The 113,385-nt window shown below is 47.6% G+C and carries 109 protein-coding genes and 2 pseudogenes; 44 read left to right on the forward strand and 67 right to left on the reverse strand.

The features are described 5' to 3' along the window. The 3 genes from Q1B04_RS17425 to Q1B04_RS17435 all read right to left on the reverse strand — a co-directional run. Positions 1 to 2,486, reverse strand: a 2,486-nt coding sequence (locus Q1B04_RS17425; protein WP_299761221.1) for a DEAD/DEAH box helicase family protein, incomplete at its 3' end; no start/stop codon positions are given. After that, a complete protein-coding gene (locus Q1B04_RS17430) occupies positions 2,487 to 3,533 on the reverse strand; it encodes a virulence RhuM family protein (RefSeq protein ID WP_299761223.1) in 1,047 nt (348 codons plus the stop codon). A 3-nt stretch (positions 3,534 to 3,536) separates the two neighbouring features. After that, the gene (locus tag Q1B04_RS17435; RefSeq protein ID WP_299761226.1) at positions 3,537 to 5,129 is read right to left on the reverse strand and encodes a site-specific DNA-methyltransferase; all 1,593 of its coding nucleotides are present in this window, start codon (positions 5,127 to 5,129) and stop codon (positions 3,537 to 3,539) included. Between the two features lie 280 nt (positions 5,130 to 5,409). Here Q1B04_RS17435 and Q1B04_RS17440 point away from each other — a divergent pair, with 280 nt between their 5' ends. The 11 genes from Q1B04_RS17440 to Q1B04_RS17490 all read left to right on the forward strand — a co-directional run bounded on the left by Q1B04_RS17440 (position 5,410) and on the right by Q1B04_RS17490 (position 16,246). Then, positions 5,410 to 5,658: a hypothetical protein gene (locus Q1B04_RS17440; protein WP_299761229.1), complete on the forward strand. Its 249-nt coding sequence runs from the start codon at positions 5,410 to 5,412 to the stop codon at positions 5,656 to 5,658. Beyond that, entirely contained in the window at positions 5,645 to 6,436 is a 792-nt protein-coding gene (locus tag Q1B04_RS17445; protein ID WP_299761232.1) for a hypothetical protein, read from the forward strand. Before Q1B04_RS17440 ends, Q1B04_RS17445 begins: the two co-directional genes overlap by 14 nt. Before the next feature lie 690 nt (positions 6,437 to 7,126). Then, positions 7,127 to 7,471: a hypothetical protein gene (locus tag Q1B04_RS17450; protein ID WP_299761235.1), complete on the forward strand. Its 345-nt coding sequence runs from the start codon at positions 7,127 to 7,129 to the stop codon at positions 7,469 to 7,471. Positions 7,472 to 7,635: 164 nt separating this feature from the next. Then, positions 7,636 to 8,580, forward strand: a complete 945-nt coding sequence (locus Q1B04_RS17455; protein WP_299761238.1) for a manganese catalase family protein — start codon at positions 7,636 to 7,638, stop codon at positions 8,578 to 8,580. 21 nt (positions 8,581 to 8,601) lie between these two features. Next, the gene (locus Q1B04_RS17460; RefSeq protein WP_299761241.1) at positions 8,602 to 9,426 is read left to right on the forward strand and encodes a DsbA family protein; all 825 of its coding nucleotides are present in this window, start codon (positions 8,602 to 8,604) and stop codon (positions 9,424 to 9,426) included. 123 nt (positions 9,427 to 9,549) lie between these two features. Continuing rightward, the gene (locus tag Q1B04_RS17465; protein ID WP_299761244.1) at positions 9,550 to 10,908 is read left to right on the forward strand and encodes a PQQ-dependent sugar dehydrogenase; all 1,359 of its coding nucleotides are present in this window, start codon (positions 9,550 to 9,552) and stop codon (positions 10,906 to 10,908) included. 151 nt (positions 10,909 to 11,059) lie between these two features. After that, positions 11,060 to 12,664, forward strand: coding sequence for a hypothetical protein (locus Q1B04_RS17470; RefSeq protein ID WP_299761247.1), 1,605 nt, complete (start codon positions 11,060 to 11,062; stop codon positions 12,662 to 12,664). Between the two features lie 2 nt (positions 12,665 to 12,666). Beyond that, positions 12,667 to 13,005, forward strand: coding sequence for a hypothetical protein (locus Q1B04_RS17475; RefSeq protein ID WP_299761250.1), 339 nt, complete (start codon positions 12,667 to 12,669; stop codon positions 13,003 to 13,005). Positions 13,006 to 13,015: 10 nt separating this feature from the next. Beyond that, on the forward strand, positions 13,016 to 14,641 hold the full coding sequence (locus tag Q1B04_RS17480; protein WP_299761253.1) for a DUF4396 domain-containing protein: 1,626 nt from the start codon (positions 13,016 to 13,018) through the stop codon (positions 14,639 to 14,641). Beyond that, positions 14,638 to 15,882: a hypothetical protein gene (locus tag Q1B04_RS17485; protein WP_299761256.1), complete on the forward strand. Its 1,245-nt coding sequence runs from the start codon at positions 14,638 to 14,640 to the stop codon at positions 15,880 to 15,882. Before Q1B04_RS17480 ends, Q1B04_RS17485 begins: the two co-directional genes overlap by 4 nt. A 4-nt stretch (positions 15,883 to 15,886) precedes the next feature. After that, positions 15,887 to 16,246, forward strand: a complete 360-nt coding sequence (locus tag Q1B04_RS17490) for a hypothetical protein (protein WP_299761259.1) — start codon at positions 15,887 to 15,889, stop codon at positions 16,244 to 16,246. Between the two features lie 735 nt (positions 16,247 to 16,981). Here Q1B04_RS17490 and Q1B04_RS17495 read toward each other — a convergent pair. Together Q1B04_RS17495 and Q1B04_RS17500 are read right to left on the reverse strand one after the other, a co-directional pair. After that, on the reverse strand, positions 16,982 to 17,989 hold the full coding sequence (locus Q1B04_RS17495; RefSeq protein WP_299761262.1) for a potassium channel family protein: 1,008 nt from the start codon (positions 17,987 to 17,989) through the stop codon (positions 16,982 to 16,984). 72 nt (positions 17,990 to 18,061) lie between these two features. Further along, positions 18,062 to 18,955: a Rieske 2Fe-2S domain-containing protein gene (locus Q1B04_RS17500; protein WP_299761265.1), complete on the reverse strand. Its 894-nt coding sequence runs from the start codon at positions 18,953 to 18,955 to the stop codon at positions 18,062 to 18,064. Positions 18,956 to 19,483: 528 nt separating this feature from the next. On the opposite strand from Q1B04_RS17500, the gene Q1B04_RS17505 reads away from it, so the two are divergent. The 7 genes from Q1B04_RS17505 (at position 19,484) to Q1B04_RS17535 (ending at position 25,757) form a co-directional block, all read left to right on the forward strand. Further along, positions 19,484 to 19,609 carry a hypothetical protein gene (locus Q1B04_RS17505; protein WP_299761268.1) on the forward strand — a complete coding sequence of 42 codons (126 nt, stop codon included), beginning with the start codon at positions 19,484 to 19,486 and terminating at the stop codon, positions 19,607 to 19,609. 218 nt (positions 19,610 to 19,827) lie between these two features. Continuing rightward, positions 19,828 to 22,305, forward strand: coding sequence for a multicopper oxidase domain-containing protein (locus Q1B04_RS17510; RefSeq protein WP_299761544.1), 2,478 nt, complete (start codon positions 19,828 to 19,830; stop codon positions 22,303 to 22,305). 100 nt (positions 22,306 to 22,405) lie between these two features. Further along, positions 22,406 to 23,410, forward strand: coding sequence for a potassium channel family protein (locus Q1B04_RS17515; protein ID WP_299761271.1), 1,005 nt, complete (start codon positions 22,406 to 22,408; stop codon positions 23,408 to 23,410). Between the two features lie 15 nt (positions 23,411 to 23,425). Next, positions 23,426 to 23,689: a hypothetical protein gene (locus tag Q1B04_RS17520; protein WP_299761274.1), complete on the forward strand. Its 264-nt coding sequence runs from the start codon at positions 23,426 to 23,428 to the stop codon at positions 23,687 to 23,689. Positions 23,690 to 23,890: 201 nt separating this feature from the next. Next, positions 23,891 to 24,142, forward strand: coding sequence for a hypothetical protein (locus Q1B04_RS17525; RefSeq protein ID WP_299761277.1), 252 nt, complete (start codon positions 23,891 to 23,893; stop codon positions 24,140 to 24,142). 125 nt (positions 24,143 to 24,267) lie between these two features. Then, positions 24,268 to 25,071 (forward strand): PepSY domain-containing protein, encoded by an 804-nt coding sequence (locus tag Q1B04_RS17530; protein WP_299761280.1) that lies wholly within the window; start codon positions 24,268 to 24,270, stop codon positions 25,069 to 25,071. A 74-nt stretch (positions 25,072 to 25,145) separates the two neighbouring features. Next, positions 25,146 to 25,757, forward strand: coding sequence for a DUF2911 domain-containing protein (locus Q1B04_RS17535; RefSeq protein WP_299761283.1), 612 nt, complete (start codon positions 25,146 to 25,148; stop codon positions 25,755 to 25,757). Positions 25,758 to 25,954: 197 nt separating this feature from the next. Here the strand turns inward: Q1B04_RS17535 and Q1B04_RS17540 are convergent, their stop codons facing one another. From Q1B04_RS17540 to Q1B04_RS17605, 13 genes and pseudogenes are all read right to left on the reverse strand, one after another. Then, positions 25,955 to 26,326, reverse strand: a complete 372-nt coding sequence (locus Q1B04_RS17540; RefSeq protein WP_299761286.1) for a hypothetical protein — start codon at positions 26,324 to 26,326, stop codon at positions 25,955 to 25,957. A gap of 175 nt (positions 26,327 to 26,501) precedes the next feature. After that, on the reverse strand, positions 26,502 to 26,969 hold the full coding sequence (locus Q1B04_RS17545) for a hypothetical protein (protein ID WP_299761289.1): 468 nt from the start codon (positions 26,967 to 26,969) through the stop codon (positions 26,502 to 26,504). Between the two features lie 64 nt (positions 26,970 to 27,033). After that, complete coding sequence (locus tag Q1B04_RS17550; RefSeq protein ID WP_299761292.1) at positions 27,034 to 29,163, reverse strand: copper-translocating P-type ATPase; 2,130 nt, start codon at positions 29,161 to 29,163, stop codon at positions 27,034 to 27,036. Positions 29,164 to 29,174: 11 nt separating this feature from the next. Further along, a complete protein-coding gene (locus Q1B04_RS17555) occupies positions 29,175 to 29,489 on the reverse strand; it encodes a phosphoribosylpyrophosphate synthetase (RefSeq protein ID WP_299761294.1) in 315 nt (104 codons plus the stop codon). 90 nt (positions 29,490 to 29,579) lie between these two features. Then, complete coding sequence (locus Q1B04_RS17560) at positions 29,580 to 30,245, reverse strand: hypothetical protein (RefSeq protein ID WP_299761297.1); 666 nt, start codon at positions 30,243 to 30,245, stop codon at positions 29,580 to 29,582. Between the two features lie 218 nt (positions 30,246 to 30,463). Beyond that, positions 30,464 to 31,006, reverse strand: coding sequence for a helix-turn-helix domain-containing protein (locus Q1B04_RS17565; protein ID WP_299761300.1), 543 nt, complete (start codon positions 31,004 to 31,006; stop codon positions 30,464 to 30,466). Between the two features lie 237 nt (positions 31,007 to 31,243). After that, positions 31,244 to 31,738, reverse strand: coding sequence for a DUF2946 family protein (locus Q1B04_RS17570; protein WP_299761303.1), 495 nt, complete (start codon positions 31,736 to 31,738; stop codon positions 31,244 to 31,246). A gap of 187 nt (positions 31,739 to 31,925) precedes the next feature. Then, positions 31,926 to 32,585: a DUF3347 domain-containing protein gene (locus tag Q1B04_RS17575; RefSeq protein ID WP_299761306.1), complete on the reverse strand. Its 660-nt coding sequence runs from the start codon at positions 32,583 to 32,585 to the stop codon at positions 31,926 to 31,928. A 155-nt stretch (positions 32,586 to 32,740) separates the two neighbouring features. Further along, positions 32,741 to 33,952: an efflux RND transporter periplasmic adaptor subunit gene (locus Q1B04_RS17580; protein ID WP_299761309.1), complete on the reverse strand. Its 1,212-nt coding sequence runs from the start codon at positions 33,950 to 33,952 to the stop codon at positions 32,741 to 32,743. A gap of 10 nt (positions 33,953 to 33,962) precedes the next feature. Beyond that, positions 33,963 to 35,285 (reverse strand): efflux RND transporter periplasmic adaptor subunit, encoded by a 1,323-nt coding sequence (locus Q1B04_RS17585; RefSeq protein WP_299761312.1) that lies wholly within the window; start codon positions 35,283 to 35,285, stop codon positions 33,963 to 33,965. Continuing rightward, on the reverse strand, positions 35,263 to 36,528 hold the full coding sequence (locus Q1B04_RS17590) for a TolC family protein (protein WP_299761315.1): 1,266 nt from the start codon (positions 36,526 to 36,528) through the stop codon (positions 35,263 to 35,265). The genes Q1B04_RS17585 and Q1B04_RS17590 overlap by 23 nt, the downstream gene beginning before the upstream one ends. Next, positions 36,512 to 39,718 (reverse strand): annotated as a pseudogene (locus tag Q1B04_RS20055) (CusA/CzcA family heavy metal efflux RND transporter). Before Q1B04_RS20055 ends, Q1B04_RS17590 begins: the two are co-directional and overlap by 17 nt. A gap of 155 nt (positions 39,719 to 39,873) precedes the next feature. Then, entirely contained in the window at positions 39,874 to 40,308 is a 435-nt protein-coding gene (locus tag Q1B04_RS17605; protein WP_299761324.1) for a hypothetical protein, read from the reverse strand. 515 nt (positions 40,309 to 40,823) lie between these two features. Between Q1B04_RS17605 and Q1B04_RS17610 the strand changes: the two genes are divergently transcribed. The 5 genes and pseudogenes from Q1B04_RS17610 to Q1B04_RS17630 all read left to right on the forward strand — a co-directional run bounded on the left by Q1B04_RS17610 (position 40,824) and on the right by Q1B04_RS17630 (position 45,619). After that, positions 40,824 to 43,004 carry a heavy metal translocating P-type ATPase gene (locus Q1B04_RS17610; RefSeq protein WP_299761547.1) on the forward strand — a complete coding sequence of 727 codons (2,181 nt, stop codon included), beginning with the start codon at positions 40,824 to 40,826 and terminating at the stop codon, positions 43,002 to 43,004. Positions 43,005 to 43,112: 108 nt separating this feature from the next. Next, entirely contained in the window at positions 43,113 to 43,322 is a 210-nt protein-coding gene (locus Q1B04_RS17615) for a heavy-metal-associated domain-containing protein (RefSeq protein ID WP_299761327.1), read from the forward strand. 352 nt (positions 43,323 to 43,674) lie between these two features. After that, a pseudogene (locus tag Q1B04_RS17620) lies at positions 43,675 to 44,158 on the forward strand (DUF2911 domain-containing protein). 139 nt (positions 44,159 to 44,297) lie between these two features. Continuing rightward, entirely contained in the window at positions 44,298 to 44,537 is a 240-nt protein-coding gene (locus Q1B04_RS17625) for a copper chaperone (RefSeq protein ID WP_299761330.1), read from the forward strand. A gap of 773 nt (positions 44,538 to 45,310) precedes the next feature. Beyond that, positions 45,311 to 45,619, forward strand: a complete 309-nt coding sequence (locus Q1B04_RS17630) for a hypothetical protein (RefSeq protein WP_299761332.1) — start codon at positions 45,311 to 45,313, stop codon at positions 45,617 to 45,619. A 239-nt stretch (positions 45,620 to 45,858) separates the two neighbouring features. On the opposite strand, the gene Q1B04_RS17635 is transcribed toward Q1B04_RS17630, so the two are convergent. The 4 genes from Q1B04_RS17635 to Q1B04_RS17650 all read right to left on the reverse strand — a co-directional run bounded on the left by Q1B04_RS17635 (position 45,859) and on the right by Q1B04_RS17650 (position 47,755). Beyond that, on the reverse strand, positions 45,859 to 46,101 hold the full coding sequence (locus tag Q1B04_RS17635; protein WP_299761335.1) for a hypothetical protein: 243 nt from the start codon (positions 46,099 to 46,101) through the stop codon (positions 45,859 to 45,861). 103 nt (positions 46,102 to 46,204) lie between these two features. Then, complete coding sequence (locus tag Q1B04_RS17640) at positions 46,205 to 46,915, reverse strand: hypothetical protein (protein ID WP_299761338.1); 711 nt, start codon at positions 46,913 to 46,915, stop codon at positions 46,205 to 46,207. Positions 46,916 to 47,023: 108 nt separating this feature from the next. Further along, positions 47,024 to 47,419, reverse strand: a complete 396-nt coding sequence (locus tag Q1B04_RS17645; RefSeq protein ID WP_299761341.1) for a transcriptional regulator — start codon at positions 47,417 to 47,419, stop codon at positions 47,024 to 47,026. A gap of 42 nt (positions 47,420 to 47,461) precedes the next feature. Further along, entirely contained in the window at positions 47,462 to 47,755 is a 294-nt protein-coding gene (locus Q1B04_RS17650; protein WP_299761344.1) for a type II toxin-antitoxin system HigB family toxin, read from the reverse strand. A gap of 159 nt (positions 47,756 to 47,914) precedes the next feature. On the opposite strand from Q1B04_RS17650, the gene Q1B04_RS17655 reads away from it, so the two are divergent. Together Q1B04_RS17655 and Q1B04_RS17660 are read left to right on the forward strand one after the other, a co-directional pair. Then, positions 47,915 to 50,092 (forward strand): AAA family ATPase, encoded by a 2,178-nt coding sequence (locus tag Q1B04_RS17655; RefSeq protein ID WP_299761346.1) that lies wholly within the window; start codon positions 47,915 to 47,917, stop codon positions 50,090 to 50,092. Next, positions 50,089 to 51,846 carry a UvrD-helicase domain-containing protein gene (locus tag Q1B04_RS17660; protein WP_299761349.1) on the forward strand — a complete coding sequence of 586 codons (1,758 nt, stop codon included), beginning with the start codon at positions 50,089 to 50,091 and terminating at the stop codon, positions 51,844 to 51,846. The genes Q1B04_RS17655 and Q1B04_RS17660 overlap by 4 nt, the downstream gene beginning before the upstream one ends. A 473-nt stretch (positions 51,847 to 52,319) precedes the next feature. Here Q1B04_RS17660 and Q1B04_RS17665 read toward each other — a convergent pair whose 3' ends face one another. Together Q1B04_RS17665 and Q1B04_RS17670 are read right to left on the reverse strand one after the other, a co-directional pair. Then, positions 52,320 to 53,342 carry an IS3 family transposase gene (locus Q1B04_RS17665; protein ID WP_366524731.1) on the reverse strand — a complete coding sequence of 341 codons (1,023 nt, stop codon included), beginning with the start codon at positions 53,340 to 53,342 and terminating at the stop codon, positions 52,320 to 52,322. After that, complete coding sequence (locus Q1B04_RS17670; protein WP_116544939.1) at positions 53,228 to 53,563, reverse strand: transposase; 336 nt, start codon at positions 53,561 to 53,563, stop codon at positions 53,228 to 53,230. Before Q1B04_RS17670 ends, Q1B04_RS17665 begins: the two co-directional genes overlap by 115 nt. Before the next feature lie 117 nt (positions 53,564 to 53,680). Here Q1B04_RS17670 and Q1B04_RS17675 point away from each other — a divergent pair, with 117 nt between their 5' ends. The 4 genes from Q1B04_RS17675 to Q1B04_RS17690 all read left to right on the forward strand — a co-directional run bounded on the left by Q1B04_RS17675 (position 53,681) and on the right by Q1B04_RS17690 (position 56,105). Beyond that, complete coding sequence (locus Q1B04_RS17675; protein ID WP_299761362.1) at positions 53,681 to 54,523, forward strand: transposase; 843 nt, start codon at positions 53,681 to 53,683, stop codon at positions 54,521 to 54,523. A gap of 351 nt (positions 54,524 to 54,874) precedes the next feature. Further along, positions 54,875 to 55,258 carry a metalloregulator ArsR/SmtB family transcription factor gene (locus Q1B04_RS17680; RefSeq protein ID WP_299761365.1) on the forward strand — a complete coding sequence of 128 codons (384 nt, stop codon included), beginning with the start codon at positions 54,875 to 54,877 and terminating at the stop codon, positions 55,256 to 55,258. Then, positions 55,255 to 55,893 carry a mercuric transport protein MerTP gene (merTP, locus tag Q1B04_RS17685; RefSeq protein WP_299761368.1) on the forward strand — a complete coding sequence of 213 codons (639 nt, stop codon included), beginning with the start codon at positions 55,255 to 55,257 and terminating at the stop codon, positions 55,891 to 55,893. Before Q1B04_RS17680 ends, merTP begins: the two co-directional genes overlap by 4 nt. Next, positions 55,893 to 56,105 (forward strand): GDCCVxC domain-containing (seleno)protein, encoded by a 213-nt coding sequence (locus Q1B04_RS17690; protein WP_299761371.1) that lies wholly within the window; start codon positions 55,893 to 55,895, stop codon positions 56,103 to 56,105. The genes merTP and Q1B04_RS17690 overlap by 1 nt, the downstream gene beginning before the upstream one ends. 88 nt (positions 56,106 to 56,193) lie before the next feature. Here the strand turns inward: Q1B04_RS17690 and Q1B04_RS17695 are convergent, their stop codons facing one another. From Q1B04_RS17695 to Q1B04_RS17740, 12 genes are all read right to left on the reverse strand, one after another. Beyond that, positions 56,194 to 56,934: a ZIP family metal transporter gene (locus tag Q1B04_RS17695; protein WP_299761374.1), complete on the reverse strand. Its 741-nt coding sequence runs from the start codon at positions 56,932 to 56,934 to the stop codon at positions 56,194 to 56,196. Positions 56,935 to 57,025: 91 nt separating this feature from the next. Then, the gene (locus Q1B04_RS17700; protein ID WP_299761377.1) at positions 57,026 to 58,159 is read right to left on the reverse strand and encodes a sodium:calcium exchanger; all 1,134 of its coding nucleotides are present in this window, start codon (positions 58,157 to 58,159) and stop codon (positions 57,026 to 57,028) included. A 177-nt stretch (positions 58,160 to 58,336) separates the two neighbouring features. Then, positions 58,337 to 60,364, reverse strand: coding sequence for a heavy metal translocating P-type ATPase (locus Q1B04_RS17705; protein ID WP_299761380.1), 2,028 nt, complete (start codon positions 60,362 to 60,364; stop codon positions 58,337 to 58,339). Between the two features lie 17 nt (positions 60,365 to 60,381). Then, the gene (locus Q1B04_RS17710) at positions 60,382 to 60,747 is read right to left on the reverse strand and encodes a DUF3703 domain-containing protein (protein WP_299761382.1); all 366 of its coding nucleotides are present in this window, start codon (positions 60,745 to 60,747) and stop codon (positions 60,382 to 60,384) included. A 65-nt stretch (positions 60,748 to 60,812) separates the two neighbouring features. Further along, a complete protein-coding gene (locus Q1B04_RS17715; RefSeq protein WP_299761385.1) occupies positions 60,813 to 61,223 on the reverse strand; it encodes a Fur family transcriptional regulator in 411 nt (136 codons plus the stop codon). Positions 61,224 to 61,247: 24 nt separating this feature from the next. Further along, positions 61,248 to 61,610 (reverse strand): YnfA family protein, encoded by a 363-nt coding sequence (locus Q1B04_RS17720; protein WP_299761388.1) that lies wholly within the window; start codon positions 61,608 to 61,610, stop codon positions 61,248 to 61,250. Positions 61,611 to 61,649: 39 nt separating this feature from the next. After that, on the reverse strand, positions 61,650 to 62,837 hold the full coding sequence (locus tag Q1B04_RS17725; RefSeq protein WP_299761391.1) for an efflux RND transporter periplasmic adaptor subunit: 1,188 nt from the start codon (positions 62,835 to 62,837) through the stop codon (positions 61,650 to 61,652). Positions 62,838 to 62,858: 21 nt separating this feature from the next. Beyond that, a complete protein-coding gene (locus Q1B04_RS17730) occupies positions 62,859 to 67,247 on the reverse strand; it encodes a CusA/CzcA family heavy metal efflux RND transporter (RefSeq protein WP_299761394.1) in 4,389 nt (1,462 codons plus the stop codon). Between the two features lie 111 nt (positions 67,248 to 67,358). After that, entirely contained in the window at positions 67,359 to 67,676 is a 318-nt protein-coding gene (locus tag Q1B04_RS20060; protein WP_366524728.1) for a DUF6660 family protein, read from the reverse strand. Between the two features lie 184 nt (positions 67,677 to 67,860). Then, positions 67,861 to 68,199, reverse strand: coding sequence for a DUF6527 family protein (locus Q1B04_RS20065; RefSeq protein WP_366524729.1), 339 nt, complete (start codon positions 68,197 to 68,199; stop codon positions 67,861 to 67,863). Then, positions 68,196 to 69,596, reverse strand: a complete 1,401-nt coding sequence (locus tag Q1B04_RS17735) for a ThiF family adenylyltransferase (RefSeq protein ID WP_299761397.1) — start codon at positions 69,594 to 69,596, stop codon at positions 68,196 to 68,198. Before Q1B04_RS17735 ends, Q1B04_RS20065 begins: the two co-directional genes overlap by 4 nt. Next, complete coding sequence (locus Q1B04_RS17740; RefSeq protein ID WP_299761400.1) at positions 69,580 to 70,284, reverse strand: multiubiquitin domain-containing protein; 705 nt, start codon at positions 70,282 to 70,284, stop codon at positions 69,580 to 69,582. The genes Q1B04_RS17735 and Q1B04_RS17740 overlap by 17 nt, the downstream gene beginning before the upstream one ends. A gap of 384 nt (positions 70,285 to 70,668) precedes the next feature. Here Q1B04_RS17740 and Q1B04_RS17745 point away from each other — a divergent pair, with 384 nt between their 5' ends. The 7 genes from Q1B04_RS17745 (at position 70,669) to Q1B04_RS17775 (ending at position 75,174) form a co-directional block, all read left to right on the forward strand. Beyond that, positions 70,669 to 71,271: a hypothetical protein gene (locus Q1B04_RS17745; protein WP_299761404.1), complete on the forward strand. Its 603-nt coding sequence runs from the start codon at positions 70,669 to 70,671 to the stop codon at positions 71,269 to 71,271. Beyond that, complete coding sequence (locus tag Q1B04_RS17750; protein WP_299761408.1) at positions 71,268 to 71,690, forward strand: hypothetical protein; 423 nt, start codon at positions 71,268 to 71,270, stop codon at positions 71,688 to 71,690. Before Q1B04_RS17745 ends, Q1B04_RS17750 begins: the two co-directional genes overlap by 4 nt. Further along, positions 71,680 to 72,465 carry an ImmA/IrrE family metallo-endopeptidase gene (locus tag Q1B04_RS17755; protein WP_299761411.1) on the forward strand — a complete coding sequence of 262 codons (786 nt, stop codon included), beginning with the start codon at positions 71,680 to 71,682 and terminating at the stop codon, positions 72,463 to 72,465. Before Q1B04_RS17750 ends, Q1B04_RS17755 begins: the two co-directional genes overlap by 11 nt. 165 nt (positions 72,466 to 72,630) lie before the next feature. Continuing rightward, positions 72,631 to 73,086 carry a translesion error-prone DNA polymerase V autoproteolytic subunit gene (umuD, locus tag Q1B04_RS17760; RefSeq protein WP_299761414.1) on the forward strand — a complete coding sequence of 152 codons (456 nt, stop codon included), beginning with the start codon at positions 72,631 to 72,633 and terminating at the stop codon, positions 73,084 to 73,086. Next, entirely contained in the window at positions 73,083 to 74,351 is a 1,269-nt protein-coding gene (locus tag Q1B04_RS17765; RefSeq protein WP_299761417.1) for a Y-family DNA polymerase, read from the forward strand. The genes umuD and Q1B04_RS17765 overlap by 4 nt, the downstream gene beginning before the upstream one ends. 77 nt (positions 74,352 to 74,428) lie before the next feature. After that, a complete protein-coding gene (locus Q1B04_RS17770; RefSeq protein WP_299761420.1) occupies positions 74,429 to 74,761 on the forward strand; it encodes a hypothetical protein in 333 nt (110 codons plus the stop codon). 44 nt (positions 74,762 to 74,805) lie between these two features. Beyond that, a complete protein-coding gene (locus Q1B04_RS17775) occupies positions 74,806 to 75,174 on the forward strand; it encodes a hypothetical protein (protein WP_299761423.1) in 369 nt (122 codons plus the stop codon). Between the two features lie 103 nt (positions 75,175 to 75,277). Here Q1B04_RS17775 and Q1B04_RS17780 read toward each other — a convergent pair whose 3' ends face one another. The 3 genes from Q1B04_RS17780 to Q1B04_RS17790 all read right to left on the reverse strand — a co-directional run bounded on the left by Q1B04_RS17780 (position 75,278) and on the right by Q1B04_RS17790 (position 77,585). Next, complete coding sequence (locus Q1B04_RS17780) at positions 75,278 to 75,715, reverse strand: hypothetical protein (protein ID WP_299761425.1); 438 nt, start codon at positions 75,713 to 75,715, stop codon at positions 75,278 to 75,280. 135 nt (positions 75,716 to 75,850) lie between these two features. Beyond that, positions 75,851 to 76,945 carry a DUF3991 domain-containing protein gene (locus Q1B04_RS17785; protein ID WP_299761428.1) on the reverse strand — a complete coding sequence of 365 codons (1,095 nt, stop codon included), beginning with the start codon at positions 76,943 to 76,945 and terminating at the stop codon, positions 75,851 to 75,853. Between the two features lie 7 nt (positions 76,946 to 76,952). Beyond that, positions 76,953 to 77,585, reverse strand: a complete 633-nt coding sequence (locus Q1B04_RS17790) for a DUF4099 domain-containing protein (RefSeq protein WP_299761431.1) — start codon at positions 77,583 to 77,585, stop codon at positions 76,953 to 76,955. A 1,029-nt stretch (positions 77,586 to 78,614) separates the two neighbouring features. On the opposite strand from Q1B04_RS17790, the gene Q1B04_RS17795 reads away from it, so the two are divergent. The 5 genes from Q1B04_RS17795 (at position 78,615) to Q1B04_RS17815 (ending at position 85,446) form a co-directional block, all read left to right on the forward strand. Then, complete coding sequence (locus Q1B04_RS17795) at positions 78,615 to 80,321, forward strand: DUF262 domain-containing protein (RefSeq protein ID WP_299761434.1); 1,707 nt, start codon at positions 78,615 to 78,617, stop codon at positions 80,319 to 80,321. After that, positions 80,318 to 82,609 (forward strand): DUF262 domain-containing protein, encoded by a 2,292-nt coding sequence (locus Q1B04_RS17800; protein WP_299761437.1) that lies wholly within the window; start codon positions 80,318 to 80,320, stop codon positions 82,607 to 82,609. Before Q1B04_RS17795 ends, Q1B04_RS17800 begins: the two co-directional genes overlap by 4 nt. Before the next feature lie 11 nt (positions 82,610 to 82,620). Beyond that, positions 82,621 to 83,541: a WYL domain-containing protein gene (locus Q1B04_RS17805; protein ID WP_299761440.1), complete on the forward strand. Its 921-nt coding sequence runs from the start codon at positions 82,621 to 82,623 to the stop codon at positions 83,539 to 83,541. 52 nt (positions 83,542 to 83,593) lie between these two features. Next, on the forward strand, positions 83,594 to 84,517 hold the full coding sequence (locus tag Q1B04_RS17810; RefSeq protein WP_299761443.1) for a hypothetical protein: 924 nt from the start codon (positions 83,594 to 83,596) through the stop codon (positions 84,515 to 84,517). A 74-nt stretch (positions 84,518 to 84,591) separates the two neighbouring features. Further along, complete coding sequence (locus tag Q1B04_RS17815) at positions 84,592 to 85,446, forward strand: hypothetical protein (RefSeq protein WP_299761446.1); 855 nt, start codon at positions 84,592 to 84,594, stop codon at positions 85,444 to 85,446. 49 nt (positions 85,447 to 85,495) lie between these two features. On the opposite strand, the gene Q1B04_RS17820 is transcribed toward Q1B04_RS17815, so the two are convergent. From Q1B04_RS17820 to Q1B04_RS17940, 25 genes are all read right to left on the reverse strand, one after another. After that, positions 85,496 to 85,846: a helix-turn-helix transcriptional regulator gene (locus Q1B04_RS17820; RefSeq protein ID WP_299761449.1), complete on the reverse strand. Its 351-nt coding sequence runs from the start codon at positions 85,844 to 85,846 to the stop codon at positions 85,496 to 85,498. Further along, positions 85,843 to 87,810 carry a type IV secretory system conjugative DNA transfer family protein gene (locus Q1B04_RS17825; RefSeq protein ID WP_299761452.1) on the reverse strand — a complete coding sequence of 656 codons (1,968 nt, stop codon included), beginning with the start codon at positions 87,808 to 87,810 and terminating at the stop codon, positions 85,843 to 85,845. Before Q1B04_RS17825 ends, Q1B04_RS17820 begins: the two co-directional genes overlap by 4 nt. A 104-nt stretch (positions 87,811 to 87,914) precedes the next feature. After that, positions 87,915 to 88,373: a hypothetical protein gene (locus Q1B04_RS17830; RefSeq protein WP_147920728.1), complete on the reverse strand. Its 459-nt coding sequence runs from the start codon at positions 88,371 to 88,373 to the stop codon at positions 87,915 to 87,917. Next, positions 88,370 to 89,158 (reverse strand): conjugative transposon protein TraN, encoded by a 789-nt coding sequence (gene traN / locus Q1B04_RS17835; RefSeq protein ID WP_147920727.1) that lies wholly within the window; start codon positions 89,156 to 89,158, stop codon positions 88,370 to 88,372. The genes Q1B04_RS17830 and traN overlap by 4 nt, the downstream gene beginning before the upstream one ends. 1 nt (position 89,159) lies before the next feature. Further along, positions 89,160 to 90,341: a conjugative transposon protein TraM gene (gene traM / locus Q1B04_RS17840; RefSeq protein WP_147920726.1), complete on the reverse strand. Its 1,182-nt coding sequence runs from the start codon at positions 90,339 to 90,341 to the stop codon at positions 89,160 to 89,162. Beyond that, complete coding sequence (locus Q1B04_RS17845) at positions 90,328 to 90,606, reverse strand: hypothetical protein (protein WP_147920725.1); 279 nt, start codon at positions 90,604 to 90,606, stop codon at positions 90,328 to 90,330. The genes traM and Q1B04_RS17845 overlap by 14 nt, the downstream gene beginning before the upstream one ends. A gap of 85 nt (positions 90,607 to 90,691) precedes the next feature. Further along, positions 90,692 to 91,300, reverse strand: a complete 609-nt coding sequence (gene traK / locus Q1B04_RS17850) for a conjugative transposon protein TraK (protein ID WP_007661352.1) — start codon at positions 91,298 to 91,300, stop codon at positions 90,692 to 90,694. A gap of 17 nt (positions 91,301 to 91,317) precedes the next feature. Then, positions 91,318 to 92,313 carry a plasmid transfer protein gene (locus tag Q1B04_RS17855; protein ID WP_299761473.1) on the reverse strand — a complete coding sequence of 332 codons (996 nt, stop codon included), beginning with the start codon at positions 92,311 to 92,313 and terminating at the stop codon, positions 91,318 to 91,320. A gap of 4 nt (positions 92,314 to 92,317) precedes the next feature. Beyond that, positions 92,318 to 92,941, reverse strand: a complete 624-nt coding sequence (locus tag Q1B04_RS17860) for a hypothetical protein (protein WP_147920724.1) — start codon at positions 92,939 to 92,941, stop codon at positions 92,318 to 92,320. A gap of 15 nt (positions 92,942 to 92,956) precedes the next feature. Beyond that, entirely contained in the window at positions 92,957 to 93,628 is a 672-nt protein-coding gene (locus tag Q1B04_RS17865) for a plasmid transfer protein (protein WP_147920723.1), read from the reverse strand. Further along, the gene (locus Q1B04_RS17870) at positions 93,603 to 96,047 is read right to left on the reverse strand and encodes a TraG family conjugative transposon ATPase (RefSeq protein WP_299761478.1); all 2,445 of its coding nucleotides are present in this window, start codon (positions 96,045 to 96,047) and stop codon (positions 93,603 to 93,605) included. The genes Q1B04_RS17865 and Q1B04_RS17870 overlap by 26 nt, the downstream gene beginning before the upstream one ends. Before the next feature lie 48 nt (positions 96,048 to 96,095). Continuing rightward, positions 96,096 to 96,398, reverse strand: a complete 303-nt coding sequence (locus Q1B04_RS17875; protein ID WP_147920721.1) for a DUF4133 domain-containing protein — start codon at positions 96,396 to 96,398, stop codon at positions 96,096 to 96,098. A gap of 3 nt (positions 96,399 to 96,401) precedes the next feature. Next, on the reverse strand, positions 96,402 to 96,695 hold the full coding sequence (locus Q1B04_RS17880) for a DUF4134 domain-containing protein (RefSeq protein ID WP_170114172.1): 294 nt from the start codon (positions 96,693 to 96,695) through the stop codon (positions 96,402 to 96,404). Positions 96,696 to 96,719: 24 nt separating this feature from the next. Then, complete coding sequence (locus Q1B04_RS17885; RefSeq protein WP_147920720.1) at positions 96,720 to 97,130, reverse strand: hypothetical protein; 411 nt, start codon at positions 97,128 to 97,130, stop codon at positions 96,720 to 96,722. A gap of 154 nt (positions 97,131 to 97,284) precedes the next feature. Then, positions 97,285 to 97,779 carry a hypothetical protein gene (locus Q1B04_RS17890; RefSeq protein WP_147920719.1) on the reverse strand — a complete coding sequence of 165 codons (495 nt, stop codon included), beginning with the start codon at positions 97,777 to 97,779 and terminating at the stop codon, positions 97,285 to 97,287. 71 nt (positions 97,780 to 97,850) lie between these two features. After that, complete coding sequence (locus Q1B04_RS17895; RefSeq protein WP_147920718.1) at positions 97,851 to 98,480, reverse strand: ParA family protein; 630 nt, start codon at positions 98,478 to 98,480, stop codon at positions 97,851 to 97,853. A 20-nt stretch (positions 98,481 to 98,500) separates the two neighbouring features. Further along, positions 98,501 to 100,078 (reverse strand): relaxase/mobilization nuclease domain-containing protein, encoded by a 1,578-nt coding sequence (locus tag Q1B04_RS17900; protein ID WP_299761490.1) that lies wholly within the window; start codon positions 100,076 to 100,078, stop codon positions 98,501 to 98,503. 239 nt (positions 100,079 to 100,317) lie between these two features. Next, entirely contained in the window at positions 100,318 to 100,755 is a 438-nt protein-coding gene (locus Q1B04_RS17905) for a plasmid mobilization relaxosome protein MobC (protein ID WP_299761493.1), read from the reverse strand. 798 nt (positions 100,756 to 101,553) lie between these two features. Then, positions 101,554 to 101,835 carry a hypothetical protein gene (locus tag Q1B04_RS17910; RefSeq protein ID WP_299761496.1) on the reverse strand — a complete coding sequence of 94 codons (282 nt, stop codon included), beginning with the start codon at positions 101,833 to 101,835 and terminating at the stop codon, positions 101,554 to 101,556. A 451-nt stretch (positions 101,836 to 102,286) separates the two neighbouring features. Beyond that, positions 102,287 to 103,228 (reverse strand): ArdC-like ssDNA-binding domain-containing protein, encoded by a 942-nt coding sequence (locus Q1B04_RS17915; RefSeq protein WP_299761499.1) that lies wholly within the window; start codon positions 103,226 to 103,228, stop codon positions 102,287 to 102,289. Positions 103,229 to 103,472: 244 nt separating this feature from the next. Continuing rightward, complete coding sequence (locus tag Q1B04_RS17920) at positions 103,473 to 103,937, reverse strand: JAB domain-containing protein (protein ID WP_299761502.1); 465 nt, start codon at positions 103,935 to 103,937, stop codon at positions 103,473 to 103,475. A gap of 1,148 nt (positions 103,938 to 105,085) precedes the next feature. Then, a complete protein-coding gene (locus tag Q1B04_RS17925; protein ID WP_018480082.1) occupies positions 105,086 to 106,207 on the reverse strand; it encodes a hypothetical protein in 1,122 nt (373 codons plus the stop codon). Positions 106,208 to 106,353: 146 nt separating this feature from the next. Continuing rightward, positions 106,354 to 106,590: a hypothetical protein gene (locus Q1B04_RS17930; RefSeq protein WP_299761516.1), complete on the reverse strand. Its 237-nt coding sequence runs from the start codon at positions 106,588 to 106,590 to the stop codon at positions 106,354 to 106,356. After that, positions 106,587 to 107,210, reverse strand: coding sequence for a Fic family protein (locus Q1B04_RS17935; protein ID WP_299761519.1), 624 nt, complete (start codon positions 107,208 to 107,210; stop codon positions 106,587 to 106,589). The genes Q1B04_RS17930 and Q1B04_RS17935 overlap by 4 nt, the downstream gene beginning before the upstream one ends. Next, the gene (locus Q1B04_RS17940) at positions 107,210 to 107,620 is read right to left on the reverse strand and encodes a hypothetical protein (protein WP_299761522.1); all 411 of its coding nucleotides are present in this window, start codon (positions 107,618 to 107,620) and stop codon (positions 107,210 to 107,212) included. Before Q1B04_RS17940 ends, Q1B04_RS17935 begins: the two co-directional genes overlap by 1 nt. A gap of 656 nt (positions 107,621 to 108,276) precedes the next feature. On the opposite strand from Q1B04_RS17940, the gene Q1B04_RS17945 reads away from it, so the two are divergent. Both Q1B04_RS17945 and Q1B04_RS17950 read left to right on the forward strand, forming a co-directional pair. Continuing rightward, positions 108,277 to 108,819: a hypothetical protein gene (locus tag Q1B04_RS17945; protein WP_299761525.1), complete on the forward strand. Its 543-nt coding sequence runs from the start codon at positions 108,277 to 108,279 to the stop codon at positions 108,817 to 108,819. After that, positions 108,806 to 109,651: an agmatine deiminase family protein gene (locus tag Q1B04_RS17950; RefSeq protein ID WP_299761528.1), complete on the forward strand. Its 846-nt coding sequence runs from the start codon at positions 108,806 to 108,808 to the stop codon at positions 109,649 to 109,651. The genes Q1B04_RS17945 and Q1B04_RS17950 overlap by 14 nt, the downstream gene beginning before the upstream one ends. A 270-nt stretch (positions 109,652 to 109,921) precedes the next feature. Here the strand turns inward: Q1B04_RS17950 and Q1B04_RS17955 are convergent, their stop codons facing one another. Both Q1B04_RS17955 and Q1B04_RS17960 read right to left on the reverse strand, forming a co-directional pair. Next, entirely contained in the window at positions 109,922 to 111,100 is a 1,179-nt protein-coding gene (locus Q1B04_RS17955; protein ID WP_299761531.1) for a DUF3800 domain-containing protein, read from the reverse strand. A 78-nt stretch (positions 111,101 to 111,178) separates the two neighbouring features. Next, positions 111,179 to 111,868 (reverse strand): recombinase family protein, encoded by a 690-nt coding sequence (locus tag Q1B04_RS17960; protein WP_299761534.1) that lies wholly within the window; start codon positions 111,866 to 111,868, stop codon positions 111,179 to 111,181. Positions 111,869 to 112,666: 798 nt separating this feature from the next. Here Q1B04_RS17960 and Q1B04_RS17965 point away from each other — a divergent pair. After that, positions 112,667 to 113,062, forward strand: a complete 396-nt coding sequence (locus tag Q1B04_RS17965; protein WP_299761537.1) for a hypothetical protein — start codon at positions 112,667 to 112,669, stop codon at positions 113,060 to 113,062. A gap of 86 nt (positions 113,063 to 113,148) precedes the next feature. Here Q1B04_RS17965 and Q1B04_RS17970 read toward each other — a convergent pair. Next, positions 113,149 to 113,385, reverse strand: a 237-nt coding sequence (locus Q1B04_RS17970; protein ID WP_299761541.1) for a hypothetical protein, incomplete at its 5' end; no start/stop codon positions are given.

The raw sequence follows: 113,385 nt of genomic DNA on the forward strand, positions 1-113,385 counted from the left end.
TCTCCCTTCGTTTCCAAAAGTATTACCCTGCCAGACTTAGTGTAAAGTATAAAATCAGGGTAATGGTTTGATTTAAATCCGTTTACTGCAAAGCCTTTGCCCCGCACCAAATTTCGGTGCCAGAACAGCACATTTGGCAGACTAGCAAATTCCATAATGCTGCTCTGCTCAAAGTTACTCATGCTGCCTTCGCGTTCGTACAGCGAGCTAGCAACCGGCGCACCCAGTGCACCAGGTACCAAAGTCACAGGAAACTTCCAGCTTGCAGCCGCTGTAATTTTTCCAATCTTTAACTGCTCATTAAAGCGCTGCTCTGCATAGGCGTCAGCCAGTGAGCGGATCTTCTTCTTTATCTTATCGGTGTAGCTATACTTGCGCGACAGGAAATCCCGGAGCTGTTCGGTTGTCATCCTGGAAAGAATCCGCTCCACGTAAATTTTTACCTCCTGCTCAGCGATTGGGTACATGTTGCCTATGAGCTGCATGATCTGGTGACCAATGTCTTTTACCTGGCTCTCCTTAGGCTTCGCCAGGATGTACTCGGCTATGGGATCCTTTACCTGTTGCTGCTCAATTTTGGCGAAAGACGGGGTGAAATCATCCTTCTTGGTCTCATGCAGATCAACCTTGTACATATCCGATGAGATGCTGTCAAACTCTACTTTAGTATCCTCATCGGAAAGCCTAAAACCTTTTAACAGCACCTCCTGATTAAGCAGGGCAGAGCCTGTTTCCATATCGAAAATAGAGCTGGTGGGTACTTCCAGGAAAAACTGCGGTAAGACTATCTGCTGTGCCGTTTCTGCAAAGGCATCCCGCATCTGGTAACGCTGTACTTTTTCACCCATTTCAGAAAAGATGTTGTCAGTGTTCGATTTCTCCTGTTCCTTTATCCGCTGCTCCGTTTCAGCGACCTGCTGCACAGCCATTTGCTCAATCTGTGAAATCACGGTAGAGGAAGCAGTAGAAGGTAAAGGGGTATCAAGGCTATAGCTAATGCGACCGGTGTCGATCTCGTCCTCATCGGGTGTCTCCGGGTACTCCTCTGGGAAGAATGCCTTGTTCAGCGATTGCTGGGGCGTTTCCTCTGGCTTTGGTGCCTCTGGAAGTGCATCCTTGTGGCGGTAGTCCTTGCTGCTGAAGCCGGATGCCTGCAGCCCTTTTACAATATTCTGCAGCGTTTCATTAAACTTGGCCGAGGCTGTGAGCACGTAGGACACGTTCAGCAAGGGGTGGCTGTGCTTCATCACATAGGGCTGGCGCAGCACCCGACCCAATATCTGCTCCACATCCACTGCCGAGGATTTGTCGGCCAGGGATGCCAGTATGTAGGCAAAGGGGCAGTCCCAGCCTTCTTTCAAAGCGTTTATAGTAATGATGAAGCGCACCGGGCATTTTTCCGACATCAGATCCACGCCCTTCAGCTCATCTTTATTTGCAGTCTTTATTTTGATCTGCTCCTCCGGAATGCCTAGTTTAAGCAATTGCTGCTTCAGTTTATCGAAAGTGGTGTTGTCTTCGCCGGTGCGCGGCTGCGCCTGGAACAGAACAATAGGGCGTATGTAGCGGCCTCCGTTTTTGTGTTGGGCCTTGGCCAGCTGCTCCAGGTTCTGCTGCAGGTGCAAGGCACTGTTCACCACCTCCGTTTTGTCGTGGTGGTTATACACGATGACCGGCAGCTTTACCATGTGCTCTTTCTTCAGCTCAATGGCGGGTACTAAACTGATGATGTTGCTGTTCTCCTTTGGCGTGGCGGTAAGGTCCAGCAGGAAAGACGGATTCAGGGCCTGTAGCATATCCACGCTCAGGTCGCTTTCGGCATTGTGGCTTTCGTCTACCACTACCACGGGGTTAAGGCTCCGGATCACGTTGATCAGCGCCGTCTCGTCTGTGTTGTCCAGCAGATGAGAAGTGTCTTTATAGTGTTGTGCGAACTGCGCCAGTTGCCCGTTTTCCTGATATACTTTGCGGTCTTCCTTACGGCGAGCCCGCAGGCTGGCAAAGCTCATGACGATGATCGTGAGCTGCTCCTGCACCACCGTCGGGTTGAAGTTGGAGCCCTGCAGCAAGTCGTCTTTCCGGTATACCTCTACGCGGTGGTTGAAGAGCGCGTCCAGCTTTTGGCGATAGGGGTGATCCGGGTCGCTCAGGTTCTTTACCGTTTGGTCCAGCAGGTTGCTCCATGGCACCAGCCATACCACCGCTTTGGGCTTCTCCACCGGAAAGGCCCTGAAAATAGTGCTCAGGGCATTGCAGGCAATAAAGGTTTTGCCACCGGCGGTAGGCACCTTAATGCAGATGCTGGCCGCCCCCGGCACATTATTCTTGTAGGGGCGCATACCCTCGCCCGTTAGCGGGTTGTAAGGGCCGATCTTGTCCTCCCAATACTTATTGAAGGCCTCCCCAACCAGCTTGTGCTGTTGGGTGTACTCCAGAAAGGTTTCAAGGTTCTGGACTACCTGCTGCTGATACGCTTTTAACTCCATTTAGGCTCCCCTTCGTCTGTTAGGTTTTTTAGAACTGGCTTTTAGCTTTTCTACTTCTTTGTCAAAATCGGAAGTGTACTCTCTGTCTTGTACTACCCGAAATTTTTCGTACTCCCCTTCAGCCAGCTTTTTAGCTACCTCACTTGATACCTTGCCTGCATCCTTCAGTATTTGATAATCATTGAACTGGAGAAATGCATCGAGCTTTACCACCCAATCCTCCATCGTCATCAGCACCTGCCGTTCTGCCTGTAGCTCGGCAAAGTCCAGGTACATGGTCACGATACGGTTGAGCGACTTCATTTCAGCTTCTGAAAGGTAGTTTTTTGCGACTAATACGTCCGACTTCAAGATTTTACCACTGGGCGCATTTTTCCAGGTGGTAAGCCCCATGTTGGGTTTCCCGGCACTCACTCGGCCTGCCACCAGCTCGGCTGCTGTTTTGCCAGTTATGGCCCAGTGGAGCTTATTTTGTACCGTCTGATAAAACTGCCGTGTTAAAGCGGCTTTGGGGTCGTAGTCGATGCTGCATTCGGCGTAGATGTCGGTGATTTTCTGGTAGAACCTGCGCTCTGAAGCTCGGATTTCCCGGATACGCTCCAGCAGCTCATCAAAGTAGTCTTTGCCGAAGTGGTAGCCTTGTTTCAAGCGTTCATCATCAAGCACAAAGCCTTTCACGATAAACTGGCGCAGGGTAGAGGTAGCCCAAATCCGGAACTGGGTTGCCTGGAAGGAGTTGACACGGTAACCTACCGCAATGATGGCATCCAGGTTATAAAACTCCACCTCCCTGCTTACCTGGCGTGTGCCTTCCTGCTGAACTATTCGAATTTTTCTAATAGTTGCCGCTTCATCCAGCTCTCCGCTTGTAAAGATCTCTTTCAGGTGGTAGTTTATCGTTGGCACCTCCACGCCAAAAAGCTCCCCTAACCTTTTTTGGTTCAACCAGAAAGTTTCATCCAGAAAGTATACATCCACCTTTATCTGATGATCGGGGGTAGTATAGAAGATGATGTTTGACTCCTGCGGGTTTTGCTCTGCTGCCATATCTTAAAATCTTGAAATGTCTCTTGGGATCTTTTTGAAAACGATGTTATACTTCTGCAGTAGCTCTTTGGGCAGCAGGCAGTTATCGGCATAAATCACGTACTGCTCTGCCTTATGGGTGACGGTGGCCAGGAAGTCATAATCCAGGTTGGTGATCTGGTTTGGCTCGTACACAAAGTAATAGGCGGTGCTGTGCAGGCGGCCCAAAAAGTGTGCATCGGAGACGGTTACAGAAGCAAGGTAGGGGCTGCGGGTTTCGGAATACCAGATGTACTGCCGAATGCGCTCCAGCCCAACTGCCTCATTCAGATTGTTCTCCTTATCAAACAAGCACGGGCCTAGTGTATAATAGGTAAAGTCACCACCTGTGCCTGCTACTGCTTTACTGCCTTCGCCATACCCCTGCATTACACGCTTTACGCGCTCTGCAGTTATACTTTCGGCATAGTCTTCCATCTCAATAAGTATAAATTTGCGATTACCGCCGTCTTCCTTATTAAGGTTTAACACAGCATGAGCTGTGGTGCCGGAGCCCGCGAAGCTGTCTAGGATGATAGAGTCTTTGTCGGTAGCAAGCCTTAGAATTCGTTCTATTAACAGGCTTGGCTTAGGGGTATCAAATGAAGCTGACTCAGGAAAGAGAAGATTAATTTCATTCTTTGAAGTTCTGTTGCTTCCTACCTCGTCTTTCTTCCATAAAGTACGCGGTACAAGGTCTGAAACTTCAGACAGGTAACGCTTTATACTTGGTCTAGCGCTTCCGTTTGGTCCCCACCATATCCTACCGTCATTGTCTAAATCGCGCAACTTCTCTTCCGAGATACGCCAGAACCTTCCCTGCGGAGGAGAAAAAGATCTGCCTGTCGGACCTTCAACTGTATACAAGCCCTTCGAGTAAGGTTTGTTAGCATACGGGTCACCGGGCAGCCAAGGGCCCCTAGGGTCTTTGTCTGGGTTAGAATAAATGGAGTTAGAAGCTTCATTCCTTGGAAGTCTGTTAGGTACCCAATCAGTGTTCTTAGAATAAACCATGATATAATCATGGTCAGTAGAGAACTGCCGAGCTGAGTTGCGGGGAGAATCCGCTTTCTCCCATATGATGTTAGTAACGAAATTGCCAACGCCAAACACTTCGTCCACTAGAGGCCTTAGAAAACCTTGTGCATTATCATCAATTGAGATGAAAATGGCACCATCACTAGCCAGCAACTTGTGCAGCAGCTTCAGGCGTGGGTACATCATGCAGAGCCATTTATCATGGCGGGTCAAGTCCTCGCCTTCTTTGCCTACCACCTGCTGCAGCCACCGCTGCATCTTAGGGTCGTTAACGTTGTCGTTGTACACCCAGCTTTCGTTGCCGGTATTGTAAGGAGGATCAATGTAAATGCACTTTACCTTGCCTTCGTACTCCGGCAGTAGCGCCTTTAACGCCTCCAGGTTGTCACCGTGTATGATCTTATTTCCGGCTGCGGAGGATTGTCCATCTGCAGTATTCTGTTCAGTTGTGAAAGTATAAGTAGGCTCCAGTACTCTGAAAGGCACGTCGCGGTGGTGGTTTACTACTTTTTCTTTTCCAATCCAGTGGAGCGTAGGCATCGGGTAAGGGTGGTTTCTGTGGTATATAAAGATGTAAATATAGCAAGGATTTAGGAGATAAGGTGTGTCGTGATATGCCCTGAAAGTTGCCGTAGTGTAATGTTCTTATGTATAACACATTAGCAAAATTCTCAGCCCCGCAAGCCGTTGTTCCCGCAATCGTACTATAGAGCAGCCCTCGCTCCTGCCAAAATATTGCTTAACCCTGAGTTAGGCATGAACGTTGATGTATTTATTGAGAGGAGTGTTAAAATACACTTTAAACTTGTATCTTTAGGTTATGAAAAGCAGATTGAAAGCAGCTAAAAAGAGTGCAGCCGAGAAGGAAACAGCTTACGTTACAAAGCGTGTTTTGGTGCGGGCTGCCAGTCCTGCAGTAAAGAGAGCGTCCAGAAGGGCTATGGAGGTTGCAGGCTACGTAGTGAAGGCAGAAAACGGGTGGGTAGTGCGCGTGGACCAGGATGGCACTAAAAGCAGAATCACCAAAATCAGAAATATAACGCGCCCAAGTCAAATTGCCCTCGACTAACTCAAACCTCAGGTTGAGAGTGTTTGCCGGCCCCAATGGCTCCGGCAAAAGCACGATTATCAACGCCGTAAGAGCCTATAAAGTCAGCCAGATTCCGGTTGACTTTGGCATTTATATAAATGCCGATGACATTGCCAAAGCATTACGGGAGCACCGCTTCTCCTTTGACCAATACCGTGTCGAGGTCGCCAATGACGAGTTTGTCCAGATAGCGGTATCATCTGGCCTTATCCACGAGAGGTTCGATCAGTCCCAGTTTGAAGGCTGTTACAGGCTTGTCAACAATAAAATTGAGCTTGTTGTACCCGAAACCAACGAGCGGCTGGCACAGATTATCGCTGACTTCCTGAGGAAAAAGCTGTTGCTGGAGAAGAAGAAATTTTCCTTTGAAACCGTGTTTTCTCACCCCTCTAAGCTTGACATTATGCGGGAGGCAGCCGCGGCAGGCTATAAAGTTTATCTGTACTTTGTATCCACCGAATCGCCCGAAATCAATAAATATAGGGTGCAGGTAAGAACCCGGCAGGGAGGTCATGATGTGCCTGAAGATAAAATAGAGCAAAGATATTTTCGCTCGCTTGACCTGCTGTTCGAGGCTGCCCAATTGGCCTATCAGGCCTACTTTTTCGATAACTCCAGAGATGGTGAGGGCTTTCAGCTCTTCGCGCACTTTAAGAAGAATGCAAGAGGAGAAAAGGACTGGGATGAACTCGACCCTGATACCGTTCCAAGCTGGTTCATAGAATACTATTCAAACAAGGTTTCAGAAAGCCGGTAATCAAATACTTATTCAGGCGAGGAAGTCTTGGGAATCAATCAGCATCGTAAAAGCAGTACTATTTAAACCGTTTCCGAACCAGCAGTATACTGCCTCAACAGCTATGGTTGTTGAAGGCTTTTTCCGATGAAGACTCACCCATAGCTATAGACCAAAATTCGTCGCCTGCTCCCCGAACGAGCCAAGGGCATCATGGCGGGCTTCACTTTATTTTTATAGTGCTGCAGTTCGGTACGCGGGGATTCAGAAAAACCCTTCACTGCATACTTCGCTCCGCAATACGCCTACTGCATGGGAATACCTTTGTAGGCCAGCGCAGCGCCTCCCAACACAATATTACCCTGGTCGCCAGCTCATAAAAGGCACCTGTTTCCAAGCCTCGTGCATAAAATATATAAAAATTGTGCACAAATATGCAAAACCCATATGCATAAAGCTTTGTAAAACAGGAGCAAAGCACGTAACGCACAGACTATGTGCCAATAAATAACTAAAGCTGCTCCTGTTTTAGGATGCTGCCACAGCAGTATTAGTTATTCATTGGGTAGCATAGCGGCAACTGCTTAGCTAAAGGCTTATACCCATAACCCTTTCTTCACCCTTGCTTATACTAAGGATAAGCAGTGCTGCTTCCTTTGCGACAGCTCTACCTTTAGCTATCAGACTTTCAATGAATTAAAAGACACTGGAATGTTGGGTCAAGAACAGGATAAAAATCAAGGCAACGGCAAGCATCAGGATGGCATGGGCATGCGCGGCGTAACCAGGCCTATGGCTGAGAAACAGATTCGGGAGCATAACAAAAAGATGCACAGCGACGAAGGGCAAAAGCGTAAGCAGCAGGACGAGCAGGAATCGCACAAAAGAAGTGACTACAGGCATGAAAGTCATCGGGATGGAGGTAAAAAGAAAAGAGACATGAACATGTCGGATGATATGCGTAAGCAAATGCTGCACATGCACCACATGCTTAAGTGTAACAGGGGCGATACTGGGTTTGGCAGTGACTGCTTTGGCTTTACCATTAAGGGCTAAAACAGAAATTTATGCCGGACGGGATGATCACATCAAGTAAGGTACTATGGGTTGGCAGGTTAGAGATACTGCCAGATAAGGATATAAGCGCACAGGTGCGGAGTGGGCTTTTATTTAGATTAACCTGATTTAAATTGATTGTTTAACTACTAACATGAAAACAAATGTTTTATCACGTAAAAGAGTTACAGTTTAACGCGCGCGTCTCTAAGCCAGACCCGGCTTTTGCCAGTATGCTCCTGGAGCAGTTTGGGGGCCCTAATGGCGAGTTGGCGGCAGCCATGCAGTATTTCACACAGGCCTTCGCCATGCGCCAGCCCCATCCAGACAAGTATGACATGCTGATGGACATCGCCACTGAGGAGTTCAGCCACCTGGAGATTGTGGGGGCCACTATTCAGATGCTTCTGGGACCCATAAACGGGGAGCTAAAAGATGCTGCTGCAAAGGCGGAGATCATGCAGCTGCTGGACGGCAAAGATAAGAAGGAGAACTTCATCCACAACGCCATGATGAACCCCCAGTTCCTGGTGTTGAGCGGCGGCGGACCCACCGTAACCAACAGTCAGGGTGTGCCGTGGTCGGGTACCTACGTGAACGCAAACGGCGACCCAACCGTGGACCTGCGCTCCAACATTGCGGCTGAGTCCAGGGCTAAGATCGTATATGAGTACCTGATGCAGTTCACCGATGATCCCTATGTAAAGGAAACGCTAAATTTCCTGATGACCCGCGAGGTTGCCCACCACCAGATGTTTGAGGCAGCCTTAAGCACCATACAGCCTAACTTCCCGCCGGGGGTGCTGCAGGGAGACCCGCGCTACAGCAACAGCTACTTTAACCTCTCCAACGGTGCCGATGCCAAGGGACCCTGGAACGAAGGCAAGAGCCCGGGCTTAGGTGAGACCTGGCAGTACGTACAGGAGCCGTTTAAACATATTGTGGATAGTAACGGTATGATCGACCACGGGCCGCGCGGCACAGACCGCACCATGGAGAGCGTAGAGAAGAAAGACAAAGAGATGAGCAAAGAGCGTAGCCAACAGGTTAAAAAAGCCGTACCAAGCGGTGAGAACCATTGGTGTGAATACCCGCAGAACTGCCTGTAGGCAGGGGTTACATTTGATAGAATGACAGAAATCAAGAACAATCCAAAAAATAAAAAAGAAGCGGGGTCGGTGGAGATAGAGTTCTACACCGACCCTCTTTGTTGCTGGAGCTGGGCCATGGAGCCGCAGTGGCGACGGCTGCGCTTTGCGTATCAAGGCAAAGTAAAGTGGCGCTATCGAATGGGGGGGCTTATACCTAATTGGGATAGCTTCAGCGACCCCATGAACGCCGTAAGCCGCCCACTGCAAATGGGGCCTTTATGGCTGGAGGCGAAGTATAAATCCGGGATGCCGATAAGAGAGCGCGTGTGGTACGAAAATCCGCCAAAGTCCTCTTACCCTGCCTGTATCGCTGTGAAAGCGGCGGAGATGCAGTCGCCGGTGGCGGCGGAAGCGTACCTGCGCAAGTTGCGGGAGGCGATCATGCTGCACGGGAAAGACATAGCTGACTGGGAAGTGCTGCAACAGGTGGGGGAAGAGCTTCACAAAGAAAACCAGGCATTGGTAGACGTGGACAGGCTTCAGCGGGATATGGGCAGCAAAGCTGCCAGAGAAGCTTTTGAGGAGGATCTGCAACAGGTGCGGCTGCATGGCATCAGCCGGTTTCCGGCGCTTACCATGAAACGGGAGGGAGAAGGGCAGGGCGTAATCATAATCGGTTACCGGCCATACGAGGCACTGGAGGAGGCTTTGCATCAGGTGGCGCCAGAACTGCAGCCTATACCACATACCACTGATGAGACAGAATACAGAAGGTACTGGGGCAGCATGACGGAGCGTGAGTTAGAGGAAGTTCTTAGGATGCAAGGCCCTGCTTCTCCAAAGCCTGCAAAAGAGACAACCTGAATTCACCACTATGACTACTAATCTGGTCAGAAATGTAATAAGCTGATTAAAATATGATGCATAATAGTACATGACAGAATTAGCACCTCTTTAACTTTTACTTAACCTCTATACCTATCGACCATGAGAAAGCTATACTTATTCATTTTTACACTTCCTCTGTTTCTGAACTACGCGTGTACTTCAACGCCCTCTTCTGACATCGCAGACACAGCGGCTTCACAGGACGAACAACCTGTGGATTCGGTAAGCCTGCAAATGATAGCCTCTGATCTGGTTTCACCTGTTTTTCTGACACAGCCACCCAACGATGACAGGCTTTTTGTGGTGGACCAGGTCGGCGTGATCAGGGTTGTTAAGGATGGCCAGCTACAGCCGGAGCCTTTTCTGGACCTAAAGCGTAAAATTGTGAAGCTCAAAGACGAACATGAGGAGCGGGGGCTGCTGGGGCTTGCCTTCCATCCGGAGTTTCAGCGTAACGGCAGGTTCTTCGTGTACTATAGTGCTCCCTCGCGCCAATCAGCGCCCAACGGCTTTGACCACACCAGCGTCGTGGCAGAATACCTGGCAACAGGAGACAATCGAGAAAATGCCGACCCTGCCTCTGAAAAAGTGCTGATGCAGGTTGATCAGCCCCAGGACAACCACAACGCGGGGACACTGATGTTCGGCCCGGACGGTTATCTGTACATCAGCATAGGTGACGGCGGTAACAAAAACGACATTGGCACGGGCCATGTGCGGGATTGGTACAAAGACAATGAGGGAGGAAACGGGCAGGACATCAAGCAAAATCTTTTGGGCAGTATTCTGCGCATCGATGTCAACAGCGGCTCACCTTACAGCGTGCCTGCAGACAATCCCTTTGCTGATGGTAAAAGGGGCATGAAGGAAATTTACGCCTTCGGGCTGCGCAACCCCTACCGCTTTTCCTTTGACCGGGAGACAGGCATGCTGATAGCAGGAGATGCCGGCCAGGTCCTGCGCGAGGAAATCAATATAATCAGGAAAGGCGGCAACTATGGTTGGAATGTAAAAGAAGGCACCATCTGTTTCAACGCAGCCAACAACAAGGAACCATTAGAAAACTGTCCGGAAAAAGACAGCCTGGGCAATGAATTCATAGATCCCGTAATCGAGTTCAAGAACAGCATGTCCTACCCGCAGGAAGGCTTGGGCATAGTAGGCATTGGCGGCTATGTGTACAGAGGCAGCATGCGTGCCAACCTTAGCGGTAACTACTTGTTCGGCGTATGGACGCAGCATCACGAGAGGCCCGACGGCGCTGTATTCTCCGCTGAGATGACGGGGGAGCAGGGCCCCTGGAACTACAGAAAATTGCACTTCCAAAGTATGCCGAATGCTTCTTTAGGCCATTACCTGCTGGGCTTTGGGCAGGACAACAGCGGAGAGATTTACCTTTTGACTACAGATAAGGCAGGCCCTGTAGGGAACACCGGGAAAGTCTACCTTGTACAGTAGTTCGCAAAATATATAAATTTAACACATTAATATATAAAACAAACATACTATTGGCTTAGTAAGTAAGCTTGCGCCCACCTGTAAGTTTTTCATAGCTGAGAAGTAGTACACATCATCTTGGCAAGTATAAAACCTTAAATAAACTTTATTTATGCGTCATTTCTACAAGCTATTTCTTGTACTGTCTGTTACACATTTGGCAAGCTGTAACAACCCTGAGAGCCAACGCGGCGATGAGGATGCAGAAGCAGCTGAAAGCACAGTGGTGCAGGACAGCCAGCGTAAAATTACCCCTGCTGACATTGTCGTGCCAAGCGGGTTCAGCATCGAGGCAGTAGCCACGGGGTTAACGTACCCTGTGGATGTCACCTTTGATGAGCAGGGGAACACTTACATTGCCGAGGCAGGCGGGCATACCTACGGCACCAAACCTGCCCGTGCACCGGAGGCGCGCATTCTGCAGATGCTACCCGATGGCACCACCAAGGTGCTGTATGACAGGGTAGTGCCTATGGAGGAGATAAGACAGGCAGAAAGCTCCTCTGAAATGGAAGAAGGCCTCATTCCTCCTGTAACAGGAGTTACCTACCACAAAGGCAACCTTTACATCTCGCACCGCAGCCGCTACTCGGTGTACAACCTCGAAAGCGGGGAGTTTAAAACCATTGTAAATGGTTTGCCTTCCTGGGGGGAGTTTCTGAATGCAAAACCCATCTTCAAAGACGACAAGATGTACTTCTTCCTCTCTACACAAGGGAACAGCGGCGTGCTGGAGGAGCATTGGGTGAATGTCATCAACACTTTTAACAAGCCCAATGCCCGCGAGATTCCTGGAGAGGATGTCACCCTGACAGGACAAAACTACTGGGTACCCACGCACAAGATAAATTTAGTGGATGCCGATTCGGTCAGAACAGGTGCCTATGCTGCACTAGGTGAGGAAACCAAACCTGGACAGGTTGTGAAAGGGGAGGAGATCTGCAACGGGGCTTTCTTTGTGAGCAACCTGGACGGCAGCGGCATTAAGCGCATTGCCTGGGGCCTGCGCTCCAGCTTCGGCTATCGCTTCTCTCCCGATGGCCGCCTGATCACCACCATGAACAGCGCCAATCCCATGCCGCCCCGTGGCCTGTACTTCGATTGGGAGCCTGTCTATGAGGTGGTAGAGGGCGAGTGGTACGGCTGGCCGGATTTTTACAGCGGCCTTCCCATCACCGACCCCCGCTTTATGGTGAAGAAAGAGGAACGCAACTTCGTGCTCACCCCCGAAACGCACCGCAAGCTGCTGAAAGGGAAAGACAGGCCGCGCCAGCCGCTGGTAAAGATGCCGGTGCACAGCGCAGCACAGGGCATGGTGTTTGGGCAGGGCAGTATGGGCGTGCCTAAAGAGAATATACTGGTGGCGGAGTTTGGCACCATTGTCCCTTTCTTCAAAGGCGAGGAATACCACCCTCACCTGCCTAAATATATCAAAGAAGGGGAAATTCCCTCCGATGTGGACTTTAACTGGCCGGGCTTCAAGGTGCAGCAGGTAAACCTGCAGTCAGGGCAGGTAACAGACTTCATCTATAACAAAAGCAAGCTGCCTGCATCTGCCAACCAGGGTGGCGGGCTAGAGCGGCCAATACAGCTGGAATGGGCTTCAGACGGAAGCCTTTACATTGTGGATTTCGGAACAGTGGAGTTCGACGACACCGGCATGAACGCCCATCCCTTTACCGGGGTTGTCTGGAAAGTATCACCTAACAAGAGATAAGCATGGATATAATAGCAGCCATATTCCTTTTTGGTGCCGCTCTGGCTGGAGTGTTTGCACTTATGGAGCTAAATATGAAAGGGTTCCCCCCTAAGATGGTAGTCTTCGCCCATATAGGGCTGGCGGTGGCGGGGTATCTCTCCCTGATTATCTATGCTTTTGTAACCGAGCAGCCCGAGAAGCATTACCACACGCTTGTCATGCTGGCCATTGCAGGCCTGATCGGGCTCTGGCTCTTGCTGAGCAAAAAGCCGGTTCACACGCTTAAGGGAGCTGCCATAGCCTACAGCCTTGTCGGTATGTTTGGCTTTCTGTGGCTCCTGACATTCATCATAACCTAACACAAAAACTATGAAATGGACCTATCCAATAGTAGCATTCTTTGTTGTACTGGTAATCGGATTTGGCCTTGTTAACCTGATAAAGGAAGATCTGGAAGTGGCCCCGTGGGCAGAAACGGGTGCCGAGGAAGGCAGGCTTTTTGCGCACACCAAAAACGTGACCCGTCTGGTGAGTGCCGACGCGGCAGACTTGCACGCTTACCTTAAAACAGCCATTCCCTACCCGGAGGCCACTACGGCTGATATGGCTCCCAAAGAAGAAAACTGGGAGGCGTTTTTCCGGCAGTCGCTCAAGTCAAACCCAACCCCAAAGCATGTCATACTTGTTCCCGGAGGAGGTAAAGAAGCCCTGCAATGGGCACTCCCGGCCCTGTACTATGCCTACTACTACGGCTCCCCTGTGGTGTTTGTGAACCGGGGCACTTTAAGCGAAAACGCGGCGCGCTACCAAAGCCTGAAAGCATACTTGGTTGGGCCGGAGGAACTCTTACCCGACGCTGCGGCAGAGGGTTTCCAGGACCGGGAGCGGATAACGGCCAACACGCCACATGAGCTGGCGGTAGAGCTGGCCAAGTACCGGGACGAGCGAACAGAATTTGGCTGGGGCAGAACCAACGACCGGCAAAACGGCTACTTTCATTATGTGGTGACTACCCCGCGCGATGCCCTGCAGGGGCTGGCTGCCCTGCCTTACGCCAGAAGCAACAACGCCACGCTGCTGTATGCTGAAGAAGACGGTGGCTTACCAGGGGTGCTCGACAGCTACGTGTGGGGGCAGCGGTCAGATTGGTTTGTGTCTCCTTCCGAGGGGCCCTTCCGGCACTTCTGGCTGGTGAGCAACCGCGTTAGCTACGCGGCGCAAAGCAGGCTTGACTTTTCAGTGGAGAAGGCAGAGTACCCGAGCATGGGGCCCATAGCGCTCGGTGACATGGAAGCGCTTCTTTTACTGTTTGTGGTATGGGGCGTGGCTTCGGCCATCTTTGTGTGGGTGCACGCCACCTACACCTTGCCGATGGTGAAAATGCCCATCAAGATTGCCTGGGGCCTGAGCTCCCTTTTACTGCCCGTCCTTGGGCCAGTTTTATACCTGAACTCCTACCGGAAACCCACCTGGAAAACATCTGAGGGGGAGTGGCGCTGGCTGCGGCCCCATTCGTTGCAGAGCGCCACAGCCACGGCCATGGGTTTTGGCTACGGGGCCACACTCATGGTAGCCGTGGGCTTCCTTTTTGTGTGGTTTGGCTTTCCCATATTTTTTCCTGAATGGCTGGAAGGGCCTTTTTTCTGGCTAGGTGCGGGTATGCCCATTATGATGATTGCCATGTACGTGCTGGCAGTAGTCACAGCCTGGCTACTGGCACAGTACCCCATGAAAAAGGCCATGATGCCCAACATGCCGGATAAAATGCTTTATAAAATGGCGCTGATCACTACCGCCATCAGTATGCTGGCCGTTAGCTTAGGTATGATGACAGGCACTTGGTACATGCTGATGAGCAAGCTGCCGATGATGCCCAAAGAGGACGATGTGCTGTGGTTCGGAAGTGTCTGGCTGGCATCTTTTGTAGGCTTCCTGATAGCATGGCCACTTAACTGGCTTATGATCCGAAAGAAACTAAAACCTGGCAACGTATGAGACGCAAGATACTATACATACTTTTCATCACTTTGTTCGCCTATTCCTGTGGCAAAACGGAAGGTGGGGCAGGCGGCGGTAGTCATCCGCTGCAGCAGCAGGCCCTGACTACAGCTTATACTGTGCGCATACCAGGCAGTTCGCCAGAAGAGCAGGCCATCCTGCTGACGCAAACCGTGTACCCGGCAACCCGTGAGGACAACGCCGTGGGAGCCATCATTCTCTGTCCACAGGACGCGGCCATCGCCTTTACCGCCATGAGCCGGATTACGCACATGCCCGTAAACGCCCCGCTGCTCTACCTGAACAAAGACGGCAGGCTTTCAGAGCAAACGCTGCGGGAGATGAAGCGCCTGAGCCCTGACGGTGTTTTTCAGGATCAGCGCACAGATGTATATGCCGTGAACGTGCCGGAAGCAGAGGTGCAAAAAGTAAGGGAGGTGCTCGGATATCGGGTGCGTACCTTTAACGAACCAGACCCGGTAAAGCTGGCAGAACTGCTGGACAGGTGGCAGGCGGCCTTGAAGTCTGACCATCCGGATGAGGTGATCATCACCGCGCTGGACCACCCTAAAGGAATGCAGCATGGGTTAGGGCCAATGGGGTGGAACGCGCACATGGGCAAAGGCTTTGCCTGGGTATACACCGACTCTATTCCAACTGCCACCAGAGAGATCCTTAAAAAACGCTACGGCGACCACGGTAGCTTTATGTACCTGACAGGCGGGCCGGATGTTATCTCGGACAAGGTGGCGCGGGAGCTGGCGCAGTATGGGCTGGTGCGCAGGATATTCGGTCCTACTCCGCCTGCCACCAGCGCCGTAAACGCTGGTTACAAAGACTATGGCCGTAACCACGGCTGGTGGTGGGCATGGGAAGAGCGCATGTTTGGCTGGGGCATTGCGCAGGCTGGGCATAACTTTATCGTGGGCCGACCGGATAACCTGCTGGGGATGATACCCGCTGCTGTGCTGGGCCACATGGGCAAGCACGGCCCCATGCTGCTGATAGAGCCTGACAACATCCCAAACGAAGTGCGGGAGTACCTGACCATGGTAAAGCCCTTCGCCACAGGTCCGCAGGAGACTATCCTGAACTTTGCCTGGATTATCGGGGATACCACGCAGGTAAGCGTAAAGGCACAGCAGACAGTTGATCGGCTGCTCTCCCCTTATCAGGTGCCGGTAGACACAGCCGCTTACTTACCGAAAGCAGACACATTACAGGAAAAAAAGGAATAAGGCTATGCAACAAGAAAATAACCATAAAAAGCACCAAAATTCTAAAATGACGGACGGTGACCTGTTAGTTTCAACACTAAACACTGATCCGGAAGGAGGGCCGATCTACCACCCAGCCATTGGCAAAGGGGCTTTTTGGGGAGGCCTTGTTGGCGGTGTATTAGTGGGTACTTTGGCTTGGTTGGTGGCCTCTGGCGTTTGGCCGGTGGTAGGCTTGGGGCAAATGGCCGCAGGCAGTTACGGTGCTGCCGCGTTTATGGGGTTTGTCCTTGGCAGCGCTGTTGGCGGGCTGATTGGGAGCTTCATGGGGATAAGCCATATGTTTAGGCAACACAGGAAGTATAGCAGGAGTGGTTTGAGCTAAGGCTTCTAAAGCAGGAGCATAACACTTCTTAGGTAATTTTTAATATCATTTATGAAGCTAGCTTTGAAGTCAATGGATACCTTCTGCTTTTTGTTTGTGTCCTTGCACATCCATGCACAAGAAAGAGAAAGCCTGGACACTACGAATGCTTTTGTTGATTAACACCAAAACAGCGCAACCCCTACTTAGCAGCATCAGGAAACGGAAAGAGTAAAGGATGGGGCTACCCGGAGAAAATAGTAGCTGACTTCGATGACTTCCAGAACCTGCACCCGTTGTTTGTGCACATACCTGTGACGCTGTTGCCTTTTGCAGCAGTTTCTCAGTTTCTTGCCTTTTTTGTGTTCAAACGGGAGTTCGTTGGGTGGTGATGGTTCTGTTGCTGACGGGGTTCTTAGGAAGGGTTGTAGCAGCGACCCTGGTACACCCGCATATTGGTACGCTACCAGAACATGCACAACAAGTTTAGGACAAACACGACCTGTATGCCACCTGCACGCTATAGCTTAACGGTATTGCTAATTTGCTCAAAGTAGGGAGCCACTTTCTGCTGCATCGGAAGGTGTGGGCAGGGGGCGTTGTGGCGCTGGTTTTACTGGCTGCGACTTAAACAGACAGTATGGCCGGTCACCCTGGGTTTCAGTTGGCTTTTACTGAAGGTGTTGGCCCCAAAGCCCATATTTGAAAAGCGAAGGGCATCACATTTGTATTAACGAGAAACATATTCATAGTTGCCTAATAAACATCCTTCCATTTCCAGCCATCTTTTTCCAGCATAACCGTGAGCAGTTCCCGACGCTCTTGTAGTTCCTGACCAGAAGCATTATCAGAGTATTTGCCTTCCTGGAGTGGTACACCACTTGCTTTCAGTTGAGACAAATCAGGTTTAGGAGCCTTCTCATTGGGAGTCTCATTTTTTATAAAACTTCCTTTCACCATTTCCAGGTATTCATCCAGCGCAGTTTGCAGCATGTGTAGCTTCAGTTTGTCGATGCCTGCGTCCTCTTTAACTACATTTTTTAGAAGTTGATGCGCCTCATCCAGCAGCACAACAGCGCGTACAATAGCCAACTTCTGTTTACTGCTGTGGAAAAAGTGAATAACGGGATAGGAGTGGTGATTTACCGTATGCTGCATGAGCATCTGGCATAAGTCAGAAGTGTTATCGAAGAAAGATGAAAAACTCCGGCCGTTCCAGCTTTTCTGTACGATTTGCAGCGGGGTTGTACCCATACTGTTGATGTACAGACTCAGCCTGCTCTGAAGGCCTACAGCTGACAGCACCGGAATAAAGTAGGTGATGGAGGTGGTAATAAAAGCCAGCCCGGAGAATGCGGCCACCGTAGTAATCACGCGCCAAAAATTGGTTGATGCAACATAGTCCCCAACTCCTAAAGTAGAGAGTGTAAAGCCCGCATAGTATAACTTCTCTAAGGGACCTGTACTTGCCAGCGTACTGCTTTTTAAAACAGAGTCAGGGTCAGATAACAACATGACAAACACGCCCGCCCATAGCCCAAGCACCCAAACCAGAAGAATAGATACTAACACTCCAAGCCCGGCGTACTCCAGTAGGTTACTGCGACCATTCTTACCGGCGGCGACATAAAAGCCTTTCCAAACTCCTTTAGAAACAACACTAGTTATTTTTCCGCCACCGCTTGAGGAAAGTGTGGTTTTGATAATGTCTAATGCTGTTATTAAAAACAGGAAAGCACCACAAAAGAAGTAAAAGCTGTTCATATAAGTATGTCGATAATTCCGAATACTTAACGGATAGCACAAAACTGGGTTTTTGGTTATTGAGAGTGATGACTACTTGTTTTCAGACTCTGGCAACCGAACCTCGATTTGACCAGCTTTGACACGTACCTCAAATTTGGGTTGTGGCTCTGTTGCAGGGCCATCCACCACGCTGCCATCTTCCAGAGAAAACACAGAACCATGCCAAGGGCAGCGCACGCTGCAGTTGTCCATCAGGTCTCCATCTGAGAGCGGACCACCCAAATGTGAGCAGGTGTGGGCGATGGCAAACAAGTCTCCGTTCTTTCGAGCCAGCAGCACTTTCACCTCCCCAGCCTCTACACAGCGCATTTGACCTTCTTCTAACTCATCTTCCCGCAAAACAGCAACAAAATCCTCCGGGTAAACGGCTGAGTTCCCTGTATGGTCTACCCCAACCTGTTTACCAAAGACGAGGTGCCCGCCAAGGTAAGCCCCTGCACTTACCACACCGTAGCCCAGCATAGCCAAGCCAATGCCCACGCCGCGCGTGCGCTTTCGCCGGCGCAAGAGCAGTGAGGTTGCATAAAGTGCAGTCGCCCCGGCGTTCAGCATGCCGTGCAGCATCCCGAGTTTGCGTCTTTCTTTTCTGGTTCCGGTCCAATCTGCAAGCCCCGTAACAGCAGCTCCCAACGCGCCAACCAAACCGACTGCCACGGCTGCATCCGCGCCAGGAGTGTACTTTTCTTTGCCCATTAGCTCTAACCCGTCCAGAACCGCAGCGGTTGTCCACGCGCCCACCGGCACATCCGTTATGGCGGGATGCAGCGGGTGCCCGAGCCATTTCCCGTGTAGCGCGTTCTTGATGCTCCGGCCTGCTTTCCCGCCCGCTTCGAAGGCCTTCAAAACAGCAGGCTGTACTGTGTCGCCAGCAGTGTCAAGCCACTCCTGCTGCGAAATGGTGTAGAAAAGAGTTTTCTGATTCATCGGTTTTCCTTCTTGTGATGCATATGTTACCTGCAACGTATATTTTATAGACGGTGTTCTGTGGGCTCCTGCCTTTGCCTACTTGCCAGCCTGCCAGGTGTTGCTCTACTTCACTTATGCTTCAGCGCTGTTATGCGGCAGCTGCTGACCGAAACACAAACGGAAGAGAAAGCCCATCAGACTTACACAGCACTTTCTGACAACTTATACAGCAAGTTAACGCAGCTCTGTTGAATCAACCCTTCGTTTCTGCTAACCCTATGCGTAGTGCTGCTTGAGCAGCACTTATGACCACGTTTGTATAAATATTTAACAGAAATATATAAAACGGTAAGGTTAAACAACTGGTATAAAGCTAAAAGTAATACAACAGAGGAGCTGCGAATGGTCGCTACAAGTTGCCCGGCTGTACGATCACGGAACAGGTTAATCTCCTGCCGCAGACTGATTCTCACTAAAGTAAGTATACTTATATCAAACTTTAAGGACTATGAGAGCAGAACCAAGTGCAAGGTAAAACAAACGAATATGGTACTGGACTGTTGGAATGCGGTAGCAATATTCCTTATCTGGTGGGCAGCGGCTGATGGCGACACCGACGTAGATGATCCTGCAACGGGAGAAGAGGAGGACGTGGGCACCACCTATTTATAGGAGGCCCCGAAAAACAGATATGCTATTGTACAGAATGCTGCTTTACAAAGTAGCAGCAGACACCTCTATCAACCGGAGTAAATGCAGTCGCTCCGGTGATAGGGGATAACCTTCAAGTTTACATTACTCTAACGGAATCTACGTAAGGAGTAAAACTAAGTGGAGCAGAATAATAAGAACACACCTTGAAAAATAAAAAACATAGTCTGGCTGTCTTGCTGCTAATTCTGTTCTCCCTCTTCGGGAAAACAGCAGTTGCTCAGACAGACACCGTCGTATACCACCTTACGATTGACCAGAAAGAAGTAAAAATTGCCGGGAAACGCAGCAAGGGCATGACCATCAACGGTACCATCCCCGGCCCGACACTACGGTTTAAAAACGGGGACTATGCCGTGATGCACGTAAAGAATGAGATGAACGTGGAGACCTCGGTGCACTGGCACGGTTTGCTGGTTCCCAACTTTCACGACGGTGTGCCCTACCTCACCACACCACCCATCCCACCCGGCGAAACCTTTACCTATGAGTTTCCTTTGAAGCACGCCGGCACCTACTGGTACCACTCGCACACTGGCCTTCAGGAGCAGTCGGGCGTGTATGGCTCCATTGTGATTGAGGACAGGGAAGAGCGGATGGATTACGACACAGACCTGGTACTGGTTCTTTCAGACTGGACCTATGAAAAACCCTCAAATGTGCTGAAGACCCTGAAGCGGGGGTTGGAAATATACGACATTCAGAAAGGCACTTCCACCCCGCTCAACATGGTGATTGCCAGGGGAGCGCTGGGGGCGCAGCTTAACTTTTGGAAGCAACGGATGGAAGGGGCCGACATCGCCGACATCTACTATCCCGCCTTCCTGACCAACGGAGAGCCTGTGCGGGAGTACCCGGAGTTTGAGCCGGGGCAACGGGTAAGGCTGCGGGTGATCAATGCCGCTGCCTCCAGCCAATTCTGGCTGACCTTTGGCGGAGACAAACCGCTCCTGATTGCGGCTGACGGCCTGGACGTGGTGCCGGTGCAGCACAGCCCCACCTTTATTGCCGTAGCCGAAACATACGACTTTATCATTACCATTCCGGCTACCGGCAAGCTTGAAATGAAGGCCACCGTGCAGGACGGCTCCGGCCATACATCCGCCTTCTTTGGCCAGGGGACCGTTATTCCTGCCCCAGATGTGCCACGGCCCGATAAGATCGCCATGATGCAGCAGATGGCGGCCATGGACATGAAAATGGGGGCGCCCGCCACCAAATTCAACCCCAGCGAGGAAGAGCCATACGAGATGATGAAGGAGTGGGGGATGCAGATGGACGAAGAAATGCAAATGGGCGAAGGCACGCCCATGAAACACGGCAAAGGGATAGAGCCTGGCAAGGGTATGGACATGAAGCAGGAGCCGCAGCAAACGGAGCCAATGCCCCATGAGCATCAGATGGAGATGAAGAAAGATACGGCAGCCGCCAAGCAAATGAACCACTCGAAAATGGAACATGCTACCGGGCACCAAAAAGTAAAAGAGGTCACACCCACGGATACAGCTGCTGCCATGGAGATGGACCACGCGAAAATGGGCCACACCATGCATGGCCAGGCACAGGTGAGTAAGGAGGAGGCCAGTAAAGCAATCGGGATGCAGCACGAGGGAATGCCGGGCATGGACATGTTTGCGGAGTACAACTACGACTATTTAAAGGCTCCTGAACCAACTGACTTTGCAGCGGACAAGCCTGTGAGGGAGATTCTGCTGAACCTGACCGGAAACATGGTGCGCTACATCTGGAGCATGAACGGGGTGCCACTGAAAGAGGCCGATAAGATCAAGATAAGGCAGGGCGAGGTGACCCGCATCACGCTCAACAACCTAACCATGATGCACCACCCGATGCACCTGCACGGGCACTTTTTCCGGGTGATCAATGAGCACGGCGAGTACTCACCCCTCAAGCACACGGTGAACGTGGCGCCGATGCAGAAGGTGGTGATCGAGTTCGATGCCAACGAGTACGGCGACTGGTTTTTCCATTGTCATATCCTTTACCACCTCGATGCCGGGATGGCCCGCATTTTCAGCTACGACACGCCCCGCGACCCGCGCCTGAAAATGTATCCGCTCAACATCCTGACAAACAAGAGCAACCACTTCTTCTTCTGGGGTGCCGCCGATGTGGCCTCCCACATGGGCGAGACCCGGCTTGTGCTGTCTAACCTTCGGAACCAGTTCGTGGCTTCCGCTGAGTATGGGTGGAACAAGAACCTGGAGGCGGAGTTTACCTACGGCAGGTTCCTGTATGATTACCTGAACGTATTTGCCGGGGTGAATGTGGAGAATGAGGAGGAGAACAGTATGGATGCCGTCGAGACCACAGTCATTGCCGGTATCCGGTACCTCACGCCCTATATGTTCAATCTCGACGTGCGCCTGGACAGCAAACTGCGGCCACAGGTGAGCCTAAGCCGCGAGGTGCTGATCTTTCCGCGCACCTTCCTGTTTGGGGAGTATGAGTACCAAGCTGACTTTGGGTGGGTAAATGACTTTGAACCGGAAGAAGGCACAGGTAAAGTAGACAACTATAGGAGCGAAGCTACTTGGAATATAGGGCTTGAATACCTCCTGTCCAAGACCTTCTCACTAATGGGTAGCTACGACAACCGCTTTGGGGCGGGCGGTGGCCTGACAGTGCGGTTTTGAAATAGGTTTATGCCCGCACAACAAAAGCTACTAAAATGCTTGTAAAGAGGCTTAAGGTATAACCATTAATGATTGCCAAGAAGAATAGACGTCCACACTTATGGATTACTTTTACTTGATTAGCGGCATTGTGTTAGCACTCTGGGGTTTTGTGGAAGGCCTCTGGACTGCCCTATGGGTGGATGGTACATCGGCACCCCTTACCGGCCGCGGCACTACCCTAATATGGAAAGTAATGCAGTGCGTGTTGGGCAGGCGCAACCATAAGCTGCTAAGCCTTTCTGGCCCTGTCATTTTGGTCTCTACCATTTCTTTGTGGATCATAATGATTATTCTGGGGTGGACCTTAATTTTTTATGCTGCCCCACATGCTATACAGAATCCGACTACCAAAGCGTACCCCGGTTTTGTTGGTCGGCTTTGGTACATCACCTATGTGATGTTTTCGGTTGGCAACGGCGACTTTACCCCTCAGTCCAATACTTGGCAGTTGCTCAGTGCAGTAGTGGCTTTTGGAGGTATGGCCATGGTCACGCTTGCCGTAACCTACATTCTGCAGGTAGTCTCAGCAGTAACGGTAAAACGGTCTTTTGCGAGCCAGGTAAGCAGCATCGGGAAAAGCCCGGAGGAGTTCGTCACTGCGCAGTGGACGGGTAAAGACTTCGGTGATATAGAACTGCAACTCTCCAGCCTCTCAACGAGCCTTGCTAACTTGTCTGAGAAGCACATGGCCTACCCCATTTTGCACTACTACCACGCAGCCAAATCGCAGAAGGCAAATGCGGTAGCGCTGGCTATACTTGACGATGCGCTTATGACGATTACATATGGTGTCCCGGAAGTGCACCACCCTGCAGGCACTATCCTCAAGAGTACGCGCAGCTCTATCCAAACTTTCCTAGACACACTTAGCGGGGCCTACATCAGCCCCTCAAACGAAGTGCCTCCCATCCCTGATTTAACAAAGCTTAAGAGGAAGAGCATACCAACGGTAGAAGAGGGGGAGTATCAGAAAAAGTTTGGGGAGCAAGCGCAAAGGAGAAAGAAGATGTATGGCTACCTACAAAACAGCGCCTGGGCTTGGCCCGGAGCCAAAGGCAATTGAGCTTGCGATAGTGACATGACGCCCACAACCGGTGAGATGACCTCCCATGGCGGGCACAAAGTGGTGGCGGTGGATTTGGCAACCGGCAAACTACAGGATTTTATGACCAACGAAGGAAAAGAAAACAGGCAGGCAAGCGAACTTGGCATCAAAGGCATTGAACGACCTGTTGGTATCCGGCTTTCTCCAGATGGAAAGTCCTTAAACGTAATTGATTTTGGAATCATGAAAATAATGTCTGGCTCTGTTGTGCCGAAGGAAAAGTCCGGGGTGGTGTGAAAAAACACAAAACATAATCAGAAGCCTTACGGTGTAGAGACGTTATCAGATCGATGGGCCAGTAAGTACTACAAGACGGCTGTCTTGATACAGATAGCCATTAAATCCGATGCAACTTAAAGGATAGAAACAAAACAAGACAGTATAAAGGAAACGCTGGAAGGATATTTAGTTAATACTGCCTGCCTCCGAATTGTCCCAGTGGAGCGGCTGGGAAAAGCAGCCACAGAGCATACCACATCATGTGTACTCATAGGGCATTGCTTGGAGAGCGGCTACGGATTGGTGGGCAAAGACGGTAACACGACACTTCTGTACCCTAAGGTTACCCCGCATGTGGTACGGGCGCTTAAGCAGGCCTCAACCGAAAAGGGTGCGTGGCTTCGCGTAGAGCGTATGGAGAAGGACGGTAAAATGGAGACGGTGTCTATCAGGGAGGCTGTGAACCGCTAAACTTTTGGTGCTCAGCCTTGTCCAGGTACTTATCTTGTTTAATATAGGGCCTTTTAGTAACGTTTATGTTACCTTCAGGTTAGTTAACATTGAGTTAGCTATAGAGTTGGTGTTATATTAGCCTAATGAAACTAAGAAGTAACCAATACTATGTCCGCAAGTCCCATCGTTATTTAGGCGTTATACTGGGTGTTCAATTTCTTTTCTGGACCCTCGGCGGACTTTATTTTAGTTGGAACGACATCGGTGAAGTACACGGGGATCATCTCCGGGGTGAAAAAAAGTATTTCCCTGCTTCCATGAGTATGGTGTCGCCGCAGGTGGTGCTGGAAACCCTGCATGAAAAAAGCCAGGTTGACTCGGTGTTGTCTATTCAACTAATTGAAATCGCCGGAACACCTACTTACCAGATCCGGTATTTTTCGGGTGAACTGGAGCACGCAGCACATGAGGCAAATTCGCACAAGCCAAACCATTCCACCAATGTTAAAGTGCGGCTGGCAAATGCCGAAACAGGTGAATATGTTGCCCCTCTTTCTGAAAATGTGGCCGTAACCGTTGCCCGTAATCAGCTGGCAAACCCTATTAAGGTAGATAAAGTGGAGTACCTGACGGAAGTTGGCTCGCATCATGAGTACCGCGAAAAACCCCTGCCTGCCTGGGCCGTTACATTCAGCCAACCGGATAATTGCACAGTATATGTTTCTGCTGAACTCGGCACATTCCAGGCTATTCGCCATAACCAGTGGCGTGTGTTCGACTTCTTTTGGATGCTGCACACTATGGATTATGAAGGCCGTGACAACTTCGGCAATATTCTGCTAAGGGCATTTTCGATCTTTGGGCTGCTTACCGTACTTTCCGGTTTTGTGCTGTATTATGTTTCCTCACCTTCCGTAAGAAAAGTAAAGAAAAAGATAAGGGCGTAAGCGAAGTACGGGATACTAGCAGAAGCGCTATATTTGCAAATCCACTTTTATACTCATTCATTTAAAACTTTTCCATGAAGAGATCATTACGGCTAGTTGCCCTGGTAGCTACGGCCTCTGCTGTATTTGCGGCCTGTACAAATAATAACGAGGAAACAACTCAGGAGCAGACAGCTGCGCCTGTAGCGGCAAAAGCACCTGAAAACACCATGGCCTTGCAGGACACTATCAAAGGCAGTATCCCATCTGAAGCAACCGGCAAGATAGGGGAGGCAAATCTGAAGCTGACCTACCATGCACCTGGCGTTAAAGGGCGTACCATCTGGGGTGGACTGGTAGCGTACGATCAGGTATGGGTAACCGGCGCGCACATGGCTACAACCCTCGAAACTGATAAGGCACTTGTTATTGGCGGTGAGCAAATACCTGCAGGCAAGTATGCCTTGTTCACGATTCCGGGCCGTGAAGAATGGACCGTGATCCTAAACAAAAACTTCAAGCAGCACCTGGCAGACAACTATGACCAGCAGGATGATCTTGTGCGTGTTCAGGTAAAACCAACTACATTTGAGCAGCACCAGGAAAGACTAAAGTATGAAATAAATAGCATATCCGGTGCAGCTGGCAACATCCTGATTTCCTGGGATAAATTAAGGATTGAGGTACCGGTTGAAATCGGATCTTAGCTTTTCAGCCGTACAAAGGCCCCGCTTTTCTACTTGAATTCAGCGGTAAAAAGAGTGCGTTACATTAAACTTGGTATTGATACTGGTTATTAGGACCAAAATATCTTGGTAGCCTCAAATAGAAAGACGGGGCCAGTAGCTTTAAAGCAGTTGGCCCCTGTCCTTTTAATTTGAGGAGCGATAAAAGCCTAAATTGATTATTTATCCATCTTTTTCATGTTCATCATCACCTGTTGATAGCAGGCTTCGTCCATCACACCTTTTTGGCGCATGTTTTCCATCATCTGGTGCATTTTGGTTTTATTCATCCCACCCATCGTCTCAGCACTATCATTCTTCATCATCATCCCCTTGTGCATCTTATCCTTGTCCATCATCATCTCCATTTTTCCTGATTTCATGTGTTCGGACATAAGCTGCTTATGCATTTCGGGGTTCTGTATGATGATATCGAAGACTTCTTTTCTTTGAGCCTCGTTTTCCATAACCTTTTGCACGTTCACATCTTTCTGGCACCCGGTGGCACTAATAAGTGCCACAGCTAATAATAGTACAAAATAGCTTTTCATAGTTTCAGGATTGATTTTTAAAAAATACTTTATATCAACTAGTTCTACGACATTAAAGCCGCAAGGTATTTTTTAGCATAACTAAAAGGTAAAGGCGTTAACCTAAGCAGGCCAAGAACTGATCGATCTGAGCCTGGTTAAGTTAATGCCTCTATACTTACTGAGCCGAGTAGACTTACTTTTTCATCTGGCTCATGCTATTCACCATTTGCTGCATACAGGCATCGTCTATCATACCCTTTTGGCGCATCTGCTGCATCATGTTCCGCATCATATCGCTGTTGCCCATCATCATTCCGGACATCATACTGCAGTTAGCGGAGTCCTGGGCGCAGGCAGCCATCATCTGCTGCATCATGTTGCGCATTTGGCCTTGGTCCATGCCTCCCATCATACCGGCGCTGTCACCCATCATCATGTGGCCTTTGCCCATCATACCGGCATCTCCCATCATATCACCGCTGTTTTTTTCGCGCATTACCTGCATCATCTCTTTGTTCATCTCATCATCCTCCAGTATCATGTTATACACTTCCTTGCGTTGCGCTTCATTCTGCATAATTGTCTGCACGCTGGCTTCCTGCTGACAAGCGGTTATACTCAGGAGGAGAAGAATGATCGAATTGACTATTGTGGTTTTCATAGTTTTTAAAAGTTTACGTTGTTGATTCTATACCTGTCTTAGGGTAAGGGTTTACACTTATGCCTTATTTTATTTCTCTGCGTAGCAGCTGGGCGTTGATGGCAACAATTACTGTGCTAAGGCTCATGAGAGCGGCCCCTATGGCAGGGGAAACCATAATGCCTTGTTGGTACAGCACACCTGCTGCCAGCGGAAGTGCGATGACGTTGTAACCGGTTGCCCAGATCAGGTTTTGGATCATCTTTCTATACGTGGCCTTGCCGAAGAGTATAAGCGAGGCAATATCCTGTGGGTTGCTGTTTACCAGTATTATATCGGCTGTTTCGGCGGCAACGTCGGTACCGGACCCTACGGCGATACCGACATCGGCCTGCGCCAGAGCAGGGGCATCGTTCACGCCGTCTCCGGTCATGGCCACAAACTCGCCTTTGGCCTGCAGTTCCTTTACTTTTTCCTGCTTTTCGTGGGGCAGCACGTTGGCAATGTAGCCGTCCATGCCCAGCTTGTCGCTCACGCTTTTGGCTACGCGCTCGTTGTCGCCGGTTAGCAGCAGGTTTTTGATGCCGTTCTCTTTCAGTATTCGAATAGCCTCCGCAGACTCTGGCCTGATCTGGTCGCGCATGGTGATATAGCCGACCACTTGCTGCTCAACCATAATATAAACCACCGTTTCGACGCCTTCCTCAGCCTGGCTATCGGGTACCTGCACGGCAAACTCCTTGATGTAATTCGGGCCTACTACTTTGATGTCTTTGCCCTCCACGTTTCCTTCCAGTCCTTTGCCCGGCAGGTAGGTAAAGCTGGAAGAGGGAGGTATGGGAACGCCCTCGGCTTTTGCTTTCCGGAGGATGCCCTGTGAGATATAGTGCTCAGAGTTTTGCTCGATGCCAGCAGCAAGGCGGAGCAGCTCCTTTTCTGTATAGTTCTTGTCAAACACAACGATCTGGGCCACCTCATGAGAGCCCTGGGTAAGCGTTCCGGTTTTATCGAAAATGATGGTGGTAATCTTTCTGGAGTTCTCAAAAGCTGTTCGGTTCCGGATCAGAAGGCCATTGTTGGCAGACACGGCCGTTGAGATAGCAACTACCAAAGGTATGGCCAGGCCAAGTGCGTGCGGGCAGGAAATCACCATGACGGTAACCATGCGCTCCAGGGCAAAGCCAAACTCAGTCCCAGCCAGTATCCACCAGGCAAACAGGGTAGTAAAACCTGCGGTAAGCGCCACATAGGTCAGCCATTTAGCCGCTTTGTCCGCTAGCCGCTGCGTTTCGGATTTTGTCTTCTGGGCATCCTGCACCAGCTTGATCACCTTGTTCAGGTAGCTGTCCTTTCCGGTCGTCTGCACGCGCACCTGCAGCGACCCGTTCCCGTTAATCGCCCCACCGATTACTCTATCGTCTGTTTTTTTCTGCACGGGCTTGCTTTCCCCGGTCAGCATGCTCTCGTTCAGGTAGCTTTCTCCCTGCACCACCACGCCATCGGCGGGTACTTTCTCACCGGGTTTTATCAGGATGATGTCGCCCGGACGGAGCTCGTCCACACTCACCGTAACGGTTTCGCCGTTTTTGATTACCTGTGCCTCATCAGGCATCATGCTCACCAGCAGCTCCAGTGCTTTGGAGGCTCCCAGTACAGAGCGCATCTCGATCCAATGCCCCAGCAGCATGATCACGATCAGGGTTGCCAGCTCCCAGAAAAAGTCCATCCCCTCCAGGCCAAAAGCTACCGCCGTGCTGTAGAGGTAGGCTACCGTAACAGCCACCCCGATCAGGGTCATCATACCCGGTGCCCCTTTCTTCACTTCCTCAACTAGTCCCTTCAGAAACGGCCATCCGCCATAGAAATAGATGACACTGGAAAGGGCAAAGGCAATGAAGGTCCCATACGGCACATCCAGGGTATAGCCCAGGATGCCCTGGATCATCGGGCTCAGAATGATCACTGGGATGGAAAGGACAAGTGAGATCCAGAACCTTTTCTTGAAGTCCTCGATCATCATGCGGTGGTGGTCGTGCCCATGTCCGCCATGCCCTACATGCTCCCCGTGAGGTGGAGGGGTGCTCTCTCCATATGGCATGGCTTCTGTGTGGGCATGAAGTGTCTTCTCTTCTAGCCGCTCCTCAACTCTTTCCACACGGTCTTCGGCCGCTTTCTTAGAACTGTGGTGCTGGTGATGCTCGTGGTTGTTATCCATGTTAGCTACTTTTAATCTTGAGAATCGATTTTCAGTTTACGGGCCATTTCCGGCGTAACAGAATCTGCGTACGTGCCATATGCGTCCACCAGTACCCCCTTGACTCCTTTGTCAGAGGAGACAGCGTACACCACAGCGTTGTCAGCCGGATCACTAGGTCCTTCGAAACGGTATACTTCATCTACTGCAAACTCCCCGGCCCCCAGCTCTAGCTGTAGCCGCGGGCATTCCAAACAGTATGGCCGCAGGTTAAAATCCTCCGCATACCCTCGGCTCTTTAAGTCATTGAGCGCTTCGCTCACAGTGATATAGTGGTACTTAGGCATTCTTATTCACTTTGTGGTTTCTTTCTGATTAGCATGTCTCTGGCCACACAGAAAAAGCAAAGGCGCAGCTATGGGGCTGCGCCTTCTAATTTAATGGTGATCAGTTTGCAGGTACTTGCCCTGAGGCCCCACCCCCTCTATGTGTACGAGCTGCGCCCCATAATGTCCGGCCATAGCCACGTAGTATGCAGCGCCTGTAAGGACAAGGGCTACCACCAGTACGCTCCAGCGTTTTCCCTTAAACAGAAACTGGCTCAGTACTTGGGCCACCAGCCCAGTACCAGCCAAGTAAATGGTCCAGTCAGCGTAAAAATCGTGTTGAGCTAGTACAAGCTTGGCATGTTCCGAAAGGCCGCTTGTATGCGGGTGGTCTATCTTAGTTACATAATAGGCTGCTGCAAAGCTTACCAACACAGAAATAGTGACCACCCAATCCAAGGATTTACGCAGGAAAAAGATGTTTGCCAGCTGCACAGCCGCTGCCACTAGTAGTAGCACAATCGGGAAGTGTACAAACAGAGGGTGGCGATTCGGGAAATCATCAGGCCGGGCATGAACTGTTTCAGGGTTTAACCGGTGCGCTGCGTGCGTTTCGGGTGTTACCACAGTAGGTAGGGCAGAAGTGTCAGATTGCTGCACTTCCTCTTCCGTTTTGGCTATTTCCCCGTGCTTCTCTCCTCCATGAGCATATAGTCTTTCAATTTTAGTTAAAGATAAAAGCAAAGTGAATGTCACTATAAAATATACATTTTTCATTTTAGAAGTACTGGTTAAGTAGTTGTATTACGGTTCGTGGTTTATGTCCACAACACTTAACTACTCCTTTATTTATTTAAACCAACTGCTACAGGATACCTTAAATCGTACTAGCAATGAGAATCCATTTTGTACACCTTTAGCGTACTCAAGCGGGGAGCAGGCAGTTTTATATATTCATGGAGTAGTCTTATATATCTGCGGAGAAATCTATAGTGTCAATAAAGGTTGTCAATGGTTTGCCGGTCTGTGCCACCCTCATTCTTGTATTTATTGAGGGTGATGCCGGTTACCTCTTTGAACTGCCTTGACATATGCTGCAGGCTTTTATAACCTAGTTTGACTGCAACAGCGCTAAGTGAAAGCTCATCATAGGTAAGCAGCTCTTTGATGCGCTCTACTTTCTGTACAACAATATATCTGCTCAGAGCGATGCCTTCACATGTTTTGAATGAAGTACTGATGGTGGAGTAGTCTTTCCCTAACTTATCAGCCAGATACGTAGACACGTTAGTAGTAAGGGATGAGATCTCTTCGCTGTAGATTAGCTGAATGACAGCTACTTTTATACTTTCTATAAGCTCTTCACGCTTGTCGTGGAGCAGTTCGAAACCCTTTTTTGCCAGTACTGCTTCTATCGCAGCTTCATCTACCTCGGCATTTTCACCGACAGCGGCCATGCCTAACGTTACTTCCAGAACAGGCAACCCTAACTTTTCCAACTCCTCCCGCACAACCATAATGCAACGGGGGCACACCATGTTTTTTATATGTAGCACCCTTTGGTGCTGACTCTCTATACTCATACTCCTTAGGAAGTGTGTAAAGCGACTAGCGGCAAAATAGGCTAACCGCCTGATTTGATACAAACTTATTCAGACCGTCTTGCTTTGCTCCAGGGCCTATAAAGCACTGTAAAGGCACAGAAGACCATCCTGCAGCTATACCGGAGGCACATAGCTCTTCCAGTACTGTTGCAGACAGAAACAGTTTGTGCATCAAATTATGAGAGAGTGCAGGAATATCCTGATGTCAGGTATCTTAGGGACAGGGGCATCCGGGGGAGCATGTGATACTGCTCTGATACTGTTTCTGTACCAGAACCTCAGGAAAGCCTGGAACAGACTACCCGCAAGGGTGTAAGGAGCCTTCACGAGTGACGGCAAATCCACAGAAGGAGCCTCCTTGACAAAAGGGGCGTAAGCTAAATCTGAACAGCAACCATCCTTTTCCGGTGCAGGAGCCGGGTGCTCATCGCTGTGATGCTCGTGCGCTTTTTGGTGATGCCGGGCGGTAGGGGCCTTATTGTCGATTGCGTGGCTATGCCCCCCGTGTGTCGCACTATGATGGTCTTGGGTAAGCGCTGCAGGCAAGAGCCGCTGCGCCAGGTGCGGAAGATTACAGACCAATTGGGCAAAGTACAGGTTCACGAAGACCGCTAACAGCAGCAGCCCCGCCAAACTTGTTCTCTTGCTATGCCTGGTTCTTCTCATGAGCTAAAGCCTTTGTACATCAGCACCTAATCCTACACTTAATAAACAAATATAGTAAAAAAGTAACATCTCGCTACTTAAACCTTTGGTTGAAGTAGGCTAACTTATTTTACCAGAAATCAACAACACTTCTGAATGCTACAGGTGGTTAAGCGTGAGCCGATAAAAGCTCACGCTTGATTTGTACCTAATTAAGCACTTCCTCCGTGCTGCCGCATTTGAGCATCTGCTCCCCAAAGTATGGGTTTCTAATCTCTTGGTTAGAGCTCAGCCAATAAGCACCCTGGTTACTGTTAGCCATTGGGCAGTGTTGGTAGTAGAGTTTCTGATCCGTAGCGCCGAAGGCTTTTGTAAGAGAGAAGGTAGCCTCTGAAAGCAGCTCCAGGCGCTCACGCTGTGCGCCTACCTCTCCTGCTTCCGCAATTCCGGATGCACTTTGCTTTACCTCCTCCAGCTTCTCCTCAGCGAAGGCCCTCTGATCGCCCTCCAGCACAGCAAGGTCTACTTTTTCAGCGGCGGCTAGTACAGACGCAGCCGCTGCCTTTGCTGTTTCTGCGTTGGAAGCAACCAACGCGTCTTTCAATGACAAGTAGCTATCCACCAAAGCTGCTACCTGGGCTTTCAAAGGTTCGGCTACCGAAGTATAATCAGGTGTCTCTACCACTTGCTTGGTGACCATCTGACCATGGTTCATGTTACTGTGGTCCATGCTACTATGGTCCATGCCCTCATGCTCCTCCTGCGCTGTAGCAGTAGCTTCCTGTTGCTGCTCAGCACAGGCTGTGAAGGTAAAGGTTGCCATAACGGCTCCGGCGAATGTGATTCTTTGAATTGATCTTCGATTCATTTTAAAAGGTATTTAGAGTTAATGATTCACTTGATTTACTATGACAAAGGTGACTAATGCGCCTACTATAAGATAGGTAGCCCACCTGAGCCATTTCTTGTAATTTTGCCTGTTCGGTTCCTCCGGCTCTGTCCTGCAGCAGTCTTTCATTCTTATCAATGGTTATGACCAGCCATAGGGTCGCCACCCTTCTTCAGCACAAACTCGCTGTAGAGCAGGTAGGCGCCCGAAGTCACCACTTTGTCGTTTTCCCTGATTCCTGAAAGTATGGCTACGCTGTTAAAGCTTTCCTCCCCAAGCGTCACCATGCGTGCCTGAAAGGTGCCTTTTCCTGTCTGCACCCAAACATGGCTACCACTTTCATCCCTGATAACCGCATCGGTGGGAACAACCAAACTGGAATCGGTCCTACTAGGAAGCATCACATTCGCCTGCATGCCCGGCAGGTACTGGCTCTCTTCATTTGGCAGCTCGGCGCGCAGCACCGCCACCTGGCTCCCAGCCCTGAACTCAGGGCTCAGGAACGTAACCTTGGCGGGAACAGGCTTTCCGGCAAAACCCTGCACCGACACCTGGACAGGGTCCCCTGCCTGCACTTGGGCCACTTCCTGCGGATAGAGTTCAGCCTCCACCCAGACACTGCCCAGCTTGCCCAACCTGTAGAGCACGCCGCCTTCGGCTACGTACTGTCCCTCGGCGGCGGCAACTTCTGTTATCACGCCTGAACTTGGGGCCACGAAGGTCACGCGGGCATCCAATTGCTCGGTACTGGCCAGGTTTCGCACCTGTGCCTCCGTCAGACCGTAGAGCAGGAGCTTCTTTTTGGCCGCTTCCAGAAAAGAAGCAAAGCGCGGGTTTTCATTTCCGAGTTCCTGATGCTGCTTCAGAGCCAGCAGGTACTCCCGCTGCAGGGTCAGGAGCTCCTCTGAGTACAGCTCGTAGAGCGGCTGGCCTTTTCTGATGCTTTGCCCGGTCTCTTTGATAAAGAGCCGTTCGATGCGGCCCGCAGCACGGCTGCTGACGATGTCGGTTTGAGACTCGTCCAGCACGAGCTGTCCCGTCAGGATGGTGCCGCTGCCCACGTCGCCGTACTTCACGCGCCTCACCGCGATATTACCTAGCGCAATCTGACTATCACTTAGCATCAATTCCCCTTCATTCTGCCCACCCTGCGACACAGGCACCAGATCCATAAAACAGATAGGGCAGGTGCCCGGCTCGTTTTGCACGATCTGCGGGTGCATCGGGCAGGTGTAAGTGGCCGATTCGCCTTCCGCATGCTCCGCCTCCTCGTGACTGCAGGCTCCTAGGGTGACCACCACCAGGAAAGCCAGCAGGTAAAGAATACTATTTCTTAATTTTTTCATGGTGTCTTTCCTATTTATTCACTTTAATAAAGCTCTCACTGTCCACCAGGAACTGCGCATTAGCGGCCACAACATCGCCCTGCTGTAGCCCCGCCACTACCTGCGTCTCATTCCCTTCTGTGGTGCCGACGGTGACAGCCACAGGCTCGAACACGCCGTTTACTTTACGGAAGGCCATAGACCTGGTGCCGATGTCGAGCACAGCCGTTTTAGGTACCCATAGGGCAGGCGCCGTGGTGTAGTTGGCGCGGGCGCTTACCAGTTGTCCCACCATGGCCAGCCTCTGCTGCCCTGGCAGATACACCCGCACTTTGGCAAAGCGCTCGCCCTCCTCGTAAAAGGGCTGAAGGAAGCTTACCTGCGCCTCTAGACGTTCGTCGGGCAACTGTGGAAAGGTAACCTGCACAGGAGTCCCTGTTGCCAATGCGCTCACCTCACCGGCAGGGACATTAAACTCAGCCCACAACTGGTTAGGGTTGACTACCCGCAAGAGCGGCTGCCCAGTACTCACATACATGCCTTCTCTTAGTTGGATGTCTTCAGCAGTTGGCGTAGGGAGAGAACCAGATGTTGCACCTGCACTACTGCCGCCTCCCATACTTCCCATGCCACTGCCTATACCCGCCGCGGCTACACCCGCCGTGCTTGGTGTAGCTGTCGGGGCCGCTGTGTTCAGGCCGATTATGTAGCCATCATAAGGGCTGTAAAGGGCAAAAGTGTAGCTCTCCTCTCCGCTTCGGATAAGACGGTTGATCTGCGCATCTGTGGCACCCAGCAGGCGCAGCTTCTGCCTGGCGGCCTCGATCAGCTGCTTGTCCTCTGGGGCTGACTGCACCAGGTACAGCAGTTCCTTCTGCGCCGTGATCAGCTCCGGGCTGTAAATCTCCATCAACTTCTGTCCTTTGCGGATGGGCTGAAAGTTGTACTTGACAAAAAGCTTTTCGATACGGCCGCCCACACGGGCAGGCACAGTATATACCCGCCGGGGGTCATAGGTGATAATGCCTTCCATTTTCACGGTAGCCTGCACCGTTTTTTGCTGGGGCTTTGCCGTAGCCACCGAGGAGACGACGGTCGTGTTTGTGGGTCTCAGCAGAAACGCCAGATCCTCTGTTATTTCAACCGCTGTCCCATGCCCTGACTTTGGCACCAGGTCCATACCGCAGATAGGGCAGGTGCCCGGCTCGTTCTGCACGATCTGCGGGTGCATCGGGCAGGTGTATTCTGTATCCCCTGCAGTATGCTCCGCCTCATCGTGACTACAAGCCCCCAATGTGACAAGCATCAGGAGAGCCAGCAGGCACAGGATGTTATTTCTCGATTTCTTTCTCATAATTCACCACCATTAAATAAAGCTCCTGCAACCTGTTGAGGTACTCCATCTGCGCCATGTTCAGCGCTTCCCAGGCATCGATCACCTCGGGTAGCTGCGCGCTGTTCTGCTCATAGGCCAGCATGGTCACATCATAATTTTTCTTCAGGGCAGGTAGGATTTTTGCTTGATAATTCTCTGTCTGCTCCCGCATGGTATTCAGCTCCAGGGCCATATTCCGTGCCATCCCCTGGGCCTCATTTAAAATACCTTCGCGCTCCCGCTGCATGGCCTCAATCTCCAGGTTCATTGCCTTGGTATTGGCTTTGTACATTTTGGAGGACCACGGAGCGATGGGAACGGATACCATGCCCATTGCCGTGAACTGGTTAGGCATCATGCTGTTGCGCGGTGTCATGTGGTCGAAACGCAGGCGGAAATCAGGTTTGCGCTCTAGCCGTTCCAGTTCCACACCCAGGCGCATGGTTTCTATAGATCTGTCTAGCTGACGCAAATCGCTGCGGTTGTCGTTGAGGTACGCTGTGTCGGTAGCCAGTGCAACAGGCTCTGGTACGCTCACTAAGGTATCAATGCGAAACTGCAGCTCTTTGGGCAGGTTCATCAGTATATTCAGCGCCACGTTCTGCTGCAGGATTTCATTGCGCGTCATCAGTTGCATATTCTCCACCTCGTGTAGGCGTGCCTCCGCTTCGTAAATGCTGCCAAGTTTGCCCTGGCTGTAAGGGTAACGAATGCGCGCCAGCTTGAGCATGTAGGTCATGATGCGTTCATTGTCCTGCAGCACGTTCATTTTTTTCTCCAGCACCACCCAACTATAGTAGGCTGCTTTAGCCTGTGAGCGGAGCTCATTGAATACTACCGCCGTCTTTGCCTGCTCAATAGCCGCCCGTGAATCAAAATAAGCCTGCTTGGCGCGTTGCTTAGCAGGGTTCGGAATCGCCTGCTCTGCCGAGATCATATAAGCCCCCTCCCTTTCGTCACGCTCGACACTCTGGCGTGAGTAGGGCATCATAAATACACCGGCTCCCACCATAGGTGGCATCCAGCTTGTAGCCCCCTCGGCATATGCATCCTGTGCTTTAGCGCGCAGCTCGTACTGTTGCAGCATAGGATTGCTACTGCTTACTCTTTGCAGTACGCTGTCCAAGGTCATAGTCTGTTGCTGGGCCAGCGCCGGAGCGCTGGCCAGCAGCATCACAAACAACCAGCTAATATTTTTGTATTTTTTAATGCTTAACATCATATATTTCTAATTTTCCGTGCTTCCTTAACTCATACTCTTTTGTCATCTCGAATACCACCGGCGTTACCAGCAGGATGTGAACAGAGGAGGTAAACACGCCTCCTATCAACGGGAGCACAATGGGCAACATGATATCAGAGCCCACTCCCGTAGCCCAGAGCACAGGAACCAGGCCGAACAGAGACACCGAGACAGTCATGATCTTCGGGCGAAGACGCTTGGCAGCTCCCATGAAAACATAGTCACGGATGTCCTGCTTGGTAATGGTCTCTGCAGAGTTGCCTTTTGCCTCCACCAGCGCCTTCATTGCCTCATTCAGGTACACGATCATCAGCATACTTGTCTCCATCGCCAGACCAAACAAGGCGATAAACCCCACGGCCACGGCTACCGAAAGGTTTACTCCGTAGAAGTACACGATGTACACGCCACCGATCAGGGCAAAAGGGATGGTGCCCAAGTTGATGAGCGCTTCCTTCATGGACTTGAAGGAGAAGTACAGGATGAGGAGGATAATCACCAGCACCAGCGGAATGATGACCTTGAGCGTGTTGTTGGCACGCACCTGGTTCTCCCACTGGCCGCTCCACTCCAGGTAGTACCCATCGGGTATGCCCGTTACCTCGCTGTTGATCTTTTCGATGGCCTCCTGTACCGTGCTGCCCAGGTCACGGTCGCGTACGTTAAACAGCACAGCACCGCGCAGCTGCGCATTCTCTGAATTGATCATCGGCGGCCCGTTTGTAAAACGCACGGTGGCCACGGATGAAAGTGGAATGGTGCCAGCCGCCGAGGTCTGAATCGGGATGCGCTGGATGCGCTCCACACTATTGCGGTATTCCTGCGCCATGCGCACGTTGATGGAAAAGCGCTCGCGTCCCTCTATCGTGTTGCCGATAGGTGTGCCACCCAGGGCAGACTCCACAATCATGTTTACATCGTCCACCGTCAGTCCATAGCGTCCCAACGCCTCCCGGTTCACATCAATTTCCAGGTACTTGCCACCCGTAATTGGCTCCACGTACAGGTCTTTCACACCCGGCACACCATTCAGAGCAGTTCTTACCTTTTCAGACACCGCCGCGATAGAGTCCAGGTTCTGGCCGTACACTTTTACGCCAACATCGGTGCGGATGCCGGTGGCCAGCATGTTGATGCGGTTGATGATAGGCTGAGTCCAGCCGTTTACCACACCCGGTATCTGCAGCTTCGCGTCCAGCTCCTGGATGATTGCCTGTTTTGTCATCCCCTCCCGCCACGCTGACTCTGGCTTCAGCATAATGATCGTTTCAATCATGCTGATAGGGGAGTTATCGGTGGCGGTGCTGGCGCGTCCGGCCTTGCCCAAAACGCTCTCCACCTCAGGCACCGATTTGATGATCTTGTCCTGCACCTGCAGAATACGCTTGGCCTCGGCATTGGAAATATCCGGCAGCGTGACTGGCATGAAAAGAATAGACCTCTCATCCAACGGTGGCATAAACTCTGTACCAAGGCTAAACAACATTGGAACAGAGACAGCCAACGCCAGCAAGTTGATACCTAGTGTTGTTTTACGCCACTTCAGGCACCATTTCAATATGGGGCTATAGACCTTCTCAAGTCCTCGGTTGATAGGGTTCGCACTCTCCTCCTTAAACTTTCCTTTCAGGAAGAATGAAATGAGCACTGGCGTGAGAGTGATGGCCACAATGGCATCCACGATCAATATAAAGGTTTTGGTCCAAGCCAGCGGCCCGAACAGCTTTCCTTCCTGCCCGGTGAGCAGGAACACGGGCAAAAAGGAAGCAATGATGATTACCGTGCTCCAGAACACGCTGGGCCCCACCTGTCTGCTGGACTTCTCTATGATTCGAATTCTATCTTCTTTTGATAACTTCATGTTCATTCTGTTTTTGAATGCAGCTAATTAATCCTCCCACGGTTTGCCTTTCGTCGCATCGGCCAGGTGCCGGTAGGCGTTTTCCACCATCACGATGGCGTCATCCACAATCACACCGATGGACAGGGCAATACCTGTCAGGGACATGATATTAGAAGAAATACCAAAGGCATTAAGCAGGATAAAGCCAATGGCAACGGAGAGGGGCAACTGGATCATGATCACGAGGGCGCTACGCCAGTGGAAGAGGAACAGGAGCACGACCAGCGAAGCCACGATCATCTCTTCTATCAGGGTGCTTCTGACAGAGTCTATGCTTTCGTTGATGAGGCCACTACGGTCGTAGACGATGTTAAACTTCACGCCTTCTGGTAAACCTTTGGCTACTTCCTCCATCTTCACCTTCACGTTTTCGATTACCTCCTCCGCGTTCTCACCGTAGCGCATCACGACAATACCGCCCACCGCCTCGCCTTTGCCATTCAGGTCGAAGATGCCGAGGCGTGTTTCTCCTGTCATTTGAACAGAGGCTATATCCTTTACCCGAACGGGAATGGTGTTGTTAGTAGTAATCGGGATGTTCTCAATCTCGTTGGCAGACTCCAGGTATCCGGTTGTTTTGATGATGTAGCCAATGTCTGACAGCTCAAACTTGCGGCCGCCCGCCTCGTTGTTGTTAGACCGCACCGCCTGTATCACCTGCGGAACAGAGAGGTTGTAGTAAGTAAGTTTGTTGGGATCGAGGGTAATCTGGTACTGCTTTTGAAACCCTCCGAATGAGGCCACCTCGCTTACACCATCCACATTCTGCAGCGCGAACTTCACATACCAGTCCTGCACGGCTCGCTGCTCACCCAAATCCATGCCGGGGGCATCTAAGGTGTACCACAGGATGTGCCCTACACCGGTACCATCAGGCCCGAGGGTAGGGGTTGCGTCTTCGGGCAGCATGTTTCCGACAGAGTTCAGTCGCTCCAGTACTCGCGTGCGGGCCCAGTACACATCCGTCTCATCCTCAAAAATGATGTAGATAAAGCTCATGCCAAACATGGAGGTGCCGCGCACATACTTCACCTCGGGCAGTCCCTGCAGGTTCGTTACAAGAGGGTAGGTGATCTGGTCTTCCACGAGCTGGGGGCTTCGGCCCATCCATTCTGTGAAAACGATGACCTGGTTTTCAGACAAGTCCGGGATGGCGTCCACCTTGTTTGTCTGCACAGAATAAACGCCCCAGCCAAACAGCGATGCCGCAATGAGCAGCACCATGGTACGGTTGCGGAGCGAAAAGGAAATTAACTTCTCGATCATGAAAATAAATGAATAACCTTAAAGGAAATGACTGTCAGCCATGGGAAACGGCTAAAATGGAAACGGTGCCGGAGAGAATGGTCGCGGTATATCGACGCAGTACAACAGGGCTACACCTGCAGCACATGTAAAACGGCACCTGGCAGCCTGTCAGGTTATATAAGAAAGGATTGCACCAGAACGGGGATGTCCCGGGCAATGGGAGGGGAAGTATAAAGGGCGTAAGCAGGTTTGACTCCTTCCTGTGCTGCAAAAAGCCGCAGGATCACCACTTTCACAGCGGCAATGAATTTCAGATCCAGCGTTTTGCTGAGTGCAAGGGCCTTTGTGTTGGTGGCTATATCCAGGCGCTCCACTACCAGTTGGTGGTCTTCGCAGCAGCTGCCTTGAGGTGCCGTTTCTTTCACAGAAGCATGGCAGGGAGGCAGGGCCTCTCTCTTCTGCTCCATCAAGCACTCACTTGCCTCTCCGTAAAAGCTCAGATCACGTATCTCCCCGGCACAAAAATGCATCCCCACCGAGAAGCCTGTCGAGGAGACAAGCACCAGCAGCGCAAGGGAAAGCAATATGATCCGGTGGAAAAACTTCATGAACAGAGATATTTACGTTTGCAAAGATACAACGGGAACAACAAGGCCTGTTGCATAATTAACAAAATTTTTTACATATTTTTTGTACTGGTCTACTCCCGGATAACCTGAATGCACGCCAAGCGCGATAGCATTGGCGTCTATCGTAGGACGAAAGAGCGCCTGGGATACTGTCAAAACGATTTACCTCTCCCTTTTGTTCTCTTCACAGGCAGCTATCCGCTCCGTGTGATAAGTGCCGACGCAAGCACTAAGCATTTAAAATCACAAGCATGGACGGAGGCTTCATCAAAGGACGCAATGACTTATTTTAGGCACAAAACTTAGAGTACAAGTAATAAAATCTATAATTGTTAGTCATAATTCTGTAATAAAACGCGCCACACCATGCTGTACCTTTGCATTAAGAATGACAAAATGAGTTGGAAACTATGGAGAATAAACTATTAACCCCAGACAAGGTCATCAGTCAACCTACTGTGAAGAAGCAGAAGGTATCTTTACCGGTCACCGGTATGAGCTGCGCCTCCTGCGCCCTCAGTGTGGAGTCCATGGTGGGAACGCAGCCGGGAGTGTCACAGGCGGCGGTGAACTTTGCCTCCCAGACACTGCAGGTGTCCTATGATCCTGACAAGGTCACCCTTTCGGACATACAGCGACATGTGCAGGAGATCGGCTTCGACCTGATCATTGACCAGGAAAATGCCCAGGAGAAACAGGAGGAGGCCCAGCAGAACCATTACCAGGCGCTGAAGAAACGCACGATAGCCGCGGCCGTTCTCACCCTGCCGGTATTCATCATTGGGATGTTCTTCATGGACAAGCCTTACGGCAGCTGGATCATGATGGTGCTGAGCGCGCCGGTGCTGTTTTACTTTGGCCGCAGTTTTTTCATCAATGCCTACAGGCAGGCCAGGAACGGGAAGGCGAACATGGACACGCTGGTGTCGCTCAGCACAGGCATCGCCTTTGGCTTCAGCGTGTTCAATACCTTGTTCCCGGAATTCTGGCTGGCGCGCGGCGTGCAGCCGCACGTCTACTTTGAGGCCGCTGCCGTGGTGATCGTCTTCATCATGCTCGGTAAGCTGCTCGAGGAGAGGGCCAAGTCCAATACTTCCACCGCCATCAAAAAGCTGATGGGGCTGCAGCCGAAGACCGTGTGGCGGGTAGAGGGGGACCAGGAGCGGGAGGTGCCCATCTCCCAGGTGCAGAAAGGTGACCTGCTGCTGGTACGTTCCGGCGAGAAAATACCTGTGGACGGCGAGGTGTCCCAGGGTGCCTCTTACGTGGACGAAGCGATGCTATCAGGGGAGCCCGTGCCGGTGGCCAAGGGGAAAGGAGACAAAGTCTACGCAGGCACCATCAACCAGAAAGGCAGCTTCCGGTTTGTAGCCGAGAAGGTGGGCAGTGAGACCATGCTGGCGCACATCATCAAGATGGTGCAGGAAGCGCAGGGCTCCAAGGCCCCGGTGCAGAAACTGGTGGACAAAGTAGCCGGCGTCTTTGTGCCTGTCGTGCTGGTGATAGCGCTTGTCAGCTTTGCCGCCTGGTTAACGCTGGGTGGGGACAGCGGCCTGACACAGGGACTGCTGGCCCTGGTGACCGTGCTCGTGATAGCCTGCCCGTGTGCCCTCGGTCTGGCAACCCCAACCGCCATCATGGTGGGCGTAGGCAAAGGTGCTGAAAACGGCATCCTCATCAAAGACGCGGAAAGCCTGGAGCAGGCTCATAAAGTGACCGCCATCATACTCGATAAGACTGGCACCATCACGGAGGGAAAACCTGTCGTGACAGACCTGGTCTGGGCTGATGGAGCAGGTAACAGGCAAAGCCTGCAAACAGTACTGCTCTCCCTGGAGCTGCAGTCGGAGCACCCGCTCGCGGAAGCAGTGGTGCGCCACCTGAAGGAGCAGGAGACAAGGTCTCTGGAGCTTGACTCCTTCGATAGCCTTACCGGGCGTGGCGTGAAGGCTTCTTTAAACGGCAACCTGTATATAGCAGGTAATCCTAAACTACTGGAAGAGGAAGGGGTGCGCGTTGCGCCGGAGCTGGCAGGCAAGGCAGAAGCCTTACGTGCCGAGGCCAGGACCGTCATCTTCTTTGCAGAAAACAAGCAGGCCGTTGCCCTGGTCGCCATTGCCGACCAGATCAAGCAGCATTCTGCGGCAGCCATCCACGCGCTGCAGGAGCAGGGAGTAGAAGTATACATGCTCACCGGCGATAACCAGCAAACAGCTGCCAGTGTAGCCAGGCAGGTGGGCGTCAAAAACTATAGAGCGGAGGTGCTGCCGTCAGACAAAGCGGCGTTTGTAAAGGAGCTCCAGACACGGGGGAAAGTGGTGGCCATGGTGGGTGACGGCATCAACGATTCGCATGCCCTGGCGCAGGCGGATGTAAGCATTGCCATGGGCAAGGGCTCTGACATTGCCATGGATGTAGCCAAAATGACGCTTATTTCCTCAGACCTGCAGCAGGTTCCAAAAGCGCTGAAGCTGTCGAAGCAAACGGTGCGTACGATAAAACAGAACTTGTTCTGGGCCTTCATCTATAACCTGATAGGCATTCCGATTGCTGCGGGTGTTCTTTACCCGTTTTACGGCTTCCTGCTGGATCCCATGATTGCAGGTGCGGCTATGGCGCTGAGTTCTGTGTCCGTGGTCACGAACAGCCTGCGGCTAAAGGTGCAGAAGCTATAGACAGTGCCTAAAAGCAATGGGAAAATCAGAAGGTAAGTATCAGGCAGGACATCGGCTTGCTTTACTTAACAGTATAAAACTAAGTAGTATAATTAAAAAAGAGAAACCATGAAAGACTTACAATTTAAAACCAATATCAACTGCGGAGGCTGTGTCTCTAAGGTAACCCCTATACTAAATTCCACTGAAGGCGTTTGCGAGTGGAACGTGGATACAACCAAGAGAGAAAAGGTATTGACTGTAAAAACAGACTCCCTTTCAGCCGGTGAGATTGTAGCCACCGTAGAGAAGGCTGGCTTCAAAGCGCAGCCTTTGTAGCCTGGTGGCTCTTTAAAGCCGGTGCATGTTTTTGATGTGCACCGGCTTTTTAGTTGCTGAAAAACCAGCTTCAAACACGCAGCTTAAAATAAGTACCGGCGCTACAGCTTTGAAGCAATGTAGGATTGAATGTTAGAAGATTTAAGCAATATTTGCGGCAGTATGCACACTAGTTCCTAATTTACACCCCTAGATATTGACAAACGCGATGACTAAACTGTACAACTCCCTTTTTGTCCTAGTGTGCTGTGCTTTCCTTTCTGGCTGCGGCCAGGGATCAGCAGTAGAGGAAACACCTGAACACGCCAACCACCACTCCACACTTAAAGAGGCAAAGGAGCTAGATGAAGCCATGGTGATAAAGACACAGACGGAGCCTGACACGTTGAAAGGCAGCCTGAAAGCGGCGGCTCACGGCAAAATAGGGCCTGCGCATCTAACTATAGTTTACCATTCCCCTGCTGTGCGGGGCAGGGTGATTTGGGGTGGACTGGTCGCCCATAAGCAGGTGTGGGTAACAGATGCGCACTCTGCTACCAGCCTGCAAACGGACCATCCGATCACAGTAGGAGGAGAGCAGCTATCAGCTGGAAAGTACGCTTTGTACTATCCCCGGAGAGCAGGAGTGGACGGTGATCATCAACAAAAACTGGAAACAGCACCTTGCTGACGACTATTCTGAGACGGAAGATGTGGTGCACATCCAGATTATACCTGAAGCTGCCGAGCAGCACCTGGAGCGGCTTTGTTATGATATTATGTCACAAAACAAAGATACTGGCGCTATTGTGATGACTTGGGAGAGTTTAAAATTGGCACTACCGGTGAGCCTTTAATGCAGGTTTACTTGTTGCATAGAGTGTATATGGCTTGCCGCACATAACCCTGCTCTTGCGAGAGGAGTAAAGTAACTACAAATCTGAACATCGTACTCATAAATGAGTAGGGTGAATTAACAGTCTAAGTGTTATTGCTATGGAAATTATTAAGTTTAAAACAAACGTAGAGGATCAGGAAGCCTTGTCAAAAGTAGCTCCTTACCTGAACCAGGTAGAAGAGATAAGTAAGTGGAACCTTGACACAGGAAGTGCAGATAAGGTTCTGAGCGTGTCGGGCACAGAGCTAAACCCACAGGCAATCGAGAACGCGATGAAACAAGCAGGGTACAAAGCCGAAATCCTCCGCGTGATGGGCATTGGGGGCAGAGACTTGTAGAGCAGTAAATCAACCCATCGTGTTGCAGTACAGCTTACTCACAGAAGAGGTCGGTACAAGGGCTGCTCATCAGACGTATGCGTTGGTAAAAGGAAAGTTAGCATTTCAGCTTATACCTTGACTGTTTTACCAATGGATGGTTTCTCATAGTTAAGTGTTAGCTCTCCATCGTGTTAAGTTATTGCGCTATTAGTATTGACAAACTTAGAATAGGAAGCCGTTCTTTTACAATGTTTAAAGACGCCAGAGGGGTGTTGTTGTTTGTAGACATAAGGGATTAATTTACTTGGCTCATTTTCAGGTCATTTGTTTATAGCTTAGGTAGTAAGTACCTGTAATCAGGAGGCAAGGGTACGAGGCTATATAGCAGCAATGCATAGCTAGTAAAAGTTTTTTAGAGAACACATGCAAAATCATACTTAATATAATTTATATTATAATATAAGCCGCACCTACGGCCTCCTATAGGGCAGGGCTGTTAAGTTCTAAGTTTTAACTCTACCATGGCGCGAGCGTCCTCGCACGTGACTGGCTATTTCTGGACCTCCGGGCCAGTTGAGCAAGAGACTCAACCTTCACCTTAAGTCACGAATTTGAAAATTCGCGCCAGAAAGTGGAGAACTTAACGGCCCTACTCCTATAGGGGGTATCAACCTTGGCACTTTTATAAGTAAAAAAATTTTTATGGCAGTTAGTCGGTAGTGCCTTTAGCTTAAAAAGAAGACATTATGGTAAGCAAAGATTATGATTACGGACGTAGATACTTAGATTTCATGAGAAGGGCGTATAGGTCAGTGGAGGAAAACTCTAGACTAGGTATAGACAGAATACCCATGATGGCGCTAGTCCAAAACGAGGAGGGTAAAGCAATTAAGAAACAGCCTATAGAAAAGCTAGTTGAGAAGCTGAAGGGAAACATAGGTAAGGCACTTGATAAAATGCTAAAATTCAAGGTTGATGAGCAGGAGCGGGCGAATCTAATTGATGCTAAGTCTAAGCTCCAGTATGCGAAAGGCTCCGAATCACTTGTACAAATTATCTCCATTGCGATGGACGCCACACATCGCCATAAAGAATCTTAAAGCGTCTCATCAAAAACTTGAAATTGAATTTTACACCTTTTGATTGAAGCACAATAGAATTGTAGAGCAAACAAGGAGAAGTGAAAAATATTTACCTCTCCTCCTTGTTTGTGTAACAGCCACTACTTGCTTTGGTATTCTCAAATTAACCCTTTTAGGCTAGCAGTTTTACGCAACCGTAGCTAAACTTGCTTAAGCTACGGTTGCAATAATCCTTGTTTTTGCTTCAAGCATTATTGTTAACCTCCATAAATCATTGGTTCATGTATGGCAGGGTCATATCTGAACGGCTGAGGCGGTTCCTTCTTTTTAAGTTGATCTTCCAGAAACACTCCCTGCTGATAATCTCCTGACTTATTAAACCAGTAGCAGAGTACCGAACCATCTGATTTGTAACCCTGAACTCGAAGTTCAACCTCTTGCTTGCCGCCGTACTTGATAACCTCTAAGGTTACCAAGTCATCTTTTGTAAACTTTTTCATACCACAAGTTCGCAAAAGGGGCTTTATCAAAAAAAGACACAAATAAATACCCAAAATAGCCCCGGAAACTAAGTAATGTCAGATACGTTCCGTTCCTAATATGTCATTTTACCAGCTGCGGAACTCTGTCATCATTAAACTCACTTTCCCCCTCTTCCATAAGCTTGCCCATAAAACCATTTAGGTCCTCTACTAATTTTTCGTCTGACACACCCTTCAAAGCTGAGAGTATACTGTGAGTCCTTCGAGCAGCCTTGGCTCCTAACTCTCCACTCAGTTTGATAATATCGCCTTCTACTTCCTGCAAGACCTCTTGGAGCAAACGTGTCCTAGCCCTCGTTTGGAGCATAAGTGTATCCTCATCAGTCAAAGTTTTGTAGGGTAGCAAATCTTCTATTCCTTTAATATTTCTCAGCGAGTCAACCCTTCCACTAAGGGTATAAGCCATCCATGGGTCAACAGGAGCCAGTGCCACTACAGAGGCTTGGAATACTTTTTCCAGTTCCTCTACACTTGAAGTCCCTTTTTCCGTAGCACTATTTAGCATTTTAATAAGGGCTAGTCTCAAACGAATAAACTCACCCCGATCATTAAGCACTTCCGGGAAATTAGTCTTAAGCACCTCTTTTGCTATTCTGTCTGCTCTTCCGGTGTCACTGCGACGCAAGGCATGGTAGACATCCAACAAGCTGAATAATGCTAAATGATACTTTTGTCGCCTGTCGTACCTTAATTTAACCCAATCTGCAGATAGGGTAATAGCAGCTCCAAGCGCTACGCCTGCAAGGGTTATGATTCCATCAAATATATCCATTGTCAATTCTGCCCATTACCGGCAAATAGAGTAAAGCTCCGCCCCAAGATATAGAGTGAGCAACTGAAGGTTAGGCTTGCTTCTGCTATCAATAATACCTTTCCTACTTTACGCCGCTTCCTGCATTACCCTGTCGTTAATGAATATTTTCAAAGGCAAGTTCAGGTGTTTGTGAAGGCTGTGAATCTGCTGCAGAGTAAAGTACCTCTTCCTGTTTAATACTTCCGACACCCGTGACTTAGGACCAATAAACTGTTCTAGATCCTTTGGCCTCCATCCATTCTCTTCCATGATGTACTTCAGTGCATCAATAGGGTCTGGTAAATCTATAAAATGCTCCTCCCTTTCCTGCTCATATGCGTGCACCAGCGTAGTAAGCACGTCCAGCTCATCATCGAGATCGGAATAAGGCTCGGGGTTCAACATCAGCAGCTCGTCAATTCGCTTTAGCGCGTTTTGATAGTCATGCTCGGTTCTAATGGGGGTTACGGTCACAGTACTCATCGGTCGGGGGTAATAACGGTCTAAAATAGTCTAACAATGATTCTATACACTGAATGCATCCACCTTATCATACTCTGCGTGCGTGCCTACCCAGCGAATGTAGACAATTTGCCGGTGTACCTTCACAATAGTAATGATGCGGTACTTATTGCCTTTTATATCAAATACGACACGCCCATCTCCTATCACATCCACAGAGTTAGCAATCTTCTTCAAGTCATTCAGGTTTTCTATTTGCAGTTCCTTTATCCTGGAAATCCACAATTCAATTCCTGTCTTAGCATCCGCGTGCTTTTGGTAAAACTCCTTCAATCGTGATGGTGTGATGATTCTCATTGCCGGTAATTTGCCATAAAGTTACAAAATATGTAACGCAGTTACAAGATATTTGTTACATTTTTTGTAACCACATTAAAGTTTCGGTCTTAAGCATCAAGAACATAGAACTTAACAGGGAATCGGTTAACCTTCATCATGAATATCCTTCTATGAGCTTTGGTTATTTATGTTGAATTGTTTTATTTAAAGTTTGAAGAAGTGCATAAATCGACAGCAGATAAAAGTGCACTGTTTTTCATTCCCTGCCCCACTTTAGGAGCGCTTTTGGCTATAGAAGTTAACACCTTATCAATGCAGATCAGTAAAATAGAAGTAAAAAACTTCCGTCTCCTAAACGACATAACAATGTCTCTCGAGAAGGCCCCTACTGTGATTGTAGGAAGAAACAATTCAGGTAAAACATCACTCACGGAAATTTTTAGAAGACTGTTATCGGATAAAGCGCCATCGTTTTCATTGGAAGATTTCAGCATATCCTCTATAGCAGGATTCAGAAATGCTTTGGCTAAAAAGCTAGAGGGAGCCGAGGAAGCAGAGATAATGGCAGCAATACCAGCTATAGAGCTTTATGTCACTATTTCATATGAGGCCTCTTCAGGCGATTTTGGACCACTAAGCGAATTTATCATCGATTTGGACCCAGAGTGCACCGATGCGATTGTTCTAGTCAGGTACCGGTTAGGGAATGATAAAATTGATGCTCTCTTTGCTGGAATTCCGGATACTCCTGATGCTGAGTTTCCAACGGCGGTAAAACTGATCAGAGAAAGGATTCCTCAGCTGTTCAAGCTGGAGGTACTGGCAGTTGACCCCACTGATCCGAGTAACTGTACCACCGTAGAATTCTCCAAGTTTAAAAATTTGATAGGGGCTGGGTTCATAAACGCACAAAGAGGCTTGGATGACATCACACATACTGAAAAAGATGTGCTGGGGAAAGTGTTAAGCAAGTTGTTTAAAACTGCGAACACGGCTTCCGCTCCGCCTGATCTGCGCGTCAAATCCGACGCACTGGAAGCTGTCATCAAGGATCTTCAGGAGAAAGTCGATGAGGATTTCAGCAAGAGGCTCGACGAGCTTCTCCCTGCGCTGCAGATATTTGGCTACCCAGGATTGACTGATCCAAATCTAAGCACAGAAACGACCTTGAATGTCAGCAACATTCTTGAAAGCCACACCAGGATTAGATACGGAAAAGGTGGCGGGCTGTTTCTGCCTGAAAGCTACAACGGTCTTGGGTCCAGAAATTTAATATACATGCTGTTCCAGCTCTTTGACTTCTTCAGAGACTACCAAACGAAGCTTATCAAGCCAAGCGTTTATGTTATTTTTATCGAAGAACCGGAAGCTCACCTGCATCCTCAAATGCAACAGGTCTTCATCAAGCAGCTTAGTGAAATAGCCACGATATTCTCCGACACATTGAACAACGGTGAGCCGTGGCCTGTCCAGTTCGTGGTTACCACGCACTCGACCCATATAGCAAACGAAGCTAAGTTTGAGTCAATACGTTACTTCCTAACTTCCCAAAATGGAAAGACAAAGGTTAAGGATCTAAAGGCTGCGTTCGTTTCAAGTGACTCAGCGCCAGACAAGGAGTTTTTGCACAAGTACCTAACCCTGACTCGATGCGATCTCTTTTTTGCGGACAAGGCAATTCTAATTGAAGGCCCTACAGAACGACTCTTGATGCCCCGATTAGTGGAAAAGGTTCATGCAGAAGCGGCTGAAGAGCCAGGACTCTTGAGCCAGTATATCTCCGTGATAGAGGTAGGAGGCGCTTATGCGCACCACTTCTACAAATTCCTAGACTTTCTAGAGCTTCGGACCCTTGTTATTACTGATCTGGATGCTGTCATGAGGGAGCAATCCAAGACTGGGGGGCGCGTAGTTTATAAAGCAAGCAGGGTCTCTAGCGGCACGGGTACTTCCAATGCGTCAATCAAAAACTGGTTTCCCCCACAGGCAGCAGATCAAGATTACCTTAACACGGTAAAACAAAAGTCTGCCGCTGAAAAAATCAGTGGGTTCAGGCGAATAGCTTATCAAATTCCTGAAAAAGAAGCAACAGCTTGTGCCAGAAGCTTTGAAGATGCTTTTATACTGGCAAATCTGGCATTGTTTGGTTTAGCTGGCTTCCATGCCACAGAGCTTGAGGAGAAAGCTTATGAGAAGGCACAAGGCATTGAAAAGACGAATTTTGCCTTGGAGTATGCGCTGGACCAAACAACGTGGCAAGTCCCGCTTTACATAAAGGAGGGGCTGCTGTGGCTCTCTGAAAAGCCGACCTCCTCAGACCATGCACCAGTTAACATCACCGCATCAGCAATATGACCGGACAAGAAGCAGTGAGCCCCGCAGAGCAAGCGGCAACCCAAGCTTTAGGGAAAGTTTTCAAGGCCATAGATGAGGGGAAAAGCTTTCGGCTTGAAGCTGGCGCGGGAGCAGGGAAAACATATACTTTAGTCAAAGCTTTAAGGCATTTAATAGACACAAGAGGAGCTGCCTTCCACAATAAGAACCAGAGCATTGCATGCATCACATATACAAACGTAGCCAAGGAAGAAATCAAGGCTCGAACAGACAATCACCCTGTTGTTTTAGCTGAGACTATTCACGCTTTCAGTTGGAGCGTCATTAGAGATTTCCAGAAAGTCCTGCGCAGTCGTATTCCGGAATTAAGCGATAAGTGGCGGGCAAGGATTGATGAAGTCGGCGGAGTAGGTTGCAGAACCGTCACTTACACTCTCGGCTATCCTAAGGTCACAGACAGTGAGATATTCCTGCATCATGATGATGTGATTAAACTTATGGTTTATCTCTTGCATGATCATAAATTCAAGCTGATCCTGGCCAGCCGCTTTCCAATCATCCTAATTGATGAGTACCAGGATACTAACAAGTACCTTGCGGAAGCATTTAAAACCCAATTTATCGAAACTGGACAAGGACCATTGATCGGTTTGTTTGGAGATCACTGGCAGAAGATCTACGGATCGGCATCTTGTGGATTGGTGTCCTCCTCTGTAGGCGCTTTAGAGGTGATAGGCAAAAACGCTAATTTTCGCTCTGACCGCTTAATCGTTGAATCTCTTAATAAAATTAGGCCGGACCTGGTTCAGCACGTAAGCGACCCTAATTCAGAAGGCGAGGTACAAGTTTTCCATTCAAACAGCTGGGCAGGCTCAAGGCAAACAGGTGCTCATTGGGCCGGAGACCTTCCACCAGCTGATGCACACCAGTTTCTGGAGTCCTTAAAAGCACACCTTAGTGAAAATGGGTGGCATTTTTCCCAAGGCAAAACTAAAATACTCATGCTTACAAACAACGTGTTGGCGGCAGAGCAAGGCTACAGCCAACTGGCTTCGGTATTTGGCGATCCAGATGACTATCTAAAGAAAGGTAATGACTACATAGCATTCTTAGTGGACACGGTGGAGCTTGGTTGCAGTTATTTTGAGCGAGGAGAGTTTGGTGAAATGTTCAGAGCCTTCAACTTAACTCCTAGGATCAGGAACCATGCGGAGAAGGCTGACTGGAACCGTGATCTGCGAAGTCTCCTGGCCTTAAAGGAAACTGGTACGATTGGAGATGTGATAGACCTCTTGAAAAACACACAGAAGCCTAGGCTTCCTGCAAAGCTGGAGCAAAAGGAAAGGAAGCTCAGCCAAATAATAGACACTCCTGTGGAAGATCGTTCGGAAGATGATATAAAACTCCTTGAGCGTACGGAGACACTTAAAGCAGTACCATACAGGGAGCTTAATGCACTGTCCAAATACATTGATGACAAGACTATTTTCTCAACTAAGCACGGTGTGAAGGGCGCTGAGTTTGAGAATGTAGTGATAGTGTGTGGGAGGGGCTGGAATCAGTATAACTGGAATCAGATGCTGGAGTGGGAGAATTCCGGAATCCCTGCAGGAAAGGAGGAAACGTTTGAGAGGAGCAGAAACCTATTCTATGTTGCTTGCTCACGCCCTAAAAAAAGATTAACCATCCTCTTTACGCAAGAGCTTTCTAACGACGCCCTTACTTCTTTATCCAAATGGTTTGGAAGTGAAAATGTACATGCCCTTCATGTATAAAGAATGTATGTTCTTTACTTCTATTTTACATAAGATTAATTATAAGCCAATAAATATATAGTAATTTTGTGATAATCTGACGAAGGTAAAGCACTGCGTAAGGTCTGCTGGCAAGCACAAAACCTGTCAAAATCAGAACTAGAGTCTCGGCTACTCATCTCACGAAACAAATCCAGGATTTAATTCGTGAGACAGCAAAATGAGAATTTAAATCGTTGTATGCTTCATTTTTTTGCAGCTTTCGGTTTTTAGCATCCACAAACTCATTTTACCGCCGTATTTTGAAACGCAATGTTCGAGTGTCTTGTCCTTGACTCGTCCTGAAAAAAGTTGACAGTTAACATTGTAAATCCTACACCAGGTTGACAGCTAGTGCTTAATCCTGCCAACCCTTTACACCCTTATACCTCCACCACAGGCAAGGAGTTCTGGCAGCGACATTTCTTCTTGCCATGCCCCTCAGAAGTTGCACTTTATTGCAGGGGCACCTCCTTTCCCTTCTTGGTGGCATAATAGTTTTTCCAGTGTCTCTTCAGCTCGCCGGTTCTTCCGTGCGCCTCCCCTGGCGTGAGCATGTCCACGCTCGAGTGCGGGCGCTGATGGTTGTAGACGCTCACTGCCGTGGCCACGGCTAGCCGGGCCGCCGCGAAGTCAGGATACAGCGTCTCCAGGAGCTCTTGCTTGAGCACCCCGTTCACCCGCTCGGCCAGCGCGTTCTCCAGCGGGTCGCCGCTCTGCGTCATGGAGATGGCAATGCGCCGCTCCTGCAGCAGCCTGACATACCCTTGGCTGCAGTACTGGATACCCCTGTCGGAGTGGTGAATCAGGTAGCCCTGCATGGGGCAGCTGGCAAGGGCCATCTCCAGAGCCCGGATGCAGCCGATGGCCGCAAGGTCCTGGCTTAGGTAAAAACCGACGATCTTGCGGCTGTAGGCGTCGGTCACAAGGCTCAGGTAGGCAAAGCCCTCCTCCAGGTGGATGTAGGTGATGTCGCTCACCCACAGCTGCCCGGCCGCCTTTGGCACAAAACCCACGGCCAGGTTCTCGTACTTGTGCAGCCAGTGCCCAGAGAAAGTGGTCTGGGGCCGGTAGCGCCTTCGCCTCCTGACCAGCAGATCGAGCCCCCGCAGCAGCTCGAAAAAGGCGTCCCGGCCTATTTCAATGCTATGGGCAGCCATAAAAGGGGACATCATCACCAGCAGCTTGCGCACCCCCAGCCGCTTCTGCGTGAGCCGGATTCGCAGCACCTCTTGCACCAGCAAGTCCTCTTGCAGCGCTTGCCGCTGCCGGGCTTTGAGATGCCGGTAGTACGCCTGTCTACTGTAACCAAACAAGCGGCAAAGCACTCCAACTGCTTGGAAGGGCGTTCTTTGCTCTACTCTCAGGATTGCTTGGTACCAGACTTTTTTAGGATGGGGGCTCCGAGCTCCTCCTCGGCTATGAGGATGGCCTCCTGAAGGGCCTGGTTGTAGAGCCTGGCTTTGCGCAGCTCCGATTGCAGGGTCTCGACATCGGTTGGTAGCCTGTCTGTAGGCAGTTCCCGCAGCAGTCTGGCCCTTCTGATTTTGTGTGGTTTTTTCATGCGCCCTTGGTACTCCTTAACCCAACGGTGGAGGCTACGGTAATCAACACCACATCTGTCGGCCACTTCCCGGTAGCTCTGCCCGGAGGTGAGATACTCAGCTACAATACGTTCTCTTAATGCTTTGTCCTTCATTTTCGTTGACTTTTTTGTCAACCTATATCAGGACTAGACAAGCAGCTGGAAAAGCGTCAGCAGCGGCTAAACGAGCGGCCAACAGGAGCCATCGGGTCATCGAATGAAAAGGCGCAGTTGCTTAGCAACAAGACGCACTACTCCCCGCACGACCCCGATGCTCGCATCTCCGTCAAACCCGGCAAAGCCAGGAAGCTCAACTACCATTGCAGCCTGGCTGTCGATACGGCCAAAGGCGTTATCTCCCATGTACAGGCAGACTTCGCCGATGGCCGTGACAGCCAGCACCTGCCTTCCCTGGTGATGCAGGTGCAAAGCAGGATGAAAGCCAACGGCTTGCTCCTGCAGGACCTGCTGGCCGATGCCGGCTACTCCAACGGTTCCAATTATTACATGTTAGAGCAGCAGGGCATTACAGGCTGGATCCCCGTGTTTGGGATGTACAAGCCGGAGATAGCCGGCTTTGCCTATGACAAGGAGAATGACCAATACATCTGTCCGATGGGTAAGCCGCTTCCTTTCAAGGGCTTCGACCGCACACCCGACGGCAGGCTGTTGAAAAACTATTGGGCAGCGCCCTGTGACTGCCGGCAGTGTCCCTCTAAACCTACTTGTGCCCCAAAGGGACGGTGCCGGAAGATTACCCGCACCGCCTATGACGAGCAGTACCAGCGGGCATACGCCCGGCAGCACAGCAGGCGCGGAATGCAGATGAGAAGGCTTCGACAGAGCACGGTGGAGCCGGTCTTCGGGAGCCTGGTGCAGCACTATGGCCTGCGAAGAATCAATGTGCTGGGTAAGTCAGGGGCGCACAAGGTTATGCTCCTGGCTGCGGTTGCCTTCAATCTCAAAAAGTACATGAAATTCAAGCCAAGCAAGGCAGTCAGCATGGCTATGGCGCTGGAAAGAGAATACATCCAGGCTTTTTCAGGCTGTTCTTTTATGCTCTCATCCAACTGAAACTAATAAGGCCAGAGCCGGAGCAGCTTTTTTGGGTGCAAAGAATCAGAGAAGGCAATAGGGAGAAGGAGTTGTGCAACAGCCACGGTCGTTTTATGATACATTGAATAAACCTATACCATTGCTAGGTTACCGTTGAATACAGACCTTCTTTAATAACGCTACTACGTGAGTAGAAAATATTGTCCGCTCTAGAGCTCACAAAGCATTAACCTTCCAAGTCCTCCAATTACTACTCTGCCTTGTATATCAAATAAAATCGGGCAATGGATGTATTTAAGCATTTACTTAAATAGTAAATTTATTCTACTTTTGTAGTATAAATTACCTGTACCAGAAAAACACCTTCAAATGGAGCAAGAGAAACAGTCACCTTGCATAAGGGTTTATGCCAATAAAAAACAGATAAGCTCCTTCAGAAGGAAAATAGAGGACTTAACGGACCCTATTCAATTTCTTTCTAGCGCCCTGAGCCTGGTTGGAAATGAGGCTCGCCTGAAAATACTTTTTCTTCTCAAAGAGGAAGGGGAACTGTGCCCATGCGACATAAGCGACATTCTTACCATGACTGTTCCCTCCATTTCGCAGCACCTGCGCAAGCTGAAGGAAGGTGGTCTTATCACAGCAAAGAAATCAGGTCAAACGATTTTCTATACGCTTACCCCTGAGGCCCAGAAGCTGCTCCAGCCCCACTTTGAATTGCTTACATACGCTACTATAAACACCACCACATGAAAAGCCAGAAAATACCTTCTACAAATAGGGGAGAAACGCCCGCTGCAAAAGTCTGGCTCGGGACAGGCCTTGTGTCTGCCGTTGCCGCCTCGCTTTGCTGTATTGCGCCTATGCTGGCCATCGTGGCGGGCACCAGCAGCATGGCCGCATCCCTTTCATGGCTGGAGCCGCTGCGCCCCTACCTCATAGGCTTAACGGCGCTGGCATTGGGCTTTGCCTGGTATCAGAGGCTGAAGCCTACCAGTAAGATTGCCTGTGATTGTGAAACCAACTCTAAACCCAACTTTATGCAAACCAAAACCTTTCTCTCCATTATAACTGTATTTGCCGCCGTGATGCTGGCTTTTCCTTCCTACGCCCATGTCTTCTATCCACAGACGCAAGGCCAGCAGACAACCGCTGACAAGGCAAACGTCCAGACGGTAGAAGTAAAGATTAAGGGCATGACTTGTGCTGGCTGCGAAGGGCACGTGAACAGCGAAGTGAACAAGCTGGCTGGTATCCTGAAGGTGAAGACTTCCTACGCCGACGGCAATACGCTGGTGCAGTTTGACAAGACCAAGACAGACGTGAAGCAGATTGAAAAAGCAGTGCTAGCCACAGGCTACGAAGTGACCGAAACGAAGAAGAAATAATGGCTACTACTATACTCCAGTCCACCATTACCTGTCCCAACTGCGGGCACCAGAAGGAAGAGCAAATGCCTACGGACGCTTGCCAGTACTTCTATGAGTGCGAATCATGCCAAATCGTTTTGAAGCCAAAGCAAGGTGATTGCTGCGTGTTCTGTAGCTACGGCAGCGTGCCATGCCCGCCCATCCAGGAAGACAAGAGCTGCTGCAGTTAGTCAAAGCTAGTTTGTGGTGTGTTCCCGTTATCATATTTTTCTCAACCACTTCCCATTACACCCAGATTCTGGGGGACATTATAGCATTCTACTCCCCCAGATAAACAGAAAGGAAGGTAAATAAGGCAAAGCCTCCTGATAGAAACAAGGCTGCCCACTTCGAGTCCGGACGGTCATGCGCCTCCGTAAGCATCTCCTCGATGGCAACCGTGAGCAGGATACCGGCCACAAAAGCCAGCAGGCTCAGTTTCACTACCTCAGAACTATCTTTTACCGCCCAGTACCCTACTGTTGCCCCCAAGAAGATGGGTATGGCAAACGAAGCCGAAAGAAGTAGCCGCTTCTTCCGACTCACTCCCTTTGATTTGAAGGTGGCGATGGTGGCAAATCCTTCCGGAATATCTGCCGGCACCTGCCCTATTGCCAGCAGAAGCCCAAGACTGGCGGCCACCGTTGATCCTGTGCCGATCATAATACCGTCGCTAAATAAGTCAATGGCCACGCCGATGTAGATGGCGATCGCTGCGCTCATCCCTTTTTTAGTCTCTCCGCCGAATCTGCCCTGAACATATTCAATGGACCTGTCGAGCAGCACAAAAAAGGCACTACCCCCAACAAAAGCCAGAATGGGAAAGTAAGGGGGATCTGCATCCAGTGCCTCCGGCATCAGCTCTATTCCGATCACCGCCAGAATAATGCCTGCCGCCAGGTGTAGAGCTAGGCTGAGCGTCTTTTCAGATACGTTAAACAACTCAGCCAGAATTCCCCCCAAGAAATTGCCTACTGCCGGCATGGCTGCATACATTAAAACCTGTAAAAAGTCACTCATACAAATTGAAACTGGTATGAACTGTCTAGTTGCTTTCCTTTATTTCATAGAGCTGCTGCCACTCTCCTTGTAGAGTTCGACAAACTCTTTTTCAGTCACCTGCATATTTGTAATCCAACTTGGCTACTGCTCTATAAAACTTCCCGTCCTCGAAGTAGTCATTCTTATCCAATTTTAATGCTTCATTATACTTTGCCCCTTCGTCTGATGATCTGCTAAACACCTGGAGCACCGCAAACAGCATGACCCCTACATAAACCAGCACGACAGCTCCCAAGGCAAATACCTGCCAGCGGTTGAAGCCGTGTTCTTTACCAGGACCTCCCCAGTGGATGAAGGCGGCATAGAGAATGCCCACAAGTCCAGCAAAGCTCAAAACCGTGACATACAGGGTCAGGTCTTCAACAGGTACAGTGACTAAGGCAAGGGGGAGAAAAGCGACTGTCAGCGTAACGGCATGGTCTCCGATTACACTGGTTACTGCAGAGGTGATCTGCCCTGTTCTGGCCACACTCCAGGTGGCGAATACCTCTGGCAAAGCGGCCATGGGAGCCGTAATGAACAAGCCACCCACAATCTTAGAGATACCCAGAGCAGAGACGATATTTTCAGTGGCCTTTACCGTGAAGAAAGCACCTAGCCCCAAAGCTGCAAGCCCAGCCACCGCTAAATAAATCTCTTTCTTTTTCCACTCCACCTTTTCTCCTTCGCCCTTACCACGCATAAGCGCTTGCGCCAGGTACACTATGTACACCCCTAGCATGATCCAGCCGTCTATCGGCTGCAGTCCCCGCCATTGTGCTGGTACTGTAAGGATAGCCACGATAGCTACAATTACAAGATAGGGAATAGCCTGCACTGTGACAGCGGTGGGGTCCACCTTCACCAAATGCTCCTTGACGTGCTGCTCATGGTTCTTGTCGGCATTCTCCTTCTTAAGGTGGCGGGTAGCAATGTAGGCAGTGATGACCATAAAGGGGATGGCAATTACGTTGGAACCAAACATAGCCCCCAGACCGATGTCAGCTACGCCTGTAATAGAGCTGGCCACATTGATGCCAATCTCGGGGCTGGCAGCTGCCAAGCCAACTAAAGCGCCACCCGCGGCCACTGAGAACCCCCACTGCTTTCTGAGCTTTTTCAGGGGCTTTGCAAGGTGCTCTGCTCCCCAATGCGCCGCCCAAACGGCTGCAATCAGCACAAGCGCCCAAAGCCAGGTACTCATACAGTACCTCCTTTCAGCTGGTATGTAAAGCAGGTAAGACTACTTCTAATAGTCATCATAACAGCGTTAAGTTACAGGTGCTGCTTTTTGTACGCCTGTTGTGGTCAAGGGTTCCTGAAACACCAGCAGTCCACCAGAAACAGACTCTATAGGCTCAACGATTAGGTCATATGCAGTTTAATCAAACGTAGTGCGTTGTATCCGCACTGCATTTAAGATAGCTAAAAAAGCTACCCCTACGTCGGCAAATACGGCTTCCCACATTGTCGCCAGCCCACCAGCACCTAAAATCAGCACGATTGCCTTCACCCCGAAAGCGAGCGCAATGTTTTGCCATACGATCTGCTTTGTCTTCTTGCCAATCTTGATCGCAGTTGCTATTCTGGCAGGATGATCTGTTTGAATAACCACGTCTGCCGTCTCAATGGCAGCATCCGAACCAAGGCCACCCATCGCCATCCCTACATCGGCTAGCGTGATCACAGGAGCATCGTTGATGCCATCGCCTACGAAGGCCACTGTTCTGCCTTCTGCTTTTAATTTTTCTACATGGGCTACCTTGTCCTGGGGCAGCAGCCCGCCATATGCTTCATCCAGATGTAACTCTTTGGCCACCTTCTGTACAATGGAGTCTTTATCCCCCGAGAGCATCACCAATTTCTTTACACCCAGCTCCCGCATTTTCTTAACAGCCAGAGGCGCATCTGCTTTCGTTTTGTCGGCAATGGTAATGTAACCCGCATAAACACCATCCACAGCTACCAATACAATGGTTTCTACAATCTCTTTTATACTCGGGTCATACCCGACCTCAAACTTATCCAGCAGTTTTCCATTCCCCACTAGCAGCTCTTTGTCATCTACAATACCCTTTAAGCCATGGCCTGAAATTTCCTCTACCTGGCTTACGGCATGTTGTCGATAGGCCTGCCCTGCCTCGGCAACAACAGCCTGGGCAATCGGATGGGTAGACTTGCTCTCCAATGCGGCCACAGCAGATAAAAACCATGCTTTATCGGGCAGTACCGACTCAATTTTCTGCACCTGGAAAACGCCTTCGGTGAGCGTTCCGGTTTTGTCCATTACCACGGTGTCTACCTGCGTCATTAGGTCTAGGAAATTAGAGCCTTTGAACAGCAAACCATTGCGCGAGGCAGCCCCAATGCCACCAAAATAGCCCAGCGGTATAGAAATCACAAGCGCACACGGACAAGATATGACCAGGAAGATCAGCGCCCGGTACAGCCACTGGTTAAAATCGTAGCTGTCGAAGACGAAATAGGGAATAAACGTTAGCCCCACCGCCAGGAAAAAAACGATCGGCGTGTATACTTTGGCAAACTTGGTAATAAATTGCTGGGTTTTGGCCTTGCGGCTACCCGCTTCTTCCACCAATTTCAGGATCTTTGACAAGGCGCTGTTCTCATAGGCAGAAGTGACCTTGAGTTCGATCACTTGGTCCAGGTTGATCATGCCTGCCAGCACTGTTTCGCCTTTAGCCTTAGTATCCGGTTTGGATTCCCCTGTCAGGGCCGCGGTATTAAAAGAAGCGCGTTCAGTCAGTAACTCGCCATCCAGCGCTACCTTTTCACCGGCTTTCACCTGCACGACCTCGCCTATTTGTACCTCTTTCGCTTTTCTGATAACCACGCCATTGGCAGTAACCACACCCACTTCATCCGGTCGGTTGTCAATAAGCGCTTTGATGGAGCGCCTGGAGCGTAGTACCGCTGCTTCCTGGAAATGCTCTCCAATCACGTAAAATAACATCACGGCTACTCCTTCGGCATACTCTCCAATATAGAAAGCACCAAGGGTGGCCATGGTCATTAGGAAAAACTCGTTAAAGAAACTCGACCGCAAGCTTTTGATGGCATGCCATACCACCCGCCAGCCAACAAGCACATAAGCAATACCATAACTTGCTAGACGTACATTTCCTGTAAACCAAGGGGTATCCAGATAGTCCAGTAGAATGCCGCCCAGTAGCAGGAGTAAACTTAATACCGTAGGCACATAAGAAGACTTGGCTTCTTCTTCGGCATGCGCATGGTCTACAGCCCCTTGCATCTTTGTTTTACCATCTGCTGAGCAGCACTCTGCGCCTACATTGGGGCCAGGAGCTTCAGCGGTCCGGGGAGAAGTAATCTCTAGTGGTTTAAAATCTTCTTCTATGTTTTTAGTTGTTTCAGCGTTCTTATCCATAGTTCTTGTATTTATAGTTAATGGGCAGCATCTATAATCTGCTGCAAATCTTCTGGGATTGGTAGAGGCTTTAGTGGTGGTACGTTTGCTCCACCTGTATTGCCGAGCGGAATCATCCCGGCCCAGGATTTAATGCCGCCTACTAGCAAGCGCGGTACTTGCCCAATGACTTCTCTTGAGTTTCTTGTTTTGAAACCAAACAGAAGCATCTGCCAATGCACAGCAGTATGTGCTAGTGGGTATGGTTGTCCCAGAATATGCGCTCGTTCCAAATGTTGCCATGCTTGCAGTACGTGTCCCTTGTCCCAACTAGTATAGTAAGCAGCTAGCTCTTGCTGGTAAGAAGGTCGGAGCTTAGCAGGCATGTTCCAGTTAAACTTCATAGTGGCGTCCTTTAAGTTTCTATTACAATATTACTGACTCTTTGCCTGCAACTGCATTGCAATGTTTAAGAGCAGCTGGCGCAGGTGCCTTTCATGATCAGGCTGATTTCTTCGGTCTTGAAGTTCTCGGGCAAGGCAATCTCCGGGATACGGGCCTTGGGCAGGCAATAGGTTTCATTACATAAGTTACAATGAAAATGCACGTGCAAGTCCTCAGGAGCACATTCACAACCCTCTTCGCAGCGTGCGTACTTTACCGAACCCGTTCCATCCACAATACTATGCACCAGTCCCTTTTCTTCGAAGGTTTTCAGGGTGCGGTACAACGTAATGCGGTCGGCGCGGTGAAAAGCTGCTTCCAGATCGTTTAGACTCACTGCAGCCTGTTGTTTAAAAAGGAAGTCCAGCACCAACAGGCGCATGGCAGTTGGTTTTATATTTTTTTGATGCAGTGCATTTTCTATTTTTTGAAGCATAGTTCTATTCATTCATCGTTTCCTTTATTTTCGCGGCATGTAAATGATGATGCAAGCGCCCAAAAGCGCAATCATAGCACCGATAACATCCCATCTGTCGGGTCTGTGGCCGTCCACTTTCCAGCCCCAAGCCAATGACATAATGATAAAGATCCCCCCATAGGTGGCATAGACCCTGGCAAAGCTAGCCGTTTGCCAGGTGGCTATTACCCCGTACAGCACGAGAACAATAGCTCCTAATGCCCCATACCATAGTGGTTTGTCTTCTTTCAGCCATTGCCACACCATATAGCCGCCACCGATTTCGCACAGGCCTGCTAAAAAGAAAATACCTAATGATTTTAAAATTTCCATTTCTGCTCTTCTGTTGAAGCTGCTCTGCAGCATGTGTGCTAGCTCTGCGCTAACTTTTCCTTTTTCGGCCTATCAATGATGGCCACCTTCTTCTTCGGCGTTTCGCATTTTAGCAAGCAGCGAGTGCGCTCCTTTCGTTACAAAGTTACTGGCTGCCGTATCGACTCCGGCTGGAAAGGCTATCTGTACAAAGCCACCTTCTTCCATACCGCGTTCTACAGGCACCATGCGGAACTGCTTCATCACAGCATCCCCTTCCTTTGCCTGACCAGTGTACAGAAAAACATAACTGCTGTTGTTTTCCTGCACAACTGCCGCCTCCGGTAAAGCCAGTACCTGCCGGTTATCCAGCGCTACCTGGGCCTGCACGTACATGCCGGGTACCAGGTCTTTGTCTTCTTCTTCCATGTGCGCATGCACCTGCACGGTCCGTTCCGGGCTGATCTCTTTACCGATCAGGTAGATCGTAGCCTGATGGTTCACAACTGTTTCACCCGGAAGCGAATAATGTACTTTCTGCCCCTTTTTTAAGGAGGCCAAATCCTTTTCGAACACTGTCAGCTCTACGTGCATGTGGTCGGTATCTGCAATGCGGAATAGCACGTCTGTGGGCGCTACGTATTTTCCCACATCCGCATTCACGAAAGTAATGTAGCCTTCCAACGGTGCTAAAAGGGGTAAAACACGTTTGATTTGACCACTTCGCAATGAACCGTTGGCAATACCGATAATCGCTAACCGTTCCTGCAGGGCCTGTACCCGCGTTTGTATGCTTTTATACTCTGCCACGGTCTGCTGGTAGGTCTTTGCCGCCGTAACCTGCTCCTCATGTAGTTCCTTTTGCCGTTTGTATTCCAGCTCCAGGTAATCCAGTCGGTTTCTGGCTTCCAGGTAGTCTTCTTGTAAGGTCACAAATTCCGGGTTTTCAATGGTAGCCAGCAACTCTCCTTTCTTCACGTAGCGACCTTCCATTACTTCTGTTTTCCGGATAAACCCGCCGAGCGGAGCAGTGACCGAAGCCATGTTCTGCGGTGGTAAATCCAGCTTTCCAGTCAGGGTCAGCATGTTGCTCAGGTTCCGCATTTCGGGTTTGCCCAATGCAATCCCTGCGACCTGATACTGCTCTGCGGTGAGTTCTGCCCTATCGGGACTTTCTTCTTCATGTGCTTCCGCCTCTTCCTGTGCCGGTTCAGTTGTATTGCCACAGGAAACAAGAGTTAGAAAGCAGGTAAGGTATGCGATATAGATGATCCTTTTCATGTCGGATGATTTCTCTTGTGATTATAGTTGATTTTCCAGGATGTAGTGTAACTCGATGACAGCTCTGTCATAAGCATAAAGCGTTTCCAAGTAATTGGTCCGGATGGCCAGTCCCCTGTTCAGGTTCAGGATGTAGTCCTGGTAACTGATCTCTCCGGCGCGGTAAGCTTTCGTGGCCTGGGTGATGATAAGCTGTGCCTGTGGCAAGGCAGTCTTTTCATAGTAAGTTAGGCTACTTTGTAGTTTTAGAGCCTGCTGTAAGGCTACTTCGACATCCGCCCGCAACTCGTTGCGCGTTTGCTGCAGGTTCAGCTCCGCCACATCCGCCTGTATTTTAGCAGCCTCAATGCGACGCTTCTGTGGTTTTACCCAGAGTGGGACAGCAACCCCAACAGAAACTTCCTGTGGCGCTTCGAAGGCTTCAGCACCGTTAGCATGATTGCCCCCTAAGGTACGATTCGTATACCCAAGCTGCAGGTCTGGTAACAACTTCGCGCGCTCAAGCTTGGTCTCCGCCTGCTGAACGGCTACTTGCTGTTGCGCCATGCGAAGCCTTGGGTTCTGTTCTAGTTGCGCTTCGGTTATGGTAGGCAAAGCAAGCCGGTTCAGCACCGTATCGGCTGTGGCTACAAGCGTATCGGTTACCAGCAAGGCCTGTAGCCTTTCCTGGAAGACAGCAACATCTGCTTCCGCCTGAAAAGCGTTATTGCGCACCTCAGACAGCTGTGCTTCCGCACTTACTTTCTCCAGCAGGTTCGTCTCACCGGTGCGTAGCCTGACCTGTGCGGCTTTAGAAAACTGTACATACAGGCTGTCCTGGTAGGTAAGTAAGCGTAGCCGTGACAGGGCATACACAAGGCCGTAATAGTTGAGCTTTACTTCGCGAATCACTTCACGCTGGCGTTGTGTAAGATTAACTCTGCTGACTTCAATCAGTTCATCGGCTAACTTGGCCTGCCTGCTATAGAGCGTCGGCAGTGACAGGGACTGCGAGACAGAAATCTCGTTGTCATAAGTACCTGTAGCCAGTTTTCCGGTTGAGAACCGTACTTGCGTTTTGTCCAGATTCCAGGAGGCTCCTTGCAAGGTTTGACTTCTTTTTACGTTTAGGCTGGCAGCACTTATAGCAGGGTTCTGCGCAAGCGCACGGTTCACTGCTTCCTGTAAGGTATACTGCTTCACAGGACCTTGTGCAAGGGCAGCCGGTGCCGAGCTTAACAGAAAACCAAAGCTTGCAAGGATCAGGAACAGGGAAACAGCAGCTGTAGAGAAATTCCCACCGCCTGATTTATTGTTTCTGCGTTTCAGGTAATAGTTCTCCAACAGGATGTAGAGTACAGGCAATACCACCAGGGTAAGCAACGTGCTTGTTACCAGCCCCCCAATCACCACCGTAGCCAATGGTTTCTGTACTTCCGCTCCCGCCGTACTGGAAAGCGCCATCGGCAAAAAGCCTAACGATGCCACGGTAGCTGTCATCAGTACCGGTCGCAACCGGATAGCTGTGCCGTTCAACACCGCCTCCCGCAGGCTTATACCTGGGTGCTCCTTGCGTTGCCTGTTAAACTCGGCAATCAGCACAATGCCGTTCAACACAGCTACACCAAACAAAGCAATAAACCCGACTCCGGCAGATATGCTAAAGGGCATACCGCGCAGCCACAAGGCGAATACTCCACCTATAGCAGATAAAGGAATAGCCGTAAATATCAAAAGAGAGTGTCGCACAGACCGAAAGGTCAGGTATAGCAGCAGGAAGATGAGTGCCAGGGCTGCCGGAACAGCGACCGAGAGCCGCTTGTTGGCTTGCTCCAGGTTTTCAAACTGGCCCCCGTAGGTAACAAAGTACCCTACGGGCAGCTGCACTGCGCGATCAATCTTATCCTGTACTTCCTCCACAACACTGGCTATATCGCGGCCCCGGACGTTAAAGCCTACAATAATCCGTCGTTGGGCATCTTCACGCTGGATCTGGTTTGGCCCTTGTTGGTATTGGATGTTAGCCACCTGGGTAAGTGGCACCTGCCCTCCGGTTGGAGTAGTGATGTATAGCTGCCGCACATCATCAATATCCTGCCGTTCGTCCTGGGTAAGGCGCACCACTATATCAAAGCGGCGATCCCCTTCATACACCATCCCGGCACTTTGCCCGGCAAATGCAGCATTTATCGTTTGATTGACTGTTTCCACGTCCAGCCCGAACTTGGCAATCTGGTCGCGGTTAATGTTGACGACGATCTGGGGAAGTCCCGATACCTGCTCTACATAGAGATCTTCGGCTCCTTCGACCGATGCTACTACGCGGCCTACTTCCTGCGACAAGCGGGTTAACTCGGCCATGTCTTCGCCAAAGATCTTGATGCCTACGTCCTGCCGCACCCCGGAAATAAGTTCGTTAGAACGCAGCTGAATCGGCTGGGAAACACCAAACGTAACACCCGGAATAGCCTCCAGGGCTTCGGTCATCTGACTGGCTAATTCTTCCCTGGTCTTTGCGCTGGTCCACTCTTCTTTGTCTTTGAGCAGGATGGTTACGTCAGCCGCCTCCATCGGCATGGGGTCAGTAGGAATTTCTGCAGCCCCAATCTTGCTGATGACTTCTTTTACCTCCGGAAACTGTTCTTTGAGTATGCGGGATGCCAGCGATACTTTTTCAATCGTCTCTGACAAAGAGCTACCGGTCAGCAACCTGGTTTCCAGTGCAAAGTCCCCTTCTTCCAACGTAGGGATAAACTCGCTACCCATGCGCGAGAAGATAACCAGAGCCAATGCAAATAAGCCCACCGCCAGGAGTAATACCAGCGCCTTGAACTTAAGTGCACCTTGAATAACCGGATGATACATCCGTTGGAAAAAGTCCATCATGCGGTCTGAAATGTTGCGCTTGTGGGCCGTGTTCTTGCTGAGCACCAAGGCAGACATCATCGGCACATAGGTAAGCGAAAGGATAAATGCTCCAAGGATAGCAAACGATACGGTCAGCGCCATCGGGCGGAACATCTTGCCTTCGATACCCACCAGCACCAGGATGGGCAAATACACGATCAGGATGATGATTTCACCGAAGGCAGCGGATGTGCGGATCTTACGGGCTGATTCGTATACTTCCTCATCCATCTGGGCCTGGTTTAGCTTCTGCCCACCTCTTAAACCCAGATGGTGCATCGTGGCTTCCACGATGATCACGGCACCATCTACAATGATACCAAAGTCAATGGCTCCCAGGCTCATCAGGTTGCCCGTTACACCAAACAAGTTCATCATGATGATAGCAAACAGCATGGAAAGCGGAATCACGGAAGCTACCACGAGTCCTGCTCGGAAGTTACCCAGGAACAGCACCAGCACAAAGATCACGATCAGCGCCCCTTCAATCAGGTTACGCTCTACCGTGCTAATCGCCCGGCCAATCAGCTCGCTGCGGTCCAGGAAAGCTTCTACCGCTACCCCCTCCGGCAGTGACTTGGTAATCTGGGACATGCGCTCTTTCACGCGCTCCACTACCTGGTTGGTATTCTCACCTTTGAGTAGCATGACTATACCGCCGACAGCTTCGCCTTTTGCGTCGGTTAAGGCCCCGTACCGGTTGGCCGTCCCGAACTGCACCTGCGCAATATCAGATATAAGCACCGGTGTGCCATCCGAGGTGTTTTGAACTACTACTTTCCCTATTTCATCCAGGCTTTCGATCAGGCCTTCGCTGCGAACAAAGTACGCATTTGGTTTCTTGTCAATATAGGCTCCCCCAGTATTACCGTTGTTGCGTTCGAGTGCTTCCAGCACATCCGAAATGCTCAGGTTGTGCGCCTTCAGCCGGTCAGGGTCTACTGCAATTTCATATTGCTTTAGATAGCCACCAAAGCTGTTTACCTCCGCCACACCAGGCGTGCCGAGCAGCTGCCGCCGCACGATCCAATCCTGAATCGTGCGCAATTCGACGGGGCTATACTTTTTTTCGTATCCTGGCTTGGCATGCACCACATATTGGTAAATCTCTCCAAGGCCGGTAGAAATAGGAGACATTTCGGGACTGCCCACTCCAGGGGGAATGTTTTCGGCAGCTTCTACTAACCGCTCTGCCACCTGCTGCCTGGCCCAATATACATCTACCCGCTCTTTAAACACGATGGTCACCACAGAGAGTCCAAAGCGGGAAATGGATCGAACTTCTTCGATGTCGGGGATAGTAGACATCGTTTGCTCTACCGGGAAGCTGATAAGCCGTTCTACTTCCTGGGCTGCCAGCGAAGGGCTGGTCGTAATAACCTGAACCTGGTTATTGGTGATGTCGGGTACGGCATCGATGGGCAGCTGCGTTAGGGAATAGCTGCCCCATACAACAAGCACCAGCGTGAAAAGGCCGATGATAAGCTTGTTGTAGATAGAAAAATGAATGATTCTGTCTAGCACTTGTGTGTTGATTTAACCTAAAATACCACATACACCAGGTGTATGCGCACGCCTTCCTGATCGCCTATACAGGCAACAAAGGGTGTTTTCTTACTCTAAAAAAGGAATAGGTTAAACTTTAGGCGGGTGCCAGAATGGGATGACCGGAGCCACAGGCCCACGAATCACATAACTACGATGGTAAGTGCCTTGCGGAAGCACAAGCGGTTGTGCTACTTTTTGAAATTGAATAGTTAAGGTAATGCCTCCGCAGCAGTTGCATTCACATAAAGGGGAACATAAGTCAGCTTCCTGCTCAGCGTCTGAGTGTGTTATATCAGCTTTTAGTTCTGTATCAGTACCCTGGGCATAAACCGTCCCGCTGTCCGTGCAAGGCAAGCACGCCAGTAGAAAGATAATCATCCCCCAAATGAATGCCGGGTACTTCATGAATACAAAGGTAAGAAACTATTTTTATAGGTGTACTCTCTTTGATGCCATGATGTTACTTGAAGTGGTGAGGCTTGATTTGTTCCCATAATCATTAATTATGTAAAGCAGGTTTCCACTTTAGGCAGGCACCACTGAACATATAGCCAGTTATAAGACTATAAATATATAGTTTTATAATTATCTAAGCCCAGACAATTTTCCCTTTCCTTATAAAGAAGTGGCTCTTGCAGCCAGCTTTTCGCCAGATAGATGGTTTTATTGTGATAGCTCTGTTATGTGAAATACTGTATTTCCATCTGGGCTTAGCTTCCCTTAAGAGGTTAAGCTGGATTATTGAGCGGCAACCGCAAGGGCATTCCAAAGCCACAGCCCATGGATCAGAAGGTTCTCCGAGGATGTAGACTCTGTGCTTTTCCAGTTTCTCCGGCAAGTCATCTGCGATTGTAAAGCTGTAACTTGGTTGAAAAAATAGAGCAAGCTGCTTATAAGCTTGCTCTACTAGTTTAATAAATTGCTTCATACCTTCACAGCAGATAGTTCAATCATCCTCAGAAAGGTAGATAAATCCCCTCTTCCGGCCCACATTACCTGATAGTCATCTACTGGTAAGTCATCTTCTGCCACATTGCAAATTGAGCCATCACTATAATCCATACTTACCTGCGCATAATTACGGGCAGGCTCATTCTTAAAGGAATGTAAGCGATTGAGAAACTCATTGATGGCCATGCTACTGATTTGCATATTAATACTTATAACCGCTGGACGGTCCACGTCAGCGTTGTGCACATAACCGGCCTTAAGCCTCTTACTGTATTCAACAGGGTCCTGCCTTCTTAGGCATTCATCGAACAAGATCTGCCTGGTGTACTGCCCTCGGCTAAGCAAGGACGAACTTCCTGGTTGGATGAAGTGTACTGTCCCAGAAATCTTATCAATGCCACCTTTCCCGTCAGCATCTAACTTTACACCCTGATCAAAATAAGGAATAAGATAGAAGTTGGTTAGCTGGCTAATTAGGTGCCTTCCATCAACGCTATCGACGCATCCGAAGATGACATCACATGTAATAAGCTCCTGCAAGGCCTCTGGGGAGTCATACAAATTAAATGGGTATGCTACTACTTTTGTGCCTAACCCGGTTTCCCGTATGTGACTGGACAGGACTTCTGTTTTAAGCCTTCTCAAATTAGCATCTTCCCGAGTTGTATTCAAGATACGGTTTAGGTTCTTATGCTCTACTTCGTCTGGGTCAATCAATACCAGTTCCCCTATTCCAAGCCTTTTTAACTGTTCTATGGTCGGGCTACCTGTGCCGGAGCAGCCGACAACACCTACCTTAAGCCTTCTTAATTTTGAATAGGTACCTTCACCAAATGCTTGTGCGGTACGGACCGCAAAGTCATCTGGACTATTTGAAGAGGTATTATGTTCCCAAACTTTTATCTCATCCCCTGCTACAGATACTTTATCGAAAGGGAATGACTCTAATCTTGGGGTGAACACTCTACCGAAGATTCTCCCTTCTGGCAGCATAACGGCAGACCCATGTACTGAATCTGACTCACACCATCCAAATACTGAAGAAAAAAGATCTTTATCAGATTCATCATCTACATCAGAAAAGGCGGGAAATCCTCCTGGGTGGCTATGTATCTTGAGAATAGCCATATTTTTCTTAGAGGCCTTTTCTAAAAAAGGCAAAATGGTTTCAGTCTTCCAGCAAACTACATCTTCAGCACGGTAGCACTCCTTGTGCGGAATTAGCATGAGCTCGTGCACCAGCAAGATAGATATTCCGTCCCGTTCATATCGGCCGCATAATGCCACGGCAACGGCCTCTTTCCCGTCTCCGGGAAAGAGGTGCTGCTGTAGCTGCTTGTAATGGTTTCCTGATACTCTAAGCTGATACTGCATGGCTCGGGCGCTTTAGGAATTCCTGATCTAACCAAAAATCAGCCAGAGGCACATGGGTACTCAGGCTATCTACACCGGGCCTCCAGGGGTTTTGACCAGTTCGGTGACGAGACCACTGCTGGAATACTTTTCCATCCAGGGAAAGAGGAGAAAGCGCCCCAATAGGCTGCCCATCTGCTCGACCGAGAGGCGGGCAAAAATAAACCATGTCTAATTGGGCTACCGGATAGCCCGAAGTAATCCTAACTCCCAAGGTGGCCTTACTAACGTTATAGCCATCTCTTACAGGGTAATCATGAATAAAGACCCAAAGTATATTTTGCAGGTTAACAGTCTCCCATGGCAGCTCCAAGCTCTCCAGAAACTCTTCATCTTCTTCCAAGAGCGCAAAATGTCTTCTAAGTGCCTCCCCTTCCCTCTGATCCAGTGGCAAAGTCAGGAACTTCTCAATACCCGGTTCGCTCAGGCATATGGTGTCATCGTAACCAAGTTTGGCTACTTTACCTCCCTTTCTCTTCACATTTAGCTGATAACCTTCAACCGGCGATTTCTTGGCAAGGGTAAGTATTTCACGCCCTGTGAGACACTCTTTATCGACCTTTATGTTGTCTCGATCCACCAATATGTGGTACTTGTTTTCTGGCCCAGGCTTATGCTCCGGTTTACCAGTACTTTTCTCGTTATTCATCCTATTCGGCTTTAAAAGTTGAAATAATCCTCCACTTCTTTAAAGCATCCCGGAGCGGAACTGCTCAGGCAGAAAACGACGGTATTTGTTAAACCCGATACAACTCTGTACCTTGTGTCGAATTCTATACAGGGAAACGCTCTGAGGTGATCAACCTCACGCAAGTCGCCAAACTCAGTTCCCGATGCCCCATTTAGCTGTGCCATTAGCTAGGTGGGGTTTTGTTTTTGATCAGCCTATCATTGTTTCTTAGTGATTATTTAATATGCTAAAACTGGCATATACTATATTATGCTAGGCAACAAATCTTTTTTGCAGGTGACTGTAAAAAAAATTATTTTGGTAACATAGATAGGTATGGACCTATTGCTTAAATGATATGATGTGAGCGAAGAGCACAATGACATCGACTGGGGGGATCTGTACGAATGCCTCTACGCCTTTACTGACAGGCTTTTAAAAAGAAAACATTGGTTCAGGAAATCGTCTGATGGTTCCTTCATAAAAGGGAAGCAGGTTCATGACTACGTTACAGATGGTATCGAGAGATATTTATCTGAACCAGATAAGTTTAATCCAACTAAGGGATCTTTGGCGGATTATATCAAGTTTAACATTATTCGCACCTTAGTTGGTAACGATTCCATTTCAGCTGAGAACAAAACCAGCCTAGACATTTTGGCCTTTGCCCCTCATGAAGATGATGATAATGACTCGAGTTATCTTGACTCAATGCTACCTTATGCCGCAGCATTATTTGATCAACAGCTAGATTATGACACTATCATGTCTCATATAGAGAATGAGGTCAAAGGTGACGCCGATGTAGAAAACATTTACATTGGTATCAGTGCCGGTTTAAAAAGAAGAGAGATCATCGAAGAATTCAACATGAGCACAAAAGAGTTCGATAATGGTCACAGAAGATTAAATACCATTCTCAAGAATACTGCATTAAAATTTAACTTGAAGCCATTATCATTATGACTGGAGACGCAAAACAAAGAAAAGCCGACTTCATCAGTTTGATGATGTCTAGCGTTGATTCGATAAGCTGTAATAAAGAAAATGCCAGGGATTATCTGTTAGAAGAAGGGCTTGACCCTGATTCAATTAGAGCCGAAGGCATAAAGCGTATTAAGAAATTAAAGCTTCAGGCACAAGCAAACAGTACACGGAAAGAAATGGCCTCTACCGCTGCTATTAAACAGAAGGCAATGGAATGGGTGGAAAAACTATTAAATGACGTCAATTTTTCCTTTCCTCAATTTGTTAAAACTGAGAATCTTGTTCTTCAAAATCGCAATCTTGAGAAGTTAACAAAGGAAGATATTAAAAGCACTTTAACCCAATACTATTACCTCAAGTTCATGGAACAAGAGAACAAACAGTCAGATGAACAATAAGTACTCTAAAGCGGAATTGATCGCTAAAAAGGTATTATATGATTGTGGCTTGGATGACCCTACAGAGTTACCTCTCAGTGATATTATACTTGGGAGAGGAGCCTATTATGAAGAGAAGCCTTTAATAGGAAAAGAAGGAGAAATTGTTTCTGCTGGTGGGCACTCTATGATAACTGTTAACTCAGATATCACTTTTGAAACTAAGAAAAGATTTGCCGCAGCTCATGAACTTGGGCATTATGAGATGCACCGGAACCTAACTCCCATCATATTTGACACAGAGTATGATCTAATCAACTGGTATAAGGCTGGGCCACAGGAAACTGAAGCTAATGAGTTTGCCTCTGAGTTTTTGATGCCTTCCGAGACATTCTACAAAGAATGTAAGTCTAAACGTTTTGGCCCTCATGTCATTGAACACCTTGCCGAAAGGTTTCTAGTTAGCAAGACCGCTGCAATCCTAAAGTTTGTTAAGAGAGGAAATCACCCTGTATGTGTTGTTTATTGTAAGGACAACAAGATGAAATGGTGGAAATCATCTTTTGACTTTAGACCATTCATCGAGTTTGAATATGATAAAAACCCTCCGACAGGATCTGTTGCTTATGAGGTATTTACAAAAGGTAAGGTATACTTAAATGATGAACGGCAGCAGCAGATATATAAGTCGGATTGGTTCAGAATGAGAGATGACGAACAGGACTCAAATTTTTATGAATACTGCCTACACGCTAAATCCTTTAACTACACAATAAGCATTATCTGGGAAGACTAACGGCTTCCTTCAATGATTCTGTTCCTCATACTATTATATGTTCAGTTTATTTGGGTACAATCAAAACGCATAGCTAATTTTTTTAGCATTTCGTTTTTATTAAGCGAGTAAAATTTCCTAATGTTGCGTATTAGCTAAATATATTAGCCAACAAATCACCGCAACATGAATAAAGAAGTACTTTTACCCTCGGAAACAGTAAGCTTTGTTCTGCTAGGTCGTGACACGGAAACAAAGCACCCGCTCTTCGCGGCACGTGTCCCTGCGGGCTTTCCCAGTCCGGCAGAAGAGCACATTGAGGATAGAATTAGCCTATCATCTTATTTAAATGGACATCCAGACGCTACGTTCTACGTTCAGCTAGAGGGGGATTCTATGATAGACTACAACCTGCTGGAGGGCGATCTGCTCGTCGTAGACCGTTCACTGCACGTACGCAGCGGCGACATCGTGCTGGCCAATGTCAACAGCGAATATACGGTAAAGAAGCTGGAGATAACAGAAACTGGAGTCCGGCTTCTCCCTGGTAATAAAAAGTACAATCCTGTAGAGATCACGGAGGATTTAGAGTTTTTGGTCTGGGGCGTAGTGCGGGGTGTAGCCAGGAGGATACGTCAATGACTAGTTTGTTTGCCCTTGTAGACTGCAATAACTTTTACTGCTCTGTGATGCGCGTCTTTCACCCAGAGCTAAACAATGTGCCCGTGGTAGTGCTTTCTAACAACGACGGCTCGATCATCGCTAGAAGCAATGAGGCCAAAGCACTGGGTTTGCAGATGGGGCAGCCCTTTTTCGAAGCCAAGTCAACTATAGACAAATATAATGTAGTCTACTTTAGCTCTAACTATACGCTTATAGGTGACATGTCTGCCAGGGTGCATCGTACCTTGGCCCGCTTCACTCCCAATATGGAGATTTACTCCATTGACGAGGCTTTTTTGGACCTAGGTGGCTTTAAAGGAATAGATATACCGGATTATGCACGCACCATCCGGAACACCGTCAAAAAGTGGACAGGCATACCCGTCAGTATAGGTGTCGCGCCCACGAAAACCCTGGCGAAGCTTGCGAACCGAATCGCCAAAAAGTCTGAGAAGGCCAACGGTGTACTGGTACTAACGGAAGCTAAGCATTTGGAGGCGGCACTAAAAAGAACCGACATCAGTGACGTATGGGGCATTGGCTCCCGCTATGCCACAAAACTCCACAGCTTCGGCATAAACAATGCCTGGCAGCTAGCCAATGTCACGGATGCTTTTGCTAAAAAACATTTAACGGTGGTGGGGCTGCGGCTGGTGAAAGAGTTGCGTGGGGAGCCATGCACTGACTTAGAGATCGAGCCTCCAGCAAAAAAAGGGATCTGCTCCTCTCGCTCATTCGGGCAACCAGTAACCACGCTCAACGACTTAAAGGAAGCAGTGGCTATCTACGCCTCCCGATGCGCCTACAAGCTCCGGCAGCAAAAAAGCGCTTGCCGCGTGGTAACCGTGTTCATTCATACCAATCCATTCCGGGAACAGGAGCCGCAATACTACAACACCAAAACCATCTACCTGCCCGTTTCTTCCTCCTCCACTATAGAATTAGTTCAGTACGCTACCATGGCACTAGAACACATCTACCGGGACGGGTTTGCCTACAAGAAAGCCGGCGTGTACATCACGGAGATTGGACCGGCAGACGGCGCACAGATGAATATCTTTGACAGGGTGGATCGGAGTAAGCATGCAAGCCTCATGCTCACGTTGGATCAACTTAACAGGTCTATGGGAAAGGGCACGGTAAAGGTAGCTGCTGAGGGGGTGAGCCATATTTGGGAGCCTAAAGCTGAATTCTCTCCTCCATGCTATACCACAAGAATAGAAGATGTCCTGAAAGTGCGATAAGGCTCCAGCAAAGGATAGCTATCTTGTATATTAAATTAGATGTGCTAAATTCGGTAATGGTTAAACTTGAAAAGTACATGAGATTTAAAGAGGCAATAAAATTTATAGAAGGGAATAAAGACAAAGCAGCAGTCGCAGTGAATAAAGAACAGATGGAAATTTTCATTCTTGATGTCTTTGTAGATGATCTTGAGTCTGATACTAGTGTTGAGGATATCCCTGTGTCTGTTTCTTACGAGCAAGATTTAGGGCCTGGTGCTGGTTCAGAAGACTTCTATGAAATCTCAGAATGTCTGGAGGAGCATCCTCATGTAGAAGCCTTAAAATTCTTTGTCGTTGAAAAAGAGCTTGCCGACAGTATCCGAGGGCATGAGTTTTGGTATCAGCTTGAGGCGCTGGGGCTTCAATAGATACTTGAAATGGGTGGACCTAACTAACAAAGGAAGGAAACTATATGAGCAAGATGAAACATCCGGTAGAAGAGTGTAATGTCAGTCAGAAAAAATTTCTGGCCACCTGCCCCATCGAGGAGCGCCGCTTTCACGAGCTGATGTTTACGGTGGGTAACATTTCATATCATTACCATCACGAGGCCAAGGACTACTCTCCTAATATGAATGATTATCAGGAATGGCTTGGAGGTCTGCCCGATAAGGTGCGCAAAGGAATGGAAGAACAAGGTTTCGAGAATTGTAAAAGCATACTATCATTCACACGCTATGTAATGGAGAAAAATGATGTGGGAATGGAGGAGTACATTCGCCTCCATATGGACCCGCAGGACTACGAAGAGTACCTAAAAATAGCGAAAGGCTATGTATAAATAAGTTAAAGATGCCTTTCTTATTTAATGTTGCGCTGAAGTTCGCTTCATGGGCAACACCTTCCATCTGCTAGAGCATTGAAGGGATGCCTCAAATCCTATATCATTCATTGGCCTTATAATTCAGGTACTCATTTTTCTCCCCTGAAGCTTCATTATAATTAAAGGTCTTCTCATCAATCTGCTTACCGTTCTTGTAAATAACAAAGCGCATCTGCATGGAAGCAGGACCATCCTCTACGGCACTAAACTCATTGGCAGCATGAATGGTAAGTTCCCTTACATTATCCGCTTCAAAAGAATAAGACGTCTCCGAAAGGTTACCGTCAAATAACACGGGCGGCATAGCTTCGCTAGTACCCCTCACTTTGAAATCGCCACCTCCAATAGTAATAATCTTAATGAATTTCTCGTAATCCCCAGACTGGCTGTAATCGACCCGATAGGTAGCAGTATCAGGCAAGACTGGGCCTTCGTCATCACAACCAGCAAAAAATAGAACTGTACATAACAGAAGGGAGAAGAAAGATAGCTTTTTCATAGCCTAAAAATTAAATGGTTTATAGTTAGGTGAAAAATATTTTCTACAGAGACGTAATTAACCGGAACAGCCAGGCGAGACACAGAAACTGCATTTCATCTCCTAAAGTCTTTGACTGCTATACTAGATTCCAGGTCATAACTTAACTTTCATAGGGATACGGTTTTCCTGGTCGTTTTGGGGATGTATGATGTCGTTATAGTCTTTATGGCCAAGGGGCTTATGCACCTGAAGTCCGGAACGAATACCGGAGTTCTTCTCAAAGGCAAAAAGGCTCAGCTTGTCTACAGGAATATCAAATTTCTTTTCATCCAAGCTGAAGGTAATACTGTCGGCATTCTTTGTAAAGGTGTAGGGCTTACCTACTATCGCCGTGGCCAGATAGATATCATAAATCTTTCCCTGGTAATCGTTATCGAAAATGGTATGCTTTTGGGCATGCGGCCACGCCTTCAGGGAAAGCTCCACCTGCATTCTCGACATTCCCCCGCCAAACGAGACGAACACGGAGTTGCTGAAGTCCCGCTTATCCTTCTCCAGTTGATAGAAGCTCATGGCATCTATAGGGTTCTCAGCAAAGTAGACATGGCGTGTAAGAACCGGATTCTGCGCAAAGTCGGCTACCCAGACACCGTGCTTGCGGTCGCTGCCCGCTGCCACGCCCTTAAAGCCATAATTTCTAAGGTCGTAGCCTATCGTTTCGCTGCTAGCTGGCCTTTGCAGTGGGAAAGCGATATTGGTATAGGCATTATCCTTCTCTGCGTCCCGCACTAGCCTAATGTAAGGCAGGAACAGCTGCACCGTCTCGCTAGAGAGGCCTCGTTCCTTGATTAGGTAATGCAGCTTAAAAACAGAGGCCTCGGATTCGACAAACCTGCTTTTGTCAAAGGGCTTTGCTTCCGTAACATTGTAGATTGGAGCTTTGGGCTGAGAGGCATAGGCATACCTAGATAGCACCCTATTGATACCGTCGATCTCATTGCGAAAGCTTCCCTGGAAGCGGTGCAGCCGGTTGGCCACAAAATCTATCACCGACCCCTTGTCGTTGCTTCCATCCCGGTTGAAGTACATCTGCCGGGAGCTGTCGCTTGGGTTGTTGATAATGATTCTGTCTCCGTCAGGGTGCTTGAACTCAGGGCTCTTTCTGCCCTTCAAGGGGTCAAACACATAGCCTAGCGATTCGGCGACCTGAATAATCGACACCTTCTCTCTGTATTCCTGAAAGGTCATAGGCAAGTTAACGTTTGATAGACACAACAGGGGTTTCCTTCACTGCCAAGGTGTGGCTTTCTTTTACTGAGACCTGTCCCTCCACTATCTTTAGTCCTTTAGGATCATTCAGATCCAGGCGAGCCGAGATCAGCTGATCCTTTGCTTTGGAATAAAGCTCCAGGGTACCTCCTTGCCGCAGGTGCTCTTTCTGATCAGTACTCAAAACTATATCCCTAATAGCACTAGGCACTTGGATATCCCGTACCCTCACCCTTAGAATCTCGTTGGTCTCTTTATCCAGCTGGAAAACATACAGCTCTTTCTCCCCATTAAGCGATTTAAATGGCTTTACCAGTAACTCCCCGTTTTGCAGTATCTCCAACTCCTGCTTACTGGCGCCAATCTCATTCTGTATCTCCCTCCGTATGGGGTGGATTAGCAGTGATAGAGTGTTGTCTGGATTCATCTTCAGGCTCAATTTTGCATCCACCGTAAGAGGTTCCAGACTGGCGTCCTTGATAGTAAAGGTATTCAGGTTCGTGCGCCTGCCCGTCAGCAGGCTGACCAAATCGTCAGACTTCATGGAGAGTACGTCTTTCTTGTTCATCCCCAAACGCTCGAATTGACCATAAGGCAGGTCCTTTATATCGAAGTTCATAGTTTAATCAAATCATAGATACGATTGATTAAATCTACGTTAAAAAAAATAATAAGTATATAAAATTAGTTAATTTCAAATATTTTTTATACATAAATTGTATTAAATAACCATAATTATACATAATATAATTACCTGAAAATTAAATGGTATTTCCACGTCTCTTATTTAGCCCTATAGATATATGAAATATTGTATATCTTAGATAATGTAAAGGCATAATCAGTAACTATGTAGTAAGTAGCTTAAAAAGAAGCATATTCCGCCTACAAGAAATTGATCGCTTAAAAGATGAGACTTCAGAATAAAATCTAAAAGCATCCGCCACAGAGGTAGTCGGTGCAATAAGAAATTTACTTAATGATAAGACAGGCTCAACAAGAAGTTTGCTCAATTAAGAGGCTGTTTTGATTTTATAATTTGGTTTTCAGGGGCCTCTCTAAGACAATTATCAAAAATATAAAATACCCTTAGCTAACCTAAATCAAAGGTTACTAATCTGTTTAAATCGCTAAAAAAGAGTTTTTGAATAAAATCAAAACAGCCTCTAAGGAAATAAATATAACACTCACACACAGTCATAGACTAGAAAATGACAAAAGAAGAACTAGCACCTCAGTTGTACCAGGCTTACACTAGGGCAAACAATTTCAAAGATACACAAGACAATCCATTGCCCTCTTGGGAGGAGTTATCTAAGCAAGAACGCGAATCATGGCAGGAAGTAGCCCGCTTTGTTATCTATGAAATTGTTCTATAGATCTTCAACATAGCAAACCAATTCAACAGTAAAAATAGATTTTTCCAGAATTACACCTTTCGCAGACAGTATAGCCAGAACAAAGGAGTACATGGATTTACCATCCGGATGACGATGGTCAGGCCCTTGTTTCGTGTTCGGCTGGTAAAACCCGATTTTAGTCATAGGTTAAATATGCCTGCGACATACTTTGGCGCACCTGTAAACTACCTTTGAGAGAAATAAGGATAATCTTGGATAAGACCCAGTTAGAGACACTGTAATAGAATATGCTTGAGAATATTGTAAAACTAAAAAAGGTAAAAGACCTGCTAAAGGAAGAATTTCTAGTAAAGTCTTACCAAAGAGGATATAAATGGACAAAAACGCAGATAGAAGATTTATTAGATGATATTGAAGAGTTTGATAATAAAAAAGATAGCTTCTATTGTCTGCAGCCAATTATAGTTAAGGAAGAGGATGGTAACTGGGAGCTGATAGATGGCCAACAGCGGCTTACTACAATTTACATTATACTGTCTGTTCTTAATAGAAAAAACTTCTCTATTGACTATCAAACAAGAGAGGCAAGTTCAGCTTTTCTAAAGGATTACATCGGTAAGAACAGTATACCTTTAAGTACGTGGGAGGAATTTATCGCGGAGAAGCACCAGCTGAACCACATAGACAATTACCACTTCTTCAACGCTTATCAGATAGTACAAAAATGGTTAGAGGATAAAAGAGTAAACATTGAAAACTTTTGGCTTAAGCTAACAGAGTATACAGAGGTTATCTGGTATCAGATTAATGATGGATCGGACTCTCGTGAAATATTTACACGAATCAATAGCGGCAAAATACCATTAACTAATGCAGAGTTGATCAAGGCCTTGTTCCTGATAAGTTATGTTGACACAGATGGAGTTTCTCACTTACAGCAGAGGGAGTTAGCTCAGGAGTGGGATAGAATAGAATATGCTTTACAAAATGATGAATTCTGGTACTTCCTAAACAAGACAGAGAATAAACATCCGACACGAATAGAATTTATTTTTGACCTTATTTCAGGGAAGAAAAACAACGATAATGCTTTCTTCTCCTTTAACTACTTTAGAGCAAAAATAAAGGATGGATCTGTACAAGCACAGTGGGGATCTGTCAAGAAAATGTTTTTGACGCTACAGGAATGGCATGATGATCACGAGTTATACCACTACATCGGATTCTTAATCACTTTCGGTGAAAAAATAGATCAACTACTCGAACTGAGCCGAGACAAAACAAAGAAAGCATTTAAGGAAGAGTTACGTGCTAGATGCAGAATAGGCAAGACTATAGACCAGTTTAGCTATAGAGAAGGAAAAGAGGTGAGAAAGCTACTCCTTCTCTTTAATATTGTAACACTTATGGATAGCAAATCCCATGTTCGCTTTCCCTTTGATAAGTTCAAGAAGGACAATTGGGATATTGAACATATCCATGCAAACAAATCAGAAGCACCAAATAGCATTGAGCACTGGAAGGTTTGGTTTAAAGAAACCTCTAGGCAGCTAAAGCTCCTTGAAAACAATGATAAGCACCATAAAACTGCTGCGGAACTATTAAAGAAATGCAGTAGCATTAACTTTGATAAATATAAAGAAGAAAGCAATGCAGTGCTGGAGTTATACTATGAAATAGTCGAGTTTTATAGTGACAACAACGGTGATGCGGATGATATATCTAATCTTACCCTGCTAGATGCAGGCACTAACCGTTCTTTTAAAAACGCCATTTTCCCTGTAAAGAGAGAAGTAATCATAGACCGGGATGGCAAAGGGAAGTTTATTCCAATATGCACTAAAAACGTCTTTCTTAAATATTACAGCCCTAATGCTACTCACCTTCATTTCTGGGGAAGCGAAGACAGAAATTCATATCGAGAAAAAATAAGGACAACGCTTGAATCCTTAGGATTCCTAAAGCAAATCAAAAAACCCAGCCTAATATCATGAAATTTACTTTTTGGAAATTATTGAGCGAAATTCCCATAGAAATCCCAATCATACAACGGGATTATGCTCAGGGAAGAGAGGGAGCACAAATAAAGCACATTAGGAACAATTTTTTGGATACTCTGCTGGACCAATTAATAAGTCAGGAGAAAAGCATAGACCTTGACTTCATATATGGTTCTGTACAAGGTAAAAAGTTTATTCCCTTAGATGGACAGCAGCGACTCACCACACTTTTTCTGATACACTGGTACATTGCTGTTAGGAGTCAGCAGGTGAAGAATCATGTTGTAAAAGAACAACTCTCAAGATTTAGCTACGAAACCCGCATCAGCTCTCGTGAATTCTGTCATGAATTAGTAAGTAGAGTGTTTGTTACCGATAAGGATGTCAGTCTAACTGTGTCCGCACAAATAGCCGATTCAGCTTGGTTTTATCTCTCCTGGCAAAAAGACCCGACTGTAAAGGCCATGTTGACTATGATTGATGCCATTGATAGCAAATTCAGAATCCTTGAAACTCGCACTGTCATTGATTATACTTCATTATGGAATAGGCTAACTATTCATGCCGAACAGCAGGCACCCATTACCTTCCAGCTTTTGAGAATTGATAAGCTGAAGCTTACAGATCAATTGTATGTTAGAATGAATGCACGAGGCAAGGCCTTAACTACTTTTGAGCATTTTAAAGCTTGGTTTGAACAGCTTATTGATGACCATACCAGAGAAGAAATGGTTGATAAGTGGCTAATTGAAATTGAGGACTGGAAAGAGAGGATGGATAAAGCGTGGACTGACTTATTTTGGCAGCATAGACAGGAAGGAAGCTTCACTATTGATAAGGCATTTATGCGCTATATCAATGTGATGGCTCTCAATCATTATGCCTCTAAATCTACACAACAGACTGACCTGCAAAAAGCTGTTGATCTATTTACTGGCCAGGATAAAGCTACTAAGGAAGATAACATTATATATAACTCCACTTACAAAGAGTATGGCTGCTTTGATGAGGAGTCCGTGAATGATATTTTCAAGACTTTAGCTATGCTTCAGAATGGCCATGATAGAGTTAAAACGTATCTGAAAAATTCTGATTTACTAGATGAAGAAAAGCTGTTCAGTAAAATCACCAATAGTAAACAAAGACTAAGCTATAAAGAGCGTGTCCAGTTCTTTGCATACTGTAAATTTTTAATCAGATATCCTGCGTCCGAGGGTAAGTTGAAAAACTGGATTAGGGTTATCAGAAATTTAACAGAAAACACGAACTACAATAACCCGATTGAATACGCAGAATCAATACGTTCTATTACAAGCCTCCTAAATTTTGGACCTGAAATACTGACATACTTAAGCAGCACAACAGATAAAATCTCCGGTTTCGATAGCCTGCAGGTAGAGGAGGAAAAGATTAAAGCTTGCTTGATCTTACAAAGCAAGAAATGGGAGCAAGCTATTTCTGAAGTAGAAAACCATAGTTATTTCTTTGGCCAGATAGGCTTCTTGTTAGATTTTGCAGGTATTTCCAAAAGCACTATACAGGAATCAAGTAACTGGACTGATAAGGAGGCAGAAATACACCTTGATTCGTTTAACTCATATGCCAGTAAGGCTAAGGCAGTATTTAGTGATAAGGGATTGAATGATTTCGACGATTTCCTTTGGGAAAGAGCGCTACTATGTAAAGGTGATTATCTATTACGTCAAGGCAGAAACCATAGCTTTTTGATTAATAATGACAGGGATATAAGCTGGAAAAGGTTGCTGAGAGACAACAGTAAAGAGAGAGGCTATGTTAAAGCGCTTCTTGATGCTGTAGAAGCACCCACATTAACCTCTGATCTGAACCTTATCATAGAAAACTATAAAAATGATGACTGGAAAAAATTTTTTATAAAATTCCCAAGCATCATAAAAGCCTGTGGAAGCAGAAGGCTTATCCGCTGGAATAATGAGCATGATATTCTTTTGCTTAAATCTACTACTACTAGTGGTTACCACAAAGAGTACTATTCCTTTGCTTTATACTTAAGGCTTAACAAAGAACAGCAGGACCCCACATATCAAAGCCAGAGGTCAGTTGATTATGCCAAATGTATCTCCGCATTAAACGGTCACAAACTTTCCATATCATATGTACCGAATAAGCAAGCATACATCATAAAAGAGGCGAATGCTGATCAACATGACTTCGATTCAGAGGATTCACTTTTAGATTATTTAAAAGCCAATAACTACCTAATCAATCAAACTGAGCAAGTTTCTACTTTACAGGAAGCTTAAACATTCATTTCATGTCAAAAAAAGGCTATATATCACGCTACCTGCTAATACTTAAGAAGCTGAAGGCAAAACCATATGTAGCCTTTAATGAGCTACAGCAGTACATCAAGAAGCAGTTGAATTACCTGCAAATGCAGGACGATACGCTACAAATCGGTTTCTCAAAACGTACTCTACAACGCGATATCCGTGAAATTCGAAACATCTTTGGTATTGAAATAGAATATTCGCCTACGGAGAAAGGATACTTTATCAGACAAACTGAAATGGAAAACATGAATTTCCGGCGCATGATTGAAGCCTTTGATTTATTCAATTCATTGAATGCAGCACAGGACATATCACCTTACATTCAGTTGGAAAATCGCAAGTCACAGGGAGTTGAGAACATGTATGGATTACTCCATGCCATCAAAAACAGGTATCGGATCCACTTTGCCTACCAAAAGTACTGGGAGGATGATGCGAGTGACCGGTTAGCAGAGCCTTACGCTTTAAAGGAGTTCCGAAACCGCTGGTATGTAATTGTCAAAGACATGAAGGATGGGAACGTAAAGAGTTTTGCTCTAGATCGCCTATCAGACCTTCAAATTACGAACCAGCAGTTTAAAGATTCAGAGCCTTTTAAACTTAAGCAGAGCTACCAGTTCTGTTTTGGGATCATTAGCCCCAATGCCGAGCAGCCGGAGGATGTAGTGTTATCCTTTACTTCCTTTCAGGGTAAGTTCATAAAAGCACTGCCTTTGCATGACACCCAGCAAATACTCCTAGACAATGATGATGAACTTCGGGTACAGTTGCGGCTATATATCACGCATGATTTTGTAATGGAACTGCTTTCGTATGGGGCAGAACTAACAGTATTGGCTCCACTTTCGCTCCAAGAAGAACTCACTAAAGTGTATACCAAAGCACTAACGAAGTATCGGTAGTTTCTACTGTATGTAGTTTATAGTTAAACAAATAGAACATTCTTGACTCCTTATGAACAATCTTGAAGCATTGCAGCTAATACGTAAAAGTATACAGGAAGAAATAGACAGAAATAACTGGGGCTTTATATTGAGGCCTTTGAAAGTCAATTCTGAGTGTTCTACCTGGATAAAAGCCAAAGACGTAACTTCCAAGGAAGTAGAAAATGTATCATGCTCACTAATTGAAAATGGAAGATTCATTAAGCCTGCAGGAAATGGTGATTTAGATGATATTGAAAGCCGTATCCATACCGCTCTATCCCGTTTATGGAACTATGCGCAAGAATGTGAATTGACAAATAACCCAAAGGCACCTTTCTCAAAGCTCAAAGTCGCTAATGTTAACTTTAGGCATTCGCAGTCTGATCCCTTAAAAAATGTATGCGAATTGGGTGTACACTCTCAATGGATTGGAGAAGTAAGGACAAATCAAAAGTATCTAGATTTCATATCCTTGATGTCTCGAAATTACCTAGTATTCTTGAACTCTATACAATGGGATAATACCCTATTTATGAATGGAGTTAAAGAAGGACTTAATAAATTTTTATCCAATTACTTTATTTTTAACACCAAGGGCTATAAATACCATAAGACTCACTTTGTGAGCCAAGAAGCCTTAAGTTTATTAGAAACAGGAGCCAAGGATTTAGTCTTTGAGCATATGGTTCCAAAAAGAAAACATCTTCAACACGATTTAGAAAAACTGGCGAAAGAAGGAAAATTAACAGAAGAAACAATAAAAGAATCCCTACTTAGCTACTGGTATTGTGCCACAATTACAAAAGAAGAAAATAAAAGGTTAACGATGCATTCAATGCCATCAAACTGGAACAGTAGCAATATTTTTACGCGCTATGAAATAGCTGAAATTACGCTAATACCCAACCCATACTTCTCTGGAATATATTTACACGCCCCTACTGCCAATTGAACCAATAAGGCAATAGGCTCAACGACTAGATTTGAATCAATATATTAACCTTAAGAAGACTGGGATAGTAAGATATGAGAACTGCTAAGGTAAGAACAACCGCAATAGGCATTGATAGCATAGGCTTACAAGCCTTTGAAATCATTCATAAGAAAAGGGTTGCAAACATTGACTTATTAAGCTATAGTGAGGAAAATAACACTTTACTCCCTCTATACGCTTCAACCAGAGCGCTTAACCTAGTAAACGATAGTGCCTGTGTCCACGACTTGAGAGATAATGGAGAAGTGGTATACCTTATTATAGATGCTGCAAATTACACTAATGTGGCATATACCCTTGCAAAGACCCTAGCAAACCAAGGTGTATTTACTATTGCTGTTATTGTGCTCTCCCCAAAATTGAGGGAACAATCTGCAGAAGCAATCCAACAACTAAACCCTGTTGTGGATACTCTTATATTTTTAGCCAATGATGACGACTTCAATTTGTCAACGAAAGCAGTGGCTGATGTTATAATTACTTTAGACAATATCATCAAAGAGCAACGATCACAGGAAACCTCTGTAGATTATGCTGATTTAAAACATGTGTGGAATGTATCAGGTATGGCTGCGATTGGCATAGCAGAAGCGGAAGGGAAAGCCAGAACCAATGACTTGATCCAAAATGCGTTGGCGGCACCTTACATTTTTAGGAAGTTTGAGTTTATGCCTTCTACCCTTCTGTTAAACATCATCTCTGGTACTACAGCTGAACTAGAGATGGAAGAGTTAACAGCCATTACAGAAAGTATTCAAAACGAACTTGGCATCGAAGCAGAAATAATCTTTGGGCATGCGCTAGATGAAAGCTTAGGAAGCAAAATAAAATTAGAATTAGTCGCTTCAATGCAGCCTACTGATGTTCGAAGATTCTTAGGTAAATAAAAAAACTTGACTTATAACCCTGACAAGCAGCCTGTACGCCTTAAAAGTTTTAAGGCGTATCAAGTAAGCGTATTACCTCCTCAATTTGCGAGGAAAACTCGCTTTGGGCGAGCTTCAGCTTTTCAACAGCAATGCTGTTGAGGCTGTGGCTGTTGGATAGCTTTTCGTGCTTTTCCAGGATGTCAAAATTGTCGGAAAAAAGAAGGTCCACGTGAAAGTGCTTGCTGTAGAAGCTGAACAGAAGTAAAAGCAGTTCGATCGTCCCTCCCACCCCGTTCTCCAGCCGGGATATCTGGTTCTGGTTCACCCCCATGGACTCTGCCAGGCTCTCCTGCGATAAATCAAGCCGCTTTCGCAGCAGCTTTAGCCTCTGGCCTAACTCCTGTATGCTTACGCTCATACCTGTAACGCTGTGATTAGTGTCTTAACCTCATTTCTAATTTTATTGTAGTTCGCTCTCAGGATTTGGTCTTTTTGATCGGGGGTACCAAAGTTATAAAATTTTGGCAAATCAAGATACTGCTTTTCTTCCTGTTGTATGTTATCAAGGTCGAGATTAATTTTACAGTGGTAGGTACTGGCAACATACTTCCCGCTATACTCTTCGTTATCGGAAGCCACCTGGCCTACCAGTTCACCGGCCTGCAAATTGGCAATTTTTGATGCCGGAATAAGCGGTCCCATTTCCTCGTTCATGTTCACCGAAGTACGGTTCCGGTCCACACTGAGCCCCTCCTTTAGCTGCCTCACCCTACCAAACAGTTTCTCCAGCCAGTCAAGCGTTTCTTTATTACGGGCAGAGCCCGAGAGTACATTGGCCGCTACAGAGCAAATGGTGTCGGCTGTTTCCCTGCCATACTGCTGCCGCAGCTGCGGTAGTTCCTGCAGGCCCAGCAGAACAGCTATCTTGTTGCTCCTGGCTGTAGCGATCAGGTTCTCCACCCGGTGTATGTAAAGCGTAGGAGACTCATCCACGATTAGCCCACAGGGCAAGTTCCCCTTTGTATTGATCAGGCGTGTCATGCGATTGAGGATAAGCGCATTGCAGGCGCTGTTAATGCTCTGTGTAGCTGGATCATTTGCAATCACCAAAACTGAAGGATTTTCCGGGTCCGTTATCTTTAAATTAAAGTCGTCTCCTGATAGTACCCAGAATGTTTCTTTTGTGGCCAGCCGACCAATATTAATCTTTAAGGTGCCAATCTGCCCTTCCAGCTGCTCAAAGGCTCTATTTTTATATGCTGTGGCAAAGGGCGAAAGCAGACTATCCAATTCAGGTTCGGAAAAGAGCACCTCGAAAATCTGATCATAGCTTAGGTTAATAAAGGAAAGTACATGCGGAAACGAAGAATATCGCCCCCCTTCGTGGCGGCTCAGAAAGTAGATGCAGCTGGCCAGGAAATTAACTGCTGACTGGTTGAAGAATTGCGCAGACCCTGATTCCCTGTCTCCTTTCCGCAGCGCTTCCAGCAGCGCCTCAGCCGTTTCGGTGGCATCGGCCAGAGTAGGCAGGTACTCCGGCTTTAATGGGTTAAATCTCCTGCTGTGCTCTACGCTGCTAAAATTGATGGTATGGAACCTGTGGTTTTTCAATACCCCTCTCTTTTTATTGACCAGGTAATGGTAATAAGTCGTTCTAGCCAGGTCCGGAAATTTGAAGTCGTAGACCATCATAGAGAAGCCTTTCCCCAGGAGCTGTTTGATAAAAGGTAACACCACTGAGAAAGACTTTCCTGAGCCGGGTGTACCGATCAGCAGTGTTGCTCGAAAGGGATTCACTACATTTAGCCACCCGCGCTGTACCCGCTTTTGGTAATAGTAAAGCATCGGGATATTCACCGAGTATGGCGTATGCACCGGTGTCTTGGACTGCTCAAAGGACTCATTTTCCACGTTGAATTTGTCTTTCATCAATCGGTGCTGTATATGCTTAGAGATATTATCCAAGGCTATATGAATCATCATCGCACCTAAGAAGGAGAGCAGGATGTAAGCCGCATCAGACAGGGACACATCCCAGAAAAGAATACGGCTGCTTTCAAAGAAATAAAAGAAACCCGAGCCAAAGAAAAAGGCGCAGCCGATAAGCAAGGGAAGGAAGATATGCCGGAGCGGGTCGAGGTCCAGGTTCTTCCTGGCCTTTGTGCCAATGCTCACGATCAGAATCAAACCGAAGGTGAAAGCTTTGGAGAAGTAGATGTGCTCATAAATAGCCACGCGCTTTACTTTGCGCAGTACAGGCTGCAGCTGATACATACTGCCCGAATCCATAAAGAGGAAAACAGCTACCTCCACCACAATAGTGAAGTAGATAAGTCCCTGTAGGAAGGAGTAAAGTTTTTTAATTTCGCTGGATTCTTCCATATCGTTCCTGATAAAGGTTATCCAATACTATCAGATAGATGTAAGGGAAAGACTTAACAAACTTTCTTTCCTGAGAAAATTCCCATCGACTAGCTAATACCTGCTCACAACGGAATTTTGATGCCAGCCAGCAAACCAGCTCTGAAGCTGTGGTCTACCCGAAGTACCCCCTCGTTTTTCTGTTGAAGCATCAGCACTACATTTCCCGGCAGCACATAACCCAGCTCCAGCCCTGCCTGCAGGGCTCCTATGAAGTGCTCGGTATTAGACCCAATGCCCGCTCCCAGGCGCAGTTTGAGCAACGTGTTTCTGGAACGGGTAAGCATGGGTTTGTAAGCAACCCCCATTAACCAGTTTTTGCTGTCGTCCATGTTGCTCTTATAGGCATCACTGAAGATCTCATAGGAATTGTGGTGGCGTTTGCTGAACTCCAAGGCAAGGTTAGCAGTTAAGGCATCTTTGTACATCCAGCCGCCTGCCAGGTTCAGGTGGGTGTAGCCCTCTTGCGCTCGGCACGGCAGCACAACTAAGAGCAGTAAGGAAAGGAGTAACGACTTTCTCATAAGGTGTCTGCATGAAGGATGTCGGAATAGTCAATTTTAAGGGAGATGGTGCGCCCAGAAATCTGCTCCTCGGCCACCTCAATATTGAACACCTTTTCCTCTGGGAAAGTAAACTTCCTGAACACAAACACGTTCCGGTACTTACGCTTGAAGTGACCCGTGTCATAAAGCTGGAAACTGGGCTGTAGCTCCACCTGCTGAAAGTTAGTGGCCTTCACAACTTTTTTATCCTCAACCTTAAACCGTATTTGATCGACCGTATAGGGGATGTTGGTGTCATTTCTAAGGGAGAGATCAATAAAGAAATAGTCCCCCACCGTATAGATGTTGTTCAGCCTTGCCCGCATCCCCTGCCCTTTCGTAGTCACACTATTGAACTGGGGTTTTCGCTGGAGAGCCAGCAGCGCAAACCGCGCCATGTCCTCCCGGCTCATGGCCACAGCTGGGTTCAGGTAATCATCTACCTGGGTAGGGTCTATACGCACCTCCGTATCTGCCCGATCCGCTCGGCTGTAGGCCAGCTTATATTGTATTATGAAGCGCTCTCCAACGATGGTGATAATACCCGGTTTTGCTCCGCCATGCTTGGGTTTGACCCGAAGGATATTGGCAACAGGTATGTCTCCGGCCACATCATCTGTAGAGATATCTACATACTGTATCGGCTCAGGACTCACAATATGCGTGGAGATGCTCTCATGCACGTGCACTACCTGAAGAGAATCCTGTGCCGAGGCTGAAAACAGCAGGGCAAACAACACATATAGAAGGAATAGCTTTTTCATATTATTGGGCTTTATTATCTATCAAATAAACAATGGTGTTGTACTTTAACTTAGCTTTGTTCTTCCGGATGGCTTTGCCTGCGGCGCGGGTGGTGGTCTGAGAAACCCTTGCCAGCATAGAATAAAGCATCTGGTTGGCATCGTCAGGTGAATCCTCAAAAGTCAGTGTCTGACCACTGCTCACATTCCCGGCAAGCTCTTTTGTAAAGTCCCGGAACTGCGAATCTGGGACATACAGCCCAGCCAAGCCGTCGTTGTCGTAGATACTCAGGTCTACCGGGATGATTTGGTTGCCGTAGAGTATAGAGCGGATGGCTATCTCAATTCGTTGGGCACTGAAACCGGAAACAGTGCCGTAGAGGTAGCTGCCTTTCTTTATTTCGTAGTCCCGCACATAGATGTCATCCAGCAAGCGAATCCTGATCCTGCCGCCTTGCATCACCTTCAAACCTTCGTCCAGAATAGCTCTGATAAACTGCTCCTCACTGTCGGCTGTAATGGTATTGAAAAAGGCTTTATTCGTATTCCTGCTTTTGGTCACGGGTAACGGTGTCGGCTCTTGCTTCTCGGAAGCCGGTGCATGGGCTTTCATCGGCTGTGGCCCCGTACGAGAAGGCACAGGTTCCTCTCCTACCCGGCTCAGGCTGTCAATAAACATCATCTGCTCCCGGAATAGCCGCATCTCCTCTTCATATGCCGATTCAACCTTTCGCATCGGGCGGGTTGACCGTCCAGGCACAGAGGTAGTAGCAGATGCATAGCGCTCTGAGCTGAGGCGCTGCCGCTGGCTTACCCGCTCCATAAACTCCTCCGGCTGCTGATCCGATAGGATACGGTTATTGAGACTGTCGAGCATCCGCCGCTCCTCCTCCGTGTACACGCTGCCATAGGCCATGTCCCTGGGGTCTACCCTATCCTCCCCGATTTCCTGCATGGCCGAGTAGTCGGTCCTATACTTAAACTCGTCCCGAAAAGCCGAGAACTTATCCTTCATTTCCCGCTTTCTCAGGTTGGCATCCGGAAGGGAGGTATTAAGGGCTGTTGTCTCGGTGAGTTCCACTTTCGTTTGTGCGGCGGTGGCCGCCGGTGTCATGTCTAGCCACAGGTAATTAAGCAGTACAAGGAAAGGGAGTATGATGAGCGGGATGGCATATCTGGGATGCCGAAAGTTAATTCTCTTCATGGATGATTCGGTTTAAACGCTGATCAATATCTTTGAGAAAAACACTGTCTTGGGCACGCAGGCTGTCAGGGTTTAACTGCCTGGCCGTGTTGTAGAGCTTTATCAGCTCCAGCATATCTGCGGTACTCGACCTGCCTATAGTCATCTTGTCGCCAGAAGTATCAAGCTGCCTGTACAGCTTGCCAGCCGTCACGGCATAGGTTCCCTGGTGCAGGTGCCGGACGACTAATAGCCCCATGACAGCCACAGACAGTAAAACTAGCATGGCCAGTACCACTGCTTTAGGATTCGAGACACAGTAGTCCCTGACACTTTCCTTGAGGTATGAAAGCCTTTGCTTTATGTTACCGCTAAAAGGATTTCTTCTCGACATACTCCAAGTCCTTGTTCATGACCGTTTTCCAGTTCTTTATCAAAAGTCCATGGGGGTTGTTCTCTGTGCGCGGCACTTCCTCAAGATCCCCCTCTGTAACAAGAAGTCTTTTCATCACAGAGGTCTCCCGCTCAATGCGCTGTGTGGCGTAGTAGGTAAAGTGCCTGTTTTCGTCCACTTTAACGCTATCGGTTTTGATCGTCAAAACCGCAGAGCTCGCCAGGATCTGGTTGTAATAGCCCTTCTCCTTCAGGTTGTTGTATTGTGCCAGACCGGACTCATCCACCAGGTACATGGCCTTGGAGATGTTATTCTTGATGTAGGCGTCATCTGGAGGTAGCGTGAAGAAGAGCAGGTGAAACATGTTCACGTGCGACTTGTACTCTACTGTCCGGTTTACCCCCAGCTCGGTCTGCTCCACCAAGAGCGGCACCGAGTGGTCGATCACATAAATCTTCTTCCGCTGCTCCTCGGCATAACGAAAGGCAAAGGCGCAAACCGTACCTACTATAATGATGGAGGAGATAAAGCTGCCGATACTCACAGCAAATGCCAGCTTCATTTTCTTTTCGAGGTTGTTTATCATAGCAAGCGCTTTTTAGTTTATTTTAAAATTCCTCCGGCCGCCTTCGCAGCTCCTCCTGCCATTGTACCAATGGCATTACCCACACCCGTGGTGTGCACGATCCAGGTGGAAATAATGGGAATGGTCAGCATGGCCAATCCTCCCACAATCAAGGAGACAATGTAGAAACTGATGCCGCCAGAGGGGAAGGAAACGTAGGCAATGAACATCTCTTCGTTGCCCAGTACTGCCTTCAGGATATCTATTTCCTTCATCAACCCATACTTGACCAGCACAAAGGAGATGGACATAACGATATAGCCCAGTCCCGAGTACAGCCCTACGGAAATATAGCGGGCAATCCAGGTCAGGTAGGAGTCCCGAAAGCCCGGCAGCACGCTCAGGGCAAAGGAGAAGGGGCCCAGGATCACCAGAATGCCTGCAAAGATGATCTGCAGAAAATAGATAATGTAGGAGCATACCTGAAAGATGCTGATCACCATCCACTCCACCACCATCATCGCCGTAAAGTGCAGCTTGGCCATCAGCATCAGGTAATAGCCTTTCATTTTGTTAAACAGGGGTTGCAGGTCAATCCCCATCGTTTCGTACCAGCTCGCGTCACTGGCCTCACTCTCAATCCGCTCAAACTCGGCGCTGCTCTCAGAGAGCTTTCGGGCCACAGAGTCTACCAGCGCGAGGCGTTCCTGGTGCAAATCCTCCACCTGATCTACCTGTGCACCGTACATGCCTTTTGCCTGATCATTAACTAGCTGCAGCGGCAGGTTCACAGCGTCGATAAATCCTGGCCAGAAAACAATCACCAGTGTCAGGGCGAAAGGGCGCAGCAAAGGCATGATGCGAAGCGTTTCATCCCCGGCCATCATTTTGTAAGCCTCCAGGCCGAAGTACAGCAGCATGCTGATGGCGCAAAGGGCCTGCGCATCGTAGAGGAAAACACTCACCAAATCCTGTATATTGAGAAAGAGCCCGTCGAACAGGTCAAATATGGCTTTATCGATCAATTCACGCATAGCATCAGTCGGTTAAGTCCTGACTCGTTTTAAAGAGAGAGATGAGCCGCCTGAAATCATTCCTCAAGGCCGTAAGCTCCCCGATGTATACCCGCAGCTGCTCCCCCTTTTTGGCATCGTCCAGGTAAGCGTCCAGGATAATCCCGATGTCGGCGTTAATTCTGTCCCGCTCGGCATGGATGGCCAAAATATAATCTGCCTGCACCCCGGCCTGCACCGCCTCTGCATTCATCCCCAATAAGGCAGTGTTGAGTTCATCGATCTTCTTTTTATACAACAGGTGGTATCCTTTATTCAGGGACCTGTCGGCAAACTTGAACATCTCCTGCTCAAATACCTGGCTTACTGCTTCCTCCTGCGCCTGGGCCTTCACCCTGTTCTGGTTTAGCAAAGCCATGGTAGGGGCAAGCTGCAGCATGTTCCGCCTATCAGGCCCTTTCCTGTACTTGTTATGAAACAGAATAAAGTACCATTTCGGGTTGAACTTTCCCCAACGGGTAACAACCTCCCGCTCCAGCTGGTACCTTGTGTTTTTACTGTTAACTGGCTGCACGCCTTGCCCTAAGGCATCTGTAAAGAGACCAGGAAGCAGGGCCAGGCACAAAGCAAGTACACATAACGTCTTCATAGCAATAGAGATAATTTACTTCCTGATTGCCTTGTACTCATCCATCAGGGAACGGATGATCGCCTGGCTGTTGTTAGGGTAGGTAAGTCCCATCGGGTTCATGGTCTTCAAAAGGCCCGCGTACTTGGCCACACGCATCTTGCGCGTAATGGAATAGGCTAGGCCCCGCATCACCCGCAGCTCGTCCACCACGTGGCGGATAAGGGTGAGCCTGTCGGCATTGTTCATCAGGTTCACATCCGTGCCGATGACAGCCACCTGGTAGATATAGGTAAACAGATCGGATGTACGGTTGAGCAGCTCCAGCTCTGTCTTGGCAGCGATCAGGAGCAGCTCGTTATCACCGCGCGCCAGTTCCATCATTTGGTTTTGGTAATGACCTATGTCTGCGGCAATTTGTGAGGCGTAAATAATGTTTTTACTTTGCCCGATAATGGATTGCACGGATTTAAGGGAGTTGTACATCTTTTCCTCTAGCTCCTTGATCTGCGTCATCTTCAGGCTGATGGTAGTCTGCAGGGCCGCAATCTTTCCTTCGTTTTCCTTAATGTCGTTTAAGGCCGCCTGCTGGGCCGTGTGGTTGACAACAAGTGTGGAGACGACCGCTGGGTCAAAAACAACCTGCTGGGCTAGTACATGACCTGTTAGCAGGCCCATGAAGCTAAGCGTGTAGAGGTACTTTTTCATAGCTGCGTTGCAAAATTAGGTGAACAAATTCATTTAGCTTGAGCCCCGAGGCCCTGAAGTCTGCGACAAATCTTTCCAGGGCTTCCCTGAAATCCCCATACTTGCTTAGGTACACTTGTATGGCCTCTTTTTCCTGGCGCTCGGTGGTAAAGGTCAAATACTCTTCCAGCGATACCTCCACACCGTACACCTCACCGGTGGCCCCGCGCTTGATGTAGACTTCTTTGAAGCGGCCCCGCCCCTCTTTGTTGTCGAGGCTGTTGATGGTGAATATTTTCTTGCGCTCCACCTCATTGATAGAGAGCAGCGCGGCGATCTCATCGAAATTGTCCTTGAATTTGGTCTGGTCCAAGAGGCAGATGGTATCGGAGTTGTTGATGATGGAGTTCTTAACCACAACATTGCCGATGATATCATCCAGCTCCTGTGTCACGACCACGGCCTCTCCCCAGAATTTGCGAACTGTTTTATAGACGTAGAGGATATAGCCGGCCATCAGCGGAGAGGCAATGGCCTTCCAGGCTTCCTCAATGATGAGCGCCTTCCGGTTCTTCTTGTGGCGCATCTTCTGAAGGAACACATCCATGATAATCAGGGTGGTGATCGGGAAAAGAATCTTATGCTCCTTGATGGCATCTATTTCAAAGACAATGAAGGGTTCATCGAACAGGGTGGTATCCATCTCGTTGTTCAGGATCTGCCCATACGCCTCACCTTTGCAGAACTTCTTGAGGATAAAGCGGTAACTGGTCAAGTCAAAGCTAATAGACTCTTTTTGCGTGATCTCGTCGATCTTTCTGATGGAGAAGTCATAGAAGGACTGGAAGGAAAGGTAGCTGCTCTCCAAGCCGTTTTCAAAGTAGTGTTGGTAATAGGAAGTGATAACGGAAGAGAGGACACTGTCTTCAATTTGGCTGACAGTGCCCTCGGCACCTTTCCAGAGCAGGCCCACCAATGACTTGAGAAACTCCCGCTTCTCCTCGTTGAATTCGGCAGCAGAGATCCGGAAGGGGTTCATCGTAATAGGCTGCTCTTCGGAGTAGGTAATGTAGCGGCCCATGTAGTAGGCACACAGCCCAGAATAACTGTGCCCGGTGTCTACCAGGATAACATCTGTGTGCTGTAGGGCATACTGTCGGATCAGGTGGTTCATAAAAAATGACTTTCCCGCTCCCGAAGGTCCCAACACGAACTTGTTACGGTTATTCATCCGGCCTGAGAAGATGGGCGCATCACTCGTGTCAATCGTGATAGGAATCCCCTGCCGGTCCGTGAAGTATACCTGAAAACTGGATAACTCACTTTGCAGCAAACGTTCTTTAAAAAGCAGACATAAGGCCGCGTCTGAAGTAGTCAAAAACTTATCATATACTTTAAGCTCCGAACTATTGCCGGGCAAGGCACACCGGAATAGCTCGAGTTGGTTATATGCGTTTCGGGAGGGAATAATGCCAATGGAAAACAAAGCGCTTTCCAGATAGTTAGCGGCACGGTCTATCTCCTTTTCTCTGGCTGAAAGCAGCACGCTGTAATGTCCGTACACGAGCAGCTGGTTATCCTTGGCGATATCGGCCATCACCTGATCAATATCCTGCACACTTAAATCATTGGCCGGGTCAGGCATGGAGAGGTGTTTTTTTCTTTTGGCCTGCAGCCTGGCCAATTCATGGCGCTGATCAGGGATTTGGATCACCTGGTTGTACACCAGGCAGTCACAACCAGGCACCTGGTGCAGAAAATGCATCAGGTCTACCGGGAGGCTGTACCCTATGTGAAGCGCTGTGTTTGGCTTAAGATTAGACGGAAAGTTGATCTCATCTATGTCCACAAGCGAGATGCATCGGATAACGCTGTCACCGACTTGTAGGCCTTCATCTGAGGCAAGGAGGTTATTGAGCGCATAAACCTCATCGGAAAAGTTGAAGGCAAGCATGCGGGAAATAAACTTCTTCACCTCGATTTCTTTCAGAGCATAGGGCTTGAAAGACCTGCTCTCCAGTATGTCCAGCACTTTGTCAACGTTCCGCTGGAATGCTTTGAAGTCTTTCTCGTCATATGTAAAGAAGCTGGAGCGCCGCACGTCCCTTGTTATAGTCAGGTATGTAGAGACGTCTAGGTACTCTCTTCCTGCAAATGTCTCCTGAAATTTCTGACTCAGGAGATCATCCATTTGCTTCGGCACATAGCACTTCCTGGCTAGTATGTCCGTTTTCTGAAGAGTGTAGCCTGCGCCTAGAATTTTAACGATGTTGGCAAATGTCTGGTGGAAGAGATGGTAAGCCTCCACGTCTGCACAATACTGCAGGGCAGGATTTTGTACTTTGATGATAACCGAATAGTCTCCGCGCTCATGATATAGAATATCATGGGCATGACGGTCTATGCCAATGTATGGCAGACCAAACCGCTGCTTTTTCATGGCTGAGAAAAGTGATGACGTTAAAGTTATGCTGCCAGGGCCAGACTCCTATCTTCGTGCAGAACGCCTCCATTGTGCGGGCATGATGTATACCCCTTTTGACTTCGTTTTATGATATAACCCTTTCTTCTGCTGCATAGCCGTAAACCCCATACCGCCGAAAGTCACGATCACCAAGGCTACCAGGCCTGAAAAGAAGTTGAGCGAAACAGATAAGACAACTGCCGCAAAGAAGCCAGTTAGAACGGAGGCCAGGCCCCAGTAGATATATCTACCTTTCAAGGATTTAAATACAAGGGGTTTTTGCAGCCCCTTGTAGACATTAAATCCTCTGTTATCTTCGGGAGCCACGGCTTACAAGCCGAAGAAGGCTTTGATCACTACCCCCACCACCATCAGGAATACGCAGGACCCCATCCAACCCATGACAGCCTTTTGTGTGTCCTGGTCCCCGGAGTTCCACTTGATGTATACTCTAACTCCCCCAATCAGGCCAACAATAGCTCCGATGACCAGGATTAGGTTGCCTACAGGGTCAATGTAAGTTTGAAGCTCAGAGGCTCCGGCATCAATGCCTCCGGCCCCTTGAGCAAAGGAAGATGGGACAGCGAGGACTACCAACACGAGCATAGCAAGTATCTTTCTCATAATCTCTGTTATTGAATTAAAAATTTATGAAGAAAAAGGTATTGCGTTTGAAAGTCGCCTGGCGTTCTGAAGGAACTCCTCTAGGGGTATACCCTGCCCTATCACGGGCATGGCGACACTGTTCTCAGAGGCCGTCTGATGCGCAAAGGCATGCTCGTCGGCTGCAACAGGATATTCTTGGGAACCGCTATCCAAGGGTAACTCCTCCTGCTCGTAATCCTCATAATCCTCCTCGAATTCTTCCTCCAGGTAATCCTCGTCCACAATGTCTTGGGGTGACTCTGTAGTGTCTACTAAATCGGAAACACTGTATTGGGCCACCATATCTGCGGCCACGCCTTTTGCATTTTGAAGGTACAGGTCAAACAAGAGGTTACCTGCATAGTAAAGCACATAGAGTACTGCTATCGTAGCGAAGAAAGCGCCCCAAGACATAACTATATAATTTAAGTTAAAACATCGATTTACAGCCTAGACATTCCTACTTTAAATATATAATCGATACGAAATACGGTTTTATACTTATACGTATATTTTAAGATTAGATTATTTATTTATATACTTTTTTACTTAATGTTATAGATTCAGCTTAGTTCAAGAACTTGTTATCGGTCCTATCACGGAGCCTTTGAATCTCCTCTTTATGCTCTTCAATGAATTTAGCAAACAGGTAGCTTGCCAGCACATTGATTTTAATCCCTCCTTTTTTCTTCAGCAGGTCTAGCACTTCATGTATATGCACATCCACATAGACTGTTTTGGAGGTAAAGGTAAACTCCTCCTTCGCCTTATCGAGTTCAGCAAGCAGTTGCTCGAAGCTTAAACCTGACGCTGCTTTACCCGAAGCCTTTGCAGCTGTCATTTTCGAGGAAGGAGCCTCCTGCTTTTTGCCTGCTGTAGCATTAGAAGAAGCCTTAGGCTTTTCACCGGCTTTGCCTGATTTTGAAACTGTTGGTGCCGTCTCTTCTCTTTTCTCAGGAACTGGTTGAACAGCTTTCTCTTCTGCATTTTTCTGCTGGGGAGCCTGTCCTATGCTTTGCTTAAAGCTCTTGATGTCAAACTCTTTGTTACCTGCTGTAGACATGAATATTATACGTTATTTGATTAAAATGTTTCAATTATTGAATATTAATATAAATTTATTTGAAGAATCTTCTATTTTGTCTCCAAATACTCATTATATATATACCCAAAAGAATTATCGAGCACCCCTCGAATATCCGAAGAGATAGATACAGTATCTATGCGCTGAAATCCTACCCGGTCTGGCAGCGCCGGAGCGACAGTGCCGAACTGCGTCAGCTGCTCATCTACTGCAGCTTTCAATTCATAGTTCACGGAGGACTTCAGGCGATTTGGCAGGAACACGATCTTTACCTGCGGGTTAACATGCTTGGCCACCTGAACAAAGAACATGGTGGACTCAAAAGTCATCTTTTCATAGGCGAACGGACAGACGATTACTTCAGCGTCCTGGTATACAGCGATGAGTTCATTCGTGTCCAGTCTGCCAGGCATGTCCATAATAACATGCCCCCCTTGCAGACTATCAATATGCACCTTGTATTTCGGGTACTCCTCTACCTCCATCTTGATAACCTCGTACAGTGGTTCATTGGCATATAACTCCTTCTCCTTCTCCCATCTGGAGTAGATGGAGTCCTGAAAGTCCATATCCAGGATGATCACATTATCCTTTTTCTCTAAGGCCAGATAGTTAGCCAGCAGTATACAGGTGGTAGACTTGCCCACCCCTCCTTTTTGGTTTGCTACTACAATTTTCATGTATTAATTGTCTATGTGTATTATCGTTTTCGTTGATTTTTTCTCTTCCTATTCTCGCTCTGATCAGACCCTAGGTTTGACTCCATAAGGTAAAGCATGGAAGCCGCCAGTTGACCGATGGCCCCGGAAGACTGGGTCCATGCGTCCTGCAGCCTTTCCTCTCTCACCCGATCACTACCCTTATCAAGCTCAACAACCTGCACAGCTTGAAAGTCAGGCCTCTCTTTTGTCAGATCTGCCCAGGCATATACCCGTTTCTGCTGATGATCAACCAGGAAGTGCTTTCCGTCTGCATGAGCGATGCTCCAGCCGCAACTGTCCAGGATTTCCTGCAGCGGCCTGCCGCTGGCAAGGCCGCTGTGCAGCTTGGCGGCCACCACCTCCTTCTCCAGAGGGTCAGAAGCCTTCGCAACCGACAGATCCGACTGCTTTACAAAAAACAGCCTGGCAAGCAGCCTCATATCCCTATCGCTCGTCACAGCGTACTGCCGCGCCTCCTGCAGCCTTTCTTGGTAAAGCAGCGCCCTGACATGCGCCTTATCAAGCACCAGAACAGGGATGCTGCCTTCTACATCTCCCTTGATGCGGATCTCTCCCTTTTTGTTGACAAGGAGTCCTGTTGTCTCCACCTGTCTTTTGAAACCGGTGTAACACAGCCCCCTGTCTGTAGAAAGCTTGGCTATGAGTTCCCGTCCAGCCTGTATTTTCTCTTCTCTGTTAACACCGGAAAGCAGCTCGTCGAGCCTCATCACCTGGGAACCCTTCAGCACCTGTTTGCTGGCATGGTCGAGAATGGTGTAGCCATAGGGAGTGCTCTTCCCCTTTGCCTGGTGCACCACCAGCTCTATCCCGAACTTTTCCTTTAATAGCCCGGAGAACTGCTCCACCGTTAGGCCTCGTTTATACTTGCGGAATATGGCTTTCAGCTGCCCTACACGCGCATCTGGTGCTTTATACTTCGCTATCCTGTCAGCGACTTCTTTCTTTGCAAAGGCATACACCACTGAACTGTACTTAATGAACTGGTACTGCCCCTCCTTCTCCGTGACTTTCACGCCTTCCCTTTCGAGCAGCAACTTAAACTGAGCCTCTGAGGAAAATCCATATGCCAGCGCTTTAGTTAAGTATGCTTTTACCTCGTATTCCACATCCTGCATCAGAATCTCCTGCATCACTTTCTGAGACCTCACGTTTTCATACTTGTCAAACACCTTCTTCCCCTCTTTGCTCACCCTGGTAGATACCATATGTACATGGTTGTGCGCAGTATCTGAATGAAAGTAGATAAGGTAAGGGTTGTCATGGTACCCCATGCGCTGGAGGTATTCCTCCGCGATTTCCAGGAGCTCCTCCGCACTCTTCTCCCTTCCCTTGCAGGAAATAATGGCATGGAACTGGGACTTTAGCACTGACTCGTTTGTGTTTGCAACCAACGTCATGTACCTGATGTAATCCTCCTGCTTCAAGCTTCCCGCAGCCAGGTTCAAGAAACCAAAGTTCTCAGCCTTGAGCAGCTGAGCTGCACCCTGTGCTCTTTTCTCTTCATTATAAACAACGCCATTGAACCCGGCAGCGGCAGAAAGGATTTTCACGATCATAGCCCACTCATTAATGCTTCAAAAATATAACAAATAATAACTTTCACATAAAAGCTACTATATATTATTTAAAAATTTTAAACTATTATATTTTACTTAATAATTATTAGTTATTATTTATAATATAAATACTAATATTTAATAGTTAAAATTTATTAATTCTTACTTATTAATTCTTACTTATTAATTCTTACTTATTAATTCTTACTTATTAATTCTTACTTATTAAATAATAAATATTATTTAAATTTTTTAAACCTTGCAGCAGCAATCCGGAGAAAAGAGCGAAGCGCCTTGACCAATTCTTTTTCTATAATACTGAACTCTATCATGTGCCTATTAAAATCGGCAAGAAACTGCAGGTTTATCATATTGTTTGCCTTCAGGTAATTGACATACCTGGCTACCTGATTGATATTGTTACCGACCCTGCTGATCTCGGGGCCGAGCCTATCCAAAACTGCGATTAACTCTTTAGGATTAGCAATAAAATCGTCAGGCTGCGCCAATGCCTTCTTCCGCAGGTAAACAGACAATGATTCATGCCCTGCAGCTGTCATCTCAGCCTCCAGCTGCCTGTATTCGCTATCGGAAAAGGTCAGCTTTACTTGTCTGGCTCTCTTTAATTCAGGCGATAGTTTTGGACGCCCTCCCGTTGATTTCTTAACATCTTCCATACATTCTTTGCTCAATAAAAGACACGAGTTGCGAGTGGATTTCCCCCTGCTGACAGCTACGCTGAAAGCAGGGCAAGAGGTTTTGAAGGACTCAAAACACATCTTGCAATACAAAGCCCAACACACACCAAAAGAAGGAATTCTAAGCAAATAATACAAGGAGGGGGGAGATAAGGAAGGGCAGAATCCCAAAGGCGAAGCATTGGGTAAGCTGGAGGGAAATAGGGGAGTATGGATGACAAGTACCTACTATAAGAAAGAGCTTCAAACACTAAATCCAGCGGAACAAATATTTAATAATTATTACTTATTGCCTATTATCTAAAACCTAATAATTAATATTTAATATCTAACATGTATTAGCTATTAAATATATTTTTTTTCAGCTAGTAATATGTGCCAATTAAAGGCAAGCAGCTTAATAGCCAAAGTTGATGGTTTGCGACGAAAAGCAGAAAGAGTCAGAAAAGGGTAGACAGGTCAATAGGGGAGAGGTAAGGCTCCAGAAGCCTTCGGCTCTTAAAAGCCCGCACATGGCAAATACAACTATCGCTATCACACGAACTAATCCAAACCTCAGCAAAAAAATCACCCATGTAGTAGAGGCATACCTTGTACTCTCCATCAAGGCGGTTTGAAAGAAACTGCCCCTCATCCCATACCGCCTGTGCCCTGTCATTAAGTGAAAGAATACTATTGAACTCATATAGATTCATAGGAGAACAAGCTAGAAGTTGATTAATAGAAAAGTAGGCAATAAAAGCTTAGCATCTTGTGCTTTGTGAAGCTATCATTTAGTTATCCTTTAGCAGGTACCGATTTCTTGATCGTTTCGTGAAGTAAGGCAAAGAGCTTGATCGCATCTACATCCAGTAGTACCGCCAGGTCCAGCAATTCGCTTACACGAAAGGAGCGGGGATCGTCAATCTTGTTTCGAAGTCGCTGGTTGTTTATGCCTAGTGCTTTGGCCACGGGAGTATACGGTACGATATCAAACAGCTCAGTAAGGGAAGCCAGCTGTTGCTTTTCAAGCATACGCTTGCCTAGTTCAAACTTAGGGCTCTTATCTTCTATTTGCATTATCCTAAAATTAAAGAATCCTGATGGCTTATCTTAAGCCAAATTTCTAAAAAATAATACTTACAAATATATACGTAACATATACAAATTAATACTAAAAGTATTTGACAAGTTTACTTTTATTCTTTCTCGAACTGCTACTTAAAAGCAATCAAGGAGGCAGAAGTAGGAGGGAGGAAGATAAACGCTTTAGAGGGCCACAAGCACCCATTATAGTATCCGTTGAGTCTTTAACAATGACAGCAAGATAGGACCACAAAAAACAACCGTATTTGCTTTGAGCTGATTATACGGCAGACGCTTCACATAAAGCCTGCACATTAAAAAAGGAATCCCGCCGAAGGCGGGTCGGCATAGCAGGATTTCATTTTCCAAATTTCCGGAGTTAACTCCATCAGTATTAAAAATGAAAGATCTTGCCTGATATTACCAGACAAGATCTTTCTAAAGGCTACGCTGCCATAGTTGTTGCTTCTGCCCCCAAGTTACTTTCTGCCTGTAAGTTTAGGATATAGCTAGCCGCTTTAAAAGCCTTTGTGCTTGCATAGATGATCATTGTCTTATCATCTTTAAACTTCTTCGCCCATCCCCGCAGGTAAGCCACCGAGTTTTCAAAAACCTCCGCTTTGATACCTGTAAAGGCGTTGAGGAAACTTGCTCCCATCTCGGCTATCAGTTCCTCCTTAGAGTAATTTATATCGCCAAACCGGGCCGCGTTCTCTATGTCAGCAAAACGGTTAAGCCTGGTTTGATGGCCTGTGGAGTGGATCAGTTCGTGAAACAAAGTTGCGTGATAAGCCTGGGAGGAAACAAAGCTGCTCAGCTCCGGCATCTGTACCGTATCATTAAAAGGCGCATAGTAGGCCTGGGAGCCTCCGTGCAGAACTTTCGGGCGTGGCATAGGGTATTGATCCACCACCTCCTGACAAGCCTCTATTACCTGCAGATCGGTACGCTCATGAACAGAAGGGAGGGCAAACTCGATTCCTTCCACTTGATCAATATTGAATACCGTCCAAATAAAGGGGATAAATCTTCTCTGATACACCTCCTCTGTCTCTCCTGAAGTGCCTTTATCCTCACTAGTATCACTTTTGGCGTAAACTTTCCAGTAGATGATCTGGGTTCCTTTCTCTCCCTTCTTTACATGCCCGCCCAGCTCTTTAGCCTGTTTATAGGTAAGAAAATAGGGCGTCCTAAAGCTTTTCTTATCAGTCAGGTAGTTCAGAAAGAAAGCATTGAAGCCTTCATAATAGCGGCCAGATACATAGTTTTTAGGCAATCCGTAAGATGTCCATGGCTTTCTCCAGAATACCTGGCCTTGTTCTAATTGCTCGATGACCTCATTTGTTACCTGATCTGCCAGTTGAATGAATTTTTGATAAGCGTTCATAACTTTTAGCTTTAGAAGGTTAAACAAAACTTATATTAATATATACGTAATGTATATATTAAGTTACATTTAGTATATAAAATTTATCCACAAAATAGAGTTTTTATTTCCCCTTATGTTAGCGCTAAATTGCTTGTGTGGTATTGTAGAACAGGCATTACTACAGAAAGAAAAAAAGAAAACCCGCCGTCAGGCGGGCCGCTACGGTTGGTTTACAGCCGAGATTTGAAGGAGTAAGGGACTTTTATAAAAGTCCCTCGTCTGCAAAAGAATAATAACCCTCATTGGTAAGGATGATGTGATCCAAAACAGCAATATCAAGTAAGTTGCCGCCCTCCTTCACCTTTTTAGTAAGGCTAATATCTGCACTGCTGGGCTTTAAGTTGCCCGATGGGTGATTATGGGCTAAAACGATCCCACTGGCATTGGCTTTGAGCGCAGCGACAAAGATAAGTTTGGGATCTGCCACCGTACCGGCCACGCCACCGGTAGAAACTTCAAATATTCCCAGCACTTTGTTTGCCCTGCTTAGTAACATAACCTTAAATTGCTCGCGTAACTGTATGCTGCCCTCATCCCATAGCTGTAGGAAGAAAGTGTAACTGTCTTTAGAACTCGTAATCTGCGGGCGCTCGGAGGGCTTCACTTGGGGATGGTAGCTGAGCTTTACCTCTGCAATCTGGCTGACGGTTGTTGAAGTCTGTTCCATACACACAAAATTTAAAGGGGTTGATATAAAAGATATATTAATATATACGATATGTATATAAAAAGTTACATTATGTATGTATAATTTTTATGCTTTTATCTTATTTTCCCCGGCCCTGTGTAGGAATCTTTAGACTTCATAGCTAGTTATTAAAGCACTGGTCATATTTTAGCTGTTTTTGTGAAGAAGTTGTGTAATTTTCGCAGCGCAAGTCTCTTTCTCTTCCCTTTTGTTAAATCTTTATTGTTCACGAACCCCTCCGACATTTCAAATTACTATTTATAAGGAAGTATATAGAAGTATATATATTTAGTGGCAATACTTGAACGGCTGTACGGAATAGAGCCAATGGGGTGCATTGTGGGTGTGGCAATACTTGAATGACCTATTGCTACTGAGGCAATACTTGAACAGCTTTGGAGAAGCGTGGCAATACTTGAATGGCTTGAGGCAATACTTGAGTAGGCAAAACAGCTATTGTTGAGGGGAATAGCCAATTTGTGGCGATACTTGAACGCCTTGAGACAATACTTGAATGGATTGTGGCAGTACTTGAACGGCTCCGGCTACTGAGGCAATACATGAACGGCTCTGACAGAGTGAGGCAATACTTGAATAGTAAATATCCTCTTGGCTCAAGAAGGCATCCATAAGGGAAAAGATCGATGCGATACATTAAACCTGCCGCTTCATATGGCTTGCAGTAACGCAACCTGTCAAGAGACCCTCAGAAAGAACGCTTGTGGCATGCTGGAGACATCCGCTAGGAGTTTCTATCATTATTCAAGTGCCTTCGTTAAGTCTCTGTACAGTAGAGACAAATCGTTCCTGCGCATAATGTCGATTCTCTCCACATTGCACGTTATAGAAGAATTGGCTGCTCAGCTTGTCATACACTATTTCAGTGACTCTACCTTTTTGGTCACCTAATCCTGTGAACGTACCGCTTACTTCTACATCTTCTCCAAGTTTGTATTTTGCAAAAGTCATATCTCATCCATATATTAGATTGGCTCTTTATGTCTTGTATGCGTGGCAATACTTGAATAATAGGCTAGAACACTTGCTTAAAGTCCTTCCAAGGGCAATGTAGGGAGTTTCCATATAGACTTTAGTTATGCCCTGTGTGACAATACTTGAATAGCGTTTTAATTATCGTCGGAGAATAGACCTCCCCGAATAAGCTTTTTCGCCATTGCCAGTGTGATATCCTTGTTGTGCACCTTAAAATATGCTTTGCAAAGCTCATTTGCTTTGTGCGTTAGGTCCGCGTCCGAGTTAGTAAGCCAACGCTGAAAAGTATCTTTCTCTCCAGTGATTTGGACATGGTTCCCATATGTATGGTGGAAAAGATCCCGCATGCGCTCCAGCAAGGCAATGTAAAAGTTGTGATCCTCCTTCGCCTCCATAACCTCGTGATATACGGAGAAGTCCAAACTAACCCAATAGAGCTCCTGGTACTTTTTTGTTGGGTCCCCTTGGACAAAAGTATAGTCAAAAGGCAGTTTTCCTTTTTCCCGAATGTAGTCCAGTACCCTCTTCACACTTTTTTTCTTGAACCGAGGTTCCTCTGACTCAATATGGGCAACCGAGGCCAACAGATCTATAGGCAACTTTGTGATGCGTTTACCTGAGCTAAGCAGCTGGTGACGCGTCTTGTAAAGGAAAATGTACAGGCTCTTGCGCCCGTCGCCGCCACGCCCTTTTCCTACATGCTTATAGCCATTGGTGTCGATGGTATAGTACCTACGGAAGAACCCTTCCATAAGCTCATCCGATATTCGGACATCATAAATCTTGATGGTGTTGGTATGTCTGTCGATGCTAACCTTAATATCCTTGAGAATGGCAAAGTTCTTCAGCTCTATCACCTTATCCTGATGCTTATACTCGTAGGAACGAGAGAAGATGATGTTATTGCTCAGCATGTGGAACAAGGCATAGTCAAAGGTTGTCTCAAACCTGTGACCGAAATATTCCGGCACTTCCGCTTTGGGGTTATTTTTGAACTTGGGATGCACCTCACACAAGGTCTGTTTGTTGCGCCCTGTCTCTTTGCAGAACTCTGAAAGCGTGAACCTCGTGAAACCAAATAGGTCCTTTTTCATCTTCCTCGAAATGAAGACGATGAAGTCTTTTACAATACCGGCATCTTCATCAAAGGACTTCTCAATGTCTCTGATGTTATCGGCTACGCTCCGGTCAATCCTACTTAGGAAGTAGGTCGGATCGCTTAAAAGGGCCTCAGAGGGTTTGTTCTCGTGTTGCATAAGTTACAAAAATACAGGTACGAATTGGCAACTCAGCCACTGGTACAGTCCTTCCTCCTCCTTACAGGAAACAGGTTGATAAAAATCTTTGGGTAAGTTAAATTCTTTCAAAGTTAACAATGTACAAAATATAAATCTTTACAGAACTAACCTTTCTCGATTCGGATGCTGTACCCGACCTTCTGTAGCGTTTCCTGGGCTTTGACAAGCCTGGCCAAAAAGGTTTGCCTATAGCTCCCTTTCCCACGGCCAACGCCTTCATCGAGCTCTGCCAACTTCTCCCACGTTAGGTTTGCCTGCTTAAACATGGCCTTCACCTCTGCGCTGATGTGGGTCTTAGGATCACACGCTGCGCATGTATCCCCTTGGTTAATCTCATTCATAGTTTGAACCTGATAGACTGCTTATTTGATAACTCAACAGGCTGAAGGACCGCCTTAAACAGCGGGTAAAAAGGGGAGGGGCCTTTGTGTCCTGCAGCAAATGAAGCCTGCTCTGCCTGTTGGTACTGCTGTGCCGAAACCTTGCGCCAGTCTATTTCATACCCCGCCTGTCGGGACAAAAGGGAAAAGAAAACCTTTAGTGTTCTGGTGTTTCCTTCCCGGAAAGGGTGAATGGCATTCAGCTCCTCAAAAAAATAAGATCCCTTCAACAGGAACTGCTCTCTGTCCAGTCCCTTTAAATACCCTGCTGCCTTCAGCTCCTGGAGTAAGTGATTGGTATAGGGCTCAATCATACGTGGCGCGGCATGTACGGCATTGCCTTTGGAGATCATCACACTCCGGAGCTCCCCTGCCCAAGGGTAGACGGAGCCAAATGTTTCCTTGTGGATCAGCTGCCAAAGCGTTAAATCAAACTTTAGCTGGCTGGGCAGTTTATCAGGCAAAGCCAACACGTTATGTCTCCAGTGGGTAAGCTCTAATTTGCTTAGCTTAGCTGCGTCCCTAATGTTAAAATGATTGATCAGCACACTAGTGCCGGGATAGCAGTACCTGTCGTTCATTACAGATACTTTAAGTTGAATACCTCAGTCATCTCCTCAGGCGTGATTTGTCCGTTGATATACAGCTCGTCCAGCACCTTGTTGAGCTCCTCCTCCTCGTAGCCCTCGCAGGCGGCTATGTGGTTTGTCTGCCCGAGTTGCTCCCTCCGTTCCTGGCGAACCTTTTCCGATACCACAGGCCTGTCACTGTACTGAGATAAAAGCTGCAGTACTTTCTGCTCCCTAACCTCCTGCTGCACTGTCTCCAGGCTTCTGATCAGTCCGTTGAAGTACTCTGCTATAGTTCTGTGATTGCGTTGGTTCGTGGCTTCTATGGCTTTGATAAAGTACATATCGTCCACGTTGCTCTGGTCATAGTTTTCCAGTATGATCGTGGTCCCGTTCTGTAAAATGCCTTTTACTCTGTTCATGCTAACTCAAGGTAATGCCTGTATTGGTATACGAAATAGGCTTATCAAAAGTAACAATATATTGTTACTTTTGCAAATAAAAATAGGATTTCCTTCAATTTTACATTCTAGCTTGTTACTAGGAAAACAAATAGCAGATTTAAAACCACTATAAAGCGTCATAATTGTTTAAGGGCAGTAGAGGCACTTATGAGAATAAATAATCAAGCAAATTATCTGTTAAAGAGCAGGGAATAAAGATATTTTATAAGTATTAGTTAATAGATTTTAATTATTAATTAATACTTAAATCTAAAGACAACAGGTGAGCTAATAGAAATCAGGTTGATTACCAATAATATCTAAGTCATATAAGACAGAGTAAGATGTGTCAAAGTAAAATTAACTGCTTACTCAGGTTTTGCTTATTAACTGAGCTCAACTTTGTCCTCTTCTATTAATAAAACACTAGTTATCGAAGCTATATACTCACCTGCCTCCCAGAAGATGCAAGTATTTGTCGCTTTAGCGAAGTGGGTACTGCCTGAAGGCTGCTTTTTATAATGTCATGATATATAGTATATTCGAAAGTTCGGTTCCTATTTACTATTACTGTGGCCAGCTAAAGGGAATAATTCGGCTTGTACACAAGATTGGTTCATTATATAGAAAAAGCAATGACTCCTGTTAGACATAGATTTTTAGATCATCAAATAAACCCTGAAACAGAAACTCTAATAATCGGAACTTTCAATCCTGATACAGCTGATAATCAAGCTGAGTTTTTCTATGGTAGAAGCAGGAACTACCTGTGGAGGCTACTTCCAACTGCATTTCAAGAACCTGATTTGAAAAGCGCAACCAAGCAGGACAAGCTAAAATTCATTGAAAGAAACAAAATAGACCTCATAGATTTAATTTCTGAAATTGAAGTTGACGAAGGACAAGAAGCCAATTATTATGACGGTTACATAGACAACAAAGTGACTGCTTGGAGAGATGTAATTACAGAGATTGACCGACTGGAGAACCTTAAAAGAGTTTGCTTTACCAGGAGAACTTTCTCAGACATTCCAAACATGAAAAAGCAAGTTGAAGCACTTCAAAACCATTGTGAGAAAAAAGATATATACTTTCAGGCAATGACTACTCCAGCAAGATTTTATAAAGAAGACAAACAAATCGAATGGACTAAGTTTCTTTTAAATGGTTCCAGGTAAGGATACAAATACTGTCTATCTATCTGAATTGCTTCATACAGACAGCAGGTTTACTTGTTGTTTTGATCAATTAACTGCTATACTTGAAAAGCACGGTATCCCATACAAGCTTATAGGAGAGACAAGAGATATTTGGTGTCGCGACTACATGCCAGTTCAAATTGGAGAGGGGGAGTTTGTTCAGTTCCGTTATGAACCGTCTTACCTAAAAGATGACCTGCAGCTACAATCTGACCCTAAAATTGTATGTCAGGCAAATAACCTAACCCCCCACTTTACAAATATCAACCTTGACGGTGGAAACCTTGTGAACTGGTCTGACAGGGCCATAATTTCGGATCGTGTCTTTGAGGAAAACCCTGAATTTACAAATAAGGCAAAATTGATCTCTGAGATTGAAAACCTGTTGGGTGTTGAGCTCATTGTAATTCCACAGATTAAGTCAGATATGACAGGTCATGCAGACGGACTTGTTAGGTTTGTTGATCGCTGCACGGTTCTCGGGAATCACAGGGAGCAAGAATACAAGTATTGGAAAGACGGGATTAATAAGGTTCTTAAAGAATGGCAAATAGAATACATTGATATACCCTTTTTTGAATATAAAGACAGGAAGTATAAAGACAATGCTATTGGTTGCTACGTTAATTTCCTAGAAGTGAAAGACTTGATATTACTCCCAATCTTCGAAATAAATGAAAACCGGGATAACGAAGTTTTAAGCCTTTTAAAACAGATTTATCCGGACCGAGTAATTGAGACTATTAACTTTAATGAAGTCGGGCTCTCTGGTGGTCTTTTAAATTGCACTACTTGGACGATTAAAGAATAGCGGCACTACAACTATGGTCAGTTCAATGCAACCTGATTTATCGGCCTCTGCTCACGGAAATTCTATAGCATAACACACCCATGCTCAATATTTATTACACTTTAAGCAAAAATTAAAAAATAATAATTATTAATTATTATTTTTAACCATAGAAAAACGGAACACATACAGTATTAATTTAGAGAACTTTACGGCATCAAGTATGATTGCAGCAGATAGAAATTAAGCGGTAATTACTTCAAAAAATGTTATGTGAGCGAAAACAGTTCACTAAGTCAAAGAAGCATGCTTCTCCTTATCCAGTGTTTTGATCAACTCATGCAAAAGCGAATAAGCAGTGTTAGTTTGAAGCAGGTCCACCTCTTGCACACTGTTCACCATCAACTTGCGGTTACAGATATTGATGCGGTTAAGCATCGGAACAATGCTGTTGAGGTAGCGGTTATAGAAGCCAGCGATATCCTCCACGCCGTCAGGAAGCTTATAGCCTGACTTACCTTGGATACTTGCGATTAGCACCCCGTTGTCGCGCAGGTGTTGAACACAAACCCGCAGCTGCTGCTCCGAAAAAGTCGGAAATCTTCTTTTTAGCTTATCGATGATCTCCCGTTTCTCGATGAGGCGGTCAGGCGCGGTGCGGAACATCAGGTACAGATACTGCAACACGGCAAGCGCCTCCTCCGAAAGGCTGTTTCTACCAGAGAGTGCCTCTTGGGCGGACTCCGATGCTATTCTTCGAATAAGATGGTTCTTCTGCCGGTCTTCGGGGGTAGGGGAGAGGAGATAGTCTGTTCTTTCAAAAGGGAAAAAATCAATGAACGTACGGTCGTGCAGCAGATCGAACAGGGCGGATGCCTTTTCGTGGCTGTGACTGGTGCAGTAAATCTTGCCCAGGCAACCAGAAAGAAAATCTGCCAGCTGCACCAGGGGCTCCTCTGCCTTATCCTCCACCAGGCGATAAGAGCGCTCCGGCGTAAACAGATCCCGCTGAATAACCTTAGTTTCAATGTAATGGTGCAGGCTGCGCCGAAACTCTGGCCAGCCAAGCTGATCGGCATGAATCGAAAAAGCAGTGAAGTTTTTGGGAAACTGCTTGAGAAAGATTCTGTTGAAGTATTTATAGAACACATCATTATGATCAAAACCTGCTCCATCCAGCTTGTTCTTGTTGATGACCATCCCCAGCACCACGAAGTCCAACTGACGCAGCTCCCTTAATACCTCCAATCTTTTTCGGAAGCCCTTCTCATCATTGGGGATACGGCTGGACTTGATGGGTTGGCCTTGGAAGAAGCGTTGGCTGATCGTATCCCTTAGCAGCCGGGCCTGCTCCAGCTTCGTCTCATCCAGGAGAACAGCTGTCAGAACAAAATGGGAGAAGGTACCGGCTTTATCCAGGTTTAGGCTGGCGTTTCCGAATTCATCCAGAAAAATATGTACATGTTGCATAGGAGGAGTATAGGGTGATAACTCTTATGCCACATAAGATACAAAAGATGAAGCACTTTCAATATAAATATAGTAAGCCTAAACTACGCTGGTGAGGGCATCCGTTTGAAGCTGCCCTTGTCGGATGTGCAGACGCTGAACGGTGATGGCAAAGAATTTCTTCCCCCTGCGGGTGGTGAAGCCATGGCTGTTAAGCCGGTCAGCAATTTGCTGATAGGTCATATCCTTTTCCCGATACATCTGGATCAGTTCCGTGGCCTGTCGGTTGGCTTTGTGCGATGCTGCGTTCTCCTGCCGTATCTGAAGTCCTTTCGTCCTGGCTCCCTGGGTCAGGTTCTCTGGCGAACCCAGGGCAAAACCCTGTAGCTTCTTTTGCTGGAGCGCGGCTCTGGTCCTGGAGCTGATTAACTCCCGCTCATGCTGGGCCAATACGGCGAATATTCCGATGGTCAGGGTATTGGCATCGGGCATATCCACAGCAAGAAAGTCCACGTGGCTGTCACGCAACTTAAAGATAAACCCGGCGTTACGACTGAGACGGTCGAGCTTGGCAATCAGCAACTGGGCCTGCTCCCGCTTGGCCAGGGCGATGGCCGCCTCCAGCTCCGGTCGGTCGTTGCGCTTGCCGCTCTCCACCTCAATGTGCTCGGCAAGCAGCGCATCGCCGGCCTTTAAGAAACCCTTCACCATCTCGCGCTGTGACTCCAGGCCCAGCCCGCTCTGACCCTGCTTCTTGGTGGAGACCCGGTAGTAAGCCACGTACTTCATCTTCGCTACTCCTTATTATATAGGTGAAACTCGGGGGTAAAGTTAGTTATAACATTTTACAAACGGACGTTTGTAAAATGTTATAGATACATAAAAGTGTGAAACTGCACCTGGCGTTGTCTAATAAGTGCACTAACTACGGTGCCATCTTGTGCTAGGCTATGAGCAAAAGCGAAAAATACTAGCTGGGTTAATGTAGCTTTTTAAGAGCATGTGTTTTGCTTTTGGATCACCCATTACTCGGGAAGATGAGCTGCAACTTCTCCTATGTTCAAGCTGCCAAGAAATCAGGCGGATTGCACCTTCGACTGATCCTGCCTATATAGAGAAGGAAGTGAGATTGATAAAAGAAATGAGGTATCACCGCAGTAGCTGTCACTCTATGAAATCAATTGCCAAGCAAAATAGTCGCCCGCTTTGGCAATTGCCGCATATTGTAAAAGTGACTACGCTGATTGTTTAACCTAAAAGTCCCTCTACAGCATAAGAAGGCACATTCAAAACCCGTCCTACCTTTTCACTTGGAGGCGAGTTACTTTTGCATAGCACGGCGGAGCCATAGAAGAAGGCACACTACACAAAACTTTTAAACCGAAGTAGTGCCTTCTTCTATGACCATTGCTGGGGTAAAGACATGCTAATTATAGCTCACCTGGAAGGGGTAGTAACATACCCTTTTCTTAAGGCTTGTACAGAAATTTTTGTGTCTTTTTTTCAGACTGCGGGGTTAATTATCTTTGCCGTAACGCATTTACGGGAATAGGAGAGGAGCACTGCTTAAAGAGTAAGCGGTGTATTATGCCTAAACGAAAGCGACAAAACCAACCATGCAGATGCGACCATGAAAAGGGCTCAACTGGCTCTGCCGGTGCTGCCAGGAAGTTCGGGTTCATAGAGCAATGGAAAAAGCTTAACAATTCTGCAGTCGCTGATTTCTGTAAGCAAGTCAAGACCGAGGATGAAGCTTCAGAAAGAGCATTCGGACCTCTTTACATCATTATTCGTGATGGTGTAAAGAGGCTGCTAAAGCTTGCCTTAGTCTTTAGTTTATTTACACTCGTCACACACTTGGTATTACTTGCCTCCCCCAGTGTCCAGGAAATACTTACTTTACTCATTAATCTTCTAAAGGATTTTTATGCAGGAAAAACCATTTATCCATTTCTAAAGAACCTCCTCTTTCAAAGCAAATAGTAACAACTGCAGTAACGTAATAGAAGCCCACATAAAGCAACAGCCTCGGCAAAACTATCATCAATAAAGAAATAACAACTGCGAAACTACAGCTGCCCTATCAGCTCCTTAGCCTTATTCAGGTTGTAAGCCCCCTCTATAGCTTTGCTCTCAAAAACCATAAAATAGTTGTAGCCAGAACCAGCCTGTTGTGCCCACTGATTGCCTAAGCGGCATTTGGCCTCGCTATCCGAATTGTCGCGATCATCTCCCTTCGTTTCCAAAAGTATTACCCTGCCAGACTTAGTGTAAAGTATAAAATCAGGGTAATGGTTTGATTTAAA

Source organism: uncultured Pontibacter sp., assembly GCF_947495565.1.
Taxonomy (GTDB): Bacteria; Bacteroidota; Bacteroidia; order Cytophagales; family Hymenobacteraceae; genus Pontibacter.

Coding starts and splice junctions, on each gene's coding strand:
- Q1B04_RS17725 (WP_299761391.1), bottom strand. CDS start 62,837: ATGAAAAGGATCATCTATATCGCATACCTTACCTGCTTTCTAACTCTT.
- Q1B04_RS17680 (WP_299761365.1), top strand. CDS start 54,875: ATGGAGCAAGAGAAACAGTCACCTTGCATAAGGGTTTATGCCAATAAA.
- Q1B04_RS17740 (WP_299761400.1), bottom strand. CDS start 70,284: ATGAATAACGAGAAAAGTACTGGTAAACCGGAGCATAAGCCTGGGCCA.
- traM (WP_147920726.1), bottom strand. CDS start 90,341: ATGAAGAGAATTAACTTTCGGCATCCCAGATATGCCATCCCGCTCATC.
- Q1B04_RS17890 (WP_147920719.1), bottom strand. CDS start 97,779: ATGTCTACAGCAGGTAACAAAGAGTTTGACATCAAGAGCTTTAAGCAA.
- Q1B04_RS17630 (WP_299761332.1), top strand. CDS start 45,311: ATGAGAAGGGCGTATAGGTCAGTGGAGGAAAACTCTAGACTAGGTATA.
- Q1B04_RS17580 (WP_299761309.1), bottom strand. CDS start 33,952: ATGAAAAAATTAAGAAATAGTATTCTTTACCTGCTGGCTTTCCTGGTG.
- Q1B04_RS17795 (WP_299761434.1), top strand. CDS start 78,615: ATGCTTGAGAATATTGTAAAACTAAAAAAGGTAAAAGACCTGCTAAAG.
- Q1B04_RS17450 (WP_299761235.1), top strand. CDS start 7,127: ATGTTGGGTCAAGAACAGGATAAAAATCAAGGCAACGGCAAGCATCAG.
- Q1B04_RS17480 (WP_299761253.1), top strand. CDS start 13,016: ATGAAATGGACCTATCCAATAGTAGCATTCTTTGTTGTACTGGTAATC.
- Q1B04_RS17555 (WP_299761294.1), bottom strand. CDS start 29,489: ATGCCTAAGTACCACTATATCACTGTGAGCGAAGCGCTCAATGACTTA.
- Q1B04_RS17605 (WP_299761324.1), bottom strand. CDS start 40,308: ATGAAGTTTTTCCACCGGATCATATTGCTTTCCCTTGCGCTGCTGGTG.
- Q1B04_RS17540 (WP_299761286.1), bottom strand. CDS start 26,326: ATGAAAAGCTATTTTGTACTATTATTAGCTGTGGCACTTATTAGTGCC.
- Q1B04_RS17650 (WP_299761344.1), bottom strand. CDS start 47,755: ATGAGAATCATCACACCATCACGATTGAAGGAGTTTTACCAAAAGCAC.
- Q1B04_RS17575 (WP_299761306.1), bottom strand. CDS start 32,585: ATGAATCGAAGATCAATTCAAAGAATCACATTCGCCGGAGCCGTTATG.
- Q1B04_RS17470 (WP_299761247.1), top strand. CDS start 11,060: ATGCGTCATTTCTACAAGCTATTTCTTGTACTGTCTGTTACACATTTG.
- Q1B04_RS17440 (WP_299761229.1), top strand. CDS start 5,410: ATGAAAAGCAGATTGAAAGCAGCTAAAAAGAGTGCAGCCGAGAAGGAA.
- merTP (WP_299761368.1), top strand. CDS start 55,255: ATGAAAAGCCAGAAAATACCTTCTACAAATAGGGGAGAAACGCCCGCT.
- Q1B04_RS17495 (WP_299761262.1), bottom strand. CDS start 17,989: ATGAACAGCTTTTACTTCTTTTGTGGTGCTTTCCTGTTTTTAATAACA.
- Q1B04_RS17880 (WP_170114172.1), bottom strand. CDS start 96,695: ATGAGAAAGATACTTGCTATGCTCGTGTTGGTAGTCCTCGCTGTCCCA.
- Q1B04_RS17590 (WP_299761315.1), bottom strand. CDS start 36,528: ATGATGTTAAGCATTAAAAAATACAAAAATATTAGCTGGTTGTTTGTG.
- Q1B04_RS17735 (WP_299761397.1), bottom strand. CDS start 69,596: ATGCAGTATCAGCTTAGAGTATCAGGAAACCATTACAAGCAGCTACAG.
- Q1B04_RS17570 (WP_299761303.1), bottom strand. CDS start 31,738: ATGAGAAGAACCAGGCATAGCAAGAGAACAAGTTTGGCGGGGCTGCTG.
- Q1B04_RS17535 (WP_299761283.1), top strand. CDS start 25,146: ATGAAGAGATCATTACGGCTAGTTGCCCTGGTAGCTACGGCCTCTGCT.
- Q1B04_RS17455 (WP_299761238.1), top strand. CDS start 7,636: ATGTTTTATCACGTAAAAGAGTTACAGTTTAACGCGCGCGTCTCTAAG.
- Q1B04_RS17700 (WP_299761377.1), bottom strand. CDS start 58,159: ATGAGTACCTGGCTTTGGGCGCTTGTGCTGATTGCAGCCGTTTGGGCG.
- Q1B04_RS17960 (WP_299761534.1), bottom strand. CDS start 111,868: ATGAAGTACGTGGCTTACTACCGGGTCTCCACCAAGAAGCAGGGTCAG.
- Q1B04_RS17865 (WP_147920723.1), bottom strand. CDS start 93,628: ATGAAAAAGTACCTCTACACGCTTAGCTTCATGGGCCTGCTAACAGGT.
- Q1B04_RS20060 (WP_366524728.1), bottom strand. CDS start 67,676: ATGAAGTACCCGGCATTCATTTGGGGGATGATTATCTTTCTACTGGCG.
- Q1B04_RS17635 (WP_299761335.1), bottom strand. CDS start 46,101: ATGAAAAAGTTTACAAAAGATGACTTGGTAACCTTAGAGGTTATCAAG.
- Q1B04_RS17825 (WP_299761452.1), bottom strand. CDS start 87,810: ATGGAAGAATCCAGCGAAATTAAAAAACTTTACTCCTTCCTACAGGGA.
- Q1B04_RS17430 (WP_299761223.1), bottom strand. CDS start 3,533: ATGGCAGCAGAGCAAAACCCGCAGGAGTCAAACATCATCTTCTATACT.
- Q1B04_RS17615 (WP_299761327.1), top strand. CDS start 43,113: ATGAAAGACTTACAATTTAAAACCAATATCAACTGCGGAGGCTGTGTC.
- traN (WP_147920727.1), bottom strand. CDS start 89,158: ATGAAAAAGCTATTCCTTCTATATGTGTTGTTTGCCCTGCTGTTTTCA.
- Q1B04_RS17820 (WP_299761449.1), bottom strand. CDS start 85,846: ATGAGCGTAAGCATACAGGAGTTAGGCCAGAGGCTAAAGCTGCTGCGA.
- Q1B04_RS17490 (WP_299761259.1), top strand. CDS start 15,887: ATGCAACAAGAAAATAACCATAAAAAGCACCAAAATTCTAAAATGACG.
- Q1B04_RS17895 (WP_147920718.1), bottom strand. CDS start 98,480: ATGAAAATTGTAGTAGCAAACCAAAAAGGAGGGGTGGGCAAGTCTACC.
- Q1B04_RS17560 (WP_299761297.1), bottom strand. CDS start 30,245: ATGAAAAATGTATATTTTATAGTGACATTCACTTTGCTTTTATCTTTA.
- Q1B04_RS17940 (WP_299761522.1), bottom strand. CDS start 107,620: ATGAACAGAGTAAAAGGCATTTTACAGAACGGGACCACGATCATACTG.
- Q1B04_RS17710 (WP_299761382.1), bottom strand. CDS start 60,747: ATGAAGTTTAACTGGAACATGCCTGCTAAGCTCCGACCTTCTTACCAG.
- Q1B04_RS17920 (WP_299761502.1), bottom strand. CDS start 103,937: ATGGAACAGACTTCAACAACCGTCAGCCAGATTGCAGAGGTAAAGCTC.
- Q1B04_RS17950 (WP_299761528.1), top strand. CDS start 108,806: ATGGTTCCAGGTAAGGATACAAATACTGTCTATCTATCTGAATTGCTT.
- Q1B04_RS17475 (WP_299761250.1), top strand. CDS start 12,667: ATGGATATAATAGCAGCCATATTCCTTTTTGGTGCCGCTCTGGCTGGA.
- Q1B04_RS17765 (WP_299761417.1), top strand. CDS start 73,083: ATGACTAGTTTGTTTGCCCTTGTAGACTGCAATAACTTTTACTGCTCT.
- Q1B04_RS17790 (WP_299761431.1), bottom strand. CDS start 77,585: ATGAACTTCGATATAAAGGACCTGCCTTATGGTCAATTCGAGCGTTTG.
- Q1B04_RS17485 (WP_299761256.1), top strand. CDS start 14,638: ATGAGACGCAAGATACTATACATACTTTTCATCACTTTGTTCGCCTAT.
- Q1B04_RS17855 (WP_299761473.1), bottom strand. CDS start 92,313: ATGCGTGAATTGATCGATAAAGCCATATTTGACCTGTTCGACGGGCTC.
- Q1B04_RS17930 (WP_299761516.1), bottom strand. CDS start 106,590: ATGAATGAGATTAACCAAGGGGATACATGCGCAGCGTGTGATCCTAAG.
- Q1B04_RS17755 (WP_299761411.1), top strand. CDS start 71,680: ATGAACAATAAGTACTCTAAAGCGGAATTGATCGCTAAAAAGGTATTA.
- Q1B04_RS17545 (WP_299761289.1), bottom strand. CDS start 26,969: ATGAAAACCACAATAGTCAATTCGATCATTCTTCTCCTCCTGAGTATA.
- Q1B04_RS17695 (WP_299761374.1), bottom strand. CDS start 56,934: ATGAGTGACTTTTTACAGGTTTTAATGTATGCAGCCATGCCGGCAGTA.
- Q1B04_RS17460 (WP_299761241.1), top strand. CDS start 8,602: ATGACAGAAATCAAGAACAATCCAAAAAATAAAAAAGAAGCGGGGTCG.
- Q1B04_RS20065 (WP_366524729.1), bottom strand. CDS start 68,199: ATGAAGCAATTTATTAAACTAGTAGAGCAAGCTTATAAGCAGCTTGCT.
- Q1B04_RS17720 (WP_299761388.1), bottom strand. CDS start 61,610: ATGCTGCAGAGCAGCTTCAACAGAAGAGCAGAAATGGAAATTTTAAAA.
- Q1B04_RS17550 (WP_299761292.1), bottom strand. CDS start 29,163: ATGGATAACAACCACGAGCATCACCAGCACCACAGTTCTAAGAAAGCG.
- Q1B04_RS17805 (WP_299761440.1), top strand. CDS start 82,621: ATGTCAAAAAAAGGCTATATATCACGCTACCTGCTAATACTTAAGAAG.
- Q1B04_RS17505 (WP_299761268.1), top strand. CDS start 19,484: ATGGTACTGGACTGTTGGAATGCGGTAGCAATATTCCTTATCTGGTGG.
- Q1B04_RS17955 (WP_299761531.1), bottom strand. CDS start 111,100: ATGCAACATGTACATATTTTTCTGGATGAATTCGGAAACGCCAGCCTA.
- Q1B04_RS17870 (WP_299761478.1), bottom strand. CDS start 96,047: ATGAAAAAGCAGCGGTTTGGTCTGCCATACATTGGCATAGACCGTCAT.
- Q1B04_RS17465 (WP_299761244.1), top strand. CDS start 9,550: ATGAGAAAGCTATACTTATTCATTTTTACACTTCCTCTGTTTCTGAAC.
- Q1B04_RS17625 (WP_299761330.1), top strand. CDS start 44,298: ATGGAAATTATTAAGTTTAAAACAAACGTAGAGGATCAGGAAGCCTTG.
- Q1B04_RS17965 (WP_299761537.1), top strand. CDS start 112,667: ATGCCTAAACGAAAGCGACAAAACCAACCATGCAGATGCGACCATGAA.
- Q1B04_RS17910 (WP_299761496.1), bottom strand. CDS start 101,835: ATGCAAATAGAAGATAAGAGCCCTAAGTTTGAACTAGGCAAGCGTATG.
- Q1B04_RS17900 (WP_299761490.1), bottom strand. CDS start 100,078: ATGATCGTGAAAATCCTTTCTGCCGCTGCCGGGTTCAATGGCGTTGTT.
- Q1B04_RS17800 (WP_299761437.1), top strand. CDS start 80,318: ATGAAATTTACTTTTTGGAAATTATTGAGCGAAATTCCCATAGAAATC.
- Q1B04_RS17500 (WP_299761265.1), bottom strand. CDS start 18,955: ATGAATCAGAAAACTCTTTTCTACACCATTTCGCAGCAGGAGTGGCTT.
- traK (WP_007661352.1), bottom strand. CDS start 91,300: ATGATAAACAACCTCGAAAAGAAAATGAAGCTGGCATTTGCTGTGAGT.
- Q1B04_RS17515 (WP_299761271.1), top strand. CDS start 22,406: ATGGATTACTTTTACTTGATTAGCGGCATTGTGTTAGCACTCTGGGGT.
- Q1B04_RS17785 (WP_299761428.1), bottom strand. CDS start 76,945: ATGACCTTTCAGGAATACAGAGAGAAGGTGTCGATTATTCAGGTCGCC.
- Q1B04_RS17860 (WP_147920724.1), bottom strand. CDS start 92,941: ATGAAGACGTTATGTGTACTTGCTTTGTGCCTGGCCCTGCTTCCTGGT.
- Q1B04_RS17520 (WP_299761274.1), top strand. CDS start 23,426: ATGACGCCCACAACCGGTGAGATGACCTCCCATGGCGGGCACAAAGTG.
- Q1B04_RS17935 (WP_299761519.1), bottom strand. CDS start 107,210: ATGAACGACAGGTACTGCTATCCCGGCACTAGTGTGCTGATCAATCAT.
- Q1B04_RS17705 (WP_299761380.1), bottom strand. CDS start 60,364: ATGGATAAGAACGCTGAAACAACTAAAAACATAGAAGAAGATTTTAAA.
- Q1B04_RS17810 (WP_299761443.1), top strand. CDS start 83,594: ATGAACAATCTTGAAGCATTGCAGCTAATACGTAAAAGTATACAGGAA.
- umuD (WP_299761414.1), top strand. CDS start 72,631: ATGAATAAAGAAGTACTTTTACCCTCGGAAACAGTAAGCTTTGTTCTG.
- Q1B04_RS17750 (WP_299761408.1), top strand. CDS start 71,268: ATGACTGGAGACGCAAAACAAAGAAAAGCCGACTTCATCAGTTTGATG.
- Q1B04_RS17780 (WP_299761425.1), bottom strand. CDS start 75,715: ATGAAAAAGCTATCTTTCTTCTCCCTTCTGTTATGTACAGTTCTATTT.
- Q1B04_RS17815 (WP_299761446.1), top strand. CDS start 84,592: ATGAGAACTGCTAAGGTAAGAACAACCGCAATAGGCATTGATAGCATA.
- Q1B04_RS17905 (WP_299761493.1), bottom strand. CDS start 100,755: ATGGAAGATGTTAAGAAATCAACGGGAGGGCGTCCAAAACTATCGCCT.
- Q1B04_RS17830 (WP_147920728.1), bottom strand. CDS start 88,373: ATGAGAAAGTCGTTACTCCTTTCCTTACTGCTCTTAGTTGTGCTGCCG.
- Q1B04_RS17925 (WP_018480082.1), bottom strand. CDS start 106,207: ATGCAACACGAGAACAAACCCTCTGAGGCCCTTTTAAGCGATCCGACC.
- Q1B04_RS17915 (WP_299761499.1), bottom strand. CDS start 103,228: ATGAACGCTTATCAAAAATTCATTCAACTGGCAGATCAGGTAACAAAT.
- Q1B04_RS17770 (WP_299761420.1), top strand. CDS start 74,429: ATGAGATTTAAAGAGGCAATAAAATTTATAGAAGGGAATAAAGACAAA.
- Q1B04_RS17645 (WP_299761341.1), bottom strand. CDS start 47,419: ATGAGTACTGTGACCGTAACCCCCATTAGAACCGAGCATGACTATCAA.
- Q1B04_RS17530 (WP_299761280.1), top strand. CDS start 24,268: ATGAAACTAAGAAGTAACCAATACTATGTCCGCAAGTCCCATCGTTAT.
- Q1B04_RS17610 (WP_299761547.1), top strand. CDS start 40,824: ATGAGCTGCGCCTCCTGCGCCCTCAGTGTGGAGTCCATGGTGGGAACG.
- Q1B04_RS17945 (WP_299761525.1), top strand. CDS start 108,277: ATGACTCCTGTTAGACATAGATTTTTAGATCATCAAATAAACCCTGAA.
- Q1B04_RS17640 (WP_299761338.1), bottom strand. CDS start 46,915: ATGGATATATTTGATGGAATCATAACCCTTGCAGGCGTAGCGCTTGGA.
- Q1B04_RS17775 (WP_299761423.1), top strand. CDS start 74,806: ATGAGCAAGATGAAACATCCGGTAGAAGAGTGTAATGTCAGTCAGAAA.
- Q1B04_RS17845 (WP_147920725.1), bottom strand. CDS start 90,606: ATGCTAGTTTTACTGTCTGTGGCTGTCATGGGGCTATTAGTCGTCCGG.
- Q1B04_RS17885 (WP_147920720.1), bottom strand. CDS start 97,130: ATGTCTTGGGGCGCTTTCTTCGCTACGATAGCAGTACTCTATGTGCTT.
- Q1B04_RS17660 (WP_299761349.1), top strand. CDS start 50,089: ATGACCGGACAAGAAGCAGTGAGCCCCGCAGAGCAAGCGGCAACCCAA.
- Q1B04_RS17585 (WP_299761312.1), bottom strand. CDS start 35,285: ATGAGAAAGAAATCGAGAAATAACATCCTGTGCCTGCTGGCTCTCCTG.
- Q1B04_RS17715 (WP_299761385.1), bottom strand. CDS start 61,223: ATGCTTCAAAAAATAGAAAATGCACTGCATCAAAAAAATATAAAACCA.
- Q1B04_RS17435 (WP_299761226.1), bottom strand. CDS start 5,129: ATGCCTACGCTCCACTGGATTGGAAAAGAAAAAGTAGTAAACCACCAC.
- Q1B04_RS17670 (WP_116544939.1), bottom strand. CDS start 53,563: ATGAAGGACAAAGCATTAAGAGAACGTATTGTAGCTGAGTATCTCACC.
- Q1B04_RS17565 (WP_299761300.1), bottom strand. CDS start 31,006: ATGGTGTGCCCCCGTTGCATTATGGTTGTGCGGGAGGAGTTGGAAAAG.
- Q1B04_RS17690 (WP_299761371.1), top strand. CDS start 55,893: ATGGCTACTACTATACTCCAGTCCACCATTACCTGTCCCAACTGCGGG.